The organism is Pseudomonas sp. QTF5 (assembly GCF_000512695.2).
Taxonomy (GTDB): Bacteria; Pseudomonadota; Gammaproteobacteria; order Pseudomonadales; family Pseudomonadaceae; genus Aquipseudomonas.
The window spans coordinates 1-114,319 of record NZ_AZRW02000006.1 but is presented as its reverse complement, the minus strand read 5'-3'; the positions used below and the strand labels follow the sequence as shown (position 1 = coordinate 114,319).

General features: G+C 59.6%; 106 protein-coding genes and 2 pseudogenes (1 of these 108 cut by a window edge). 54 read left to right on the top strand and 54 right to left on the bottom strand.

From position 1 onward, the window contains the following. Positions 1–458, top strand: partial view of a GreA/GreB family elongation factor gene (locus IC37_RS07045; protein ID WP_030129470.1) — the 3' portion only. The gene continues 37 nt to the left of window position 1, outside the view; 458 of the gene's 495 nt are visible here — the last part of the coding sequence; the start codon falls outside the window, past its left edge; its stop codon occupies positions 456–458. 88 nt (positions 459–546) lie between these two features. Here IC37_RS07045 and ettA read toward each other — a convergent pair whose 3' ends face one another. Beyond that, positions 547–2,211, bottom strand: a complete 1,665-nt coding sequence (gene ettA / locus IC37_RS07040; protein ID WP_030129471.1) for an energy-dependent translational throttle protein EttA — start codon at positions 2,209–2,211, stop codon at positions 547–549. Between the two features lie 286 nt (positions 2,212–2,497). On the opposite strand from ettA, the gene IC37_RS07035 reads away from it, so the two are divergent. From IC37_RS07035 to IC37_RS30380, 4 genes and pseudogenes are all read left to right on the top strand, one after another. Beyond that, entirely contained in the window at positions 2,498–6,346 is a 3,849-nt protein-coding gene (locus tag IC37_RS07035) for a bifunctional diguanylate cyclase/phosphodiesterase (protein ID WP_030129472.1), read from the top strand. Positions 6,347–6,570: 224 nt separating this feature from the next. Next, positions 6,571–7,824, top strand: a complete 1,254-nt coding sequence (glyA, locus tag IC37_RS07030; RefSeq protein ID WP_030129473.1) for a serine hydroxymethyltransferase — start codon at positions 6,571–6,573, stop codon at positions 7,822–7,824. A gap of 136 nt (positions 7,825–7,960) precedes the next feature. Beyond that, positions 7,961–8,098, top strand: a pseudogene (locus IC37_RS07025) (GntR family transcriptional regulator); the annotation flags it as partial. Positions 8,099–8,124: 26 nt separating this feature from the next. Then, positions 8,125–8,268: a hypothetical protein gene (locus tag IC37_RS30380; protein ID WP_256580683.1), complete on the top strand. Its 144-nt coding sequence runs from the start codon at positions 8,125–8,127 to the stop codon at positions 8,266–8,268. Positions 8,269–8,439: 171 nt separating this feature from the next. Here the strand turns inward: IC37_RS30380 and yjiA are convergent, their stop codons facing one another. The 3 genes from yjiA to IC37_RS07010 form a co-directional block, all read right to left on the bottom strand. Next, entirely contained in the window at positions 8,440–9,411 is a 972-nt protein-coding gene (gene yjiA / locus IC37_RS07020) for a GTPase (protein ID WP_030129474.1), read from the bottom strand. 164 nt (positions 9,412–9,575) lie between these two features. Next, a complete protein-coding gene (locus tag IC37_RS07015; protein WP_007895266.1) occupies positions 9,576–9,773 on the bottom strand; it encodes a YbdD/YjiX family protein in 198 nt (65 codons plus the stop codon). A 14-nt stretch (positions 9,774–9,787) separates the two neighbouring features. Further along, positions 9,788–11,857 carry a carbon starvation CstA family protein gene (locus IC37_RS07010; protein ID WP_030129475.1) on the bottom strand — a complete coding sequence of 690 codons (2,070 nt, stop codon included), beginning with the start codon at positions 11,855–11,857 and terminating at the stop codon, positions 9,788–9,790. Between the two features lie 158 nt (positions 11,858–12,015). Here IC37_RS07010 and IC37_RS07005 point away from each other — a divergent pair, with 158 nt between their 5' ends. After that, positions 12,016–12,384 (top strand): PilZ domain-containing protein, encoded by a 369-nt coding sequence (locus tag IC37_RS07005; protein WP_030129476.1) that lies wholly within the window; start codon positions 12,016–12,018, stop codon positions 12,382–12,384. Positions 12,385–12,515: 131 nt separating this feature from the next. Here the strand turns inward: IC37_RS07005 and radA are convergent, their stop codons facing one another. Both radA and IC37_RS30065 read right to left on the bottom strand, forming a co-directional pair. After that, entirely contained in the window at positions 12,516–13,883 is a 1,368-nt protein-coding gene (gene radA, locus IC37_RS07000; protein ID WP_030129477.1) for a DNA repair protein RadA, read from the bottom strand. A 181-nt stretch (positions 13,884–14,064) separates the two neighbouring features. Next, a pseudogene (locus IC37_RS30065) lies at positions 14,065–14,671 on the bottom strand (catalase); the annotation flags it as partial. Between the two features lie 86 nt (positions 14,672–14,757). Between IC37_RS30065 and mscL the strand changes: the two are divergent. After that, a complete protein-coding gene (gene mscL / locus IC37_RS06990; RefSeq protein WP_030129479.1) occupies positions 14,758–15,177 on the top strand; it encodes a large-conductance mechanosensitive channel protein MscL in 420 nt (139 codons plus the stop codon). Between the two features lie 37 nt (positions 15,178–15,214). On the opposite strand, the gene IC37_RS06985 is transcribed toward mscL, so the two are convergent. Continuing rightward, positions 15,215–15,991 (bottom strand): ferredoxin--NADP reductase, encoded by a 777-nt coding sequence (locus tag IC37_RS06985; RefSeq protein WP_030129480.1) that lies wholly within the window; start codon positions 15,989–15,991, stop codon positions 15,215–15,217. Between the two features lie 296 nt (positions 15,992–16,287). Here IC37_RS06985 and IC37_RS06980 point away from each other — a divergent pair, with 296 nt between their 5' ends. After that, entirely contained in the window at positions 16,288–16,998 is a 711-nt protein-coding gene (locus tag IC37_RS06980; protein WP_030129481.1) for an autoinducer binding domain-containing protein, read from the top strand. A 191-nt stretch (positions 16,999–17,189) separates the two neighbouring features. Then, positions 17,190–18,314: a methyltransferase gene (locus IC37_RS06975; protein ID WP_030129482.1), complete on the top strand. Its 1,125-nt coding sequence runs from the start codon at positions 17,190–17,192 to the stop codon at positions 18,312–18,314. A gap of 70 nt (positions 18,315–18,384) precedes the next feature. Here IC37_RS06975 and IC37_RS06970 read toward each other — a convergent pair whose 3' ends face one another. From IC37_RS06970 to IC37_RS06960, 3 genes are read right to left on the bottom strand one after another with little or no spacing between them, the layout of a single operon-like run. After that, positions 18,385–18,552 carry a DUF2474 domain-containing protein gene (locus IC37_RS06970; protein WP_177409384.1) on the bottom strand — a complete coding sequence of 56 codons (168 nt, stop codon included), beginning with the start codon at positions 18,550–18,552 and terminating at the stop codon, positions 18,385–18,387. Between the two features lie 54 nt (positions 18,553–18,606). Then, positions 18,607–19,614, bottom strand: a complete 1,008-nt coding sequence (gene cydB / locus IC37_RS06965; RefSeq protein WP_030129483.1) for a cytochrome d ubiquinol oxidase subunit II — start codon at positions 19,612–19,614, stop codon at positions 18,607–18,609. A 3-nt stretch (positions 19,615–19,617) separates the two neighbouring features. After that, entirely contained in the window at positions 19,618–21,060 is a 1,443-nt protein-coding gene (locus IC37_RS06960; protein ID WP_030129484.1) for a cytochrome ubiquinol oxidase subunit I, read from the bottom strand. Between the two features lie 521 nt (positions 21,061–21,581). Here IC37_RS06960 and IC37_RS06950 point away from each other — a divergent pair. Further along, the gene (locus IC37_RS06950) at positions 21,582–22,820 is read left to right on the top strand and encodes an MFS transporter (RefSeq protein WP_030129485.1); all 1,239 of its coding nucleotides are present in this window, start codon (positions 21,582–21,584) and stop codon (positions 22,818–22,820) included. Between the two features lie 21 nt (positions 22,821–22,841). Here the strand turns inward: IC37_RS06950 and IC37_RS06945 are convergent, their stop codons facing one another. Then, on the bottom strand, positions 22,842–23,393 hold the full coding sequence (locus IC37_RS06945) for a DJ-1 family glyoxalase III (RefSeq protein ID WP_030129486.1): 552 nt from the start codon (positions 23,391–23,393) through the stop codon (positions 22,842–22,844). 67 nt (positions 23,394–23,460) lie between these two features. Further along, positions 23,461–23,916 carry a DUF4879 domain-containing protein gene (locus tag IC37_RS06940; RefSeq protein WP_030129487.1) on the bottom strand — a complete coding sequence of 152 codons (456 nt, stop codon included), beginning with the start codon at positions 23,914–23,916 and terminating at the stop codon, positions 23,461–23,463. A 226-nt stretch (positions 23,917–24,142) separates the two neighbouring features. Between IC37_RS06940 and IC37_RS06935 the strand changes: the two genes are divergently transcribed. The 5 genes from IC37_RS06935 to IC37_RS06915 all read left to right on the top strand — a co-directional run bounded on the left by IC37_RS06935 (position 24,143) and on the right by IC37_RS06915 (position 29,038). Then, entirely contained in the window at positions 24,143–25,438 is a 1,296-nt protein-coding gene (locus IC37_RS06935) for an NCS2 family permease (RefSeq protein ID WP_030129488.1), read from the top strand. Continuing rightward, complete coding sequence (gene trmA / locus IC37_RS06930; RefSeq protein WP_030129489.1) at positions 25,435–26,514, top strand: tRNA (uridine(54)-C5)-methyltransferase TrmA; 1,080 nt, start codon at positions 25,435–25,437, stop codon at positions 26,512–26,514. The genes IC37_RS06935 and trmA overlap by 4 nt, the downstream gene beginning before the upstream one ends. A 134-nt stretch (positions 26,515–26,648) precedes the next feature. Next, complete coding sequence (locus tag IC37_RS06925; protein ID WP_030129490.1) at positions 26,649–27,560, top strand: LysR family transcriptional regulator; 912 nt, start codon at positions 26,649–26,651, stop codon at positions 27,558–27,560. Positions 27,561–27,737: 177 nt separating this feature from the next. Further along, entirely contained in the window at positions 27,738–28,178 is a 441-nt protein-coding gene (aroQ, locus tag IC37_RS06920; RefSeq protein WP_030129491.1) for a type II 3-dehydroquinate dehydratase, read from the top strand. Positions 28,179–28,183: 5 nt separating this feature from the next. Continuing rightward, positions 28,184–29,038, top strand: coding sequence for a shikimate dehydrogenase (locus IC37_RS06915; RefSeq protein WP_030129492.1), 855 nt, complete (start codon positions 28,184–28,186; stop codon positions 29,036–29,038). Positions 29,039–29,113: 75 nt separating this feature from the next. On the opposite strand, the gene IC37_RS06910 is transcribed toward IC37_RS06915, so the two are convergent. Together IC37_RS06910 and quiC are read right to left on the bottom strand one after the other, a co-directional pair. Next, positions 29,114–29,791, bottom strand: coding sequence for a TetR family transcriptional regulator (locus tag IC37_RS06910; RefSeq protein ID WP_030129493.1), 678 nt, complete (start codon positions 29,789–29,791; stop codon positions 29,114–29,116). 103 nt (positions 29,792–29,894) lie between these two features. After that, the gene (quiC, locus tag IC37_RS06905; RefSeq protein ID WP_030129494.1) at positions 29,895–31,796 is read right to left on the bottom strand and encodes a 3-dehydroshikimate dehydratase QuiC; all 1,902 of its coding nucleotides are present in this window, start codon (positions 31,794–31,796) and stop codon (positions 29,895–29,897) included. 493 nt (positions 31,797–32,289) lie between these two features. Between quiC and IC37_RS06900 the strand changes: the two genes are divergently transcribed. Then, positions 32,290–33,627, top strand: coding sequence for an MFS transporter (locus IC37_RS06900; RefSeq protein WP_030129495.1), 1,338 nt, complete (start codon positions 32,290–32,292; stop codon positions 33,625–33,627). Here the strand turns inward: IC37_RS06900 and IC37_RS06895 are convergent. Both IC37_RS06895 and IC37_RS06890 read right to left on the bottom strand, forming a co-directional pair. Continuing rightward, positions 33,617–34,546 (bottom strand): DMT family transporter, encoded by a 930-nt coding sequence (locus IC37_RS06895; RefSeq protein WP_051414815.1) that lies wholly within the window; start codon positions 34,544–34,546, stop codon positions 33,617–33,619. The genes IC37_RS06900 and IC37_RS06895 overlap by 11 nt on opposite strands. 231 nt (positions 34,547–34,777) lie before the next feature. Next, positions 34,778–35,554, bottom strand: a complete 777-nt coding sequence (locus IC37_RS06890; protein WP_030129497.1) for an IclR family transcriptional regulator — start codon at positions 35,552–35,554, stop codon at positions 34,778–34,780. Between the two features lie 287 nt (positions 35,555–35,841). Here IC37_RS06890 and IC37_RS06885 point away from each other — a divergent pair, with 287 nt between their 5' ends. Then, complete coding sequence (locus IC37_RS06885; protein WP_030129498.1) at positions 35,842–36,729, top strand: neutral zinc metallopeptidase; 888 nt, start codon at positions 35,842–35,844, stop codon at positions 36,727–36,729. After that, entirely contained in the window at positions 36,729–37,688 is a 960-nt protein-coding gene (locus IC37_RS06880) for an alpha/beta fold hydrolase (protein ID WP_030129499.1), read from the top strand. Before IC37_RS06885 ends, IC37_RS06880 begins: the two co-directional genes overlap by 1 nt. 142 nt (positions 37,689–37,830) lie before the next feature. Here IC37_RS06880 and IC37_RS06875 read toward each other — a convergent pair whose 3' ends face one another. From IC37_RS06875 to IC37_RS06865, 3 genes are all read right to left on the bottom strand, one after another. Beyond that, the gene (locus IC37_RS06875) at positions 37,831–38,424 is read right to left on the bottom strand and encodes an HAD family hydrolase (protein WP_030129500.1); all 594 of its coding nucleotides are present in this window, start codon (positions 38,422–38,424) and stop codon (positions 37,831–37,833) included. Then, the gene (gene tesB, locus IC37_RS06870; protein ID WP_030129501.1) at positions 38,421–39,290 is read right to left on the bottom strand and encodes an acyl-CoA thioesterase II; all 870 of its coding nucleotides are present in this window, start codon (positions 39,288–39,290) and stop codon (positions 38,421–38,423) included. The genes IC37_RS06875 and tesB overlap by 4 nt, the downstream gene beginning before the upstream one ends. Before the next feature lie 106 nt (positions 39,291–39,396). Beyond that, entirely contained in the window at positions 39,397–39,966 is a 570-nt protein-coding gene (locus IC37_RS06865) for a GNAT family N-acetyltransferase (protein WP_030129502.1), read from the bottom strand. Between the two features lie 85 nt (positions 39,967–40,051). Here IC37_RS06865 and IC37_RS06860 point away from each other — a divergent pair, with 85 nt between their 5' ends. After that, positions 40,052–40,972: a histone deacetylase gene (locus IC37_RS06860; protein ID WP_030129503.1), complete on the top strand. Its 921-nt coding sequence runs from the start codon at positions 40,052–40,054 to the stop codon at positions 40,970–40,972. Between the two features lie 298 nt (positions 40,973–41,270). Beyond that, positions 41,271–42,512 (top strand): TIGR03862 family flavoprotein, encoded by a 1,242-nt coding sequence (locus tag IC37_RS06855; RefSeq protein ID WP_030129504.1) that lies wholly within the window; start codon positions 41,271–41,273, stop codon positions 42,510–42,512. Between the two features lie 152 nt (positions 42,513–42,664). On the opposite strand, the gene IC37_RS06850 is transcribed toward IC37_RS06855, so the two are convergent. Next, positions 42,665–43,999, bottom strand: a complete 1,335-nt coding sequence (locus IC37_RS06850) for a DEAD/DEAH box helicase (protein WP_030129505.1) — start codon at positions 43,997–43,999, stop codon at positions 42,665–42,667. Between the two features lie 78 nt (positions 44,000–44,077). Next, entirely contained in the window at positions 44,078–45,004 is a 927-nt protein-coding gene (gene yedA / locus IC37_RS06845) for a drug/metabolite exporter YedA (protein ID WP_030129506.1), read from the bottom strand. Positions 45,005–45,166: 162 nt separating this feature from the next. Here yedA and IC37_RS06840 point away from each other — a divergent pair, with 162 nt between their 5' ends. Next, entirely contained in the window at positions 45,167–45,619 is a 453-nt protein-coding gene (locus tag IC37_RS06840; protein ID WP_030129507.1) for an Lrp/AsnC family transcriptional regulator, read from the top strand. A 36-nt stretch (positions 45,620–45,655) separates the two neighbouring features. Here the strand turns inward: IC37_RS06840 and IC37_RS06835 are convergent, their stop codons facing one another. The 3 genes from IC37_RS06835 to IC37_RS06825 all read right to left on the bottom strand — a co-directional run bounded on the left by IC37_RS06835 (position 45,656) and on the right by IC37_RS06825 (position 47,651). Beyond that, positions 45,656–46,267: a PolC-type DNA polymerase III gene (locus IC37_RS06835; RefSeq protein WP_030129508.1), complete on the bottom strand. Its 612-nt coding sequence runs from the start codon at positions 46,265–46,267 to the stop codon at positions 45,656–45,658. A gap of 22 nt (positions 46,268–46,289) precedes the next feature. Next, complete coding sequence (locus IC37_RS06830) at positions 46,290–46,769, bottom strand: NYN domain-containing protein (protein ID WP_030129509.1); 480 nt, start codon at positions 46,767–46,769, stop codon at positions 46,290–46,292. Positions 46,770–46,910: 141 nt separating this feature from the next. After that, positions 46,911–47,651: a DUF2076 domain-containing protein gene (locus IC37_RS06825; RefSeq protein ID WP_030129510.1), complete on the bottom strand. Its 741-nt coding sequence runs from the start codon at positions 47,649–47,651 to the stop codon at positions 46,911–46,913. 177 nt (positions 47,652–47,828) lie between these two features. Here IC37_RS06825 and IC37_RS06820 point away from each other — a divergent pair, with 177 nt between their 5' ends. Continuing rightward, positions 47,829–48,503 (top strand): YciC family protein, encoded by a 675-nt coding sequence (locus IC37_RS06820; protein WP_030129511.1) that lies wholly within the window; start codon positions 47,829–47,831, stop codon positions 48,501–48,503. Positions 48,504–48,577: 74 nt separating this feature from the next. After that, complete coding sequence (locus tag IC37_RS06815; protein WP_030129512.1) at positions 48,578–49,660, top strand: endonuclease/exonuclease/phosphatase family protein; 1,083 nt, start codon at positions 48,578–48,580, stop codon at positions 49,658–49,660. A 139-nt stretch (positions 49,661–49,799) separates the two neighbouring features. On the opposite strand, the gene hrpB is transcribed toward IC37_RS06815, so the two are convergent. After that, positions 49,800–52,316, bottom strand: coding sequence for an ATP-dependent helicase HrpB (gene hrpB, locus IC37_RS06810; RefSeq protein ID WP_030129513.1), 2,517 nt, complete (start codon positions 52,314–52,316; stop codon positions 49,800–49,802). A 109-nt stretch (positions 52,317–52,425) separates the two neighbouring features. On the opposite strand from hrpB, the gene IC37_RS06805 reads away from it, so the two are divergent. Continuing rightward, positions 52,426–52,845, top strand: coding sequence for a hypothetical protein (locus tag IC37_RS06805; protein WP_030129514.1), 420 nt, complete (start codon positions 52,426–52,428; stop codon positions 52,843–52,845). Between the two features lie 30 nt (positions 52,846–52,875). Further along, positions 52,876–53,772, top strand: coding sequence for a cation diffusion facilitator family transporter (locus IC37_RS06800; RefSeq protein ID WP_030129515.1), 897 nt, complete (start codon positions 52,876–52,878; stop codon positions 53,770–53,772). Here IC37_RS06800 and IC37_RS06795 read toward each other — a convergent pair. Then, positions 53,766–54,737 carry a DUF6515 family protein gene (locus tag IC37_RS06795; RefSeq protein ID WP_030129516.1) on the bottom strand — a complete coding sequence of 324 codons (972 nt, stop codon included), beginning with the start codon at positions 54,735–54,737 and terminating at the stop codon, positions 53,766–53,768. The genes IC37_RS06800 and IC37_RS06795 overlap by 7 nt on opposite strands. Before the next feature lie 436 nt (positions 54,738–55,173). Between IC37_RS06795 and IC37_RS06790 the strand changes: the two genes are divergently transcribed. Together IC37_RS06790 and IC37_RS06785 are read left to right on the top strand one after the other, a co-directional pair. Next, complete coding sequence (locus IC37_RS06790) at positions 55,174–55,653, top strand: Lrp/AsnC family transcriptional regulator (RefSeq protein WP_030129517.1); 480 nt, start codon at positions 55,174–55,176, stop codon at positions 55,651–55,653. A gap of 211 nt (positions 55,654–55,864) precedes the next feature. Further along, positions 55,865–56,074, top strand: a complete 210-nt coding sequence (locus IC37_RS06785) for a DUF2788 domain-containing protein (protein WP_030129518.1) — start codon at positions 55,865–55,867, stop codon at positions 56,072–56,074. On the opposite strand, the gene IC37_RS06780 is transcribed toward IC37_RS06785, so the two are convergent. From IC37_RS06780 to IC37_RS06765, 4 genes are all read right to left on the bottom strand, one after another. Continuing rightward, the gene (locus IC37_RS06780; protein WP_030129519.1) at positions 56,069–56,710 is read right to left on the bottom strand and encodes a pseudouridine synthase; all 642 of its coding nucleotides are present in this window, start codon (positions 56,708–56,710) and stop codon (positions 56,069–56,071) included. The two genes, IC37_RS06785 and IC37_RS06780, sit on opposite strands and share 6 nt — an antisense overlap. 75 nt (positions 56,711–56,785) lie before the next feature. Then, entirely contained in the window at positions 56,786–58,285 is a 1,500-nt protein-coding gene (amn, locus tag IC37_RS06775) for an AMP nucleosidase (RefSeq protein ID WP_177409382.1), read from the bottom strand. A 149-nt stretch (positions 58,286–58,434) separates the two neighbouring features. Next, complete coding sequence (locus IC37_RS06770) at positions 58,435–60,084, bottom strand: acyl-CoA dehydrogenase family protein (RefSeq protein WP_030129521.1); 1,650 nt, start codon at positions 60,082–60,084, stop codon at positions 58,435–58,437. A gap of 75 nt (positions 60,085–60,159) precedes the next feature. Continuing rightward, the gene (locus tag IC37_RS06765) at positions 60,160–62,538 is read right to left on the bottom strand and encodes a hybrid sensor histidine kinase/response regulator (RefSeq protein WP_030129522.1); all 2,379 of its coding nucleotides are present in this window, start codon (positions 62,536–62,538) and stop codon (positions 60,160–60,162) included. Between the two features lie 427 nt (positions 62,539–62,965). On the opposite strand from IC37_RS06765, the gene IC37_RS06760 reads away from it, so the two are divergent. The 4 genes from IC37_RS06760 to IC37_RS06745 all read left to right on the top strand — a co-directional run bounded on the left by IC37_RS06760 (position 62,966) and on the right by IC37_RS06745 (position 66,500). Then, positions 62,966–63,763, top strand: a complete 798-nt coding sequence (locus IC37_RS06760; RefSeq protein ID WP_030129523.1) for a hydroxymethylpyrimidine/phosphomethylpyrimidine kinase — start codon at positions 62,966–62,968, stop codon at positions 63,761–63,763. A 32-nt stretch (positions 63,764–63,795) separates the two neighbouring features. After that, positions 63,796–64,419, top strand: a complete 624-nt coding sequence (gene thiE / locus IC37_RS06755) for a thiamine phosphate synthase (protein WP_008012634.1) — start codon at positions 63,796–63,798, stop codon at positions 64,417–64,419. A gap of 18 nt (positions 64,420–64,437) precedes the next feature. Further along, positions 64,438–65,721 (top strand): glutamate-1-semialdehyde 2,1-aminomutase, encoded by a 1,284-nt coding sequence (hemL, locus tag IC37_RS06750; protein WP_030129524.1) that lies wholly within the window; start codon positions 64,438–64,440, stop codon positions 65,719–65,721. A 224-nt stretch (positions 65,722–65,945) separates the two neighbouring features. Next, a complete protein-coding gene (locus IC37_RS06745) occupies positions 65,946–66,500 on the top strand; it encodes a tetratricopeptide repeat protein (RefSeq protein ID WP_008070087.1) in 555 nt (184 codons plus the stop codon). A gap of 136 nt (positions 66,501–66,636) precedes the next feature. Here IC37_RS06745 and IC37_RS06740 read toward each other — a convergent pair whose 3' ends face one another. Next, on the bottom strand, positions 66,637–66,966 hold the full coding sequence (locus IC37_RS06740; RefSeq protein ID WP_007894425.1) for a DUF1820 family protein: 330 nt from the start codon (positions 66,964–66,966) through the stop codon (positions 66,637–66,639). Positions 66,967–67,100: 134 nt separating this feature from the next. Here IC37_RS06740 and miaB point away from each other — a divergent pair, with 134 nt between their 5' ends. From miaB to lnt, 5 genes are all read left to right on the top strand, one after another. Next, the gene (gene miaB / locus IC37_RS06735) at positions 67,101–68,429 is read left to right on the top strand and encodes a tRNA (N6-isopentenyl adenosine(37)-C2)-methylthiotransferase MiaB (protein WP_030129525.1); all 1,329 of its coding nucleotides are present in this window, start codon (positions 67,101–67,103) and stop codon (positions 68,427–68,429) included. Between the two features lie 214 nt (positions 68,430–68,643). Continuing rightward, entirely contained in the window at positions 68,644–69,660 is a 1,017-nt protein-coding gene (locus tag IC37_RS06730; protein ID WP_030129526.1) for a PhoH family protein, read from the top strand. Then, positions 69,653–70,147: an rRNA maturation RNase YbeY gene (gene ybeY, locus IC37_RS06725; RefSeq protein WP_030129527.1), complete on the top strand. Its 495-nt coding sequence runs from the start codon at positions 69,653–69,655 to the stop codon at positions 70,145–70,147. Before IC37_RS06730 ends, ybeY begins: the two co-directional genes overlap by 8 nt. Before the next feature lie 5 nt (positions 70,148–70,152). Next, positions 70,153–70,992, top strand: a complete 840-nt coding sequence (locus IC37_RS06720) for an HlyC/CorC family transporter (RefSeq protein ID WP_030129528.1) — start codon at positions 70,153–70,155, stop codon at positions 70,990–70,992. A gap of 8 nt (positions 70,993–71,000) precedes the next feature. Beyond that, positions 71,001–72,524 carry an apolipoprotein N-acyltransferase gene (gene lnt, locus IC37_RS06715; protein ID WP_030129529.1) on the top strand — a complete coding sequence of 508 codons (1,524 nt, stop codon included), beginning with the start codon at positions 71,001–71,003 and terminating at the stop codon, positions 72,522–72,524. Between the two features lie 118 nt (positions 72,525–72,642). Here lnt and IC37_RS06710 read toward each other — a convergent pair whose 3' ends face one another. Together IC37_RS06710 and IC37_RS06705 are read right to left on the bottom strand one after the other, a co-directional pair. Continuing rightward, positions 72,643–73,425 (bottom strand): YdcF family protein, encoded by a 783-nt coding sequence (locus tag IC37_RS06710; protein WP_030129530.1) that lies wholly within the window; start codon positions 73,423–73,425, stop codon positions 72,643–72,645. A 97-nt stretch (positions 73,426–73,522) separates the two neighbouring features. After that, the gene (locus IC37_RS06705; protein WP_030129531.1) at positions 73,523–73,852 is read right to left on the bottom strand and encodes a hypothetical protein; all 330 of its coding nucleotides are present in this window, start codon (positions 73,850–73,852) and stop codon (positions 73,523–73,525) included. 280 nt (positions 73,853–74,132) lie between these two features. Here IC37_RS06705 and leuS point away from each other — a divergent pair, with 280 nt between their 5' ends. The 5 genes from leuS to IC37_RS06680 all read left to right on the top strand — a co-directional run bounded on the left by leuS (position 74,133) and on the right by IC37_RS06680 (position 80,294). Further along, a complete protein-coding gene (gene leuS, locus IC37_RS06700; protein WP_030129532.1) occupies positions 74,133–76,739 on the top strand; it encodes a leucine--tRNA ligase in 2,607 nt (868 codons plus the stop codon). Between the two features lie 89 nt (positions 76,740–76,828). Then, on the top strand, positions 76,829–77,434 hold the full coding sequence (gene lptE / locus IC37_RS06695) for an LPS assembly lipoprotein LptE (RefSeq protein ID WP_030129533.1): 606 nt from the start codon (positions 76,829–76,831) through the stop codon (positions 77,432–77,434). A 39-nt stretch (positions 77,435–77,473) separates the two neighbouring features. Beyond that, positions 77,474–78,511 carry a DNA polymerase III subunit delta gene (gene holA, locus IC37_RS06690; RefSeq protein ID WP_030129534.1) on the top strand — a complete coding sequence of 346 codons (1,038 nt, stop codon included), beginning with the start codon at positions 77,474–77,476 and terminating at the stop codon, positions 78,509–78,511. 233 nt (positions 78,512–78,744) lie between these two features. Then, positions 78,745–78,909, top strand: a complete 165-nt coding sequence (gene arfA, locus IC37_RS06685; RefSeq protein ID WP_003176285.1) for an alternative ribosome rescue factor ArfA — start codon at positions 78,745–78,747, stop codon at positions 78,907–78,909. 62 nt (positions 78,910–78,971) lie between these two features. Further along, on the top strand, positions 78,972–80,294 hold the full coding sequence (locus IC37_RS06680; RefSeq protein WP_030129535.1) for a lytic murein transglycosylase: 1,323 nt from the start codon (positions 78,972–78,974) through the stop codon (positions 80,292–80,294). 129 nt (positions 80,295–80,423) lie between these two features. Here IC37_RS06680 and IC37_RS06675 read toward each other — a convergent pair whose 3' ends face one another. From IC37_RS06675 to IC37_RS06615, 13 genes are all read right to left on the bottom strand, one after another. Further along, on the bottom strand, positions 80,424–81,374 hold the full coding sequence (locus tag IC37_RS06675; RefSeq protein WP_030129536.1) for an LD-carboxypeptidase: 951 nt from the start codon (positions 81,372–81,374) through the stop codon (positions 80,424–80,426). A 177-nt stretch (positions 81,375–81,551) separates the two neighbouring features. Beyond that, positions 81,552–82,574 (bottom strand): lipoyl synthase, encoded by a 1,023-nt coding sequence (lipA, locus tag IC37_RS06670; RefSeq protein ID WP_007946663.1) that lies wholly within the window; start codon positions 82,572–82,574, stop codon positions 81,552–81,554. 1 nt (position 82,575) lies between these two features. Next, positions 82,576–83,223 carry a lipoyl(octanoyl) transferase LipB gene (gene lipB, locus IC37_RS06665; protein WP_030129537.1) on the bottom strand — a complete coding sequence of 216 codons (648 nt, stop codon included), beginning with the start codon at positions 83,221–83,223 and terminating at the stop codon, positions 82,576–82,578. Beyond that, positions 83,223–83,498: a DUF493 domain-containing protein gene (locus IC37_RS06660; RefSeq protein WP_003215438.1), complete on the bottom strand. Its 276-nt coding sequence runs from the start codon at positions 83,496–83,498 to the stop codon at positions 83,223–83,225. The genes lipB and IC37_RS06660 overlap by 1 nt, the downstream gene beginning before the upstream one ends. A gap of 80 nt (positions 83,499–83,578) precedes the next feature. Further along, the gene (locus IC37_RS06655) at positions 83,579–84,736 is read right to left on the bottom strand and encodes a D-alanyl-D-alanine carboxypeptidase family protein (protein ID WP_030129538.1); all 1,158 of its coding nucleotides are present in this window, start codon (positions 84,734–84,736) and stop codon (positions 83,579–83,581) included. 183 nt (positions 84,737–84,919) lie between these two features. Next, positions 84,920–85,930, bottom strand: coding sequence for a septal ring lytic transglycosylase RlpA family protein (locus IC37_RS06650; protein WP_030129539.1), 1,011 nt, complete (start codon positions 85,928–85,930; stop codon positions 84,920–84,922). Further along, entirely contained in the window at positions 85,930–86,940 is a 1,011-nt protein-coding gene (mltB, locus tag IC37_RS06645; RefSeq protein WP_030129540.1) for a lytic murein transglycosylase B, read from the bottom strand. Before mltB ends, IC37_RS06650 begins: the two co-directional genes overlap by 1 nt. Positions 86,941–86,957: 17 nt before the next feature. Beyond that, the gene (rodA, locus tag IC37_RS06640) at positions 86,958–88,061 is read right to left on the bottom strand and encodes a rod shape-determining protein RodA (protein WP_050548126.1); all 1,104 of its coding nucleotides are present in this window, start codon (positions 88,059–88,061) and stop codon (positions 86,958–86,960) included. A 31-nt stretch (positions 88,062–88,092) separates the two neighbouring features. Next, complete coding sequence (gene mrdA, locus IC37_RS06635; protein ID WP_030129541.1) at positions 88,093–89,988, bottom strand: penicillin-binding protein 2; 1,896 nt, start codon at positions 89,986–89,988, stop codon at positions 88,093–88,095. A 10-nt stretch (positions 89,989–89,998) separates the two neighbouring features. Further along, positions 89,999–90,466, bottom strand: coding sequence for a 23S rRNA (pseudouridine(1915)-N(3))-methyltransferase RlmH (gene rlmH / locus IC37_RS06630; protein WP_003185785.1), 468 nt, complete (start codon positions 90,464–90,466; stop codon positions 89,999–90,001). Between the two features lie 9 nt (positions 90,467–90,475). After that, on the bottom strand, positions 90,476–90,970 hold the full coding sequence (rsfS, locus tag IC37_RS06625) for a ribosome silencing factor (RefSeq protein ID WP_030129542.1): 495 nt from the start codon (positions 90,968–90,970) through the stop codon (positions 90,476–90,478). A gap of 72 nt (positions 90,971–91,042) precedes the next feature. Further along, positions 91,043–91,732 (bottom strand): nicotinate-nucleotide adenylyltransferase, encoded by a 690-nt coding sequence (gene nadD / locus IC37_RS06620; protein ID WP_030129543.1) that lies wholly within the window; start codon positions 91,730–91,732, stop codon positions 91,043–91,045. Between the two features lies 1 nt (position 91,733). Continuing rightward, complete coding sequence (locus IC37_RS06615; protein ID WP_030129544.1) at positions 91,734–93,005, bottom strand: glutamate-5-semialdehyde dehydrogenase; 1,272 nt, start codon at positions 93,003–93,005, stop codon at positions 91,734–91,736. A 189-nt stretch (positions 93,006–93,194) separates the two neighbouring features. Between IC37_RS06615 and IC37_RS06610 the strand changes: the two genes are divergently transcribed. Then, complete coding sequence (locus IC37_RS06610) at positions 93,195–93,893, top strand: DNA-3-methyladenine glycosylase (protein WP_030129545.1); 699 nt, start codon at positions 93,195–93,197, stop codon at positions 93,891–93,893. Between the two features lie 195 nt (positions 93,894–94,088). Continuing rightward, positions 94,089–95,405, top strand: coding sequence for a bifunctional DedA family/phosphatase PAP2 family protein (locus tag IC37_RS06605; RefSeq protein WP_030129546.1), 1,317 nt, complete (start codon positions 94,089–94,091; stop codon positions 95,403–95,405). Between the two features lie 112 nt (positions 95,406–95,517). On the opposite strand, the gene IC37_RS29945 is transcribed toward IC37_RS06605, so the two are convergent. The 4 genes from IC37_RS29945 to IC37_RS06590 all read right to left on the bottom strand — a co-directional run bounded on the left by IC37_RS29945 (position 95,518) and on the right by IC37_RS06590 (position 97,465). Next, complete coding sequence (locus tag IC37_RS29945; protein WP_158225653.1) at positions 95,518–95,676, bottom strand: hypothetical protein; 159 nt, start codon at positions 95,674–95,676, stop codon at positions 95,518–95,520. A 112-nt stretch (positions 95,677–95,788) separates the two neighbouring features. Continuing rightward, positions 95,789–96,379 (bottom strand): LON peptidase substrate-binding domain-containing protein, encoded by a 591-nt coding sequence (locus tag IC37_RS06600; RefSeq protein WP_030129547.1) that lies wholly within the window; start codon positions 96,377–96,379, stop codon positions 95,789–95,791. 10 nt (positions 96,380–96,389) lie between these two features. Beyond that, positions 96,390–97,106: an LrgB family protein gene (locus IC37_RS06595; RefSeq protein ID WP_030129548.1), complete on the bottom strand. Its 717-nt coding sequence runs from the start codon at positions 97,104–97,106 to the stop codon at positions 96,390–96,392. Continuing rightward, positions 97,103–97,465, bottom strand: coding sequence for a CidA/LrgA family protein (locus tag IC37_RS06590; RefSeq protein ID WP_030129549.1), 363 nt, complete (start codon positions 97,463–97,465; stop codon positions 97,103–97,105). The genes IC37_RS06595 and IC37_RS06590 overlap by 4 nt, the downstream gene beginning before the upstream one ends. Before the next feature lie 180 nt (positions 97,466–97,645). On the opposite strand from IC37_RS06590, the gene IC37_RS06585 reads away from it, so the two are divergent. The 3 genes from IC37_RS06585 to IC37_RS06575 all read left to right on the top strand — a co-directional run bounded on the left by IC37_RS06585 (position 97,646) and on the right by IC37_RS06575 (position 100,600). Beyond that, positions 97,646–98,101: a MaoC family dehydratase gene (locus tag IC37_RS06585; protein ID WP_030129550.1), complete on the top strand. Its 456-nt coding sequence runs from the start codon at positions 97,646–97,648 to the stop codon at positions 98,099–98,101. Positions 98,102–98,215: 114 nt separating this feature from the next. Beyond that, complete coding sequence (locus IC37_RS06580; RefSeq protein ID WP_030129551.1) at positions 98,216–99,931, top strand: C13 family peptidase; 1,716 nt, start codon at positions 98,216–98,218, stop codon at positions 99,929–99,931. A 27-nt stretch (positions 99,932–99,958) separates the two neighbouring features. Beyond that, a complete protein-coding gene (locus tag IC37_RS06575; protein WP_030129552.1) occupies positions 99,959–100,600 on the top strand; it encodes an oxidoreductase in 642 nt (213 codons plus the stop codon). A gap of 127 nt (positions 100,601–100,727) precedes the next feature. Here the strand turns inward: IC37_RS06575 and IC37_RS06570 are convergent, their stop codons facing one another. The 4 genes from IC37_RS06570 to IC37_RS06555 form a co-directional block, all read right to left on the bottom strand. Further along, positions 100,728–101,012 carry a YceK/YidQ family lipoprotein gene (locus IC37_RS06570; RefSeq protein ID WP_030129553.1) on the bottom strand — a complete coding sequence of 95 codons (285 nt, stop codon included), beginning with the start codon at positions 101,010–101,012 and terminating at the stop codon, positions 100,728–100,730. Further along, positions 101,005–101,637: a flavin prenyltransferase UbiX gene (gene ubiX, locus IC37_RS06565; RefSeq protein ID WP_030129554.1), complete on the bottom strand. Its 633-nt coding sequence runs from the start codon at positions 101,635–101,637 to the stop codon at positions 101,005–101,007. The genes IC37_RS06570 and ubiX overlap by 8 nt, the downstream gene beginning before the upstream one ends. Continuing rightward, complete coding sequence (gene mpl / locus IC37_RS06560; protein WP_030129555.1) at positions 101,634–102,983, bottom strand: UDP-N-acetylmuramate:L-alanyl-gamma-D-glutamyl-meso-diaminopimelate ligase; 1,350 nt, start codon at positions 102,981–102,983, stop codon at positions 101,634–101,636. Before mpl ends, ubiX begins: the two co-directional genes overlap by 4 nt. Positions 102,984–103,168: 185 nt before the next feature. Then, entirely contained in the window at positions 103,169–105,082 is a 1,914-nt protein-coding gene (locus IC37_RS06555) for a sigma-54-dependent Fis family transcriptional regulator (protein ID WP_030129556.1), read from the bottom strand. A 453-nt stretch (positions 105,083–105,535) separates the two neighbouring features. Here IC37_RS06555 and IC37_RS06550 point away from each other — a divergent pair, with 453 nt between their 5' ends. The 8 genes from IC37_RS06550 (at position 105,536) to ppa (ending at position 114,185) form a co-directional block, all read left to right on the top strand. Then, complete coding sequence (locus tag IC37_RS06550; protein WP_030129557.1) at positions 105,536–107,056, top strand: aldehyde dehydrogenase family protein; 1,521 nt, start codon at positions 105,536–105,538, stop codon at positions 107,054–107,056. Positions 107,057–107,340: 284 nt separating this feature from the next. Next, a complete protein-coding gene (gene eat / locus IC37_RS06545; RefSeq protein WP_030129558.1) occupies positions 107,341–108,711 on the top strand; it encodes an ethanolamine permease in 1,371 nt (456 codons plus the stop codon). A 202-nt stretch (positions 108,712–108,913) separates the two neighbouring features. Next, positions 108,914–110,308, top strand: a complete 1,395-nt coding sequence (locus IC37_RS06540; RefSeq protein WP_030129559.1) for an ethanolamine ammonia-lyase subunit EutB — start codon at positions 108,914–108,916, stop codon at positions 110,306–110,308. 8 nt (positions 110,309–110,316) lie between these two features. After that, on the top strand, positions 110,317–111,141 hold the full coding sequence (eutC, locus tag IC37_RS06535) for an ethanolamine ammonia-lyase subunit EutC (RefSeq protein ID WP_030129560.1): 825 nt from the start codon (positions 110,317–110,319) through the stop codon (positions 111,139–111,141). A gap of 112 nt (positions 111,142–111,253) precedes the next feature. Next, on the top strand, positions 111,254–111,715 hold the full coding sequence (locus tag IC37_RS06530) for an N-acetyltransferase (RefSeq protein ID WP_030129561.1): 462 nt from the start codon (positions 111,254–111,256) through the stop codon (positions 111,713–111,715). A 345-nt stretch (positions 111,716–112,060) separates the two neighbouring features. Then, complete coding sequence (locus tag IC37_RS06525) at positions 112,061–112,717, top strand: DedA family protein (RefSeq protein ID WP_030129562.1); 657 nt, start codon at positions 112,061–112,063, stop codon at positions 112,715–112,717. Positions 112,718–112,723: 6 nt separating this feature from the next. Continuing rightward, positions 112,724–113,536 carry a zinc-dependent peptidase gene (locus tag IC37_RS06520; protein ID WP_030129563.1) on the top strand — a complete coding sequence of 271 codons (813 nt, stop codon included), beginning with the start codon at positions 112,724–112,726 and terminating at the stop codon, positions 113,534–113,536. A 121-nt stretch (positions 113,537–113,657) separates the two neighbouring features. Continuing rightward, positions 113,658–114,185, top strand: coding sequence for an inorganic diphosphatase (ppa, locus tag IC37_RS06515; protein ID WP_007894323.1), 528 nt, complete (start codon positions 113,658–113,660; stop codon positions 114,183–114,185). Positions 114,186–114,319: the final 134 nt, after the last annotated feature.

Genomic DNA, 114,319 nt, shown 5'->3' with positions numbered 1-114,319 from the left:
AGCAAGCCGATCTGCCAGTCGAACGGCAGGTCAGCGCGCAGCCCAATTACGTCACGCCCGCCGGTCTGGCGCAGCTTCAGGCGAAAGTCGTCGAGCTGCAAAAACTGCTTGATCAGGAAAGCGCCAAAGGCGAACTGGCCGATAAGCAGCGCCAGGCCGACCTCGATCGCGACTGGCGCTACTTCAAACATCGCCTGCAAAGCGCCCAGGTGGTCGCGCGGGCCTCCTCGGCCGAGAAAGTGCAGATCGGCAACTGGGTGACTTTTGCCGACGAACACGGTCATGAGCAGCGCGTGCAATTGGTCGGAGAAGACCAGGCGGATGCCGCCCATGGCTTGATCAATTGGAGTTCGCCGCTGGGGCGGGCGTTACTCAGGGCGCAGGTGGGCGATGAAGTGTTGTGGAAGCGACCGGCGGGGGATTTGGTGATTGAGGTGTTGGCCATAGAGATCGGGTGAGTTCGATGACGCCTTCGCGATCTGACTGAACGCCCATAAAAAAGCGGAGCCCCGAAGGCTCCGCTTTTTATCCATCCGACACCTGAAATCAGGCCAGTTTCTTGTGCCGTACCCGGTGCGGCTGGGAAGCCGCTTCGCCGAGGCGTTTCTTGCGATCGGCTTCGTACTCGGTGTAGTTGCCTTCGAAGAACACGGCTTGCGAGTCGTCTTCATACGCCAGGATGTGAGTCGCGACGCGGTCAAGGAACCACCGATCGTGAGAGATCACAATGGCCGCGCCCGGGAAGTCCAGCAAGGCTTCTTCCAGGGAACGCAGGGTTTCAACGTCGAGGTCGTTGGACGGTTCGTCGAGCAGCAGCACGTTGCCGCCCTCTTTCAGCGTCAAGGCCAGATGCAAGCGACCACGCTCACCACCGGACAGGTCCTTGACGAACTTCTGCTGGTCGCCGCCCTTGAAGTTGAAGCGACCAACGTAAGTGCGCGACGGGATTTCGTAGTTGCCGATGCGAATCTGGTCGGAACCGTCGGAGATCTGCTGGAACACAGTCTTGCTGCCATCCAGGTCTTCACGGCTCTGATCGACGCACGCCAGTTGCACGGTTTCGCCGACTTCGATGGAGCCCGAATCCGGCGTTTCCTTGCCCATCAGCATACGGAACAGGGTCGATTTACCGGCACCGTTACCGCCGATCACACCAACGATGGCGCCTTTAGGCATAGAGAACGACAGGTTGTCGATCAGCACGCGATCGCCATAACCCTTGCTGACGTTCTTGAACTCGATGACCTTGTCGCCCAGGCGCGGACCGGCCGGGATGTAGATCTCGTTGGTTTCGCTGCGCTTCTGGAATTCCTGCGATTGCATTTCTTCGAAGCGTTGCAGACGAGCCTTGGATTTGGACTGGCGGGCCTTGGCGCCTTTGCGCACCCACTCCAGTTCTTCCTTCATGGCTTTTTCGTGAGCCGACTGCTGCTTGGATTCGGCCGCCAGACGGTCGGACTTGGCTTCGAGCCAACCCGAATAGTTGCCCTCGTACGGGATACCGGCGCCACGGTCGAGCTCGAGGATCCAGCCGGCAACGTTGTCCAGGAAGTAACGGTCGTGCGTGATCGCAACCACGGTGCCCGGGAAGTCGTGCAGGAAGTGCTCCAGCCAGGCGACGGAATCGGCGTCCAGGTGGTTGGTCGGTTCGTCGAGCAGCAGCATGTCTGGTGCGGACAGCAGCAGGCGGCACAGGGCCACACGACGCTTTTCACCACCGGACAGGAATTCGACCTTGGCATCCCACGCTGGCAGACGCAGCGCATCGGCGGCGACTTCCAGTTGGCGATCCAGGTTGTGACCGTCGCTGGCCTGCAGGATGGCTTCAAGCTTGGCCTGTTCGGCGGCCAGTTTGTCGAAGTCGGCGTCTTCGTCAGCGTAAGCCGCGTAGACCTCGTCCAGGCGCGCCTGGGCGTTCTTGATCACGCTGACCGCTTCCTCGACCACTTCACGCACGGTCTTGGTCGGGTCCAGGATCGGTTCCTGCGGCAGGTAGCCAATGTTCAGCTCCGGCATCGGACGGGCTTCACCGTCGAACTCGGTATCGACGCCAGCCATGATTTTCAGCAGCGTGGACTTACCCGAACCGTTGAGACCGAGTACGCCGATCTTGGCGCCAGGGAAGAACGACAGCGAAATGTTTTTCAGGATTTCCCGCTTCGGCGGAACAACTTTGCCCAGCCGATGCATGGTGAAGACGTATTGAGCCATGGAGAACCTTGGGTCAGTGACTGATGAATGATTGGAGCGCAGGCGATGCCCGGCCAGGCCATGCGCGTCGTTCGTTTGATGGGTATCAAGGCGTGCGCGCTGAAAAAAACCTGATTCTAGGAGCTGGAACGCTCCCGCGTAACCGGCAAAGCTACCTTATTGATAGGAGGCAGTCCAGCTGAGTGGGACTGGCACTTCGCCACAACTCAAGGCATGCTAGCCGCCCTTCGGGCGTCCGGCTTATAGTGCACGTCGCGCCAGTCCAGCCAAACCGCAGGATTACAGTTTGTCCAATGTCTCTCCGCCATCGTCCGTGAGCGCACTCAATCCTGCGACCGGCTCGCCCCTGCGCGGAACCTTGAAGGGCGCGCTGGCGACCCTCGTGCTGTTGCTGCTCGCACTGCTGTTCTGGCAGCTGCTGGATCAGCTTCGCGAAACCCAGAAAAACCAGCGCCAGTACACCATCGACTACTCCGCCGATATGGCTGCGCAAGTCAGCCTGAACATGGCGCTCAATGCCCAGATCGCCCTTAATCTACTACCGATCATCGAACAACCACAAAGTCCCGACGAACAGCAGGCGTTGCTGAGCAAACTGCAACAATCGCTGCCCGACCTGCGTAGCCTGGCGCTGCTCAGTCCCTCCGGAAAAATTCTCAGCGACAGCGCCGCCGACAGCCAGGACGCCAATTACCTGATCGAACTGGTCCAGCGCAGCCGCGCCCAGGCCCATTATTTCAGTAATGCTTATGACGGTTCGGTGGTGCACCTGCTCTTGCATCAAGCCAGTGGCAGTACCCGCGGCTATTGGGCCCTGCGCCTGACACCAAATTTTTTCTCCTCTCTGACCAAACAGGGCGACGTCGGCATCCGCCCCCAGTGGCTGGTGGAAAACCGCATCAATCATCAAATCATCAGCCGCGATGACGCCCAGCCCTCGGCCAAACCGGCCGTGCTGACAGCCGACGAACTGGCCAACAGTGTGCTGACAGTCCCCCTGAGCAGCAGCGATTGGCAACTGCGCGGGCTGTTCGACCGGCAACGGGTGATCGAACAACTGCTGCCGGCGTTCATCGGCAAATGCCTGCTGGGTCTGGCCCTCTCCTTGTTGCCATTCATCGTTCTACTGAACATTCGTCGCCGTCAACGCCAATTGCATGAGGGCCGCCGACGCTATCAGGACATTTTCGAAGGCACCGGCGTTGCGCTGTGCGTGCTGGACCTGTCCGGGCTCAAAAGCATCTTCGACAGGGCTCGGCTCAATAGCAGCGAGCAGCTGAAGGCCTGGCTCCAGACATCAGAGCAACGCCAGCAACTGCTGCAGGAACTGCGCATCACCGAGGTCAACCAGGTCGCCCTGCAACTGCTCAACGTCAATTCCTGCGATCAAGCCTGGAAATTGCTGATCGACGGCTATCCATCGGACTGCACGACCATTGGCAATCAAGTGCTCGAAGCGGTGCTGCACCAGCAGAAACAGCTTGAGCTGGAAATCAAACTCCAGGACGCCAATGGTCGCGACCAGCATCTGTGGCTGGTGCTGCGCCTGCCGGAAGATCAGGCCGACTACAAGGCGGTGATCCTGAGTATCAGCGACATCACCAGCCGCAAACTCATCGAATTGTCGTTGCTGGAGCGTGAAGGGTTCTGGTCCGACGTGGTACGCACCGTGCCGGATCACCTGTATGTGCAGGATGTGATCAGCCAGCGGATGATCTTCAGCAACCATCACCTGGGGCAAACACTGGGTTACAACCGCACTGAACTGCACCAGATGGGCGAGTATTTCTGGGAAATCCTGTTGCACCCCGAAGATGCCGACTACTACCACCGATCACGCCAGTCCCAACGTCACGCGGGTTACACCCAACTGATGCAATGCCAACTGCGTTTCCGCCATCGCGATGGCAAATGGCGGCGTTTCGATATTCGCGAACAGGCTCTGGCGCGGGACAAACACGATCAGGTCACGCGCATCATCGGCGTGGCCAAGGACATCACCGAGCAGATCGAAGCCAGCGAGTCCCTGCGCGACAGCGAGCAGCGTTACCGGATGCTCGCCGAAAGCATCAGCGACGTGATTTTCTCCACCGACAGCAAGATGTCGCTCAACTACGTCAGCCCCTCTGTGCAAGCCGTGCTGGGCATCGACGCCGACTGGATATTCCAGAACGGCTGGCAATCGACCATCGCCAACCCACAACAACTGACCGGCATCTACAGCCTGATGGACCGGGTCAGCAAAGCGCTGGATAAGCCCGAACAACTGGCGCTGCTGCGCAGTCAGGTGCAGACCCAGCTGTTTCTGTTCGACTGCCTGCGGGCCGACGGGCGCAAGATCCCCATCGAGTTGCGTCTGGTGCTGGTCTGGGACGAACACGGTGCCTTTGAAGGTGTGCTCGGGGTCGGCCGCGACATCAGCCAGCAACGCCGGGCCGAAAAAGACCTGCGCATGGCGGCCACGGTATTCGAGCACTCGACCTCGGCGATTCTGATCACTGACCCGGCCGGCTACATCGTCCAGGCCAACGAGGCTTTCAGTCGCGTCAGCGGCTATGCGGTGGCCCAGGTCCTCGACCAGTTGCCGAACATGCTCACTGTCGATGAGCAGCAGGAAGCCCATCTGCGCTATGTGCTCAAGCAATTGCATCAACACAGCACCTGGGAAGGTGAAGTCTGGCTCAAACGACGCAATGGCGAGCATTACCCAGCCTGGGTCGGGATTACCGCGGTGCTCGACGATGAAGGCGATCTGGCCAGCTACGTGTGTTTCTTCAGCGACATCAGCGAGCGCAAGGCCAGTGAGCAACGGATTCACCGCCTCGCCTATTACGACGCCCTGACCCACCTGCCCAACCGCACGCTGTTCCAGGATCGCCTGCACACCGCACTGCAATCGGCTGAACGGCAAAAGTCCTGGGTGGTGCTGATGTTCCTCGACCTGGACCGTTTCAAGCCGATCAACGACTCCCTGGGCCACGCCGCCGGCGATCGCATGCTCAAGGAAATGGCCACGCGCCTGCTGGGTTGCGTCGACGATGACGACACCGTGGCGCGCATGGGCGGCGATGAGTTCACTTTGCTGCTGCAACCGCGGGCCAACCGGCAGATCGCGTTGAACCGGGCGATTCATGTGGCCGAGCAGATCCTCGCCAGCCTGGTGAAACCGTTCGTGCTGGAAGGCCGCGAGTTTTTTGTCACCGCCAGTATCGGCATCGCCCTGAGCCCTCAGGACGGCAGCGAGCTCAGTCAGTTGATGAAGAACGCCGACACCGCGATGTACCACGCCAAGGAGCGCGGCAAGAACAACTTCCAGTTCTATCAGGCTGACATGAACGCCAGCGCCCTGGAACGTCTGGAGCTGGAAAGCGACTTGCGCCATGCCCTGGAGCAAAACGAATTCGTGTTGTACTACCAGCCGCAGTTCAGCGGCGACGGCAAACGCCTGACCGGTGCCGAAGCCCTGCTGCGCTGGCGCCACCCGCGACGCGGCCTGGTGCCCCCGGGGGATTTCATTCCGGTGCTCGAAGAGCTCGGGCTGGTGGTGGATGTCGGCGACTGGGTGATCGGCGAAGCCTGCCGTCAGCTCAAGACCTGGCATCAAACCAAGGTGCGGGTGCCGAAAGTTTCGGTGAACATTTCGGCCCGGCAGTTCTCGGACGGGCAGCTTGGCACACGGATCGCTACCATCCTCAAGGAAACCGGCCTGCCGCCGGCGTGCCTGGAGCTGGAGTTGACTGAAAGTATCCTGATGCGCGAAGTCAGCGAGGCGATGCAGATCCTCGCCGGATTGAAAAACCTCGGCCTGAGCATCGCGGTCGATGACTTCGGCACCGGTTATTCATCGCTCAACTATCTCAAGCAATTCCCGATCGACGTGCTGAAAATCGACCGCACCTTCGTCGATGGCCTGCCCTCAGGGGAACAGGATGCGCAAATTGCCCGGGCGATCATCGCCATGGCCCACAGCCTCAATCTGGCTGTGATTGCCGAAGGCGTGGAAACCCACGAGCAGCTCGACTTCCTGCGTGAGCATGGTTGCGATGAGGTTCAGGGGTATCTGTTCGGCCGACCGATGCCGGCGAGTCGGTTTGAGGCGCAGTTCAGCAATGATGCGTTGTTCATGCTCGACTGAAGTTTTTCGGGTGTTGCTGATGGCCTCTTCGCGAGCAAGCCCGCTCCCACTTTTGAAATGCGTTCCCCTGTGGGAGCGGGCTTGCTCGCGAAGAGGCCTGCACAAACACCGAAAATCCTGCGCATGAACACCACTTGTCTGCGACATGATGTCCTTTCATATGCCATCTAAAACCCATTGGGTTAGAATGCCTCCCTTTTCTGCCCCGATCCTTGAGGACCGCCATGTTCAGCCGTGATTTGACTATTGCCAAGTACGACGCCGACCTTTTTGCCGCCATGGAGCAAGAAGCTCAGCGCCAGGAAGAACACATCGAGCTGATCGCTTCGGAAAACTACACCAGCCCTGCGGTGATGGAAGCTCAAGGCTCGGTACTGACCAACAAGTACGCCGAAGGCTACCCGGGCAAGCGCTACTACGGTGGTTGCGAGTTCGTCGACGTGGTTGAGCAGCTGGCCATCGACCGTGCCAAAGAACTGTTCGGCGCCGATTACGCCAACGTTCAGCCACACGCCGGTTCGCAAGCCAACAGCGCCGTTTACCTGGCCCTGCTGCAAGCAGGCGACACCATCCTGGGCATGAGCCTGGCTCACGGCGGTCACCTGACCCACGGTGCCAGCGTTTCTTCCTCCGGCAAGCTGTACAACGCCGTTCAGTACGGCATCGATGCCAATGGCCTGATCGACTACGACGAAGTCGAGCGTCTGGCGGTCGAGCACAAACCAAAAATGATCGTGGCCGGTTTCTCTGCCTACTCGCAGATCCTCGACTTCCCGCGCTTTCGCGCTATCGCTGACAAAGTTGGCGCTTACCTGTTCGTCGACATGGCTCACGTGGCTGGTCTGGTCGCCGCTGGCGTCTACCCGAACCCGGTTCCCTTCGCTGACGTCGTGACCACCACCACCCACAAGACCCTGCGCGGTCCACGTGGCGGCCTGATTCTGGCTCGCGCCAACGCCGACATCGAGAAGAAGCTGAACTCCGCGGTATTCCCGGGCGCCCAGGGTGGCCCGCTGGAGCACGTGATCGCTGCCAAGGCGATCTGCTTCAAGGAAGCGCTGCAGCCTGAGTTCAAGGCCTACCAGCAACAAGTGGTGAAAAACGCCCAGGCCATGGCCGGCGTATTCATTGAGCGCGGTTTCGACGTGGTGTCGGGCGGTACTCAGAACCACCTGTTCCTGCTGTCGCTGATCAAGCAGGAAATCTCCGGTAAAGACGCCGACGCCGCACTGGGCAAAGCATTCATCACCGTGAACAAGAACTCGGTACCGAACGATCCACGCTCCCCGTTCGTCACCTCCGGTCTGCGCTTCGGTACGCCGGCAGTGACCACTCGCGGTTTCAAGGAAGCAGAGTGCAAAGAGCTGGCCGGCTGGATCTGCGACATCCTGGCTGACCTGAACAACGAAGCGGTGATTGACGCCGTTCGTGAGAAGGTCAAGGCTATCTGCAAAAAGCTGCCGGTGTACGGCGCTTAATTGCACCGCTAAACCGCAGCAATGAAAGAACCGGCCAGTGATGGCCGGTTTTTTTTCGTCCGCAAATTCCCCTTGTAGGAGCTGCCGAATTCACGACCGGCATCGGTAGCGGTGCGAACACTCACCTGGACCAGCTCAAAACGAAGCCGTCGTACGAGCTATCCGCAGCAAAAACAGCGCCCAGGCCAGCGCCGAGATGCGTCGGCACATCCTTCGCGAAGGCCAACGGATGGGCATCGAATTGAACATCCCGGACGACCACCTCGGCAGTTGAACCCCTCTTCGAACTGGAGACTGGCCATGAACAGCTTCGCCTCACCACAGATATTCACTGCCCTGCCCTTCTCCCGAACGGACACCGGAAAACCGCCAGCGGATGACGATGCTACGGTGGCCGAGAGGTTGATGACCCGACATCTGGATTATATTGAAGAAGATTGCTGAACTCTGGATCATCGACCATTCGAAACTGTGCTGCCGGGTAGATCGCCTTCGCGAGCAAGCCCGCTCCCACATTGACTTTGTGTCGTCCCGGATAGAGTGGGCAACACGGATCAAATGTGGGAGCGGGCTTGCTCGCGAAAGGGGCCTCAAACACGCTGAAGATATCCGATTTTAACCGGCTGCGACCCGCGCAAACCCCTCACGAATTTTCTCTTCCGGCAAATCATCGGCAATGAACACGATCACGCTTTCGCGTGTTTCATCATCGGCCCATTCCGTATCCCAGTCGAAACCATACAACTTCAGCACGCCTTGAAACACCATGCGCCGCGGTTCGCCAAGGATGTTCAAAACACCTTTGTATCGCAGCAGTTGCTTGCCATGGTCTTCCAGCAGTTCGTTCATGAACTCACTGAGCTTGTCGATATCCAGCGGCTTGTCGGTGCGCAACACCAGGCTGGAAATACGGTCGATGGACGGCGCCTTGCTCACTGGACGCAGACTCATTCCACCGCCGAGATCGGCATTGAGGTTGAAGCCACGCACGTCGAGCAGTTCTGCCAGATCAATCTTGCCGTGTTCGACCAGGCGTATCGGCGCGCGACGGTTGATGCGGGTCAGGCGCTCGCTGAGAGCGGTGAAGGTCGGCTCGTCCACCAGATCCCGTTTGCTTACCAGCAAGCGGTCGGCGAAACCGATTTGTGCCTGGGCGATCGTCTGGGTCAGGTGATGTTCGGCATGCTTGGCGTCGACCAGGGTGATGATGCCATCGAGGATGTAGCGCTCACGCAGTTCTTCGTCGATGAAAAAGGTCTGCGCCACCGGGGCCGGATCGGCCAGGCCGGTGCATTCGATGACCAGACGATCGAAGGCGATTTCGCCGCTGTCCAGGCGTTCGAGCAGCAGGTACAGCGCCTTGGTCAAATCAGTGTGGATGGTGCAACAGACGCAGCCGTTGGACAGTGTCATCACTTGCACCGGCTCGTCGCCCAACAGTTGGGTGTCGATACCGGCGTCACTGAATTCGTTTTCGATCACGGCGATTTTCAGGCCGTGCTCGGCTTTGAGCAGATGGCGCAGCAGCGTGGTTTTTCCCGCGCCGAGAAAGCCGCTGAGGATTGTTACTGGAATGGGAGAGGACAAACGCAAGTCTCCTGTTTTCACAAAATTAAAAAACAAACACAAAGCAAATGTGGGAGCGGGCTTGCTCGCGAAGAGGTCGTGTCAGTCGACATTAATGTTGAATGACATACCGTTTTCGCGAGCAAGCCCGCTCCCACAGGGTTTGCATCAACCTGGCTGTCGGGTCAACAGCACTTCGGTCCACCCTTGCCACCGTAACGGGCTTCCTGACGTTCGCGAAAGAACATCTCGTAGCTCATCACCGGTTTGTCCGGGTGTTTGGTTTGCATATGCTCGACGTAGTTGTCGTAGTCGGGCATGCCGACCATCAGGCGCGCGGCCTGACCGAGGTATTTACCGAGGCGACTCAGGTCATTGAACATGGTGCAATCCTCGATTACGCATCCGGCTGAGCCTGGAACGGCGATTCTTTATCCGTACGTTCTTTGGTACCCCAAGCGGCAATGCCAACCTTGAGCGCATAGAACAGGATGCTGAACACCACAAACAGGAACAGCGCGGTCAGCGTTGCGTTGGTGTAGGCGTTATAGATCACATGCTGCATCTGCTCGATGCTCTTGGCCGGGGCCAGAATCTGCCCGTTGGCCAACGCATCGCTGTATTTCTTCGCCAGCGCCAGGAAGCCGATGGCCGGGTTGGCGTCGAACAGTTTGATGAAGCCTGCGGTGGTGGTGCAGATCAGCAGCCACACCGCTGGCAGCATGGTCACCCAGACGTAGCGTTGGCGCTTCATTTTGATCAGCACGACGGTCGCCAGCATCAGCGCGATTCCGGCCAGCATCTGGTTGGAGATACCGAACAATGGCCACAAGGTGTTGATGCCACCCAGTGGGTCGATCACACCTTGGTACAGCAGGTAACCCCACATCGCCACGCAACCGGCCGTTGCGATCAGGTTGGCGGTCCAGGACTCGGTGCGCTTCAGCGCCGGCACGAAGGAGCCGAGCAAATCCTGCAACATGAAACGCCCCGCACGGGTGCCGGCGTCGACCGCGGTCAGGATGAACAGCGCTTCGAACAGGATCGCGAAGTGGTACCAGAACGCCATGGTGTTTTCACCCGGCAACACACTGTGCAGGATTTGCGCAATACCGACCGCCAGGGTCGGTGCACCGCCGGCGCGGGCCAGGATGGTGGTTTCTCCGATGTCCTTGGCCACCGCTTGCAGCGCTTCCGGGGTAATCGCGAAACCCCAGCCGCTGACAGCTTGTGCCACAGCCACCACGTCACCGCCGACGACCGCTGGCGGGCTGTTCATGGCGAAGTACACACCCGGCTCGATCACCGAAGCGGCAACCATGGCCATGATTGCCACGAAGGACTCCATCAGCATGCCGCCGTAACCGATGTAACGGGCGTTAACCTCGTTATCCAGCAACTTCGGTGTGGTGCCGGAGGAAATCAGCGCATGGAAACCCGACACCGCACCACAGGCGATGGTGATGAACAGGAACGGGAACAACCCACCTTTCCACACCGGCCCGGTGCCATCGATGAACTGGGTCAATGCCGGCATTTTCAGCTCGGGCATGGTGATCAGGATGCCGATCGCCAGCGCAACGATGGTGCCGATCTTCAGAAACGTTGACAGGTAATCGCGAGGGGCGAGGATCAGCCACACCGGCAGGACTGCGGCGACGAAACCGTAACCGATCAGCATCCAGGTGATCTGGATCCCGGTGAAGCTGAACGCCTTGGCCCACACCGGATCAGCGGCAATCTGCCCGCCCAGCCAGATCGAACCCAGCAGCAACGCCACGCCGATTACCGAGATTTCACCAATGCGACCCGGGCGGATGTAGCGCATGTAAATGCCCATGAACATCGCGATCGGGATGGTCGCCATCACCGTGAAAATCCCCCACGGGCTTTCGGCCAGGGCCTTGACCACGATCAGCGCCAGCACCGCGAGGATGATGATCATGATCAGGAAGCAGCCAAACAGCGCGATGGTCCCGGGGATGCGGCCCATTTCCTCACGGACCATGTCGCCCAGGGAACGACCGTTGCGGCGGGTGGACATGAACAGGACCATGAAGTCCTGAACCGCACCGGCCAGCACCACCCCGGCAATCAGCCACAGCGTACCGGGCAGGTAGCCCATCTGCGCCGCCAATACCGGGCCGACCAGCGGCCCTGCGCCAGCGATGGCTGCGAAGTGGTGACCGAAAAGGATGTGTTTGTTGGTCGGCACATAGTCCAGACCGTCATTGTTGAGCACGGCAGGTGTAGCCCGACGCGGATCGAGTTGCATCACGTTGTTAGCGATGAACAGGCTGTAGTAGCGGTACGCGACCAGATAAATGGCCACCGCGGCGACCACAATCCACAAGGCATTGATGGCCTCGCCTCGGCGCAATGCCACTACGCCCAGGGCGCACGCTCCCAGGATTGCCAGCAGCAGCCAGGGTAAGTGGCGTAGCAGGCCATTATTATTATTTTTCATTTTATGATTCCAGCCAGAGTGGACAAGAAAGAAAGCCATCCGGAGTTTAGCGCTACTGACGGCAAAGGCCATACCCCGACATTGATCCAGGACCCGTCTTGGCTGGCAGGCTTCAACAATGCGGGTCTATAGTCAGCGGACATTCAGAGGATCGCGCCATGAGTGACCAACCTGCTGATCGCCGCCGCTTCAAACGTATTGCGTTCGATGCCCGAACCGAGCTGAGCCAGGGGGAATTCATCTGGCCGGTAAAGTTGATCGACTTGTCACTCAAGGGGCTGCTTATCGAGAAGCCCGAGCCGTGGCTGGGTAATCCAGACTGGCATTTCCTGGTTGATATTCATCTTAACGAAGACGTCGAGATCAAGATGGATGTGATGTTGACCCACGACGACCATGGTCAACTCGGGTTTGTCTGCAAACACATCAGCCTGGAATCGATTGAGCGCCTGCGGCGATTGATCGAGTTCAATCTGGGAGATCCCGAGGAACTGGAGCGCGAATTGGGCGCACTGATCGAAATATGACGGCCCGACACTGATCCAATGTGGGAGCGGGCTTGCTCGCGAAGGCGGTGGAACAGCCAACATTGATGTTGGCTGTGATGGCCTCTTCGCGAGCAAGCCCGCTCCCACAGGGTTCGTGTCCGGTTTACCAGCTATTCAAACAATGCGTCGAGCGCCTGCTCCAGGCGCGTCACAGCAATAATCTGCAACCCCGGCGGCGCCTCTTTCGGCGCGTTGCCCTTGGGCACGATAGCGCGCTTGAAGCCGTGTTTGGCCGCCTCTTTCAAGCGTTCCTGGCCACTCGGCACCGGGCGCACTTCACCTGACAAGCCGACTTCGCCGAACACCAGCAGATCATGGGGCAGCGGCCGGTTGCGCAAACTGGACATGACCGCCGCCATCAGCGCCAGGTCAGATGCTGTTTCCAGTACCTTCACTCCGCCAACCACGTTGAGGAACACATCCTGGTCGTGGGTCGGAATGCCGCCGTGGCGATGCAAAACCGCCAACAACATGGCCAAGCGATTTTGATCCAGTCCGAGCGTTACCCGCCGCGGATTGGCCAGATGACTGTCATCCACCAACGCCTGGACTTCCACCAGCATCGGCCGGGTGCCTTCCCACGTGGCCATGACCACACTGCCCGGGACTTCTTCCTGGGCGCGGGTCAGAAAAATCGCCGAGGGGTTGGAGACTTCTTTCAGGCCCTTGTCGGTCATACCGAACACGCCCAATTCATTCACCGCGCCGAAACGGTTTTTCACCGCCCGCAGCAGACGCAGACGCCCATCGGATTCGCCTTCGAAATACAGAACAGTATCGACCATGTGCTCCAGCACTCGGGGACCGGCCAGCGCACCCTCTTTGGTGACATGGCCCACGAGGAAAATCGCCGTGCCGCTTTGTTTGGCGTAACGCACCAGCAACGCCGCACTTTCGCGCACCTGGGAAACGCCCCCCGGAGCCGATTGCAGTTGCTCGGTGAAAATCGTCTGGATCGAGTCGATCACCATCACCTTGGGCTTTTCCTGCCGGGCGGTGGCGATGATGGTTTCGATGCAGGTTTCGGTCATTACCCGCAATTGATCCTGAGGTAAACCCAGGCGCCGGGCACGCATGGCCACTTGTTGCTGAGACTCTTCGCCGGTGACGTACAGCGCCGACATGCTCTTGGCGAGGTTGCACAAGGTTTGCAACAAAATGGTCGACTTGCCGATGCCGGGATCACCACCGATCAACACCACCGAGCCATCCACCAGGCCGCCGCCCAGAACGCGATCCAGCTCGCTGGATGCCGTGGAGAAACGTGGAATCTCTTCAACGCTGACTTCGGCCAGGGTCTTGATCTGCGCCTGCTGGCCGGTCCAACCGGTGCGACCGCTGGGGGCTGCGGCGCCGCCACTCTCCACCATGGTTTCGGTCAGCGTGTTCCAGGCCCCGCATTCGCCGCACTGGCCGGCCCACTTGGGGAAGGTTGAGCCGCACTCCGTGCAGCCGTACATGCGCTTGGCCTTGGCCATCTGAACTCCCGGCAAAAACCGCGATGATAGCTCAGCTGACGCAGATCAGCGCGGCACTGTTGCCCCGGCGGATCTTCGGCGTCATGTCCAGACGGAACTTCGCATGAGGTCCCGTTTCAGGCAGATGGGTCAGTCGACCAGTTTGGCCGCCAGCGCCTTGACCCGAGCCAGATCACCTTTGATACGAGAACACTCGCCGTTGCAACAAGCGATCTTCCGAAGGTTCGATACCCGGAACTAAATTGGCCGGAGCATGGCCACTTGTTCGGTTTCCTGGAATACATTCGCCGGATTACGGTTCAACACCCTACGTCCAACTTTTCGTTCAACAATACCGGGCCAGATCTTGATGGCGCCCAATGGATCGAAATCAAACTTGTACAAGTCTTGCGAACTTAGAACCTGGACGTACAAGTCCCACTTCGCAAACGCCTCCTTATTATTCAGCCACCCAGTCGTTGGTCATATGACAGTAATCTTGACCTTGAACCTTGATAACTTCTTTAGGGTCGAGGTTTTTTATCCCCTGTAAACTTTTCCAGTAAAACTTCACATAGTGCACATCGCCTTTGGCGGTCAAAACGCTGCAGCTTCTGGATCAGTTGTACGTCTTGCAACAGCACCGGATCGGTCGCGCCAACGGTGTGCGAGTTCTGGTTGTCGCCGACGGCGGCACCATTGTCGCGGGTCAGCGTCGCCGCGTTGACGCAGAAGGACAGGAGGCTGGCGGTCAGAATGCCGAAGGTACGACGGAGGGGAAAAGCCCCAGGGCCTAGGGGATTTGTCATGGAAGTTTCCTCTGGTCTTCAAGCAGCAGCCCTTAAGCTGATTTACACTGCGCTCACCAACCTAATCTGTAACAAGGAAATAACCCATGGGCGTGATAAGTGAGTTCAAGGCCTTCGCGGTCAAAGGTAATGTGGTCGACATGGCCGTGGGTATCATCATCGGCGCTGCCTTCGGCAAAATCGTTTCGTCGTTTGTTGGCGATGTGGTGATGCCGCCGATTGGCCTGCTGATCGGTGGAGTGGACTTCAGTGACCTGGCCGTTACGCTCAAGGCTGGCAATGGGGAGGTCCCGGCGGTGATGCTGGCGTACGGCAAGTTCATCCAGAGCCTGATCGACTTCGTCATCATCGCTTTCGCGATCTTCATTGCCGTCAAGGCCATCAACCGCCTGAAACGCGAAGAGGCCGTTGCGCCAACCCTGCCGCCGGTTCCGACCAAGGAAGAAGAGCTGCTGAGCGAGATCCGCGATCTGCTCAAGGCCCAGAACAATCGCCCTGATGACTGATTGCCGCGCACAAACGGCGCCTTCGGGCGCCGTTTGTTTACCAGTAGTTTTCCACCGCCACTTGGCCGGGGCGTCGACTGAGGCTCAAGTGCATTTCCCGTTGTTTCAGTAACTTGCGCGTGTCTTCGATCATCTGTGGATTACCGCAGAGCATCACCCGCGAATGCTCGGCCGTCAGCGCTACACCGGCAGTCCGTTCCAGCTCGCCAGTTTCTATGAGCCTGGTGATCCGCCCATTCAAGACACCCGGATGCTGCTCGCGGGTGACGGTGGCGATGAACTGCAGCTTGTGCGCATATTCGGCCAGATAGTCGCGCTGGGCCAGCCCTGCAATCAGCTCCTGATACGCCAGCTCCCGCGCTTCACGCACGCTGTAGACCAGGATGATGCGCTCGAATTTTTCCCAAACCTCGAAATCCTGCAGGATCGACAGAAACGGTGCCAGGCCCGTGCCTGTGGATAACAACCAGAGATCGCGCCCATCGACGAAGCGATCCAGCGTCAGATAACCAAAGGCCTGCCGGTCGACCAGCAGCGTATCGCCGACTGCCAGCCGACTCAGTTCACTGGTGAACTCCCCTCCCGGTACGACAATGGAGAAGAATTCAAGGAACTCGTCATAGGGTGAAGAGACCATCGAATAAGCCCGCCAAACCGTGCTGCCGTCGGCCTTGGCCACGCCCAGTCGGGCGAATTGCCCCGCGCGAAAACGAAAACCCGGATCCCTGGTGGTTCGCAGAGTGAACAAGTTTGGAGTCAGCGGCTGGACGTCAAGCAGCGTCTGGCGAGTGAACTTTTCTGCACTGGCAGTCATGAGTCGCTCCCTTCAACAGATGACGCCAGTGTCCCGCAAAGCAAGGGGGATAAACACCGGTGATTTGTAATGTCTTTCAGGCGCGTAACTAAACAGTAAAAAAATACAAAAAAATTACAACACGCATTTAGTCTGACTTTAAGTAATAAAAGCACTAAGAACCATTTAGGCAGTTTCGATTTTTTTCAAGAACGAAAAAATCCAGCACCCACGTAAGAATTATCCTACACTCGGGGTCGTGCCGGACCCTGGATCCAAATAAGCACCCATCAAAAAAGTTCTCCTGGAGTTGTCCAATGAAAGTGTGGAAGGAGTCACAGTTAATGCAGCTTTCTTACACTCAGAAAATAGAGACCGCGTACGAAATGTCACTCAATTTCGTTAAAAACCTTGGCTTTAATTTCTGTGCATTTTCAATCACATCCCAAGCACGAGGAACATACCGCCAAAAGATTAATCTGAATAATTACCCTGCCGAATGGAACACGAAATATGAACAAGAGCAGTTCAGTGAAATCGACCCAATACTAGCCCACTGCAATCATTCCGAATGGCCGATTCTTTGGCAGGAAGAGGTTTTCTCAAAGACACCAACGCTGCGGCAAGCACAAAAAAGGCAGGGTTTGCACTATGGCTGGTCCCAATCCGTTCATGACCAGAACGGGCTTTGCAGCATGTTGAGCCTGGCCAGAAGTCACTGCCCGATTACTACGAATGATCTGTATAAAAATCTGGGCTACGCAATGTTCATTGGCCACCATCTGCACGGGCTTGTCGCGAAAGGCCTGCCGGAGGCTTCGCCCAAGCCGAACAGCGTGCATCTGTCATCCCGAGAAGTCGAGGTGCTGAAATATTCGGCCGATGGCAAGACGGCAGGCGAGATTGCGATCATCCTTAGCCTGAGTGAAAGCACGGTGCAGTTCCATATCCGGGGCGCCATTCGCAAGCTCGGCGTCAACAACAAGATTGCCGCGGTGATCAGAGCAGCGAGAATGAGCGTTATCTGAAACCGTTCGAATCAGGTAATCCCTGCAAGTAATCCAGGCCAAAAAAACGTACCATCTGCGATCCGTCCTGAGTGATGCCGTGTGAAATGCCACGACGCAGTTTGCTCGGATGGTTCCGCCCGCTACAACGCACCTGAGCGCCGGGCCACTCGTTGATTATCCTCCGTTGACTACCCAGAGCCTCCCGCCTCATGCCTCTGCTCGAAACCCCCTTCGCTCAACTCGATCTGATCCGCCAGCCAGAACAGCAGAATGAACCGTTGCAAGCATTTGATGCCGCCGACGAATACCTGCTCAATCATCTGGCCGAGCAACAACCGGCAGCCGATACCCGAGTGCTGGTGCTCAACGACAGCTTCGGTGCTTTGGCCGCCAGCCTTGTGACCAAGGTTCGGGTGACCAGCAGCGGCGATTCGTTTCTGGCTTTTCAGGGGCTGGAAAAAAACTTGATACGCAACGGCCAGGCGTTTGATGCAGTGCCGAAGGTGCCTGCCAGCGAAGCGTTCGTCGGGCCGTTTGACCGGGTATTGATCCGGGTACCGAAAACCCTGGCCTTGCTGGAAGAGCAACTGATCCGGCTACAAGGGCAACTGGCTCCTGGCGCTCAAGTGATTGCGGCAGCGATGGTGAAACATTTGCCACGCGCTGCGGGCGATCTGCTGGAGCGTTACATCGGCCCGGTGCAAGCCTCGCTTGCCGTGAAGAAGGCTCGGCTGCTGATCGCCACATCCGAAGACAAAACCCCCGCTGTTTCCCCTTACCCGACCCGCTATCGACTCGACGCCCCTGCGATCGAACTGCTCAATCACGCCAATGTGTTCTGCCGCGAAGGGCTGGACATCGGTACGCGGGCCTTTTTGCCGCACTTGCCGAAGAACCTCGGCGCAGCACGAGTCGCCGATCTGGGGTGTGGTAATGGCGTGCTGGCGATCGCCAGTGCCCTGCAAAACCCTGAGGCCCACTACACTTTGGTGGATGAGTCGTTCATGGCCGTGCAATCGGCCGCTGAAAACTGGCGCACTGCGCTGGGTGATCGTGACGTGAGCGTGCGGGCCGGCGATGGTTTGGCAGAGCAGGAACCTCAATCCCTGGACGTGGTGTTGTGCAATCCGCCGTTTCACCAACAGCAAGTGGTCGGCGATTTCCTGGCCTGGCGGATGTTCCAGCAAGCGCGTGAATCGTTGGTGGTGGGCGGCGCGCTGTACATCGTCGGCAACCGTCACCTGGGTTATCACAGCAAGCTGGCGCGGTTGTTCCGCGGTGTCGAGCAAGTAGCGGCCACCCCCAAGTTCGTCATTCTCAAAGCACGCAAATAACCCCCCCAAAAAAAACCCTCCATGAAAGGAGGGTTATAAATCCGTGCCGCAAGGCAACGGGATGGGAATTTCAGTGAGTGCTCAGACCTGCGGCATTCATGAACATGCGCATCACCGTAGCTACGATGAACAGGGCCACGACGCTGCCGGTCCAGATCATCGCCAGCCAGCCTAATCGCTGCCAGAGCGGCTTTTTCTCTGCGGCTTCGATTTCCTGCAAATCAGGTTTGCCCGCCATCATCGCTTTCTCCTCTGCAACGGCGCAGGTATCAATCCTGCGCCGTAATCGTAGCTAGTGGTAACCATCTTCGTGGGTGACCTTGCCGCGGAATACGTAGTAGCTCCAGAAGGTGTAACCCAGGATGAACGGGATGATGAACAGCGTACCCACCAGCATGAAGCCCTGGCTTTGCGGCGGCGCGGCGGCGTCCCAGATCGAGATCGACGGCGGCACAATGTTCGGCCACAGGCTGATACCCAGACCGCTGTAGCCGAGGAAGATCAGTACCAGGGTCAGCAGGAATGGCGTGTAATGCGCATTTCGGGCCACCGCGCGAATCAGACCGTACAGGGTCACCAGCACCAGAATCGGTACCGGCAAGAACCAGAACAGATTCGGCAGGGTGAACCAGCGTGCAGCGATCTCAGCGTGGGCCAACGGTGTCCAGATACTGACAACGCCAATCACCGCCAGTAACACGAAGGCCAATGGCCGCGCCAGGTCATGCATCTGCTCCTGCAGCTTGCCTTCGGTCTTCATGATCAGCCAGGTGCAACCGAGCAGCGCATAAGCCACCACCAGCGCCGCGCCACAGAACATCGTGAACGGTGTCAGCCAGTCGAGTGAACCGCCGGCAAACTGACGATTGACTACCGGTAGCCCATCGATGAACGCACCCAACGCCACGCCCTGGAAGAAGGTTGCGGCGATCGAGCCACCGATGAATGCCTTGTCCCAGAGATGACGCTTGTCGTCCTTGGCCTTGAAGCGAAACTCAAAGGCCACACCGCGAAAAATCAGCCCGATCAGCATAAAAATCAGCGGCAGGTACAGCGCCGAGAGCACCACCGAATAGGCCAGCGGGAAGGCGCCGAACAATGCCGCGCCGCCCAATACCAGCCAGGTTTCGTTGCCGTCCCAGACCGGGGCGACGGTGTTCATCATGACGTCACGATCGCTCTTGCCCTTGATGAACGGGAAGAGAATCCCGATTCCCAGGTCAAAGCCGTCCATGACCACGTACATCATGATGCCGAAGATGATGATCACGGCCCAGATCAGCGGAAGATCAATACCCATGATTCAAATCTCCTTGTTCAGGCTGTGGCTGTGTTCGCCTTCACCGTTGTCGTCGTCGGCTGCAGACAGTGGACGGGCCGGTGTGCGTTGCTGGCCAGGGCCGCCTTCGTTGGTTTCCTTGCCTTCGTCGATCTTCGGCCCTTTGCGCACCAGACGCATCATGTAACCAAGACCGGCACCGAACAGCGCGAAATAGACCACAACGAACATGATCAAGGTGATGCTCATCTGCACGAAGCTGTGCCCGGAGGACGCGTCTGCCGTGCGCATCAAGCCGTAGACCACCCACGGCTGACGGCCGATTTCAGTGGTGAACCAGCCGGCGAGAATCGCGACCAGGCCGGACGGGCCCATCCACAACGCCAGGTACAGGAATGGACGTGAGGTATACAGCCTGTCGCGTTTGCGCAGCCACAGGCTCCACAAACCAGTGAAGATCATCAGCACGCCCAGGCCGACCATGATCCGGAACGACCAGAAGACGATGGTCGAATTCGGCCGGTCTTCAGGCGCGAATTCCTTGAGTGCCGGTACTTGCTTGTCCAGGCTGTGGGTCAGGATCAGGCTGCCCAGGTACGGAATCTCGACGGCAAATCTGGTTTTCTCGGCTTTCATGTCCGGCCAGCCGAACAGGATCAGCGGGGTCGGTTCATTGCCGACGTTTTCCCAGTGACCTTCGATCGCAGCGATTTTCGCCGGTTGATGCTTGAGCGTGTTGACGCCGTGGAAGTCACCGATAACCGCCTGGATAGGGGCAACGATCAGCGCCATCCACATCGCCATCGAGAGCATGGTGCGAATCGCCGGGTTGTCCTTGCCGCGCAGCAAGTGCCAAGCCGCCGACGAACCGACGAAGAAGGCCGTCGCAACGAACGCCGCCGTGGACATGTGCAACAGCCGGTAGGGGAACGACGGATTGAAAATAATCGCCAGCCAGTCCACCGGAATGACTTGGCCGTTGACGATTTCGTAGCCTTGCGGGGTCTGCATCCAACTGTTGGAGGCCAGAATCCAGAAGGTCGAAATAAGGGTGCCGATGGCCACCATGACCGTCGAGAAAAAGTGCAGCTTGCGTCCGACCTTGTTCCAGCCGAACAGCATGACGCCGAGGAAACCGGCCTCGAGGAAGAAGGCAGTGAGCACTTCATAGGTCAACAACGGCCCGGTCACGGAACCTGCGAAGTCCGAGAAACGACTCCAGTTGGTGCCGAACTGATAGGCCATGACCAAGCCGGAAACCACGCCCATGCCGAAGTTGACGGCAAAAATCTTCGACCAGAAATGGTACAGATCGCGGTAAGTGTCGTTGTGCGTCTTCAGCCACAGGCCTTCGAGCACCGCCAGGTAACTCGCCAGGCCAATGGTGATGGCCGGAAACAGGATGTGAAACGAAATGGTGAATGCGAACTGAATCCGGGCGAGATCGAGTGCCTCCAAACCGAACATAAGTCTTCCTCTGTCAGGTAATACTGGCTGAAGGCTTGCGGCCTGCACCCACTGCCCCCACGGATATGGCGAATTCGGATTCGTTCTTTTTTTACCATCATCACAACGTAGGGAATCTGGCCATCTGGCCGCCGGATCATTTCCACGAAGGGTCTTGATCTGGATCAAGCAACGTTGAAAGAGTAGTCGCATTTTTACCGATGGACGGTGTGGTCTTTTGCCGCGTGACAGGTTGCCTCATGGGTTTTGTCTTGAGCTGCAATACATTCCCGTGGCGAGGGAGCTTGCTCCCGCTCGGCTGCGCAGCAGTCGTAAAACCGGGTGATGCGATATGCCTGTGGGGATGGGGTAGCAGGTTCGGGACTGCTTCGCAGCCCAGCGGGAGCAAGCTCCCTCGCCACAGGGGATATAAGGGGCTGCGCAGATCGGTGTCTAGCTAACTAAATTTCCTAGCCCTGCAACTTCTGGTTACAGGTTGGTGATAATCTCGACCCTTCCCCTCCACCCAGACCTGCCTTCAGATGCCCAGCCAAGCGCCCCTGCTGTTACGTCATCACCGCCCGTTTATCGCGTTCTGGCTGGCTCGGGTGTTTACCGCCAGCGGTTTTCAGATGCTCACGGTGGCTATCGGCTGGAATCTGTATCAACTGACCGGCAATGTGCTCGATCTGGGCCTGGTGGGGCTGGTGGAATTTGCCCCTCGAGTGTTGTTCATGCTGCACACCGGGCACGTCGCAGATCGCTATGACCGGCGCAAGGTCGCGGCGATTTGTCAGTTCCTGCAGGCGCTGATTGCCCTGTCGCTAGCCATCGGTAGCGCGACCGACCATGTCACCCGGGAGATGATCTTCATCCTCGCGTTCCTGCTCGGCGCCGCCCGCTCCTTCGAAATGCCGACGACTCAGGCATTGCTGCCGAGCATCGTGCCCAGCGCGTTATTTCCCCGCGCGGTTGCTGCGGCGCAATCTGCACAACAATCCGCGACCATCGTCGCCCCGGCACTGGGCGGTTTGCTCTACGCCTTCGGCAGCGTTTGGGTGTACGGCCCGACGGTGATCCTTTACCTCATCGCTTGTGCGCTGATGCTCAACCTGCCGGCCCGGCAGACACCGTTGAACAAGGGCAAGGCCACCCTGGATTCGCTGCTGGCGGGCATCCGCTTCATTCGCAGTCGCCCGGACATTCTCGGGGCGATTTCCCTGGATCTGTTTGCCGTCCTGCTGGGTGGCGCGACCGCACTGCTGCCGGTGTTCGCCAAAGATATTCTGCTGACCGGCCCGTGGGGTCTGGGCCTGCTGCGTTCGGCCCCTGCGGTCGGGGCGCTGCTGATGTCGCTGTTTCTGGCGCGATTTGCCGTGGAGCGCAACGTCGGGCGGGTCATGTTCACGGCCGTGGGTGTATTCGGCGTGGCGACCATCGCTTTCGGCCTGTCGACTTCGTTCTGGTTTTCCCTCGCAGTACTGGTGGTATTGGGCGCGGCAGACATGATCAGCATGGTGATCCGCGCCTCATTCGTACAATTGGAAACCCCCGACGAAATGCGCGGCCGGGTCAGCGCTGTGAATGGCTTGTTCATCGGCGCTTCGAATCAGCTCGGCGAGTTCGAGTCCGGCCTGACGGCCCACTGGTTCGGCACTGTGCCAGCAGTGGTCATGGGCGGCATCGGCACGCTGATGGTGACCGGGGCCTGGATCAAGCTGTTCCCGACCCTGGCCAACCGCGACCGCATGCATGTGCCGGTGGAAGAGGTCAGGGCTTGACTCAGTTGTTCAGGGCACTCTTTAAACTACCAACTCCCTCGCCACCGTCGACCGCATGGCTTTGCCGCAGAGTTGCTCCACCAGCGTCAGCGCAAACTCCAACGCGGCGCCTGAACCCTGAGCAGTGATGCAGTTGCCATCGACCACCACCGGTTGATCGATGAAGTTACAACCTGACAGTTGATTGCTGACCGTAGGCAAGCAAGTCATGCGCCGCTGACGCAAAACGCCAAAGGTTTGCAGCGAGAGTGCCGGAGATTCGGCAATACCGGCGAACAGGCGCCCGGCTGCGGACTGGTCCTTGATCAATTGTTGCAGGGGTTGGTGAGCCGCCAAATGTTGCGCCCCCACGGCACCGCCGGGCAGCACGATCAGGTCGAACGGCTGGGCCAGCAAATCCACCAACATCGCATCGGCAGTCAAGCGGGTGCCGCGAGCGCAAGTGAGCATGCGCCGTGCCTCGATGCTGGCCACCACCACTTCAACCTTGGCGCGGCGCAGCACATCGATCAGGGTCACGGTTTGCAGATCGTCGATGCCCTCGGCGAGGGTAATCAGGGCTCTAAAGGTCATGGGCGCGGTCCACAGAATAATCTTTAAAGCGTAGTCAGCTTTCCTGACCCTTGTTCGAGGCCAGCCGTTACTTGATGTAAAGCTGCGTCGACATCGTGTTCCCGGGCGCGTTGATCGAGGTATTGCGGAAGGTGAAGCTGCCGCCCTGCTTGCCCGCCAGGCTGAAGATGTACAGATAGCCGACGGTTTTTTTCCCGGCGGAACACTCAGTCAAGTTGCCGGTATCAAAAGCACAGACAGGGGTTCGGGTGCCGTCCACTTTGAATCCGTCCAGCGCAACATGAGGCTCGCGACCGTAGCCGACCTCCAGCACGTAAACCTTGATGTTCGGGCCACTGTGGTTGCAGCGCGTCCAGTCCTGAGCGGCTGCAATATCTTCAAATCCACAGGATGGCGATTCGACCTTGAGCACCTTCACCTGGCTCAACGGTGGCGCCGTGGCCGCAATGGCTGTTTGCGCTCCGATGAAACAGGTGAGCAGCAACCCAAATGCCGCTATCACACGCTTATTAATGCAATACATATCTACCCCCTCCCTCCCCCAAAAAAACAGCGCGCAGTATGGCGCAGTTCCCTTTTGTGCAAAACATCGACGACGATCGCAGCCATAAGCAGCCATAGCCCCACGCTGCTGGTATGATGCGCGGCTTTTTCCGACCCATAGAAAATCCCCAGGCGCCTGCAGCGGTCTGTGCTTTGCTGTTGAGGTCGATACATTCACGGCGCCGGGCGCGCCACGGGGAGCAGACATGCTGGAAAGGCTGTTTCAACTCAAGGCACACAATACCAACGTGCGGACCGAGATTCTGGCGGGCGTCACGACCTTTTTGGCCATGGCCTACATTCTGTTCGTCAACCCGAGCATTCTCGGCGAGACCGGCATGGACAAGGGTGCGGTGTTTGTCGCCACCTGTCTGGCAGCCGCCATCGGCTCGGCGACCATGGGCCTGATCGCCAACTACCCGATTGCCCTCGCGCCGGGCATGGGCCTGAACGCCTTCTTCACCTACACCGTGGTCCTGCACATGGGCCACACCTGGCAAGTGGCGCTGGGTGCGGTGTTCATCTCGGCGGTGATGTTTTTCCTGCTGTCGATCTTCCGCATCCGCGAATGGATCATCAACAGCATCCCGCTGGCGCTACGTTCGGCGATTGCCGCCGGTATCGGCCTGTTCCTGGCGCTGATCGCCCTGCACAACGCCGGCATCGTCGTCAGCAACCCGGCGACCATGGTCGGCCTTGGCGATCTGAAGCAACCGGCGCCGATTCTCGCGACCCTCGGTTTCGCCCTTATCGTTGCTCTCGAAGCCCTGAAAGTACGCGGTGCAGTCCTGATCGGTATTCTGGCGGTGACCATCGTTTCGATCGTGATGGGCTTCACCCCGTTCGGTGGCGTGATGTCGATGCCGCCATCCCTGGCCCCGACCTTCCTGCAACTCGACATCAAAGGCGCACTGGACATCGGTTTGGTCAGCGTGATCTTTGCCTTCCTGTTCGTCGACCTGTTCGACAACTCTGGCACCCTGATCGGCGTCGCCAAGCGAGCTGGCCTGATGGGCAAGGACGGCCACATGCCGAAAATGGGCCGCGCCCTGATCGCCGACAGCACCGCGGCCATGGCCGGCTCCTTGCTGGGCACTTCGACCACCACCAGCTACATCGAATCCGCAGCCGGCGTGAGTGCCGGTGGCCGCACTGGCCTGACCGCCATCGTGGTCGCGATTCTGTTCCTGCTGGCGCTGTTCTTCTCGCCATTGGCGGCCAGTGTTCCAGCCTTTGCCACCGCGCCTGCTTTGCTGTTCGTCGCCGTACTGATGACATCCGGCCTGGCCGAAATAGACTGGGACGACATCACCGTCGCCGCACCGGTCGTGGTCACCGCCCTGGCCATGCCATTCACTTATTCCATCGCCAACGGCATCGCCTTCGGTTTCATCTCCTGGACTGCCATCAAGTTGTTGTCCGGTCGCGGCCGTGAGTTGAATTCGGCGCTGGTGATTCTGTCGATTCTGTTCGTGATCAAGTTGGGTTGGTTCAACGCATGACTTTTGATTCCCAGGCTTACACCGTTCAGCTCGAAGAAAAGGTCACGCGCCTGCGCGACCTGCTGGCCCCGTTCGGTGCTCCCGAACCCGCAGTGTTCGATTCACCGCTGAAAAACTTCCGCCTGCGTGCCGAATTCCGCCTGTGGCGTGAAGCCGGCGAGCGCCATTACGCGATGTTTTCCCAGGAAGACAAACGCACGCCAATTCTGATCGAAGAGTTCCCGATCGCCAGCCTGCGCATCAACCAGTTGATGCCGCAGCTGAAGGCAGCGTGGCAAGCGAGTTCGGCCCTGAGCCACAAGCTGTTTCAGGTGGAGTTCCTCACCACCCTGGCCGGCGATGCGATGATCACCCTGTGCTATCACCGCCCGCTGGACGAGCACTGGCACGCAGCGGCGTCGAAACTGGCAGCCGACCTGAACGTCAGCATCATCGGTCGCTCGAAGGGCAAACGCGAAGTGATCGGTCACGATTACGTGGTCGAGAAACTCGAAGTTGGCGGCCGCACTTTCAGCTATCGCCAGCCGGAAGGCGCGTTCACCCAACCCAACGGCACGGTGAATCAGAAGATGCTTAACTGGGCGTATGACGCCCTCGGCGATCGTTCCGACGATTTGCTGGAGCTGTATTGCGGCAACGGCAACTTCACCCTGCCACTCGCGACCCGCGTGCGCAAAGTGCTGGCCACCGAAATCAGCAAGACCTCGGTCAATGCAGCGCTCAGCAACCTGAGCGAAAACGCGGTGGATAACGTCACGCTGGTGCGTTTGTCTGCCGAAGAGCTGACCGAAGCCCTGAACGAAGTTCGCCCGTTCCGCCGCCTGCACGGTATCGACCTCAAGAGCTACGAATTCGGTAGCGTGTTCGTCGACCCGCCGCGCGCCGGCATGGACCCGGACACTTGCGAACTGACCCGACGCTTCGACAACATCCTCTACATTTCCTGCAACCCGGAAACCCTCGCGGCCAACATCGCCCAACTGCACGACACCCACCGCATTACCCAATGCGCGATGTTCGACCAGTTTCCGTGGACCCATCACATGGAATCCGGGGTGTTGTTGACCCGTCGTTGATCGCAGCCTCCATATACAAATCAGCCGTCCACAGGACGGCTTTTTTGTGGGCGATTGAAACGCCCTGTATTTGTGCGCCCTGATTTGATAAATACAGCCACTGGCATTTCATTTGATTCCCGGTGTAATCAATCATGCAACGACATTTCGACGATCTTCAATTAGGCAGCATCGAACTGTTTTGCCTGGCCGCCGAAGCCAGCAGCTTTACCGCCGCGGCTCAGGTGGCGGGGGTGACCCCGGCCGCTGTCAGCCGCTCGGTGTCGCGCATGGAAGAACGTTTGGGTGTGCGGCTGTTTGCGCGTACCACCCGTAGCGTCAAGCTGACTGACAGTGGCCGGCGTTATTTCGAGGAGTGTCGCGAGGCTCTCGCACAACTGGTCGAGGCCCAGCGCGAGGTGATGGGGCAGCAGCAAGAACCTTCCGGCACCTTGCGCATCAGTATTCCCACGACCTATGCCCACCATCGCATCCTGCCCTTGTTGCCTGCGTTTCGGGCGCGCTTTCCCGCCGTGAAAGTCGAGGTGCACATCAGCAATCGCAACATCGATTTCGTCGGTGAAGGCTATGACATGGCAATCCGTGTGCGGGCCATTCCCGACTCCGGGCTGATTGCCCGGCCGTTGGAGGATGCCGCGCTGGTGATGATTGCCAGCCCTGATTACCTGAAGCGCGCCGGCACTCCGCAGACCCTGGATGACTTGGCTCAGCACGAATGCATTCAGTACGAACTGCCCAGCAGCGGCCGGCGGATTGCCTGGTTGTTCAACGACAACGGCGTGCCGCTGGAGATTTTGGCCGAGGGTAATTACTGCTGTTCCGATGATGTATTGGGCGGCGTGACGCTGGCAAAAAGCGGCGCAGGAATCTTTCAAACCTATCGCTTCATCGTCGAAAAGGAACTGTCGGACGGTTCGCTGGTGGAAGTGCTCAAGCCCTATGGCGGACGCTCCCGCCCCTTCACTCTGCTGTACCCGCAAAGCCGCCATGTGCCGTTGCGGCTAAGAGCGTTTATCGATTTTCTGGTTGAGCATCTGCCGCGCTGAAAAGATCGCCCCTGTTGGAGCTGCCGAAGGCTGCGATCCTTTGTATCTGTCCGATCACCGCACAAATAATCCAGGCCTGACGTCCTCTTCAATTGACCTTATTAACCAGTTAGTACAATTTCTCCCCACAGGCTGAAAACCTCGGCCAATGCCAAAAATAATATGTGGAGAGACCCGATGTCCCCTATCGTTCTGGTGCTCAACGGCCCGAACCTGAACCTGCTGGGCACCCGTGAACCGGCGACTTATGGTCACGAAACCCTGGCGGACATTTCAGCGTTGTGCGGTCGTGCTGCCGAAGAATTCGGCCTGACAGTGGAATTTCGTCAGACCAACCATGAAGGCGAACTGCTCGACTGGATTCACGCCGCCCGTGGCCGCTGCGCCGGGATCGTCATCAACCCGGCCGCGTGGACTCACACCTCGGTCGCCATTCGCGATGCCTTGGTCGCCAGCGAACTGCCGGTGATCGAAGTACACCTGTCCAACGTCCATGCCCGCGAACCCTTCCGGCATCACTCCTTTGTTTCGTCCATCGCCACCGCGGTCATGTGCGGTTTCGGCAGCCACGGCTATCGTTTGGCGCTGGAGCATTTCAGCCAACGTTTGGAAGGTTAAGCGTCATGACACAGAACACCGTGGTATTGGCCGGGCTGATCGGTGCCGGCATTCAGGCTTCCCGCACCCCCGCGCTGCACGAGCATGAAGGCGATGCGCAGGGTTTGCGTTACCTGTATCGGTTGATCGATCTGGATCAATTGAAACTCGACAGCGGCGCCCTGCCCGACCTGCTGATGGCCGCCGAACGGATGAATTTCACCGGGCTGAATATCACCTTCCCGTGCAAGCAGACGATCATCCCGTTACTTGACGAATTGTCGCCGGAAGCCCGCGGTATTGGCGCGGTGAATACGGTGGTGCTGAAGGACGGTAAGCGCATCGGCCACAACACCGATTGCCTGGGTTTTGCCGAAGGCTTTCGCCGTGGCCTGAAGGACGTTGCCCGTGATCGTGTGGTGCAAATGGGCGCCGGTGGCGCAGGCGCGGCAGTGGCCCACGCGCTATTGAGCGAAGGCGTACAGCTGCTGAGCATTTTCGATGTGGACCAAAGTCGCGCTCAGTCGTTGGCGAATAATCTCAATCAGCATTTTGGTTTCGGTCGAGCCGTGGCCGGGCATGATTTGCCAGGCACGTTGGGCCAGGCAGACGGGCTGGTGAATACCACGCCGATGGGCATGAAAAAGCTGCCGGGCATGCCAGTACCGGTAGAGCTGCTTCGGGCGCAGTTGTGGGTCGCGGAGATTGTTTACTTCCCGCTGGAAACCGAACTGCTGCGCAACGCTCGCGCGTTGGGTTGCCGGACTCTGGATGGCGGCAACATGGCGGTGTTTCAGGCGGTGAAGGCGTTTGAACTGTTCAGCGGCGTGGTGCCGGATGCTCAGCGGATGCTGGCGCATTTTCAGAGCATGAATGGTTGAGGTTTAAAAGATCTGAGGGCTGCTTCGCAGCCCAACGGGGCGGTGCGGCGTTCCGACAAGCCCCCTCGCCACGGGTCAGGCCTGCAAATACCGCAAAACCGACTCGCAAATCATCTCCCTATGACGCTGCTTGATGCTTTCGTCCGGCAAGTCGATCTGAAAGATCTCACTGAAGGTATGACGGTTCGACACGCGATAGAAGCAAAACGAGCTGATCAGCAGATGCACATCCAGCGGATCGAGACCGCTGCGGAATACACCCTCTGCGCCCCCGCGACGCAAGATCTCGCCCAGTGAATCGAGGATGGTGTTGTTCATCGCCTTGATCGCATCGGAACGCTTCACATACTCGGCGTTGTGAATGTTCTCGATGCTGACGATACGCACAAAATCGACGTTGCGATCATGGTGATCGAAAGTGAACTCCACCAAGCGCCGAATCGCTTCCACCGGCGCCAGTTCTGCCAGGTGCAAACGGTTTTCGGTGCTGCGGATATCTCCGTAGAGTTTCTCCAGCACCTCGACGTAGAGCTGTTCCTTACTGCCGAAGTAGTAATAGATCATGCGTTTTGAGGTGTGAATGCGCTCGGCGATTGCATCGACGCGCGCACCGGAAAGCCCCTGCTGAACGAACTCGACAATGGCCTCTTGAAGGATGTTCTCGCGGGTCTTTTCCGGGTTGTTCTTACGACTCTTGCGAGGCTCGGCAATTGGCTTTTCGGGCACTACGGAGAGTTCTGAAATTATTGTCATTGCGGGCTCACGGCCATCACTGCACAAGCTGGCGATTATGGGCTGCCGCGCACAGTGAAGGAAGTCGCGAGGCAGCAGTTTTGTACCCGTGTTTACGATTTTCCTACAACTTTGCCTGACGTACGCCACCACTTCGCGATTTAGCCATGGCCGCCAGTCGCACTGCCACGTTGGCTGCGCCGTAACCCGCATAGCCATTTTTGCGCTGGATGATTTCAAAGAAGAACCGTCCTTCGAACGGCTCGGTGTACACATGAAACAGCTCGCCGCCCTGAGCATCGCGGTCGTAGAGCACGTTGAAATAGGCCAGCTCACTGAGGAACTCATCGTCGAAATCGAACCGCGCGGCGAGGTCATCGTAGTAGTTGAGCGGGATATCCAGCAGCGGCACGCCCGCCTCCTTCGCGCGGCTGACTTCGGCAAAGATGTCGTCGCAATCGAAAGCGATGTGATGCACGCCGGAACCGCGATAACTCGACAGTGCGTGTGAGATGGCGGTATTGCGGTTCTCGGAAATGTTCAGCGGCAGGCGGATCGAACTGCAACGGCTGCGCAATGCACGGCTCTTCACCAAGCCATACGGGTCGGGTAGAACCACTTCATCGTCGGCTTCGAAATCCAGCAGGCTTTTATAGAACAGCACCCAACTGTCGAGGCTGTCGGCCGGCAGCGCCATCGCCATGTGGTCGATGCGCTTGAGGCCACCGCTGACAACGGCCGTCGGTTGCAGATTGAAGTCGGTGCCGTAGACGTCGGCGTCCTTGTCCACCAGGTAAATCAGGCTGCCGTCCGGCGCACGCACCGCTGCCAGTTCAAGCTCGTTGGGGCCTACGAGCCCTCGATACGGCTGGCCTTTGTAAGCCACGGCACGCGCCAGCGCACTGGCGCTGTCCTTGACTCGCACGGCGGTGGCGCACAGCGACGGACCGTGGGCTTCGAAAAAACTGTGAGCGAACGAATAAGGCTCGGAGTTGAGGATCAGGTTGATATCGCCCTGACGCAACAGGCTGACACTCTTGGAACGGTGCTGCCCGGCCTTGACGAAACCCAGCCGCTCAAGCCAATGGGCCAGCTTGGCGCCAAGGCTTTCATCCACCGCGAATTCAAGAAACTCGATGCCGTTGTATTCGCTGGCGCTGGGGGTGTCGAACAGAATGTCGCGATTGGTTGCGGGCGTGGCTTCCTGTTCCAGACGCTCGCGGGTTTTCTCTTCCAGATACAGCAACGAACGTAAACCGTCGGCGGCGTTGGCCCTTGGCGGTGCGGCGCGGAAGCCGTCGTTGAAGATCTCCAGCGACAGCGGCCCGGTGTAGCCACTCTTGATGATTGGCGCGAGAAAACCCGGCAGATCGAATTCGCCCTGGCCCGGGAAACAGCGAAAGTGTCGGCTCCACTCCAGCACATCCATGGCCAGGATCGGCGCGTCGGCCATTTGCACGAAGAAGATCTTGTCGCCGGGAATCTCGGCGATGGCGCTCGGGTCGCCCTTGAGCGACAGCGTATGAAAACTGTCCAGCAACACGCCGAGGCTCGGATGATCAGCCTGGCGAACGATGTTCCATACCTGTTGCCAGGTGTTCACATGCCGGCCCCAGGCCAGCGCTTCATAGCCGATCCGCAGGCCACGACTACCGGCCCGTTCGGCCAGCAGACGCAAGTCGTCGACCAGAATCTGCTCATCACTGATGGAATCGGCCGAGGCGTTGCTGCACACCAGCACCAGGTCGGTGCCCAGCTCCTGCATCAAATCGAACTTGCGCTCGGCCCGCTCCAGATTGCGTGGCAGACGATCGCGGCGGCAACCTTCGAAATCCCGAAAGGGTTGAAACAGCGTGATGGCGATCCCGAGATCGGCGCACATCTGTTTGATTTCCCGCGGGCTGCCGTCGTAGTAGAGAAGGTCATTCTCGAAAATCTCCACCCCGTCAAAACCGGCGGCGGCGATGGCTTCGAGTTTTTCCGGCAGGGTGCCGCTCAAGGAAACGGTGGCAATGGAACGCTGCATGTGTCGACTCCCGGTGGTGGGGACATTCTTGTTGGGCAAATTATTGGCTTGACGAATCCACACAGCAATTCAAAGTGTACTACCCGGTTAGTTTTGCGGGCGATTATCGAACACAATGGCAGTTGGCGAATTGACGATTTTTCGTCCACTGCGCAACATCGACACCACATTGAGTCCGGTCACAACCCCATGGACTCGGTTACCAAAGACCCTGAACACCACATAAAAATTTCAAAAAACGGGTACACGCTCATGCGCTCATTCAACGCCTTGTTTGCTTGCTCCACCGCCCTCACGCCGTACCTGGCATCCATCCGAACCTTGCGCCCTCTCGCCCGAACCGTGCCGCTCGCTGAATAACGCGTTGTCGTCAGCCCGACGAAAACACCTCAGCCGATCAATCACACCCGCGCCTGGCGCCGTGGATTGATCACGCGCCCTTGAAGTCCCGACAAGCCTCGCTTGTCAGTCATTGAACGGATGGCACATACACATGATTCCTTCTCAAAGCTCTCGCGTAGCTCCCGCCATGGGCGTCGCCACTGGCGGTATCGGCGACAAAATCCGCGGCGCCATGGCCGTCGGAAAAACCCGTTGGGGGATGCTGGCGCTGGTGTTTTTCGCCACCACCCTGAACTACATCGACCGCGCCGCCCTGGGCGTCATGCAGCCGATCCTGGCCAAGGAAATGAGCTGGACGGCGATGGACTACGCCAACATCAACTTCTGGTTTCAGGTCGGCTACGCCATCGGCTTCGTGCTGCAGGGCCGGTTGATCGACCGGGTCGGCGTCAAACGCGTGTTCTTCTGCGCGGTGCTGCTCTGGAGCCTGGCCACCGGCGCTCACGGCCTGGCCACTTCGGCGGTGGGCTTCATGGTCTGCCGGTTCATTCTCGGTTTGACTGAAGCGGCGAATTATCCGGCCTGCGTGAAAACCACCCGCTTGTGGTTCCCTGCCGGCGAGCGCGCCGTAGCCACCGGCATCTTCAACGCCGGGACCAACGTCGGCGCGATGTTCACGCCTATGTTGCTGCCGCTGATTCTTCACGCCTGGGGCTGGCAAGCCGCGTTCCTGTGCATGGCGGCACTGGGCGGCATCTGGTTGCTGTTCTGGGGTCTGAAGTACTTCAACCCGGAAGATCACCCAAGCGTCAAACAATCGGAACTGGACTACATCCAGAAGGAAGTCGAGCCGGAACAATCCCGCGTGCCGTTTTCGCGAATCCTGCGCATGCGTGGCACCTGGGCCTTCGCCCTGGCCTACTCGATCACCGCGCCGGTGTTCTGGTTCTACCTGTACTGGCTGCCGCCGTTCCTCAATCAGCAATACAACCTGGGGATCAACGTGACCCAGATGGGTATCCCGCTGATCATCATCTACCTGACGGCCGACTTCGGCAGTGTCGGCGGCGGGATCCTGTCTTCGTTCCTGATCGGTCGCGGAGTCAACCCGATCAGGGCGCGACTGATGTCCATGTTCCTGTTCGCCTGCTGCATCATCGGCGTGGTCATGGCCGCTGGTTCGAGCAGCCTGTGGCTCGCGGTGTTTGCCATCTCCCTGGCCATCGGTGCTCACCAGGCCTGGACCGCGAACATCTGGAGCCTGGTGATGGACTACACGCCCAAGCACATGATGAGTACGGTGTTCGGCTTCGGCGGAATGTGCGCGGCGATCGGCGGGATGTTCATGACCCAGTTGGTCGGCCACATTCTGACGGTCACCAACAACAACTACACCGTGCTGTTCACCATGATTCCGGCGATGTACTTCATCGCGCTGACCTGGATGTACTTCATGGCACCGCGCAAGATTCCTACCGTCACCGACTGAAATCCCTTCCTTCGGCAGGCCTGATTCCAGGCCTGCCCTCTCCTACCCTTCGTTGTTGCCACGCTGCCGCCAACCCGCTGCAACAAATCACCGCGATCCCGACCACTGTGGTCAGGGTCGGCGTGTGAGAAAACAGTAACCAACCCAGCAAACCTGCAAAGACGATCTGGCAATAGCCGAACGGCGCCAACAACGCGGGCGCGGCGTGACGGAAGGCCTGAGTCAGAAACAGATGCGCCGTCATCCCGCACGCCCCCAGCGCCACCATCAAAAAACCATGACCAAGGCTTGGGACTTGCCAGAAGAATGGCACCAGCGCGCTCATCACCAACGTGTTGCATAGCCCGGCGAAAAAATTGCTGGTGGTCGGGCTGTCGATTTCGCTGAGCTTACGGGTGAGCAACTGATAGAAGCAGAAAAACAGCGCCGAGCAGAACGGCAGCAACACCGCTGGCGTGAACAACTCGCCGCCAGGATGGACGATGATCAACACCCCGATAAATCCGCAAATCACCGCCAGCCATTGCCCACGCGTCACTTGTTCACCGAGCAGTGGTACCGACAGCGCCGTCACCAATACCGGTGCGAGAAAATTCACCGCCGTGGCTTCGGCCAACGGGATGAACAGCAAACCAGTCGTGAACAGCAAACTGGTCCCCAGCAGGCACAACGCCCGCAGCAGTTGCAGCAATGGCCGTTTGGTCCGTAGGACACGCAGCCCGGACTGCGGCAGAAAAATCCCCGCCATCAGTAACGTGTGAACCACATAGCGGGCCCAGACCACCATGATCACCGGATAGAACCCCGAGAGGTATTTCGACAAAGCGTCGTGGCTGGAAAACAGGAAGGTGGCGACGACGATCAGCAGAATCCCTTTGAAGGGCTGATTGACACCGGAAAGCGGAGTGCTGAGGGTCATGGGGTATTCCCTTGGGAACTTGTGATCAAAAGCTTCGCGGGCCAGTCGGATCGCCGCACCGCTCGCCCATACAGGATTATTGCTGGGGCTGAACCCAAACAATTTAGAACCTGGTTCCAGATTCTCACAGGAGCTACGGCAAATAGTGTTCGATCAGCGCACAGATTCGAATAGTTCACACCTATAAAATGTGGGAGCGAGCTCCCACACTATCTTTCTATGGCGGTTGAATTAAACGAACAACTCTGACGCCAGACTCGCCGCCGACAACTCCTCGGTAAATTTCAACAACAGCGGCGCCAATTCATGCAAACGCGCCCCCGGCATCCGCGCACTCGGTCCGGCGATGCTGAGTACGCCGATCACCCGGCCATCACCCGGATGCCGCACCACTGCGGCAATCGCCGACGTGCCTACCGCCGAACTTTCCTCGACCCAGGCATAGCCCTGTTCCCTGGCCAGACGCAGGCGTTCGAGCAATTCGATGTTGGAGCGCGGAGCATTCGGTCCGAGGTCCTTGGGCCGGTCAATACCCTGGCGTTCCACCAGCGACAAGGCCTCGGCATCGCTCATGCATGCCAGCCACGCATGCCCCGATGCGGTGTAAAACAACGGCGCATCGCGGCCCATGTCTGGGTCATAACGCAAGCCGGAACGGGCGCCCTGGGACTTGGCGATCCAGATTTGCCGCTCCCCTTCGATCACCCCAAGGCGCACCAGCTCACCGGTTTCCTCGGCCAGGCGATCAAGCACCGGTTGAACGATATCCGCGCCGCTACTCGACAGGTAGCGGAAACCCATGGCCACCAGTTTGGTCGACAGGTGATAACGCAGGTTCTCCGGATTCTGCCGCACGTAGCCCAGCCGGATCAGCTCGGCGAGCAAGCGATGGGTCGCGCTTTTGGGGATATCCAGTTGCTCTGCCAGCGTTTGCATCGGCAAACCACGAGGGTCAGTGGTGAGACTTTCCAGCACGCTGAAAACACGTTCGATCTGACTGCCGGCCATGGGAGGTTCCATACGAAATTTGCCCGATTCTAGAAGACAACAGGCCGGATGCAAAATCTGGAACCCGGTGTGCGATCAGCAACCGGCAACAAAAGTACTCGCCCACTCGAGAAAAACCGATCACCTGACGGAATTCGATGGGCTATCGATGTTCAATACAAGTCTGAAATGTTTCGTGCGGGCTAAAAGATGGACGACCGGACTGGCGCCACGCCTACTCACCGGCAACACTCATCACCAAGCTTGTTCATCATGCTTCTTCACCAGCAAGAAAAGAGGATCCCCCCATGCTTTGGAAAAAAGGCCGACGCAGCGACAACGTGGTCGATGCCCGTGGCGAGGGTGGTGGGGGCGGTGGGATGCGCTTCGGTGGAGGCAAGGGCCTGAGCCTGACGGCGATTCTGTTGATCGTCGGGATCGGCTGGATCACCGGCCAGGACCCGATGCAGATCCTCGGACAACTGACCGGGCAAATGAGCGAACAGTCAGCCCCGGCCCCCACCCAAACTCGCAAGGCGCCACCGGCCAATGATGAAGGGGCCGAATTCGTGCGTTCGATCCTTGGCGATACCGAAGACACCTGGCGCCAGATTTTCCAGCAGGCCGATCAGCAGTATAAAGACCCGACCTTGATACTGTTCAGCAACCGCGTCAACTCGGCCTGCGGCCTGGCGACTTCAGCAACCGGGCCCTTCTATTGTCCGGCTGACCAGAAGGTCTATCTCGATACGAGTTTCTTTCAGGAGATGTCCCAACGCTTTTCCGCCGCGGGCGACTTCGCCCAGGCCTACGTGATCGCTCACGAAATCGGACACCACGTGCAGACCCTGCTCGGCGTTTCAGCGAAAATTCAGACCGCGCGCCAACAGGGCCGGCAGATGGAAGGCGACAATGGTTTGCTGGTACGTCAGGAACTGCAAGCCGATTGCCTGGCCGGCGTCTGGGCCAACCATGCGCAAAAACGTCTGAACTGGCTGGAACCCGGTGACATCGAAGAAGCCTTGAACGCCGCCAACGCCATCGGCGACGACCGCTTGCAACAGCAAGGTCAGGGCCGCGTGGTGCCGGATTCCTTCACCCATGGCACTTCGGCCCAGCGAGTGCGCTGGTTCAAGGCCGGATTCGCACAAGGCCAGGTCGGCCAGTGCGATACCTTTTCCGCGAAGAATCTGTGATGCGTAAGTGGCTGCTGGCTCTGTTAATCACCTGCGCAAGCACCCAGGCTGCCGAGCAAGGGGTCAAGGCGATCAGTTCCGGGCGCTTGCTGTTGAGCGCCGGGGAAATTGCGGTGAGCATTGGCCCGACACCGGCGAAAATCGAACGCGTGCTGATCATCGTCCATGGTCGATTGCGCAACGCAGAAACCTACCGCCAGAGCGCCGAACACGCAGCCGAACAGGCAGGGCAAAGCGCGACTACATTGGTGCTCGCCCCGCAGTTTCTCAATGAAACCGACATCGCGAGCCACGCGGTGCCTGACAGCGTTTTACGCTGGCAAGGCAATGACTGGATGGCCGGCGGCTTGTCCACTGCGCCATTTACGCTGAGCTCCTATGCGGCGCTCGACGAAATCATCGCGCGACTGGGTGATCGGCGACAGTTTCCCGACGTGAAGCAAATCATCATCGCCGGTCACTCCGGCGGGGCTCAAGTGGTTCAGCGTTATGCCTTGCTGAGTCACCCACAGCCGGCCCTCGACGCGGAGGGCGTGAAAGTGCGCTATGTGATCGCCAATCCTTCGTCGTATGCCTACTTCAATGAGCAACGGCCAGTGGCGTTCAGTCACGCGAGGTGTCCGAAATTCAATCGCTGGAAGTATGGACTGGCGAATCTGCCCGCCTATGCCGATGGGCAAACACCTGCACAACTTGAAGAAAACTACGTCAAACGCGACATCGTTTATTTACTCGGCCAGCACGACATCGACCCGAACCATCCGGCGCTGGATAAAAATTGCGAGGCCAAAGCCCAGGGTGCTTCTCGATTGATTCGCGGGCGCCACTATTTCAATTATCTGAAGCGACGCCATTCTCAAGGGTTGAGTCAGCAGCTGATCGAAGTGCCTGGGGTCGGGCACGATGGGGATGGGATGTTTATGTCGCCTGAGGGGCAGAAGGTGTTGTTCGGTCAGTGAGTTTTTGTGGTGTCTGATCTGACGCCTTCGCGAGCAAGCCCGCTCCCACAGTAGATTTGGGTGTACACAAAATCTGTGTTCACACCGATCGAATGTGGGAGCGGGCTTGCTCGCGAAAGCGGTTAACCCGACAACACATCCCTCAAGCCAACAGCAGTTGCCGCAACTCGACGCAATCGCGCGCATGCCAATCGGCCAATTCCGGCCACGGATTATCCGGCAGATTTACCAGCACCGTCCGCGTCCCCGCCGCCCGACCGCAATCCAGATCGAAGCGGTAATCACCGACCATCACCATTTCGCTCGCCTGAACCTTCCAGGCTTCGGCCAGTTTCAGCAGCCCACCAGGATGCGGCTTGGGCGGAGCTTCATCGCGGCCCAGTACATCCTCTACCGCAAAGCAGTCAGCCAGGCCGATGGCCTCCAGCGTGACATGCGCCAGCTCGCGAGCATTGCGCGTGAGAATGCCCAGACGATAACCGCGTCCGGCCAACTCACGCACCAGTTCCACTGCACCCGGCGCCGGTTTCGAACCCAACGCCAGATCCCGCTCGTGCTCCAGCAGCCACGCATGTTTGGCCGCGGCTTCATCGACCGGCAGTGCCGCGAGGTGGGTGAGGATGTCGTCTTCGGCGGGAATCGCCAACGCCACGCGGATCGCCGCAAAGTCATGCACGGCCACGGTCAGGGTGCCGTCCATGTCGAACACCCAGTACCTCACCTCGGCCAGACTCATATCCAATCCTTGCGATGACGAATCAGGCCTTCCTGAGTGACCGAGGCCACCAGTTGCCCGGCACGGTTGAACACGCTGCCCCGGGAGAATCCGCGCGAATTACCGGCCCATGGGCTGTCCATCGCATACAGCAACCAGTCATCGGCGCGCAGGTCGGCGTGGAACCACAAGGCGTGGTCGAGGCTGGCGACCTGCATGTCTTTCTGCCAGACCGATTTGCCGTGGGGTAGCATCGAGGTGGTCAGCAGACCGAAGTCCGACGCATAGGCCAGCAGGTATTTGTGCAGCGCCGGAGTGTCAGCCAAGGCACCGTCGGCACGGAACCAGACGTATTTGACCGGATCGGCAGGCTGCGGGTTGTAGGGATCTTTCTCGGTCACCGGCCGGACTTCGATGGGTTTCGGGCACAGCAGTTTTTCGCGCATGTGCTCAGGGATCAGGTGCGCTTGCAGCTGGGTGAGTTCCAGCTCCGACGGTAGGTTTTCCGGGCCGACCACTTGCGGCATTTCAGTCTGGTGCTGAAAGCCTTCTTCGTCGTACTGGAACGAGGCGCTGCAGGTGAAAATCGGATTGCCCTTCTGGATCGCCGTCACCCGGCGCGTGCTGAAACTGCCGCCATCGCGCACCCGATCGACCTGATACACCACCGGCAATTTGGCATCGCCCGGGCGCAGGAAATAACCGTGCATCGAATGCACATGGCGCGCCGGCTCAACTGTCTGACTGGCCGCCGACAGGGACTGGCCGAGTACCTGGCCGCCGAACAATTGACGAAACCCCAGGTCCTGGCTGCGGCCACGGAACAGGTTTTCTTCAATCGGTTCCAGGGTCAGCAGGTCTACCAGATCTTCCAACACTTGGCTCATTCAGACTCTCCTCACACAACGCAATGCCGCGCAGTCTTGGCTGCGGCGGTCGATTCAGTTTATGGCCCGGTTCAACATGAGGGCCATTGTAAACGTCCGCGCCTGCTTATCCATGCAAGGTTTGCAGCCATTGCTCACGGGTGATGCGGTACAACACATGCGGGCGCAGCGGATGATCGACTGCAAGCCGCGGGTGCTCGAAGTCATCAAAGGGGGCATGGTGCATGCCGATCGCTTGCATGACTTTCTCGGATGGCAAATTGGTCTTGGTGGTGAAGGCAACGACCTCTTGCAGCGCCAACCGATCAAACCCGCAGCGCAGAGCGGTCCACGCCGCTTCACTGGCATAACCCAGCCCCCAGTGCTCGCGCGCCAGGCGCCAGCCGATTTCGATGGCCGGCGTGAATGGCCCATCGAAGCCGACCACACCCAATCCGGTAAACCCGATGAATTCCGCGGTGTCTTTGCGCTCCAGTGCCCAGAGGCCGAAACCATGCTCGGCAAAATGCCCGCGAATCCGCCCGATCAACGAGGCACTTTCCAGTCGACTCAAGGGTGACGGAAAATAACGCATCACTTGTGGATCGGCGCACATCGCCGCAAACGCCGGTAAATCCTCATCACGCCACTGCCGTAACAACAGTCGTGCGCTTTCGAGTTCCAGTATCGGCTCCATCTCGTCCCCCTTTCCCATCCCGCAAGTCTACATCGCTGGTAGGATCCTTCACTCATTCCTACATGCCTTCCTGTATAAATCAGCCATGCCCCTGCCATTGATCTACCACGAAGACTACAGTCCCGAGTTCCCGGCGGATCACCGCTTCCCCATGGACAAGTTTCGCCTGCTGCGCGATCACTTGGTGGACAGTGGCCTGACCCGCGACACCGATTTGCTGCGCCCGGACCTATGCCCGCCAGAGATTCTCGCCCTCGCCCATGACCCTGCGTATATCGAACGCTACATGGGCGGCGAATTGTCCCGCGAAGACCAGCGACGCCTCGGCCTGCCCTGGAGCGAAGCGCTGGCCCGGCGCACGGTGCGGGCGGTCGGTGGCTCGCTGCTGGCGGCCGAACAGGCACTGAAGCATGGTTTGGCCTGTCACTTGGCTGGCGGCACTCATCATGCGCATTACGATCATCCCGCCGGGTTCTGCATCTTCAATGACCTGGCGGTGATCAGCCATTACCTGCTGGAAAGTGGCCGGGTGAATCGCGTGCTGATCTTCGACTGCGATGTGCATCAGGGCGATGGGACTGCACGAATCCTGCACAACACCCCAGAGGCAGTGACCGTTTCCCTGCACTGCGAAAAGAATTTTCCCGCACGCAAAGCCGAAAGTGATTGGGATATTCCGTTGCCGATGGGCATGGGCGATGCCGATTACCTGAAGGTGGTGGACGACGCACTCAACTATTTGCTGCCGCTCTACCAACCGGATCTGGTGCTGTACGACGCTGGCGTCGATGTGCATAAGGACGACGCCCTGGGTTATCTGAAGCTGACAGACGAAGGCGTCGCCGCTCGCGATGAAAGCGTGATGCGTCATTGCCTGGGCCGGGATATTCCGGTGGTCGGCGTGATCGGCGGTGGCTACAGCAAGGACCGCAAAGCCTTGGCGCGCCGTCACGGAATCCTCCATCACAGCGCCCAACGGGTGTGGCAGTCATCAGGTTGTCATTGATGTGTGGGTCTTTACCCACAATGCCTGTGGAACCGCCTGTGGATAACCTGAGTGAAAGGGTCTGCAGACCATGCGGGGTGCAGGCTTCAGAACGGTGGTTGTTTTTTAACCACCCTTTTGAAAACACCGAAGATCAAATGTGGGAGCGGGCTTGCTCGCGAAGGCGATTTAACAATCAACATTGATATCGACTGACCCACCGCTTTCGCGAGCAAGTCGGATCGCCGCACCGCCGCTCCCACATTGATCGGGGCTGATAGAATGCCCGGCTTCATTCCGCCAAACCGCAGTGCATTCCATGACCCAGCCCTCCACTTCCCTCCCCCCTCGCGTCGCCATCATCGGCGGTGGCCCTGCCGGTTTGATGGCGGCTGAAGTGCTGAGCCAGGCTGGAATCAAAGTCGACCTGTACGACGGCATGCCTTCAGTGGGGCGAAAATTCCTCCTCGCCGGGGTCGGCGGCATGAACATCACCCACTCCGAGGCCTACCCGGCGTTTCTCTCACGCTATGCCGAACGGGCACCGCAGATTGCGCCGCTGTTACGGTCCTTCGGTGCCGACGCCTTATGCCAATGGATTCATGACCTGGGCATCGAAACCTTTGTCGGCAGCTCCGGCCGGGTGTTTCCTACGGATATGAAAGCCGCGCCCCTGTTGCGGGCCTGGCTCAAACGCCTGCGCGATGCCAACGTAGTTATCCACACCCGCCATCGCTGGCTCGGTTGGGATGACAACGGTGACTTGCGCATCGACAGCCCCGAAGGCGAAAAAACCGTTCAACCCGACGCGACCCTGTTGGCCCTCGGCGGCGGCAGCTGGTCGCGCCTCGGTTCGGACGGTGCCTGGATGCTGCCGCTGGAACAACGTGGTGTAGGACTGGCGCCGCTGCAACCGAGCAATTGTGGCTTCGAGGTGCAGGCCTGGAGCGAATTGATGGTCAGCAAATTCGCAGGCAGCCCGCTGAAAAACATCGCCATCGGCCTCAATGACGACGTGCCGCGACTCGGAGAATGTGTGATCACTGCCACCGGGATTGAAGGCAGTTTGATCTACGCCCTGTCGGCACCGATCCGCGAAGCGATCAATCAACACGGCTCGGCAACCGTTCACCTCGACCTGGTGCCGGGCAAGCCTGTGGATAAAATTCAAACTGCGCTGAGTAAACCTCGCGGCTCCCGTTCCATGTCCAAACACCTGCACAGTCAGCTTGGGCTTGATGGCGTGAAAGCGGCGTTGCTGCGGGAACTGACACCGGCCGACTGTTTTACCGATCAGGCATTGCTGGCCAAAGCGATCAAGGCATTGCCGCTGACGCTGGTGAAAACCCGGCCATTGGACGAAGCCATCAGCAGCGCGGGCGGCGTGATGTTCGAGTCGATGGATGAACGTTTGATGCTCAAGCAACTGCCTGGCGTGTTCTGCGCGGGGGAAATGCTCGATTGGGAAGCGCCGACCGGCGGCTATCTGCTGACCGCGTGTTTCGCCAGTGGGCGAACGGCGGGATTGGGGATGGTGGAGTGGTTGAAGCACAAAGATTGAGACCGAGGCGCGCCCTTCGCGAGCAAGTCGAATCGTCGCACCGCCGCTCCCACATTCGACCGAGTTCCTTCAGGAAGAATGCGATCAATGTGGGAGCGGCGGTGCGACGATTCGACTTGCTCGCGAAGGCGGCTTAACCGACGCAGCGCCTGTTAAGGCTTACGCTTACGCGGCCCGGTATTAAACACCGGCACTTTACGCACAGGCTTGATCGAAGGCTCCGGCGCCGAAGCATCCCCGCTCTCGACCCATTTACCCAGGTTGCGCTTACCGCCACTGGAGGTTTTGGGTTTCTTCGGTTTTTTCGGCTTCTTGACCACCTGACCGCTGGCATCGGTATCCGGCACGCGGTGCTCAGGCTCGAAATCCTGTTCCATCTGACGAGTCAATGTCTGACGGGTCAACATCTCGATGGCTGACAGCTGATTCACCTCATCGGCACACACCAGCGAAATAGCCTGCCCGGTTGCGCCCGCACGGCCGGTACGACCGATACGGTGGATGTAGTCCTCCGCCACGATCGGCAGGTCGAAATTGACCACCAATGGCAAATCTTCGATATCCAGACCACGCGCTGCCACGTCGGTGGCTACAAGGATTTGCACTTCACTGGCCTTGAAACGATCCAGCGCCCGCTGACGGGTCGCCTGAGGTTTGTCGCCGTGGATGCCGTCGGCATTGATGCCCAGGCCCTGGAGTTTTTCCACCAACGCGTCTACACCGTTGCGGGTCTTGGCGAACACCAGCACCTGCGTCCACTTACCCTTGCGCATCAAGTGAACGAACAGCTCCGGCTTGCGCTTCTTGTCCACCGTCACCACCCATTGCTTGACGGTGTTGGCGGCCACGTTGCGCGGGCTGACTTCGATGCTCAGCGGGTCGTTGAGCATTTGCCCGGCCAAGGTGCGGATGGCGTCGGAGAAAGTCGCGGAGAACAACAGCGTCTGACGTTTTTTCGGCAGCGCTTTGTAGATATTCCCCAGCTCTTCGGAAAAGCCCAGATCGAGCATGCGATCGGCTTCGTCCAGCACCAGGGTTTGCAACTGATTGAACTTGAGCGCGTTCTGACGGAACAGGTCGAGCAAACGGCCCGGAGTCGCCACCAACAGGTCGACGCCTTTGCGCAGCTTCATCATTTGCGGGTTGATGCTGACACCGCCGTACACCGCGTACGTACTCAACGGCAGGTTCTCGGCGTACTGACGCACGCTTTCGTGAACCTGCTCGGCCAGTTCGCGGGTCGGCACCAGGATCAGTGCGCGCACGGAGTTGGCACTGACTTTCGGCCCTTCCATGGCCAGCAATTGCAGCAGCGGCAAGGCGAAACCGGCGGTTTTGCCGGTGCCGGTCTGGGCTGCAGCCATCAGGTCACGACCGGCCAGCACCGCCGGAATCGCTTGTGTCTGCACCGGCGTAGGGGTCTGGTAGCCGAGCGTCTCGAGAGCGCGCAGCAAGGGTTCGATCAGGCCAAGGGTGGCGAAAGTCATGGGAGTACCGTAGGAAAATTCAGCGCGGGTTGTTCAATACAAGTGTGCAAAACAAGATGCAATGGCGCGCAGTTTACCCTAATTCGCGCGGGATTCTGTCGGCACCACTACGGCAGGCCGATCTGCACCACGGCGCCACTGCGGCAACCCGATCAACACCACGGCACTGATGATCACTGTCATGGCCAGCGCTTCTTCAATACCAATGGTCTCGCCAACAAATACGATACCCAGCAACACCGCCACCGCCGGGTTGACGTAGGCATAACTGGTGGCCGCCGCCGGGCGCACGTGTTTCAACAGATACATGTAAGCGTTGAAGGCAATGATTGAACCGAAGAACGTCAGATAGGCCAATGCTGCCCAACCTTCGATCGGCGGCATGGCCTCCAAATGCTCACCGCTCAACGCACTGCCGATCAGCAACGCCACGCCACCCACCAACATTTCCACGGCACTGGCCATCGCGCCCTGCGGTAACGGCAAGTGTTTGCTCCATACCGAACCGAAAGCCCAGGACGCTGCCGCGAATACCAGCAACGCCGCACCCAACGGGCTCGATTGCAGATTGGAACCGAGGTTGAGCATGGCGATACCGATCAGCCCGAGCCCAATCCCGGCCCATTCGAGACGGGTATTACGCGCGCCCCAGAAATATCCACAGAGCAAAGTGAACAGCGGCACCGTCGCCACCGCCAACGCCGCAACGCCGGAGGCCACGCCCGTATGCTCGGCGACGCTCACCGCACCGTTACCGAACGTCAGCAGCAAAATCCCGATGATCCCCGCCGCTTTCCATTGAGCCCACGTCGGTGCCGGTGCCCCACGCCAGCGCAGGAACGCGTACATCAACGTCCCGGCGATCACGAAGCGGATACCGGCGAGCAACAATGGCGGCCAGTACTGCACGCCGATGCGAATCACCAGGTAGGTCGACCCCCAAATCACGTACAGCGCGAAAAAAGCAGCGATCAGCGGTAAGGAAAAACGGCGTATGCCAGGCATGGGCAGCTCGAGAACAAGACAAAGAGAGCAGCTATTCTAGAAAGGCCAACGGTGGAAATTAAGTTACAAAACCTGTTTATAGCGCCGGTACACTTTTCAAAACACGGAGTTCAGCGCTATAAACCGTGCTTTCGAAAGTCAGTCTTTTTCAGGAATACCATGATGGACAAATACGACCGCATGCTCCTCAGCGCCCTGTTGGAAAACGGTCGTGCGTCCTACGCCGAACTGGCGCGCAAGGTGAACCTGTCCGCTCCAGCGGTGGCCGAGCGCGTGGCCAAACTTGAAGCCTGCGGAGTGATCACCGGCTACCAGGCGAAAGTCGACATGGCCAAGCTCGGCCTGCCAATCCAGTGCGTCATCGAACTGCGCTTGAACCAGCACGGCAACCAGAAAGCCTACGACGAACTGATCAAAATCCCACAGCTCACCGAATGCCATCGCGTCACCGGCGACCCGTGCGTGATCATGCAAGCGGCGGTGGGGTCGATGCCGGAGCTGGAAGAGCTGATCAACCGGATCGCCACGTTCGGGTTCAGCAAGACCTCGATCGTACTGTCCAGCGCCATCGAGAAGCGGGTGCCGTTGGGGCAGTTGGAAGGAAAGCCGATCTAATGTTGCAGAAGATCTAATGTGGGAGCGGCGGTGTTTTCAGAACCCACGATACCGCTTCAAATGCTCATTGATCTTCGCCGCCGGCACTTTCTGCAAACTGACGAGCAGATCATGGGACAACTCCCGCAACCCATGCTTGCATCGCAACTCTTCAGCCAAGTGCGCCGTCAGGTTGGCCGCCATCTCGGCATCTGCCATGGCCCGGTGAGCCTTACCGGTATTGGGCAGGCTGGCGAAAGTGGTGAGGGTGCCGAGTTTGTGGTTCGGCGCGGCGGGCATCAGGCGGCGGGCGAGTAACAGCGAGCAGGCAAAGTTCTGCAAGCGTGTGCGTTTGATTCGCGCGAGCTCGTAGTCCCAGAACTTCTGGTCGAACGCAGCGTTGTGCGCCAGCAGTGGTGTGATGCCGACGAATTCATTGACCTCGTTCATCACCTGCTCGGCCGAGGGCGCGGTGCGCAGCATGGCGTTGCTGATGCCGGTGAGTTGCTCAATAAAAGCCGGCACCCGCACTCCAGCGTTCATCAGGCTTTGATAACGCTCGACGATGCGCCCCTGTTCAAGAATCACCACGGCGATTTCCGTGGCTCGGCAGCTGCTGCTCGGAGAGATCCCGGTGGTTTCAAAGTCGATGACTGCTATGCGTTCCAAACCTGTTTCAACTCCGTAAAAATCAATTCTTGAGCAGCAACGCGCCTTCGATCGGCACGTAACGGCTGGCGGCGCGGATCAGCGAGTTGGCGGTGAGACCGGGCACGCCATAGGCCACCGCTTGCACCCCGTGCTTGCTGATGATGCGCTCCAGCAGCATGTCGAAATCACCGTCACCGGAGGCCAGCACCACTTCGTCGACATGGTCGGCGGCGTCCATGATGTCGAGGGTGATGCCCACGTCCCAGTCGCCTTTGGCCGAACCGTCGCTGCGCTGGATGTAGGGCTTGAGCTTCACGATGAAGCCGAGATTGCGCAGGATCTGCTGAAACTGCTGCTGCTTGCTGTCGCCACGATCGATCGCATAGGCATAGGCCTCGACGATCTGCCCTTCTTTACTGACGTCAGCCCACAGCGCGGCGTAGTTGAAGTGGCAACCATAAGCCTGACGCACGGTGTAATAGAGGTTCTGGACATCGGCGAACACTGCGATTTTTTTCACCGTACATCCTCTTTGGCGTGCCGAAGCGCGGACAGGATCAGGCACCAGGCCCGAAAAGTTGCCCAGTATGCCAGCCCAAAGGATTGTTCCGCGAATAATCGGCCATGTGGCGAGGGAGCAAGCTCCCTCGCCACAGATGTATCAGACGAAGGAATCGTCGTCGCCACCGAAGAACGATGAGCTGTCATCGCTATAGTCGGCGTCGGCGAATCCGCCTTGATCGCTGGAGTTGTCAGCCACGTGCTGATCATTGCCGCTGTCGCTCTGATCGTTGACCTGAGCCGGTTCTTCCTTGATGACTTCAACCACTTCCGGCTGCTGATTGTGCTGGAACAGGCTGCTGATGCCCTGCGCCAGCATCACGCCACCGGCCACACCCGCTGCGGTTTTCAACGCCCCGCCGAGGAAACTGCCGCCGGCCGCCTGTTGTGGTGCGTAATTTTGCTGCGGTGCGGCACCGAAATTTTGCTGTGGCGGCTGCGCGTTGAACGACGGCCTCCCCGGTTCACGCCAGCCGCCATTCGACGGGGCTGCGCTTTGAGTCGGCGCAGGCTGTGGATCACGAGAGCCACCACCGAAGATGCTCGCCAAAAAGCCACCGCTGCTCGGCGCCGGAGCCGCCGTCTGAGACTTGGCCGACTGCAGTTCAGCCTGCAATTGCTGAACTTGTTGGGTGAGTTGCTTGTTCTGTTCGTCGAGGCTCTTGATGGCTGCCTCTTGCACCAGAATCGCCTGGGTCATGAAATAGCCCGCCGCTGGCTGGCGAGTCAGGTGTTCCTTGATCCGCGCTTCGGCCTGGGCGTCGCGCGGGGCTGAATCCGTTTCGGCCTGTTGCAGCCGGGAAAACAGTCCATCGATCAGGGTTTGTTCTTCGCTGTTCATGGCGACCTCATAGATTGCCGGGAAAATCGTCGCCCTCATCCACGGTGGATAAGGTGCTCACCAGTAATGGGGCTGATACAGGATGTTTCAATGACCTTTACCGAACGTTTACGTTTGCGCCCCAAAGGGGTTCATCGGTTAAAGTGAGGCACTGCTTTCAACCTGCGATACCGACTGATGAATCCGTTCGATGTACTGCGTGACTCGCTGTATTTCTTCAAGCGCAATCTGCGCCAGATCGTGCAGCTGTGCCTGCCGCTGGTGATTTTCGAGGCGCTGCTGCAACAAGTGGTCGACCACTCCACCGAGCCGGACGGCTTCCCCGGCATCAGTGTATTGGTCGGCCTGCTGGTGTATCCGCTGTACACCGCCGCACTGATCCTGTTTCTCGATGCCCGCAGCCGTGGCGAATCGCCGCGCACCCGCGACTTGCTGACGACCTCCGCGACCCTGTGGCCGCGTTTCGCCCTGTTGACGGCCCTCAATACGCTGCTGATCCTGATCGGCCTGTCGCTGTATTTCCTGCCGGGCATCTGGTTGATGGTGACGCTGGCGTTCGGCGAGTACTTGCTGGTGCTGCGTGGCTTGGCACCGCTGGCGGCGATGAAGGAAAGCCTGCGCCTGACCCGCGGGAATTTCCTGCGCATTCTGGTGTGCATTCTGTGCGTGATGGCCCCGCTGTGGGTGCTCAAGGGTGCGACGCTGGCGGTTTACCCTGATCCGCAGAACCCGGTGATCTCGCTGCTGATCGACAGCGCCCACAGCTTTCTGCAGCTGTTCACCAGCGTGGTGGTGTTCCGTTTGTTCATGCTGATCGCCGATGCGCCCGAGAAAGCTGACGGAGCGCTCTGAGCGCTCTACCCTTGGGCTCGGGCGCTGCTCTCGGTTATGCTCGGGGTCAATTTTGTAACGCGATAAGCCGAGCCATGACCCGTCTACTGCGCTACACCCTGCTGGGCCTGCTGATTGCCATCGGCCTGATTGCATTACTGATCTACAGCCTGACCTGGCGCCCCGAAACCAAGGAAGCGCTGCCGGTCAGTTGCAACGCCCAGGCGCCGACGCTGGTGCCCGGCCAGGCACTGAAGGTGATGACCTGGAACGTCCAATATCTGGCAGGCAAGCGCTACGTGTTCTGGAACGACCTGGCCGCAGGGAACGACGAGAGCCCTACACCTGAAGACATGGCCTTCAGCCTCGATGAAGTGGCGCGGGTGATTCGCGACGAGCAACCGGACATCGTGCTGTTGCAGGAACTCGATGACGGCGCCAAGGCCAGCGACTACCAGAACCAGCTCAAGCTGCTTCAGGATCGAGTCACCGACCTGTATCCGTGCAGCGCTCAGGCCTTCGACTGGAAAGGCGACTTCGTACCTGAACCGCATATCTACGGCAGCGTTGGCCGGCAATTGGCAACCCTGAGCCGCTACCAGATCGAACACGCCGAACGCCTGCAATTACCGGTCGCACCGACCAATTTCATCAGCCGTCAGTTCAAGCCGAAAAACGCCTTGCTGGTCACTCACCTGCCATTGAGCAACGGCGGCCAAATGGCCGTGGTCAACACCCACCTGGACCGTGCCACCACCCCGCTCGACGAAACCTTGCAAAGCCAGATGACAGCCGTGGCCAAGGTCCTCGACAAATATGAAAGCCGCGGCACACCGTGGTTGATCGGTGGTGACTTCAACCTGTTGCCGTTGGGCCAGTATCGACGCCTGCCCGCTGAACAACGCACGCCCTACTCCGCCGACAGCGCGCTGCATGTGCTGTGGGACAAATACCCGATGATCCCCACCAACAACGAAGCCAGCGGTATCGACCGGGCGCAATGGCTGACGCATTACCCGAATGACCCAGGCTTGAACGGCCCGGACCGGACCGTCGATTACCTGTTCTACAGCCCACACCTCAAACGGGTCGAGGCGCGAGTGAGGCAGGACGATACGTTGCGCATTTCCGATCACTTGCCGGTGATTGCACGGTTCCTGTTGCCGGCTGCGCCTTAGGTCAAAGCTTCGCGAGCAAGCCCGCTCCCACACTGGATCGCGGTGGTACACAAGTGCTGTGCTCACTGAAGATCTAATGTGGGAGCGGCGGTGCGGCGATCCGACTTGCTCGCGAATGCCGCACTACCGATGCAACTGACTATTTACGAGGCTTGATCCGCGCCGTCGCCTCGGCCACCAGCGGATCATCCGGCCAGTAATGTTTCGGATAACGCCCCTTCAAATCCTTCTTCACCTCGGCATACGTACTGCGCCAGAAGTTCGCCAAGTCCTGCGTCACCTGCACCGGCCGGCGTGCCGGCGACAGCAGATGCAGTTTCACCACTTGCCGGCCACCGGCAATGCGCGGCGTTTCGGCCAGACCAAACAGCTCCTGCAAACGCACCGCCAGAATCGGCGGTTGTTCACTGTAATCCAGACGAATCGATGAGCCCGACGGCACGCTCAAATGATGCGGTGCCAGCTCTTCGAGCCGTTGCGGCAGCGGCCACGGCAACAAGTTGTGAACGATGCTCGACAGGTCCAGATTGGCGAAGTGACTGAGCCGCGAGACTTTGCCCAAGTACGGCATCAACCAGTGTTCGAGACTTTTGAGCAGTGCAGCGTCGCTGACATCCGGCCACTCGCTCTGGCCCTGACTACTCAAGTCTAACTGACGCAACAACGCCACCCGCGCCTGCCACTGACGCAACTCCGGGGTCCACGGCAACAACTCCAGACCTTTGCGCCGCACCAGATTCACCAGCGCCTGACTGCGAGCGTTTTCATCGAGCCCGGTCAGCGGTTCGCGGCTGAGGATCAACTCGCCGACCTTGCGCTGACGCTCGGCCCGCAGCACGCCTTCGCGCTCATCCCAATCCAGTTGATCGACGCAACGCACCTGCTCGGCCAACACCGAATCGAACAACGCCGGATCGAAATCCGTCGCCAGATAAATCCGTTCTTCACGCTGGCCCTGGCGACTGCCCAGATCGGCGATCACCAGCCACGGTTGCTTCATCAGACTGTCCGCTTCGGCAAACAGCGCCGCACGACCGTTGGCCAATCGATATTCAGCGCCACCGGCCCGCCGCTGTTGGGCGACTCGGTCGGGATAAGCCAACGCCAGCAACGCACCAAGCCAGCGCGGATGCTCGGGATCGCTGACCGGCTCCGACGCTTTGCCACGCAAGTAACCACGATATTGCCGCGCCAGTTGCCGGGCCCGTTGAACGCCGCCCTGAGCACCACGAGCGGCTCGCTCTTCACCGGACAGCAGCACCAGCCGACTGTGCAGATCCGCGCCAGCACCACGCAAAATATCCCGCTCACCGAGCAATGCCGCGACATCGCAGGCCATTTCGGCGAGACCGAGCGCTTGGCCTCGCAACAGCAAATGGGCGATCCGTGGATGGGCCGGCAGTTCGGCCATCGCCTGACCATGACGGGTCAGCGCTTCGCCCTCCAGTGCGCCTAAACGCTCAAGCAAATCCTGAGCCTGTGCATAAGCCGCTGCCGGAGGAACATCCAGCCAAACCAACTGACCCGGTGTCACGCCCCAACGCCCCAGTTGCAAGGCCAGCCCGGCAAGGTCCGCCGAGAGAATTTCCGCACTGGCGTAAGCCGCCAATTGTTCGTGCTGATCCTGCGACCACAACCGATAACACACGCCCGGTTCCAACCGCCCGGCCCGGCCCGCGCGCTGCGTGGCACTCGCTTTGGAAATGCGTTGGGTGTCGAGGCGGGTCATGCCGCTGCCGGGGTCGAAACGCGGTACTCGCGCCAGCCCGGCATCGATCACCACGCGCACACCGTTGATGGTCAGGCTGGTCTCGGCGATGTTGGTCGCCAGCACCACTTTGCGTTTGCTGGCGGGCGCCGGATCGATCGCGGCGCGTTGGGCGGCGAGGTCCAATTCACCGTGCAACGGGCAGAGCAAAACCTGTGTGCTATCGCCCAGTGCATCGGCGAGTTGCTGATGCACCCGACGGATTTCCGCCTGCCCCGGCAGGAACACCAGCAGGCTGCCGGTCTCATCGTTCAGCGCGTCGAGGATGGTCTGCACCACCTTGGGCTCGATAAATTCACCGGGCTGAAACGGCCGGCCCCAACGCATCGCCACCGGATACATGCGACCTTCGCTGCGCAGGATTGGCGCATCATCCAGCAACCCGGCCAGGCGTTCGCCTTCCAGCGTCGCGGACATCAACAGAATTTTCAGCGGTTGGTCGTCGCGAAACAGCTCGCGGCCATTGAGGCTCAGGGCCAACGCCAGATCGGCGTCGAGACTGCGCTCGTGGAATTCGTCAAAGATCAGCAAACCCACGCCTTCCAGCGCCGGATCATCCTGCAAGCGCCGGGTGAGGATACCTTCGGTGACCACTTCGATGCGGGTGTGGGGGCCGACTTTACTGTCGAGACGAATGCGATAGCCAACGGTTTCGCCGACCTTCTCACCCAGCTCACTGGCCAACCGCTCCGCCGCCGCCCGCGCGGCTAATCGGCGCGGTTCGAGCATCAGAATGGTCTGCCCGGCCAGCCACGGCTCATCGAGCAAGGCCAAGGGCACGCGGGTGGTTTTACCGGCGCCGGGCGGTGCTTCGAGCACGGCTTCGTGGCGTGTAGCGAGGGCTTCACGCAGGGCGGGTAAAACTTCATCAATCGGCAAAGAAATCATGCTGGCTCCCAAACAGAGCGGCGAGTATAACGGCGAACTGCTCGGCGTTTGTCGCGGTCCTAATTCATACAGACGCCCCTTCGTTTCCAGATGACTCAGGAGATTTCAAATGCGTGCTCCCTTTCGCTTGATCGGCGGTGTACTGGTCGCGGCCTTGCTGACCCAGGTGACCGCCTGCGGCTCGATTTTCTACCCGGATCGTCGCGGTCAGATCGACGGCAAAATCGACCCGGCCATCGCCGCGCTGGATGCTGTGGGTCTGCTGTTCTACATCATCCCTGGCCTGATTGCCTTTGCGGTGGACTTCGCCACGGGCGCCATTTACTTCGAACCCGGCCGGACCGCTCAGGTGGCTCCGGAAAAACTCAAGGACGCCATCGGCGCCGATGGCAAGGTCGATAACCACAAGTTGCAGACTATTCTGGAAAGTGAACTGGGCCGCAGCTTCCCGCTGGACGATCCACGCCTGATCCAGCACAAGGGCAGCGCCCAGCAACTGGCCATGTTCGGCCTGCAACCCGCCGCGTAATCGGTGCACTAAAAAGGAAAAGCCGCACCTATGACCACCAGTACCGAACACGCCCGCCTGCTGCGGCTGGCGACGCGCGCCTCGGTGGCGGTCGCGTGCATATTGATCATCGCCAAAGCCATCGCCTGGTGGCTGAGCGGTTCGGTGAGCATGCTCGCCGGGCTGACCGACTCGGCACTCGATGGCGTCAGCTCGCTGCTCAATCTGCTGGCCGTGCATTACGCCTTGCGCCCCGCCGACGACGATCATCGTTACGGGCATGGCAAGGCCGAATCATTGGCGGGCATGGCTCAGGCGCTGTTCATTGGCGGCAGTGCCGTGCTGATTGCCTTGCAGGCGATCGAACGGTTGAAACATCCGGAGCCGGTAGGCGCCGCGTGGCTCAGCATCGGGGTGATTGTGTTTTCCCTCGCCCTGACCGTGGCCCTGCTGATGTTGCAGCATCGGGTAATCAAGGCAACCGGTTCCAATGCCGTGAGTGCCGACTCCTTGCATTACCGCTCGGACCTGCTGCTCAACGGCAGCATTCTGATGGCGCTGGTGCTGGCCGGGTTTGGCTGGCATCAAGTCGACCCTTGGTTCGGATTGGGGATCGCCGCCTACATTCTCTGGAGCGCCATTCATATCGCCCGGGAAAGTTTTGCGGTGCTGATGGATGAAGAGCTGCCGCCGGATGTCAGCCAGCACATGCTGGAACTGGCCTGCAGCGTACCGGGCGTTTTGGGCGCCCACGACTTGCGCACACGGATTTCCGGCAACCAGTGGTTCGTGCAATTGCATCTGGAATTGCCGGGGGAGCTGACCCTGTCAGTCGCCCACGGCATCAGCGATCAAGCCGCCGATGCGATTCACGCCGCCTACCCGCGAGCCGAAGTGCTGGTGCACGCCGACCCGCAGGAAGTGGTGAAAGCCGCCAGGGCTCAGTAACTCACCTGATAACCGCGACTGCTCAGGCAGTTGCCTTGGGCCTGTCGGTACACTTGCACCACCGACGGGGCCGGTTGATAGGTGATAGCGCGCGGATCGAAACCGCTCTGTTCCACCGCCCAGCGATAGCACTCGTAACCGTCCCGACTGACCTCTTCTGGCGACTGGCCGTTGGCCGGATATGCCACCACGTCATAACCACTGCTCACCGGTTGCGGCTGCACGGGGGGTTCGACCACGACGTAATCCCGAGAGCTCTCCTGATAGGCGTAATACGAGCCCGCCGCCAGGAACAACAGCGCGCCGCCAATCCACACTTCACGCGCGTAATCGGGCAAGTAGCGGACCCGAATCCCGCGAGGCGGCTGAACCACCACGTAACGCGGGCCTTGCGGGCGATACCAGTAACCACCGGAATAGAAATAATCCTGGCCGCGATACGGCACGCGGTAGTTGCGGTTCGGGAAGCGGTCGATCACGTGCCCTGGACGATACTGCGGGCCGGGCCCCCAGCCATTGCCGTGCCCATCCGGGCGACCGGGCCAGCGACGGTCATCGGACCGCTGGTTGTATTGGTTGCGCCGCGGCTCGTCCTGATAATAGCCACGCCGGGGTTCCTGGGTCTGGCGCACGGTGTCGGGCCGACCCTGGATCGGCAAATTGTTACTCGGTTGTTGCGGCGGCCGGCCCTGAGTATTGGGATCATGCGACGAGCGGTTTTGCCGCTGGCCGCCCTGATTCTGATCGTGAAGCTCGAACTGGCGGCTGTTGTCGCCACGAATGATTTCGTTGTTCTGCCGGCGTGGCTGATTGTTACCGTCATGACCCTGACCTTTGCCCTGATGATCCGCCCCACGCTCCCCACTATCGGGACCGCGATATTGCGGCTCATCGGCAAGCGATTGCGCAGTGACACTCACACACAGCAAACCAACACCGGCCAAACGCCAGATGCTCGACTTCATGCTTTTCCTCACTGCGGGTTAGGGTCTGTACGTAAGACTGGGAAAGCACAGGCCGGTTCTGCAACAGGTTATCAGTCACGCAACTTATTTATTGAGGGGGCGCCGATAAATTCCGGGCAATAAAAAAGGGAGACCCGTCGGCCTCCCCTTGAGAACTTCGTCCGTGCTCGACGCTTATGACGTCGGCTCACCTCACGCCGTCTTCTGGACAGTGTGTAGCTCGGGGGCCGACACATCCCCGGTGGGGGTGGCGACCGCAGCTGGCCTGATTGGGCGAGCCGCACTGGACTGTTTGTCCGAGCAGTGATTCTGGTGATAAGAATAGGCCCGGCGCGGCGACAGAGGATTGCGAAGATTGCTCAAATAAACATCACTTGCGCAATTTTTAACTCAGGATAGATAATCCGCCGCAATAGTTATGACAAAGGCCTGATTGATGAGCAAACTCGACCGATACGACCTGAGCATTTTGGCTGAACTGCAGCGCGACGCGCGCATCTCCAATCAGGAGTTGGCCGAACGCATCGGCCTGTCGCCTTCGCCTTGCTCGCGGCGGGTCAAGCAGCTGGAAGACGACGGTTACATCACCCGCCAGGTCGCCCTGCTGGACCGCAAAATGCTCGGCCTGAGCCTGACCGCTTACGTGCTGATAGGTATGGATCGCCATACACCCGAGCGTTTCGAGAACTTCGAAGCCGCCATTCGCACCTTGCCGCAAGTGCTGGAATGCAGCCTGGTGACGGGGATGGATGCGGATTATCAGCTCAAAGTGGTAGTGCCGGACATGGATCACTATCAGAAACTGCTGCTGGGGCATCTGACCCGGATTGAAGGGGTGACCAGTGTGCGCTCGAGTTTTGTGTTGAATCAGGTGCTCAACAGCACTGAACTGCCGCTTACTCATCTGCGTAACTGAGGACGCCATCGCGGGCAAGCCCGCTCCCACAGGTTTTGCGTCAGTCACAGTATTGCGCTCGACACAAAACCTTGTGGGAGCGGGCTTGCCCGCGATGGCGTCGGCACAGGCGACGAATAGCTGCGACACACTGCCGCAGGTCAATACTTCACCAATCCCCCTTGGCATATACTCCCCCGCGTTTTAGCCCCGCCCGCGCTGGAGATGTTCGATGGATCCTGCAGTATTCGAAGAGTGGATGATGACTGGCCTGGTCAGCATTCTGATCATTTTCATGGGTTTCATCGTCTGGGATCTGGCGAAAAAATCCAAGGCCGGGCGCTTCGGCTCGTTCATTCTGTTCTTCGTACTGGGGCTGGGTGTGGCCGCATTCGTGGTCAAAAGCGTGGTCATCGGCATGATCGAATCCGGCACTCTATAAGCGCGCCGGCACTTCCTTCCACTGGCCCTGATCGAGCCCCTCGATCGACCAGTCGCCGATTCTGACCCGCACCAGCCGCAACGTCGGCAAGCCGACCGCCGCGGTCATGCGCCGTACCTGACGGTTGCGGCCTTCACGAATGACCAATTCCAGCCAACTGGTCGGCACGCTTTTACGAAAGCGCACCGGCGGGTTGCGCGGCCACAGTTGCGGCTCATCCAGTTGTCGCGCTTGGGCCGGCAATGTCATGCCATCGTTCAGTTCGACGCCATCGCGTAAACGCTGCAACTGCTCGGCGCTTGGTTCGCCTTCCACTTGCACCCAATAGGTCTTGGCCAGTTTGTGTTTCGGGTCGGCAATTCGCGCCTGAAGCTGGCCGTCGTTGGTCAGCAACAGCAAGCCCTCGCTGTCGCGGTCCAGCCGTCCTGCCGGGTAAATCCCCGGAATCTCGATGAAGTCCTTGAGCGTCGCCCGCCCTTCGCCGTCGCTGAATTGCGTCAGCACATCGAAAGGTTTGTTGAACAGAATCAGCTTCGGCTCGGCCGGTGGCGCTTTGGCGACACGGCGCGGGGCTGAAGAGGATGGCGCAGGCTTCACGCCGGGGCGGCGGGAAACGGGACGTGGAGGACGAGACATGGCGAGAAGAACATCTAACGGTCAGGGCTGCTAATGCTAGTGCCCCAACCGCCAAATGACCATGACAACTCTCTATTAGCGGAACGGCGGCTCGTCGAAGCTGCGCAGTTTGCGCGAGTGCAGTGAGTTGAGCTCGGTGCGCAACAGATCCACCGCCTCGATGCCGATTTTCAAGTGCTGGCTGACCGCGCGCTCATAGAAGGCGTTGGCCGAACCCGGCAGTTTGATTTCGCTGTGCAACGGTTTATCCGATACGCAGAGCAATGTGCCGTACGGCACCCGCAAGCGATAACCCTGCGCGGCGATGGTGCCGCTTTCCATGTCCACCGCCACGGCGCGGGACAGGTTGATCAGCGGACGCTCCTGCGCCCAGCGCAGTTCCCAGTTACGGTCGTCGTAGGTCAACACGGTGCCGGTGCGCAGGCGCTTCTTCAGCTCATCGCCCTTTTCACCGGTGATGTTGGCCGCCGCTTGTTGCAACGCCATCTGCACTTCAGCCAGGGCCGGAATCGGAATGTTCGGCGGCACTACGCGGTCGAGAATCCCGTCGCGGCGCATGTAAGCGTGGGCCAGTACGTAGTCGCCAATGGTCTGCGACTGACGCAAGCCGCCGCAGTGGCCGATCATCAGCCAGCAATGCGGACGCAGCACCGCCAGGTGGTCGGTGATGTTCTTGGCATTGGACGGGCCGACGCCGATGTTCACCAGGGTCACGCCATGGCCGTCGCTGGCGATCAGGTGATAGGCCGGCATCTGATAACGATGCCAGACCACACCCGCGGCAATTGCCGAGGCTTCGCCGTGGTCCATGCTCTTTTCGATGATCACGTTGCCCGGCAACACCATGCGCACAAAACGCGGATCGTTGCGCAGTTGTTCCAGGCCATGAACGATGAACTGGTCGACGTAGCGGTGGTAGTTCGTCAGCAGAATCCACGGCTGCACATGGCGCCAGTCGCTGCCGGTGTAATGCACCAGTCGGCGCAGGGAGAAGTCCACCCGCGCGGCGTCGAACAGGGCCAGTGGCAGCGGGTCGGTGTTTTCCCAATCATACAAACCATCGGCAATGCCATCGGTCGCGGCCGACAAATCCGTACTCGGGAACACTCGCGCCAGCACCGCCGCCGTGACGCCGGAGCCGGCCAGTTCATCGCCCTGCTCGACCACGTACGGATAAGGAATGTTCTGCTGACTGACGCCGACTTCCACGGTCACGGTGAAGTCGTGCATCAACGGGACGAGTTGTTCCAGCAGGTATTTGCGGAAGGCTGCCGGATGAGTGACGGTGACGCTGTAGGTCCCCGGCAGTTGAACCTTGGCATAGGCGCGAGTGGTCTGTGGGACTTCGCCCTGGCAAAGGTAGGTCAGACGCAACTCGGGATAACGAAACAGAGCACGCTGCTCAGCGTCCGGCTCGATGCGATCCTTGAGATAACGCTTGAGCGCCTGATTCAGCGCGGTGGTTGCACGTTCGTGCAAGGCAGCAAGCCGATCCACGGCTTGCTCGGCGGTTTGAACGACAATAAACGCTTCGGTCACGATCAGCTTCCTGTGTTCTGACTTGCAGACCTTCATCTTGCCTGCATCGTCGCTTCACGGGAACCCTGTGGGAGCGGGCTTGCTCGCGAATGCGGTTTACCATTCAACAATGATGTTGACTGACAGGCCGCATTCGCGAGCAAGCCCGCTCCCACATTTTATTTGTGTCGATCACAAAGGGGTCGTCAAAACCCTTGCGGGGTCGACCGAGCCACAATCGCTTCCACATCCAGCCCGCGCGGCAACGTTCCATACACCCGACCGGCCGAACCGAGGCGGCTGGCGATGAAAGCATCACTGACCGCCGCATTCCCCGCCTCCAGCAACAGCTTGGCCTGAAGCCCCAAGGCGATGTCCTCGGTGAGCTGGCGGGCGCGGTATTGAATATCGCCGGTGTCCTTGAACGCCGCCTGCAATTGGCTGATATGCGCGGCCAGGCGTTTATCGCCATGACCGTCGCCCAACTCACTGAACAACACATCGAGCACACCCGGCTCTTTCGACAACGCGCGCAATACGTCGAGGCACTGCACGTTGCCGGAACCTTCCCACGTCGAATTGACCGGTGCCTCACGATACAAACGCGGCAGGATGCTTTCCTCGACATAACCGGCGCCGCCCATGCATTCGGCAGCCTCATTGATCATCGCGGGCGCGCGTTTGCAGATCCAGTACTTGCCCACCGCCGTCACCAGTCGGGCGAATTTCGCTTCGTGCTCGTCATCCAGATGATCCAGCGCCCGGCCCATGCGCAAACTCAAGGCCAGCGCCGCTTCGCTTTCCAGGGCCAGGTCGGCCAGTACGTTTTGCATCAAGGGTTGCTCGCTGAGCAATTTGCCACCGACCTTGCGATGGGCGCAGTGGTGGCTGGCCTGGGTCAGCGCCTGGCGCATCAGCGCGCTGGAGCCGACCATGCAATCGAAGCGGGTCATGGCGACCATTTCGATGATGGTCGGAACGCCCCGCCCCTCTTCGCCGACCATCCAGGCCAGGGCGCCACGGAATTCCACTTCGCTTGAGGCATTGGACCAGTTGCCGAGTTTGTTCTTCAGCCGCTGTATGTAGAACTGATTGCGCGTGTCGTCCGGGCGATGACGCGGCAGCAGGAAACAGGTCAAGCCTTTGTCGGTCTGGGCCAGGGTCAGGAAGGCATCGCACATCGGTGCCGAGCAGAACCACTTGTGGCCCACCAGTTCATACGCCTGACCGGGACCACTGGCGCCGACCGGATACGCCTTGGTTGTGTTGGCCCGCACATCGGTGCCGCCCTGTTTCTCGGTCATGGCCATGCCGATGGTGACCCCGGCCTTGCGGGCCATGCCGACGTTGCGCGAGTCGTATTCGGTGGCGAGGATTTTCGGCAACCATTGTTCGGCCAGATTCGGCTGCAGGCGCATCGCCGGGACGCTGGCGAAGGTCATGGTCAGCGGGCAACCACTGCCGGCTTCAGCCTGACTGTGCAAATAGGTCATGGATGCACGCGCAACGTGGGCCCCCGGTTGCGGGTCGGTCCAGGGCAAGCCTGTCAGGCCATGCTCCACCGCCGTGCGCATCAACTCGTGGTAAGCCGGGTGAAACTCCACCAGATCGATGCGATGGCCATAACGGTCATGGCTGACGAACACCGGTTTGTTCTGATTGGCCGCAAACCCCGCCTCCATCAGCGGCCCGCCGGCCAGTGCGCCGTAAGCGTCGATCCGCGACTCGGCCCAACCGGCATCGAAACGCCGCGACCACTCCTGCAAAGGCAGGTCGATGCGATAAAGGTTGGTACCGTCCAGCGACGGTGGCTGGTTGGTGACTTCGTGGGTTTCGGCGAACTGATGCAGGTTCATGACAAGGCTCCTTTGGTCAGCCAAGGGACTTTCAGTTAAGCACCGCCCCGAGGATGAACAAAGTGGCATATATGCCTAACTGTCGGCGCTTTCGCCTTGCCCTGGACAGAGCACCCGCCGATAGAGCGCCGCCTGCAAATCTTCGAATTTCACCGGTTTGCTCAAATAGTCGACCAAGGTGTCGCTCGGGCAATAGGCCCGGTCCGCGCTCAGGGCAATCATGAACACGGGTAATTCGGCGCAACCCGGCAAGGCGCGGATCCGGCAGCAGATCGAGGCGCCATCCAGTGGCGGCAGCTGACCATCGAGCAGCACCGCGTCAACGGCTTTACGCTGCAAGTGATCGAGCGCAGCGACGCCACTGTCAGCGGCGCAAACGCGGAACCCAAGCTTGAGTAACATGCCACGCATCACCAATTGATTGATGCTGTTGTCATCGACCAGCAACACCGTGCAGTCCTGAGGCAAACGCAGGTGGGAGGTTTGCCGGATAATCGAGGGCGCAGATACCACCACCGGCAGCTCGAATTCGACGTCCAGCTGGAAGCGACTGCCACGACCCGGTTCCGAGCGATGGCTCAGGCGCCCGCCGAGCAACTCAACCAGTTGCCGACAAATGGCCAGGCCAACGCCCAAACCACCGTATTCACGGGTCATCGAGCCGTCGAGCTGGAAGAAGCGTTGATACAGCGTTGCCTCGTCCAAATCGGTAAAGCCAATGCCGGTGTCGATCACCGCAAAGGACAGCGCCAGCCGATCGGGCTCCACCGGTTTGCCCGTCACCCGCAGCGCCAACCCACCGACCCGAGTGAATTTGATCGCGTTATCCAGCAGGCACTCCAGGCATTGCGTCAGCTTGTCGCTGTCGCCGTGCAAACGATCCGGCAGCCCGGGCGTAACCTCGACTTTGAAGTCCAGCGACTTGCTCGACGCATTGCCATCGAACTGCAGGCGCAAGGCCTCGACCACACCGCGCAAACTGAACGTGTCCGGATAGACCTTGAGCTTGCCGGCCTGCAATTCGGTCAGCGTGAGGATACCGTTGACCATGCGCATCATGTCCCGCGCCGAACCTGCAGCCGTTTGCTGATACTGCTCCAGCTCAGGGTTCATCTCGACGGTCTGCATCAACTCCAGCGAACCGATCACACCATTCATGGGCGTACGCAGTTCGTGGGTCAGGGTGGCGAGGAATTCGTCCTTGAGCTTGTTACTGTGAGCCAGTTGCTGGTTCAGCACTTCGAGCTTCTGGCCGGCATCGAACAACGTCTGTGCCTGTTGCTCGCGCATGGCGTTGATGCGATCGGCCAGAGCCAGGGACAGCAGCGCCACTTCGATCGCCGAGCCAATCTGGCTGGCGTACATGGTCAGGAATACGTTGGGCAAATAACCCAGCACCATCAGGGTATTGACGACGCCACCGAGCAGGAACGCCGACCAGGCAATGATGAAATACCGCGCGACCCGCAAGCCACGCCACCAGGCGAAAATCCCGGCGGCGAAAATCACCACGGTGAAGACCAACGCCAACAGCGTCGCCAGACGCAGGGCCAGGGCGTAACTGGTCATCAACGACAACCCGACCACCAGCGCACTGAACGCAATCAACGCCAGCAGCAAACGGTCGAGCCAGCGACTGTGGGTGGCCGTCTGCAAAAAGCTGCGGGCGAACTGGCTGCCGAACAATCCTGAACAGCCGATGAAGAACGGCGTCGCAGCGTTTGCCCACCACGGATTGTTCGGCCAGAAATACTCCACGGCCGCGCCATTCACCGACAGCTGATACAAGCCGAACGAGGCGATATAGACGATGTAATAGAGGTAGCTGGTGTCGCGCACGCTGAGAAAGATGAACAGGTTGTAGACCAGCATCCCCAGCAACGCACCGTAAATCAGCCCCAGCACATAGAGCCGGACCGGCTGCTCTTGGAGGTAAGCGGTGCTTGACCACAAGGTGACGGGCGCCTGGATCGACCCTTGGCTTTGCAGACGCAGGTACACGGTTTGCGCCTGTTCAGGCGCAAAGTTCAGATCGAACAGATAGTTGTTCTGGCGGATCTCGCGAGTGGCGAACGGCAATGCATCGCCAGTCTGTCGGACCAATTGATAGTCACCGCCAGCATCGGCCAAGTAGAGATCAAGGTGATCGAGGGGCGGATAGGCCAACTCCAGCAACCAGGTCCGTTGTGCCGACGGATTGGTCGGGCGGTACTGCAGGTCGATTTTCAACCAGAACGCCGAACGTGAATAACCGGCATTGAGGGTGGCTTTATCATGGGGTTTGAACTGCCCAGCCGCCGCTTGCGCACGGACATCGGCGATGGTCGCCTGACCGCCCGCGTCTTCATAAACCTGCATCGTCCGGCCCAGGGGAAGGCTCTGGGTGAACTCGTCGAATTCGACGGCGCTCGCCAGGAGGGGCAAGCACAACAGCAACATCAGCAAATAGCGCATTTAAGCCCCAGCGTGGCCTGTCCGGTTCTGTCAGGAAGCCCCCCATTCCTTTTGAGTAGACGTAAAACCGGTATTACCTGTTATTGGTTTGGATCCACTCTAGCATAGCTGTTGATGGCTATTGAACACCATTGAAATTTTCCCTACAAAGGCTCTAGAACAAGCGTTCCAGCTCTATACATTGAGTTAGAGCTGTTGGTTGGTCAGGTTGTGACAATGCCTCAGTGCGTAGCGATTCCTGTGGCGAGGGAGCTTGCTCCCGCTGGGGTGCGAATCGCCCCCCTTTGCCTTCTGCCTGGAACACCGCATCGGCAGGTTTACGACTGCTTCGCAGCCGAACGGGAGCAAGCTCCCTCACCACAATGTATCAGCCGGACAGGATGTCGCAGCACCCGAAAAAATAAGTTTGGTGGTAAGCTCGCGCACCATGAATATCTACAGCTCTCGCCCCGTTGTCCTCTGTCTCTCCGGCCACGACCCAAGTGGTGGCGCCGGCTTGCAGGCAGATATCGAAGCCCTGCTCGCCCAGGGTTGTCATGCGGCGCCAGCCGTCACCGCCCTGACGGTGCAAGATACCGTCAACGTCACTGACTTCCGCGTTCTCGATCGCGAGTGGGTGTTGGCCCAGGCCAACGCGGTGCTCAACGACTCCGAAGTCGCCGCCGTCAAACTGGGCATGCTCGGCTCCCTGGAAATGGTCGACACCGTAGTCGAACTGCTTTCAGCGCACCCGCATTTGCCGGTGGTCTGCGACCCGGTGCTGCGCGCTGGCGGCGGCGGACGACTGGGCAAAGACGAAGTCGGCTACGCGATGCGCGAACGCCTGCTGCCACTGTCGATCATTGCTACCCCCAACCTTCCCGAAGCCCGCATCCTCGCCGAACTGCCCGAAGGCACCGCGGACGAGTGCGCTGAAAAACTCCTGCCGTTCGTCAAACACCTGCTGATCACCGGCGGCCATGGCGACGAACACGAAATACACAATCGTCTGTACAGCCGCGACGGTCGCCGCGAAACCTTTACCTGCCAGCGCCTGCCCGGCAGCTATCACGGTTCCGGTTGCACACTGGCCAGCGCCCTCGCCGGTCGCCTGGCCCAGGGGGAACACCTCGTCAGTGCCGTACAGAGCGCGCTTGACTACACTTGGCGCACCCTGCGTGATGCGGAGCAGTTGGGCAAGGGCCAGTTCGTGCCGCGCCGCCTGCCGCTGGATTTCTGTTCGTAACTTTCTATTAGTGATGCGGTGAGGCTTGTCCGATGAAACTACGTGGCCTGTACGCCATTACCGACAGCCAGTTACTGGCCGGTAAATTTCTTTCGTACGTGGAGGCGGCGCTCGAAGGCGGCGTCACTCTGCTGCAATACCGCGACAAGAGCAGCGACGAAGCCCGCCGCCTGCGCGAGGCCGAAGCCCTGCGCGATCTGTGCGAACGCTACAAGACCCAACTGATCATCAACGATGACGCCGAACTGGCCGCGCGCCTGAACGTCGGCGTGCACCTGGGCCAGACCGATGGCCCGCTGATGCCGGTTCGGGCACTGCTCGGTCGTCAGGCCATCATTGGCTCGACCTGCCACGCGCAACTCGAACTTGCCGAACAAGCCGCCAAAGAAGGCGCCAGTTACGTCGCCTTCGGCCGCTTCTTCAACTCCAATACCAAACCCGGCGCACCGGCCTGCAGTCTCGAACTGCTCGATCAGGCCCGCAGCAAACTGCACCTGCCGATCTGCGCGATCGGCGGCATCACTCTGGACAACGCTGCGCCGCTGGTGGCCCACGGGGTCGATCTGCTGGCGGTGGTGCATGGTCTGTTTGGTGCCGAGAGCACGGCTGAAGTAACGCGCCGCGCCCGCGCCTTTAACGAATTATTCAAATCCTGATTTTTTGAGAGCCCGATCATGTCTCGTTCCGAAACCCTGTTTGCCAATGCCCAGAAACACATTCCCGGAGGCGTGAACTCGCCTGTTCGTGCGTTCAAGAGTGTTGGCGGCACGCCGCTGTTCTTCAAACACGCCGAAGGCGCCTACGTCACCGACGAAGACGACAAGCGTTATGTGGATTACGTCGGCTCCTGGGGGCCGATGATTCTCGGCCACAGCCATCCGGACGTGCTGGACGCGGTGCGCAAACAGCTGGAACACGGCCTGTCCTACGGCGCCCCGACCGCGATGGAAACCGAGATGGCCGATCTGGTCTGCTCGATCGTGCCGTCGATGGAAATGGTGCGCATGGTCAGCTCCGGCACCGAAGCGACCATGAGCGCCATCCGACTGGCTCGTGGCTTCACTGGCCGTGACAGCATCATCAAATTCGAAGGCTGCTACCACGGCCATTCCGACAGCCTGCTGGTCAAGGCCGGTTCCGGCGCCCTGACCCAAGGCGTGCCAAGCTCGGCCGGTGTGCCGGCGGCCTTTGCCAAACACACTCTGACCTTGCCGTTCAACGACATCGACGCGGTAGAAACCCTGCTCGCCGATGTTGGCCAGGACGTGGCCTGCATCATCGTCGAGCCAGTGGCCGGCAATATGAACTGCGTACCGCCGGCACCGGGTTTCCTCGAAGGCCTGCGCACCCTGTGCGACAAGCATGGCGTGGTGCTGATTTTCGACGAAGTGATGACCGGTTTCCGTGTCGCCCTCGGCGGTGCCCAAGCCCATTACGGCGTCACGCCGGACCTGAGCACCTTCGGCAAGATCATCGGTGGCGGCATGCCGGTTGGCTGCTTCGGCGGCAAACGCAAGATCATGGAGCAGATCGCGCCACTGGGGCCGGTTTACCAGGCTGGCACGTTGTCGGGTAACCCGCTGGCGATGGCGGCTGGCCTGACCACGCTGCGCCTGATCAGTCGCCCTGGTTTTCACGCCGAGCTGAGCGACTACACCAGCCGTCTGCTCGATGGCCTGCAACAGCGCGCAGACGCCGCCGGCATTCCGTTCGTGACCACTCAGGCCGGCGGCATGTTTGGCCTGTATTTCAGCGGTGCCGACGACGTCGTGACCTTCGATGACGTGATGGCCAGTGATGCCGGCCTGTTCGGGCGTTTCTTCCACCTGATGCTGGAAGGCGGTGTGTACCTGGCGCCTAGCGCCTTCGAAGCCGGTTTCACCTCGATTGCCCACGGCGAGCCCGAGTTGAAACTGACGCTGGACGCCGCCGAGCGTGCATTCGCCGCACTGAAATAAAGCGGCGACGCTGACGTTGGCGATTGCCAGCGTCAGCTTTCACCTACATTCGCGCCCTTTTTCCTACTCATCTGCTAATAATCTGCGCCAAGTGGGCGATATATTCCCCGCGCAGCAGAAAAACGAGTAAAGACTTTGTAAGGTTGGTCCCGCTTATTTCATAATGCGCGCTTATTGGATCCCCTCGATGGGTCCACGCGCCCCTCAGAGGTAAGTCGATTCCCATGAACCGCACCGGCCGCACCCTTGCACTGGGCTGCCTGTTGCTCCTTCAGCCCCTGCTCGCGCTCGCACAAGCAGGCGGCAACTCGTTGTTGATCCCGGCGATGGGTCGCTGCACCCTCAATACTCAGCCGCAAGACCTGACGCAAGCGCTCGCCGCCTGTCAGAAAGCGTCGGATGAAGGGGATGCGCAAGCGCAATACGAGTTGGGTGAGTTCTACTACGACGGCAAAAACGCGCCGCGCGACCTCAATCAAGCCCTGAGCTACTTCGAAAAGGCCTCGCTGCAAGGCCACGCCCAGGCGCAATTCAAACTCGGCACCATGTTCTTCCATGGTGAAGGCGTACCGGCCAATAATGTTCAGGCGTATATCGTGCTGAAAATGGCCGCAGTCAACGGTGCCGAAGAGGCGCTGGACACCGCCGACGAAGTCGCCGAGAAAATGCCCCGCGAAGATCTGGAAGTCGCGACCCAGGTGCTGGGGCAAATCTTCCGTAAATACCTGATGGAATTGCAGAGCGCCGACGGGCGTACGCCGTTTTCGCCACTGCCCTGATTTCTACACCGATCTTTCTGGCCCCTTCGCGAGCAAGCCCGCTCCCACATTTAACCGCGTTCGCGTTCCAACTTAAGGACACGGTCTAATGTGGGAGCGGGCTTGCTCGCGAATGGGGGCGACTCGGTCTTGAGGCTTACTTCTCAGGCATCGGCATCGGAAACGGCATGACATTGCCGACCGCACCGCGGGCTTCGCTGATTTTCGGCGTGCCGAGGCGCTCGACCTCGTCGATGCGCACGATCGAATGCATCGGCACAAAGCTGCGCACAACGCCTTCGAACTGAGCCTTGAGCTTCTCTTCGCTCGGATCGACGACCACTTGCGTGCGCTCGCCAAAGACGAACTCTTCCACTTCCAGGAAGCCCCACAGATCACTTTGATAGATCTGCTTGGCATACATTTCGTACACCTGGCCCTGATTGAGGAAAATCACCTTATAGATTGGAGCTTCACGTTTGGTCATGGTGGGCGAGTAACACATCGGGGATAAAAATGAGGGCGCGAACTATAGCATAGCCGCCGGACGCGCAACGGTAGGAACCTTGATGCATGTTCCCTATAATGCGCGGTTCTTTGAATCACGTGAGACTGGGGTCCATGGCCAAGAAGCTTTACATCGAAACCCACGGTTGCCAGATGAACGAGTACGACAGCTCGCGCATGGTCGATCTGCTGGGTGAACATCAGGCCCTGGAAGTCACCGCTCGCGCTGAAGATGCCGACGTGATCCTGCTCAATACCTGCTCGATCCGCGAACGCGCCCAGGACCGGGTGTATTCCCAGCTGGGCCGCTGGCGCGAACTGAAACTGGCTAACCCGGACATGGTCATCGCCGTCGGCGGTTGCGTGGCCAGCCAGGAAGGCGCGGCCATCCGTGATCGCGCTCCGTACGTGGACGTGGTATTCGGCCCGCAGACCCTGCACCGCCTGCCGGAAATGATCGACGCCGCGCGCCTGACCAAACTGCCGCAAGTCGATGTCTCGTTCCCGGAAATCGAAAAATTCGACCACTTGCCCGAGCCACGCATCGACGGGCCGAGCGCTTACGTGTCGGTCATGGAAGGCTGCAGCAAGTACTGCACCTTCTGCGTAGTGCCTTATACGCGCGGTGAAGAAGTCAGCCGACCGTTCGACGACGTGATTGCCGAGATCATTCACCTGGCCGAAAACGGCGTGCGTGAAGTGACCTTGCTGGGACAGAACGTCAACGGTTACCGAGGCACCACTCACGATGGTCGCCTGGCCGATCTGGCGGAACTGATCCGGGTGGTGGCGGCTGTCGATGGCATCGACCGGATTCGCTACACCACCTCGCACCCGCTGGAGTTCTCCGACAGCCTGATCCAGGCCCACGCCGATGTGCCGGAGCTGGTGAAACACCTGCATTTGCCGGTGCAATCGGGTTCCGACCGGATCCTTGCGGCGATGAAGCGCAACCACACCGCGCTGGAGTACAAATCCAAACTGCGCAAGTTGCGAGCCGCCGTGCCGGGAATCTGCATCAGTTCAGACTTTATCGTCGGTTTCCCGGGCGAGACCGAGAAAGACTTCGAACAGACGATGAAGCTGATCGAAGACGTCGGTTTCGACTTTTCCTACTCGTTCGTTTATAGCCAGCGCCCGGGCACGCCGGCTGCCGATCTGGCCGACGAAACGCCGGAAGCACTGAAAAAAGAACGCCTGAACGCCCTGCAACATCGCCTCAACCAGCAAGGTTTCGAGATCAGCCGACAAATGGTGGGCTCCATTCAGCGGATTCTGGTAACCGATTATTCGAAAAAAGACCCCGGCGAACTGCAAGGCCGGACCGAGAATAACCGTATCGTCAACTTCCGCTGCGACAATCCGACCCTGATCGGCCAGTTCGCCGACGTGCACATCGACGCCGCGCAACCGCACTCGCTGCGGGGCTCGCTGATCCAATAACAGCGCATTCCCCCTGTGGGAGCGGGCTTGCTCGCGAAAGCAATGTGTCAGCCACATCAATGTCGACTGACACTCCCTCTTCGCGAGCAAGCCCGCTCCCACAGAGACCGCGCCAGACCATGAATCCGATTGGTCTGTTTAAGAGCTTTCGCACCCAGGCGACTGGCGCTATCCTTGATTCATCATAATTGCCCCAGGGCGGCTAAATACGACCTTGAACGCACCCATAGAACCACATCGTTTCATCCTCGAGCCTTTTGAAGCTCGCCGCTTCGCCAATCTGCGCGGGCAATTCGACGAGCATCTGCGCTTGATCGAACAGCGCCTCGCGATCGAGATCCGCAACCGCGGAAACCAGTTCGAACTGATCGGCGAGCCCAAGCACACCACCTCCGCGGAAAACCTGCTGCGCCGCCTGTACCGGGAAACCAAAGGTACCGAGCTGTCGCCGGACATGGTTCACCTGTTCCTGCAGGAATCGGCCGTCGAGGAGTTGGACAACCACTCCCCCGCCGAACCGTCCGTCGCCTTGCGCACCAAGAAAGGCATGATTCGCCCTCGCGGCTTGAATCAGCTGCGCTATGTGAAGGAAATCCTCGGTAACGATATCAACTTCGGCATCGGCCCGGCCGGTACCGGCAAGACCTATCTGGCTGTTGCCTGCGCGGTAGATGCGCTGGAGCGCGAGCAGATTCGCCGCATTCTGCTGGTCCGTCCGGCGGTTGAAGCGGGCGAAAAGCTCGGCTTCCTGCCCGGCGACCTGTCCCAGAAAATCGACCCGTACCTGCGCCCGCTCTATGACGCGCTCTACGAAATGCTCGGCTTCGAATACGTCGCCAAGCTGATCGAGCGTCAAGTGATCGAAGTCGCGCCGCTGGCCTACATGCGCGGTCGTACGCTGAACAACAGCTTCATCATCCTCGACGAAAGCCAGAACACCACCGTCGAGCAGATGAAGATGTTCCTGACCCGGATAGGCTTCGGCTCCACCGCCGTCATCACTGGTGATATCACCCAGGTCGACCTGCCGAAAGGCACCAAGTCCGGGCTGCATCACGTGATCGAGGTGCTGAAAGACGTACCGGGTATCAGCTTCACCCACTTCATGCCCAAGGACGTGGTGCGCCATCCGCTGGTGCAGCGCATTGTCGAAGCCTATGAACGCTTCGAAAATCGCACAGCCGACGAACCGGCGAAGTTCTCTTCCAAGGACACTCGCCCCGATGCTTGAGCTTGATCTGCAACTGGCTACCGAAGCGCCTGTCCCAAGCGAAGCCGAATTCCGTCAATGGTGCGAACTGGCCCTGCGCCAGCGTACTGCCGACTCCGAAATGACCATCCGTCTGGTCGACGAAGAGGAAGCCCGCGAACTGAACTTCACCTGGCGGCAGAAAGACTACGCCACCAACGTTTTGTCGTTCCCGGCCGATGTCCCCGATGAATTTCTCGATATTCCCCTGCTCGGCGATCTGGTGATCTGCGTAGCAGTGGTCGAGCGCGAAGCGGCGGAACAAGGCAAGGAATTAAAGGCCCACTGGGCGCATCTGGTCATTCACGGCTGCTTGCATCTGCTTGGTTACGACCATATAGATGACGATGAAGCCGAAGAAATGGAAGCACTGGAACGAACGTTGCTTGCAGAGTTGGGTCATCCGGACCCTTATGCGGACGACGAAACAGATACATCCCCTACCGTAACAACAAAGGATTCAGAGTAATCGCTATGAGCGAAGATCGATCGAGCAACGGGCAGAAGTCTTGGCTGGGTAAGCTCACCCAGGCTTTTGCCCACGAGCCGAAGAACCGCCAGGAGCTGCTGGAGCTGCTGCGCGATGCACATCAAAACAAGTTGCTGGACAGCGAAGCGCTGGCCATCGTCGAAGGCGCCATCCAGGTTGCAGACCTGCAAGTACGGGACATCATGGTCCCGCGCTCGCAGATGATCAGCATCAAGGCGACCCAGACACCTCGTGAGTTCCTGCCAGCCGTGGTCGACTCGGCCCACTCCCGCTACCCGGTGATCGGCGAAAGCCACGATGACGTGATGGGCGTGTTGCTGGCCAAGGACTTGCTGCCATTGATCCTCAAGGAGAACGGCGACAGCTTCAACATCAAGGACCTGCTGCGTCCGGCCACGTTCGTGCCCGAGTCCAAGCGCCTGAATGTGCTGCTGCGCGAGTTTCGCGCCAACCATAACCACATGGCCATCGTCATTGACGAATACGGCGGCGTGGCAGGTCTGGTGACCATCGAGGATGTGCTCGAACAGATCGTCGGCGACATCGAAGACGAGCACGACGTCGAAGAAGACAGCTACATCAAGCCGCTGCCCAGCGGTGACTTTCTGATCAAGGCCCTGACGCCGATCGACAACTTCAACGAGTTCTTCGACAGCGAATTCTCCGACGACGAATTCGATACCGTCGGCGGTCTGGTGATGAGCGCGTTCGGGCACTTGCCAAAACGCAACGAAATCACTGAAATCGGCGCCTATCGCTTCCGCATCCTCAATGCCGATAGCCGTCGTATTCACTTGTTGCGTCTATCGCCCATTGCCCGTTAAGGATTGACATGCTTCGCGTAACCCGCCCCGGCTGGCCCGGTAACCTGCTGGCCGTGGCGGCCGGTGCACTCACCACCCTGGCCCTGGCGCCGTTCGATATCTGGCCGCTGGCATTGCTGGCGGTCGGTTTCTTTTATGCCGGTTTGCGTGAACTGAGCCCCCGTCAAGCCCTGGGCCGTGGCTGGTGTTTCGGTTTCGGCCTGTTTGCCGCAGGCACCAGCTGGATCTACTACAGCATTCACCACTTCGGTGGCGCTTCAGTGTTGCTGGCCGGCTTCCTGATGCTGATCTTTACGGCGGCGATTGCCTGGTTCTTCGCCCTGCCCGCCTGGCTTTGGGCGCGCTGGCTGCGCCGTAACGAAGCGCCGCTGGCCGATGCCTTGGCATTTGCGGCCTTGTGGGTGGGGCAGGAAGCCTTTCGCGGCTGGTTCCTTACCGGTTTCCCATGGCTCTATTCCGGTTATAGCCAGCTCGATGGCCCACTGGCCGGGCTCGCGCCGGTCGGCGGAATGTGGCTGATTTCCTTCACCCTGGCCCTGACGGCTGCCCTGATTTACAACGCTATGCGGCTGGTGCGCACTGGCCGTAAAGGCTTCATCGCCGCGGGCGTGTTACTGCTGGCCGGTCCTTGGGTGGCTGGCATGGTGCTCAAGGAGCATGCCTGGACCAGTCCTTCGGGCGCGCCGCTGAGCGTTGCGGCGCTTCAAGGCAACATTGAACAAAGCATGAAGTGGGACCCGTCGCAGCTCAACGCGCAATTGGCGCTGTATCGCGACATGAGTTTCAGCTCCAAACGCGTCGACCTGCTGATCTGGCCGGAAACGGCGGTCCCGGTGCTCAAGGAGTCCGCCGAAGGCTACCTGAACATGATGGGCAGCTTCGCCGCAGAGCGTAAATCGGCGCTGATCACCGGTGTGCCGATTCGCCAGGAAGTCCATCACGAGAAGCGCTTTTTCAACGGTATTACTGTTGTCGGTGAAGGCGATGGCACTTACCTGAAGCAGAAACTGGTGCCGTTCGGCGAATACGTTCCATTGCAGGAAGTCTTGCGCGGCCTGATCGCTTTCTTCGACCTGCCGATGTCCGATTTTGCCCGTGGTCCGGCCGATCAAGCGTTACTGCAAGCCAAGGGTTATCAGATTGCACCGTTCATCTGCTACGAAGTGGTCTATCCGGAATTCGCCGCCGGCCTCGCCGCCCGCAGCGATTTGCTGCTGACCATCAGCAACGACACCTGGTTCGGCACCTCGATCGGCCCGCTGCAACATTTGCAGATGGCACAGATGCGCGCACTTGAAGCCGGCCGCTGGATGATCCGCGCCACCAACAACGGCGTGACCGGCCTGATCAACCCGTTTGGCCAGATCACTGCGCAGATCCCGCAGTTCGAACAAGGCATTCTGTATGGCGAAGTGGTGCCGATGCATAACCTGACGCCGTACCTGGAATGGCGTTCGTGGCCGTTGATTATCTTTTGCGTGTTGTTGTTTGGCTGGGCGTTGGTTGCGAACAGAATGGCGAAGACCGTTTAAAAGCTTCGCGAGCAAGCCCGCTCCCACATTTGATCGGCAGTGAACACAGATTTTGTGAACACCAGAGATCAAATGTGGGAGCGGGCTTGCTCGCGAAGACGGCATCACAAGCACAACATCAATCAGCAGCGTCGACATCACCTCGATAGAACATCCAATACCCGACCTGCCCCACCGCCTCATTCATCAACTGCCCGCTCTGCCAGATCGATTTGAATTCCGGCATCCAGCCGCCCAGCGGCCGGGCATTGTCCACGCCTAAAAATCCCACTGGCGCGGGCACCACCTCAAACCCGGCCTGCTGGAAACTCCAGACCGCCCGCGGCATATGCCAGGCCTGAGTCACGACCACCACCCTTTTGATCCCCTCTGGCAACAACACTTGGGCGCTGAGTTGCGCGTTTTCCCAGGTCGTGCGGCTGCGCCCTTCTTGCCAGCGCACCGTCACGCCAAAATCATCGAGCAGTGAGTCCGCCATCAGCTTCGCTTCCGTCGGCGGTGTGCCGTAATGCAGACCACCGCTGGTCAGAATCGGCAAGCCGGACGCCTTGGCCAGGCGCGCGGCATAACGCTCGCGCCCCAGGCCTACACCCGTCGGTTGGTCAACGCCCCAGGCCGGGTCGCCACGCTCACGCCCTGAACCCAGCACCACGATCGCATCAGCGCGCTGGCCCAGAGTTGCCCACTCCTCGCGCGCCAGCGGCGGCTCTCGCTCCAAGGCCTTGGCACTCCACTCCACCATCACTGGCAAGCTCATTAACCAGAAGCCGCCCACGCCCACGAGAAAACACAACCCCGCCAGCCTCGGCCTTGAGCGGCGCCACCACCAGGCAAGCACCAGCAACAGCAATAAAATGCCGGGCGGCAGTAGAAGTTGTTTAATGAAATAACGAAAAGGCATCGGGCATCTCCATAGATGCCCGAAGCCTAAGTGGATTGACGCAATGCGACAACAAATGTGGAAGAACCTTGCTTCAAAAAAAGCATATCCAGCAGCTTCAGGTGCCCTTATTGAATTGCAAAGACCGGACCTTTACCGCGCCTTTGCCGGGTGCCTTATCCTTGAGCCAGATGATATTGGCCGAACGTGGTGCCTCGAGTTGCTTCATTGCTGCTGACAAGCATCCATGCGTCTCACGCTCACTACGGTCGAGATACGCCTTGACCAGTTCAAACTCTGCGGGGCTCAAACCACGCAGCTCCAGCTCCAGGGGACGCTCATCGCGAAGCCGACCGGCGGTTTTGGCCACATCCAGGGCCATTGCGAGACGGTCTATCAGTCTTTCATACAGCTCCGGTTTTGTAGCTTTTCGCTGTGACTCAACCATCCATCACCTCATTGAAGATAAGACTCACTCCCCTTTTAGAGCTTAGCTTCGCTGAAAAAACCGGCTGAGCGCCGCGACCAACGGCCCTCGGGGCGGGCATTGGCCGTGTCCTCACGTGTAATCAGGGTTTCCCTCGGTAGAGTGCGGTCATGTATGCTACGGCGCTTCCTGTAACTCCACTTCCAGCTCGCCTGGGCACCGAAACGCCGATTTGGCGTTATCACCGTCCAGCGTTGCATTGAAGAGGATTAGGCCACCCCTATTCAGTTCAAAAGTAGCCATGCACGAACAATATCAGCCCCGTGAAATCGAAGCCGCCGCCCAGTCGTTCTGGGACGAGCAAAAGTCCTTTGAAGTCAGTGAACAGCCAGGCAAGGAGACATTCTACTGCCTGTCGATGTTCCCTTACCCCAGCGGCAAGCTACACATGGGGCACGTGCGCAACTACACCATCGGCGACGTGATCTCCCGCTACCAGCGCATGCAAGGCAAGAACGTCCTGCAACCCATGGGTTGGGACGCCTTCGGCATGCCGGCGGAAAACGCCGCGATGAAGAACAACGTAGCGCCCGCCAAGTGGACCTACGAAAACATCGCCTACATGAAAACCCAGCTGCGCAGCCTGGGCCTGGCGGTGGACTGGTCGCGCGAAGTGACCACTTGCAAGCCGGATTACTACCGCTGGGAACAATGGCTGTTCACTCGCCTGTTCGAAAAAGGCGTGATCTATCGCAAAAACGGCACTGTGAACTGGGACCCGGTCGACCAGACCGTTCTGGCCAACGAGCAAGTGATCGACGGTCGCGGCTGGCGTTCCGGCGCGCTGATCGAAAAGCGCGAAATCCCGATGTACTACTTCAAGATCACCGCCTACGCGGATGAGCTGCTGGAAAGCCTCGACGAACTGACGGGCTGGCCTGAGCAGGTCAAAACCATGCAGCGCAACTGGATCGGTAAGTCCCGCGGCATGGAAGTGCAGTTCCCGTACAACGTCGATTCCATCGGCGAAACCGGCGCGCTGAAAGTTTTCACCACCCGTCCAGACACCCTGATGGGCGCGACCTACGTTGCCGTGGCCGCCGAACACCATTTGGCTACCCTGGCCGCGCAGAACAGCCCTGAGCTGCAAGCGTTCATCGCTGAATGCAAGGGCGGCAGCGTCGCCGAAGCCGACGTCGCCACTCAAGAGAAAAAAGGTCTGCCGACCTCGCTGTTCGTCGAACACCCGCTGACCGGTGAGAAACTCCCGGTGTGGGTCGCCAACTACGTGTTGATGCACTACGGCGATGGCGCGGTGATGGCCGTTCCGGCTCACGATGAACGTGATTTCGAGTTCGCCACCAAGTACAACTTGCCGATCAAATCCGTGGTGCGCACAAGTTCCGGTGACACCAACCCGGCCCCTTGGCAGGATGCGTACGGCGAGCACGGCTCACTGATCAACTCCGGCGAATTCGACGGTCTCGACTTCGCCGGCGCCTTCGACGCCATTGAAGTGGCGCTGATCAAGAAAAACCTCGGCACCTCCCGCACCCAGTTCCGCCTGCGCGACTGGGGCATCAGCCGTCAGCGCTACTGGGGCTGCCCGATCCCGATCATCCACTGCGACACCTGCGGTGATGTGCCGGTCCCGGAAGATCAACTGCCCGTGGTGCTGCCGGAAGACGTCGTACCCGACGGCGCCGGTTCGCCGCTGGCGCGCATGCCCGAGTTCTACGAGTGCACCTGCCCGAAATGCGGCGCTGCGGCCAAGCGTGAAACCGACACCATGGACACCTTTGTCGAGTCCTCGTGGTACTACGCCCGTTACGCCTCGCCGCACTATGAAGGTGGCCTGGTAGAAAAAGCGGCGGCCGACCATTGGTTGCCAGTGGATCAGTACATCGGCGGTATCGAACACGCCATTCTTCACCTGCTCTACGCGCGCTTCTTCCACAAGCTGATGCGCGACGAAGGCCTGGTGAGTTCCAATGAGCCGTTCAAGAACCTGCTGACCCAGGGCATGGTGATCGCCGAGACTTACTATCGTCGCGAAGCCAATGGTGCCTACACGTGGTTCAACCCGGCGGACGTAGAACTCGAACGCGACAGCAAGGCCAAGGTCATTAGCGCCAAGCTGATCGCAGACGGCCTGCCGGTGGAAATCGGTGGCACCGAGAAGATGGCCAAGTCAAAGAACAACGGCGTTGACCCACAGTCGATGATTGACCAGTTCGGCGCAGACACCTGCCGACTGTTCATGATGTTTGCCTCCCCACCCGACATGAGCGCGGAATGGTCCGACTCCGGCGTAGAGGGTTCGCACCGCTTCCTCAAACGCGTCTGGCGTCTGGCTCAAGCGCACGTCACTCAGGGCCTTCCGGGCAAACTGGACGTCGCCAGCCTGAACGACGAGCAGAAAGCCATTCGCCGTTCGATCCACCAGGCCATCAAGCAGGCCAGCCACGACGTCGGCCAGAACCACAAATTCAACACCGCCATCGCCCAAGTGATGACGCTGATGAACGTGCTGGAAAAAGCCGCGCAAGGCACCGAACAGGATCGCGCACTGATTCACGAAGGTCTGGAAACCGTAGTCCTGCTGCTGGCACCGATCACCCCGCACATCAGCCACGAACTGTGGCATCGACTGGGCCATGCTGACCCGGTAATCGATGCCGGTTGGCCGGTACTGGACGAAAACGCCCTGGTGCAAGACAGCCTGCAACTGGTCATCCAGGTGAACGGCAAACTGCGCGGACACATCGAAATGCCGGCCAGCGCCAGCCGCGAAGAAGTCGAAGCTGCCGCACGGGCCAACGAAAACGTCCTGCGCTTCGTCGATGGCCTGACTATTCGCAAAGTGATCGTAGTGCCCGGGAAACTGGTCAATATCGTCGCCAGCTAAATTGGATCGGGCGCCAGGTCATGCCTGGCGCCGAGTAAAACCTTTCGGGCCGCTTGACCGGCCCACATGGTTTCAAGGGGAGCAACAAGATGATCAAACGCAATTTGCTGGTGATGGGGCTTGCAGTCCTGCTGAGCGCCTGCGGTTTCCAGCTGCGCGGCACCGGCACCACCGAACTGGCGATCAAGGAACTCGACCTGAGCGCCCGCAATGCCTACGGCGAAACTGTAACGCAAATGCGTCAGGTACTGGAAAGCAGCGGCGTCAAGGTCTACAGCGGCGCGCCTTACAAGCTGGTGCTGACCGATGAGCAGGAAAGCCAGCGCATCCTCAGTTACGCAGGCGCCGGTCGTACTGGCGAGTACCAGATGACCATGGTGCTGAACTACGACATCCGGGGTCAGGGCAACCTGCCACTGCTGAGCGACAAGCTCGAAGTGCAGAAAGTCTTCATCCATGACGGCAACAACCTGGTGGGTTCTGACCAGGAAGCCAACGATGCCCGCAAGGAAATGCGTCGTGAACTGGTTCAACGCATGATGCTGCGCCTGCAACAGCTGACCCCAACTCGGTTGGAACAACTGCAACAGACCGCTGAAGCCAGGGCCAAGGCTGAAGCCGACGCGCTGGAAGCGGCGCAGAAGGCTGAAGCGGAGACTCCGCGTCAGTCGCCTATCGAACTGCCGCAGCAATAAGCCTTACGGGGCGCTCAGGCGCCCCGTTCGCCTCTTCTTATGAAACTCGCCCCCGCCCAACTCGGTAAACACCTGCAAGGCGTCCTCGCGCCGGTCTACGTCATCAGTGGCGATGACCCACTGCTGTGTCAGGAAGCCGCCGATGCCATTCGCGCAGCCGCCCGCCAGCAAGGTTTCGATGAACGCCAGGTCTTTGCCGCCGACGCCAGTTTCGACTGGGGTACGCTGCTGCAGGCCGGCGCCAGCATGTCGCTGTTCGCCGAAAAGCGTCTTCTGGAACTGCGTCTGCCCTCCGGCAAACCCGGAGACAAAGGCGCTGCGGCATTCATTGAGTACTGCTCGCGCCCGGCCGAAGACACGGTGCTGTTAATCAGCCTGCCCAAGCTTGATGGCAGTGCGCAGAAAACCAAGTGGGGCAAGGCGCTGATCGAAGGTCCGCAGACCCAGTTCATTCAGATCTGGCCAGTGGATACCAGCCAGTTGCCGGGCTGGATTCGCCAACGCCTGTCCCAGGCTGGGCTTTCAGCCAGTCAGGACGCTGTCGAACTGATCGCCGCTCGAGTCGAAGGTAATCTGCTGGCTGCCGCCCAGGAAATCGAAAAACTCAAGCTGATGGCCGAGAGTGGCCAGATCACGGTCGAAACCGTGCAAGCGGCGGTGGCCGACAGCGCGCGTTTCGATGTCTTCGGCCTGACCGATGCGATCCTTAATGGCGAGGCTGCTCACGCCCTGCGCATGCTCGAAGGGTTGCGCGGCGAAGGCGTCGAACCGCCGGTGATTCTCTGGGCGCTGGCCCGGGAGCTGCGTCTGCTGGCCAACCTGTCACTGCAATACAGCCAGGGTGTGCCACTGGACAAAGCCTTCAGCCAGGCCCGACCACCGATCTGGGACAAGCGCAAACCGCTGATGAGCAAGGCGCTGCAACGCTACTCGGCGCAACGCTGGGCACAGTTGTTGCTCGAAGCGCAGCGTATCGACGCACAGATCAAAGGCCAGGCGGCAGGCTCGCCGTGGATGAGCCTGAGCCGGTTGACGCTGTTGATGGCCGGGCAAAGATTGTCGTTGCCTGCCGAGTAAGGCTTTTGTGGCGAGGGAGCTTGCTCCCGCTGAGTTGCGAAGCGACCCTAAAACCAGTCACCGCGCGTCTTCAGATGTTCCTCGGTTACCCGTTTCACGACTGCTACGCAGCCGAGCGGGAGCAAGCTCCCTCGCCACAGGTATCATTTCCTACACAATGTAGGGACTAGACAGAACCCCTACTTCGGCAGATTATTCCCCCCGCAAAATCCACTCACTTGCGAGAAATCATCATGAGCAAAAAGCCATCCAAACATGGCCCCAACAAGGCCAAATCCATCATCGCCCAGCCACTGTTCCGCAGCCGTCAGGAACGAGCCGGCAAGGGCAAAGGCAGCTACCGCCGCGAAGCCTTCCAGTCTAATAGCTGGGAGGCTTCTTACTTTCTGGCGGCCTGAAAGGCAAGCCATCGCTCAACATGTTAAGGTCTGCACCTGATTCGTATCCTCTGGACCTGTGCATGCCCCTTTGTATTTCCCGTCGTTGGCCTCTTCGCCAACTGATAGCTGCCTCCAGCCTCGTTCTGCTTGTCGCCTGCGCGGAAAAACCCACCGCCGCCGACGCCCAACCGCTTCAGACCCGCACCGTTGCGACGGCCCCTGCGATCATTCCGCCGGTGGTGCCGACCGGTGAGAATCTCGACATCCAGCCTACCCAGACCTTTGCCGAATGGCAGGCGGGTTTCCGTAAAGACGCCCTCGCCGCCGGCATTCGCGCCGACCTGTTCGACCGTGCGTTCGCCAATGTCAGCGTGGACGACAGCGTGATCCGTGCCGACCGCAGCCAACCGGAGTTTACTCGCCCGGTGTGGGAATACCTCGATGGTGCGCTGTCACCTCTGCGGGTGCGCAAAGGTCAGGCGCTGGTCAGCCAGTACGCCGACATCCTGCAAAGCATCGAACAGCGCTACGGCGTCGACCGTCAGGCACTGGTCGCTGTGTGGGGCATGGAAAGTAATTTCGGTCAGTTCCAGGGCAACAAGTCGGTGATCAATTCCCTGGCGACCCTGGCCTATGAAGGTCGACGTCCGGGCTTTGCTCACGCGCAGCTGATCGCAGCCCTGCAAATCCTGCAACAGGGCGATATCGAACCTGAAAACATGCTCGGTTCCTGGGCCGGAGCCATGGGCCAGACCCAGTTCATCCCGACCACCTACAACACCCATGCCGTGGATTTCGACGGCGATGGCCGCCGCGACATCTGGAACAGCCCCGCCGATGCACTGGCCTCGACCGCGCACTATCTGCAGAGCTCCGGCTGGCAGAAAGGCCAGCCTTGGGGCTTCGAAGCACAACTGCCGAGCGGTTTCAATTACGCCCTGGCCGATGGCACGATTCGCAAGAGCGTTGCCGAGTGGCGGCAACTGGGGGTGACCCTGCCCAATGGCGCCCAGGTTCCGGCAGGCTCCGAACACCTGTCGGCCGCCCTGCTGCTGCCGGCCGGCTATCGCGGCCCGGCGTTCCTGGTCCTTGATAACTTCCGCGCGATTCTCAAGTACAACAACTCTTCGTCCTACGCCTTGGCCGTGAGCCTGCTGTCCGAGCGTTTCAATGGTGGCGGTTTGATCAGCGGTCTATGGCCAAAAGATGACTTGCCGCTGAGCCGTAGCGAGCGAATCGAGCTGCAAAACCTGTTGAGCGCCCAGAACTACGACGCAGGGACCGCCGACGGGATTATCGGCGCCAATACCCGCAAAGCGATCCGCAACGCCCAGCAGTCATTTGGCTGGCCGGCGGATGGTTATCCGACGCACAAGTTGCTGGAAGGGTTGCGTAGCCGATAGTAAGACGAATGGCTGATACCGCTTTCGCGAGCAAGCCCGCCCCCACAGTTGACCGAGTTCTTTCATGAACATGCGGTCGAATGTGGGAGCGGGCTTGCTCGCGAAGACTGTCTGTCAGGCGATGAATTCCTAAGCCTTGATCACCACATCCTGCTCCAACACCAACGTCTTGTCCCCCGCATCCAGCCTGACCAGCGCGCCCATCGGCAGCGTCAAATTCGGATCACAATGCCCGCTACGCCATCCGGCCAGCACGGGTATGCGCAACGGTGCGAAGACTTGTTTGAGCAAGCGCTCCAGCGCAGCAACATCAACCCCCGCCACATCCCCCACCAGAACCCCGCCCAGCTTGTGCAGCGTACCGGCCAAGCGCAAATGAGTCAGCAGCCGGTCTATGCGATACAGCGGCTCGTTAATGTCCTCGATGAACAGGATGACGCCCTCGGCATCGATCTCGTAAGGCGTGCCCATGGTCGCGGCGATCATCGACAGATTGCCCCCCAGCAAACGTCCGTGAGCGATGCCGGGCTCGATTGTGGTCAACGGCCAGGCCACCGGGTGAGAAAGCACACTGCCCGCCTTTACCTGCCCGCGCAGCATGTTGAAAAACGAGAACTCAGTGGGTTGCTGCTTGTCACCTAGCAGGTCAGCGTTGAGCATCGGGCCATGGAAGGTCACGAACCCGGCATAACGACTGATGGCCGAGTGCAGCGCAGTGACGTCGCTGTAGCCGATAAACGGCTTGGCGTTGTTATGCAGTAATTCGAAATCGATGCGATCGAGCAAACGCGGCGTACCGTAACCGCCACGCAGACAGATGATGGCGTCGATCTCGCTGTCGGCGAATGCGCCGTGCAAGTCATTGAGCCGTACATCATCACTGCCAGCCAGGTAGCCGTCTTTCTCGTAAACGCCAGGAAACACTCGCAGCGAATAGCCGCGAGCGCGCATCCAGGCAATGGCTTTATCGGTGTCCAGTGCAGCGGGGCCGGCGGGCGCGATCACGCCGATCATCCCTGCAGACGGCAAGGCCGGAACGGCGGCGTGAGGACAAAGAGTGTGGGTCGGTCGAGCGGTCATCCATGATTCTCCCTGTGTGAACGTTTCAGCACACAGTAGTCAGGAACGGGGATAAACAGAAGAGGGTCAGTCACCCCACGGCTTGCAGGAAAAGTCTGCAATGGACGTGGGCGCAGCCAAAAAAAGGCCCGCAAGGCCGGAGAAGCCTTGCGGGCCTTTTTTGCTCTCACAACAGGATCAGGACGACATCAGCTCGGCCTTGACCAGTTTCGCCTGCTCGTCGGCATGGTACGAGGAACGTACCAACGGGCCGGAAGCGACGTTCTTGAAGCCCATCTTGTAACCTTCCTCGGCAAACCAGGCGAAGGTGTCCGGGTGCACGAAGCGCTGGACCGGCAAGTGGCTGCGGGACGGTTGCAGGTACTGGCCAAGGGTCAGCATGTCGATGTCGTGTTCGCGCATGCGCTTCATGACTTCGATGACTTCTTCGTCGGTTTCGCCCAGGCCCAGCATCAAACCGGACTTGGTCGGAATGTGCGGCATCATCTGCTTGAAGCGTTGCAGCAGGGTCAGCGACCACTGGTAATCCGAACCCGGACGCGCAGCCTTGTACAAGCGTGGCACGGTTTCCAGGTTGTGGTTGAACACATCCGGCGGCTCGGCGGCGGTGATTTCCAGCGCGACGTCCATGCGGCCACGGTAGTCCGGGACCAAGGTCTCGAGCTGCACGTTTGGCGACAGTTTGCGGATTTCGCGGATGCAGTCGGCAAAGTGCTGAGCACCGCCGTCACGCAGGTCGTCGCGGTCTACCGAGGTGATCACCACGTACTTGAGTTTCAGGTCGGCGATCGCAATGGCCAGGCTTTCCGGCTCATTGACGTCCAGTGGTTTCGGACGACCGTGGCCGACGTCGCAGAACGGGCAGCGACGGGTGCAGATGTCACCCATGATCATGAAAGTCGCGGTGCCACCGGAAAAGCACTCGCCCAGGTTTGGGCAGGACGCTTCTTCGCACACGCTATGCAGCTTGTGTTTACGCAGCAGGGCCTTGATGCGGTCGACCTCCGGGGAAACCGGGATGCGCACGCGAATCCAGTCGGGTTTCTTCGGCAGTTCAGTGGTCGGGATGATCTTCACCGGGATGCGTGCAACCTTCTCGGCGCCGCGCAGCTTGACGCCGGCTTCAACCTTGGCACGCGGGGCCGGACGCTCGGTGACATCGAGCGTCGGGATCATGGTTTGCACTGCATCAGTAGTCATATCAGTCGATTCCGCCCGTTAGGGTCGTCTGCTCAGCATAGTCGAGGTGTTTGACGAGCTGCGCGCGCAGCCGGGCACTTACCTCGGCAAATTCAATCGATCCTGCGTGATCGCTCAGCTGGGTCATCGCCAGCCCGGCGTAGCCGCAGGGATTAATCCGTCGAAACGGCTCCAGGTTCATGTCCACGTTCAGGGCCAGGCCATGAAAGGAACAACCGTGGCGGATCCGCAGACCCAGAGAAGCGATTTTCGCGCCATCGACATAGACACCCGGCGCATCCGGCTTGGTCACCGCGGTCACGCCGTAGCTGGCCAGCAGCTCGATCAGGCATTGCTCCATGCGGCTGACCAGGTCACGTACACCGAAACCCAGCTTGCGCACATCCAGCAGCAGATAGGCCACCAGTTGTCCGGGACCGTGGTACGTCACCTGACCACCACGATCGACCTGAACCACCGGAATATCACCCGGCAGCAGCAAATGCTCGGCCTTGCCGGCCTGGCCCTGGGTGAACACCGGCGGATGTTCCACCAGCCAGATTTCGTCGGCGGCATCGCTGCCGCGTTCGTTGGTGAAGCGTTGCATGGCATGCCAGACCGGCTCGTAAGCCATCTGGCCGAGCTCGCGAAAGCCCAGCGTGCCGGACATCACAGCACCATGTGCACGAAACCGGTGGCCCGCAGTTCGCTGTTGATGTTGTACAGCTGGTCCTGGTCGGTCGCGACGATGTGCAGTTGAATGGTGGTGTATTTGCCATTGGTGCTTTGGCGTTCATCCACACGGTCATGGTTGATCGTTGCGTGCTTCTTGACGATCTCGATGATCTTGTCTTTGTTGCCCACTCCGGTGTCGCTGATCACCTTAACCGGGTAATCAACGTTGGGGAATTCGATCTTTGGCGCCTTTACTTCAGTGTCTGTCATGGCGTAACGGCCTCGTAAGCCGTGGTAACGGACATGGCCCCGCTCCGGATTGGAACGGGGCCATGCAGGTCCACACTAATTCAATTGAACAAGCCGTAGAAGAATAGACGGATGCTATCCCACATGCGGCGGAAGATACCACCCTCGTCGACCGCGTCCAGAGCGATCAGGTCGGCGCTGTGTACCACCTTGTCGTCCAGTTTCACTTCGACTTTACCGATCACATCGCCCTTGGCGATTGGCGCGACCAGTTGCGGGGTCATGGTCATGCTGGCGGCGAGCTTTTTCAGCTGGCCTTTTGGCAAAGTCATGGTCAGGTCTTGAGCCAGGCCGGCCTTGACTTGATTGGTCGTGCCTTTCCAGACAGGTGCCTGAGCCAGCTCGGCGCCTTTCTGATAGAAGGTCTGGGTTTCGAAGAAGCGGAAACCGTAAGTCAGCAGCTTCTGCGTTTCAGCAGCACGGGCCACTTCGCTGTTGGTGCCGAACACCACTGCGATCAGGCGCATGCCATCACGTACAGCCGAAGACACCATGCAGTAGCCAGCTTCGTCGGTGTGACCGGTTTTCAGACCATCGACAGTCTTGTCACGCCACAGCAGCAGGTTGCGGTTAGGCTGCTTGATGCCGTTCCAGAAGAACTCTTTCTGCGAGTAGATCGCGTAGTGAGCCGGGTCTTCGTGGATGATTGAGCGAGCCAGCACGGCCATGTCGTGAGCCGACGAGTAGTGCTCCGGGTTCGGCAGACCGGTCGGGTTCATGAAGTGACTGTTGGTCATGCCCAGGTCGGCCACGGTTTTGTTCATCATGTCGGCGAACGCGTCTTCGCTGCCGGCGATGTGCTCGGCGAGCGCAACACTGGCGTCGTTGCCCGACTGAATGATGATGCCATGCAGCAGGTCGCTGACAGTCACTTGCGTGCCGACCTTGATGAACATCCGCGAACCGCCGGTACGCCAGGCATTCTCGCTGACGGTCACTGGATCGTTTTCGCCGATCTGGCCACGACGGATTTCCAGGGTCGCGATGTAGGCGGTCATCAGCTTGGTCAGGCTGGCCGGAGGCAGACGCTGGTCACCGTTGTTCTCTACCAGCACGTTGCCACTGCTGGCATCCATGAGTACGTAGGCTTTGGCGGCCAGTTGCGGTGGCGACGGCATCATCTCGACCGCGAAAGCGGCAGGCGAGAGGAGCAGCGGGACTAGCAGGCACAGGCGTTTGGCAAAGGTGGTGATGTTCATCCGTCTCTCGAAATCGCTAATGGAAACTGCCCAAGGGCAAAACTAATCAGACAACTCTCTAAAAAGCTGTCACGTGTTCAGTTGCTCACTCTGTAACCCTTGCCGGGCTTTTGTTCTTCAACGAGCCAACAACCCGGTTCGCCCCCCAAAACCGCAAGCGAACCGTCAATCAAGTACTACGTATCACTCGGCGCTGACCAGGCTCGGCGAACCGAGGTTGGCCAGCCGCACACTGTTCTGCACCTGCTGGATTTCACCTGGCGAGCCAATCGGCCCCAGGCGCACCCGATGCAGTGTCTGTTGGTTACGCACGATCGAGCTGATGAACACCGGAGCGCTCACCATCCCGCTGAGCTTCGATCTCAGGAGTTCTGCAGCGTCCGGGTTGGCGAACGCGCCCACCTGCAGATACTGGCCAGAGGCTGGTACAGAAGCGTTTTTTTTTGCATCGATCTGCACCGGCACAATGGCCGCGGCGTGTTGCTGCGGCGGTGGCGTCCATTGCTCGACGGTACCGGCCGAAGCCGTTATGACCGGGGCACTATTCTGCGCAACTTGCGACTCGTTGAGCATCAAAGGTGCCGGGCGGCCTTTGGCGGCCCACCATTGCTGCGGGTCGATGCCTTCGACCTTGACCCGTGCCGTGCCGGTTTCAGCGTAGCCGAGCTTCTTGGCGGCCGCGTAGGACAAGTCGATGATCCGGTCCGAGTAGAACGGCCCGCGGTCGTTGACCCGCAGGATGACCGTCTTGTTATTGTCCAGGTTAGTCACCCGAACGTAACTTGGCAGTGGCAAGGTCTTGTGAGCGGCGCTCATGCCATACAGGTCATACACCTCGCCGTTGGCAGTGTTCTGACCATGGAACTTGGTGCCGTACCAGGACGCAGTGCCCGAGGCCACGTAGGTGCTGGACTCTTGCTGCGGGAAATAAGTCTTGCCCAGTACCGTGTAAGGATTGGCTTTATAAGGACCGCTGTGCAGGGTCGGCGTGGCATCCGGGATACGCGACACGTCGACATCCCACCAGGGTGCGCCATCCTTGTGAGCCCGGTTGATATCCAGGCCAGGTGCCGAACGAACGGCGGTCGGGGATTTCTGAGCCGGCGCGCGGCTGGTCGAACAACTGGCGACCAGTACCGCCAACGCGGCGAATGCCATGAGCTTCAGGGGTTTATCCATAGGCAATGCCCGCATTACTTGACGCCCCGTGCTTGGACCAGCTGTTCAGACAGTTGATGTACCGCCATGGCGTACATCACGCTGCGGTTATAACGCGTGATTGCGTAAAAATTCGTCAGGCCCATCCAGTATTCGGGGCCATTGTCACCTTCCAGGCGGAAAGCCGTGACCGGCATATCATCGCGCAGCGCATCATGACTCGACCAGCCCAGCGCCCGCAACTCCCCGACGGTTTTCGTCGGCTCGATGCCGGCGGTCAAACCCTCGTCCACCTGATCGCCACGCACATCGGCGCGGTTGACCACAGGTTCGCCGGCGACCCAGCCGTGACGTTTGAAATAGCTGGCGACACTGCCGATGGCATCGTCCGGGTTGTTCCAGATATTAATGTGGCCGTCACCGTCGAAATCCACCGCATAGGCGCGAAAACTGCTCGGCATGAACTGCGGCAAGCCCATGGCCCCGGCGTAGGAGCCTTTGAGGGTCAACGGGTCGACCTGCTCTTCACGGGCCAGCAGCAGGAATTCACGCAATTCCTTGCGGAAGAATTCGGCACGGGGAGGATAGTCGAAACCCAGGGTCGACAAGGCATCGATCACCCGGAAATTACCGGTATTGCGACCGAAAAAGGTCTCGACACCGATGATCGAAACAATAACCTGCGCCGGCACACCGTATTCCTGCTCGGCACGAGCCAGGACCGCTTCATGCTGACGCCAGAAGTCCACACCGCGGGCGATACGCGCATCGGTGATGAACATCGGGCGATATTCTTTCCACTGTTTAACCCGTTCGGCGGGTTTGGAGATGGCGTCCAGAATTGACTGCTTGCGTTCGGCTTCGCGGAACACGCCCATCAGTTGTTCACCGGCAAAGCCATAGTCGCGGGTCATTTCACCGACGAACTCGGCCACTTGGGGCGAGCCTTCGTAATCGCCGGCCAACGCTTGCTGCGCAGTCCCAAGGATGCTTACCAGGCCGACCCACGGTGCGTATCGAGTCGCCCAGCCACGCATTGCTTGCATTGAAATCTTCACCTTATTCAAACCTGTGCGATCCACTTGCGATGGGTATGGATCGACATCAAAACCCCAAACGCTGACAGTAGCGTCACCAGCGAAGTTCCTCCGTAGCTAATGAACGGCAACGGCACCCCCACAACCGGCAACAGGCCACTGACCATACCGATGTTGACGAAAACGTAAACAAAAAACGTCATGGTGAGACTGCCCGCGAGCAATTTGCCGAACAATGTCTGAGCCTGGGCAGTAATCACCAGCCCGCGACCGATCAACAGCAGGTAGATCAGCAACAATGCGCAGATGCCCACCAGGCCGAACTCTTCGCCCATCACCGCAATAATGAAGTCGGTGTGGCTTTCCGGCAGAAAGTCCAGGTGCGACTGAGTGCCGAGCAACCAGCCTTTGCCGAACACGCCGCCGGAACCGATGGCGGCTTTCGACTGAATGATGTTCCAGCCCGTGCCCAGCGGATCGCTCTCTGGGTCGAGGAAGGTCAGGATTCGCTGCTTCTGGTAGTCGTGCATGATGAAGTACCACATGCCGACCGCCACCGGCACAGCCGCGGCAATCACACTGAGAATCCAGCGCCAGCGCAGGCCACCCATGAACAGAACGAACGCGCCACCGGCGAGGATCAGCAGCGAAGTGCCGAGGTCGGGCTGGCGCACGATCAGGATGAACGGCAACCCGATCAGAAACAGACTGACGCCCACATGCTTGAGTTGGGGCGGCAAGGAGCGCTTGGCCAGGTACCAGGCGATGGTTGCCGGCATCAGGATCTTCATGAATTCCGAGGGCTGGAAGCGGATCACCCCGGGAATGTTGATCCAGCGCGTGGCCCCCATGGCGTTGTGCCCCATGACATCCACCACCACCAGCAACAGCACGCCGATCACATAACCGACCGGCACCCAGCGGGCCATGAAGCGCGGCTCGAACTGGGCGATGACGATCATCGATACCAGGCCGATGCCGAAGGAAGTCGCTTGCTTGGCCAGCAGATCCCAGCTTTTGCCACTGGCCGAATACAGCACGAACAGGCTGCCGGCCGCGAGGGTCAACAGCAGGATCAGCAACGGGCCGTCGATGTGCATGCGTTGCAACAGCGTCGCACGGCGACGCATCACATCCTCGCTGGAGAGGATGCGATCGAAATTACTCTTCACGGGCCGTAGCCTCCGCACTGATAGGGCTGGCGTATTCGGCTTTCAGTCGGCCATCCTGGTCCAGGAGCCAGGCATCCATGACTTGACGCACCACAGGTGCAGCGACGCCGGAACCGGACTCGCCGTTCTCGACCATCACCGACACCACGATTTGCGGGTTGTCGGCCGGCGCGAAGCCGACGAACAAGGCGTGGTCGCGGTGACGCTCCTGAACCTTGGAGCGGTCGTACTTCTCGCCCTGCTTGATCGCGACCACCTGAGCCGTACCGCTCTTGCCGGCAATCCGGTATTGAGCACCAATGGATGCCTTGCGCGCCGTACCGCGGGCACCGTGCATCACCTGCTGCATGCCGTGGTTGACCTTGGTCCAGTCCGACGGGTCGCGCAGGATGATGTCCGGCATCGGATTTTCGTCCACCGGCTTCGCACCTTCGAGGGTCTTGGCCAAATGCGGACGATTCCAGACACCCTTGTTGGCCACCAGCGCCGTGGCCTGCGCCAACTGCAACGGAGTGGACTGCATGTAGCCCTGACCGATCCCGAGAATCAGCGTTTCGCCCGGGTACCAGGCCTGACGACGGGTCGCGCGCTTCCATTCCCGGGTCGGCATCAACCCCGGCGACTCTTCGAACATGTCCAGGGAGACCTTCTGACCAATGCCGAATTTGCTCATATAGGCCGACAACCGATCAATCCCCAGCTTGTGGGCCAGGTCATAGAAGTAGGTGTCGTTGGACCGCATGATTGCCGTATCCAGATCCACGTAACCGTCGCCGGTACGGTTCCAGTTACGGTATTTGTGATCGTAGTTGGGCAGTTGGTAGTAACCGGGGTCGTAGACCCGGGTCGACGCCGTAACCACGCCCGCATCCAGACCGGCAATCGCCACCGCCGGTTTAATCGTCGAGCCCGGCGGGTACAGACCGCGCAATACGCGGTTGAACAGTGGCCGGTCGATGGAATCGCGCAACTCGGAATAGGCTTTGAAGCTGATGCCGGTGACGAACAGGTTCGGGTCGAAACTCGGCTGGCTGACCATCGCCAGCACTTCGCCGGTTTTCGGGTCCAGCGCCACGACCGCGCCACGGCGACCGCCAAGCGCAGCTTCGGCGGCTTCCTGCAATTTGATGTCCAGGCTCAGGACAATGTCCTTGCCGGGAATCGGATCGGTACGCTTGAGTACGCGCAATACGCGGCCTCGTGCGTTGGTTTCGACTTCCTCGTACCCCACCTGGCCGTGCAACTCGGCCTCATAGAAGCGCTCGATACCGGTTTTGCCAATTTGATGGGTACCGCTGTAACCCACCGGATCCAGAGTTTTGAGTTCTTTCTCGTTGATCCGCCCCATGTACCCCACCGAGTGCGCAAAGTGCGCGCCCTGCGGGTAATGACGCACCAGCTGCGCGACCACTTCCACACCGGGCAGGCGGAATTGGTTCACCGCGATGCGGGCGATTTGCTCTTCGGTCAGCTCGAACAGGATGGGCACCGGCTCAAACGGTCGGCGCCCCTGACGCATGCGTTTCTCGAAGATCACCCGGTCTTCGGGCGTCAGCCCCAGCACTTCGACAATCACATCGAGCACTTGCTGCCAGTCGCCGGAGCGTTCGCGGGTCATGCTCAGGCTGAAGCTTGGCCGATTGTCGGCCACCACCACGCCATTGCGGTCGAAGATCAACCCGCGAGTCGGCGGAATCGGCTGCACATGGACGCGGTTGTTTTCCGACAGGGTCGAGTGGTACTCGTACTGGATCACCTGAAGGAAATACAGCCGCGCGATCAGCACCCCAATCAGTGCTACAACTGCAATGGCCCCGAACACGACGCGGCCACGCACCAGACGGGCGTCTTTTTCGTGGTCCTTGATGCGGATCGGCTGGGGCATGAGGGCAGAACTACTTGTGGTAAGGGTGGCCGGACAGCACTGTCCAGGCACGATACAGCTGTTCGCCGATCAGAATCCGCACCAATGGGTGCGGCAATGTCAACGGCGACAACGACCAGCGTTGATCCGCCCGCGCACAGACTTCCGGCGCCAGCCCCTCGGGGCCGCCGACCATGAAATTCACCGTGCGCGAGTCCAGCCGCCAGCGATCGAGTTCAACCGCCAGTTGCTCGGTGCTCCAGGGCTTGCCGTGGACTTCGAGGGTGACAATGCGCTCATTCGGCCCGACCTTGGCCAGCATGGCTTCGCCTTCCTGACGGATAAAGCGCGCCACGTCGGCGTTCTTGCCGCGGGTGTTGAGCGGAATTTCCACCAGTTCCAGCGCCAGCTCGGACGGAAGACGCTTGGCATATTCATGCCAGCCTTCTTCCACCCATTTGGGCATGCGTGAACCGACGGCGATCAGTCGCAGTCGCACAGCGTTCCCTTATTGCTGGTCTTTGTTGAGCTTGGTGAAATGCTCATGGGTGTTTTCCGGGCTGTGATGCGCAGCGCTGGCCGAACGGCTCTGCTCGGCACCGGCCCACAGGCGTTCCAGGTCATAGAACTGGCGCGCCGAGGCAGTCATCATGTGTACGATGACATCGTCCATGTCCAGCAACACCCAGTCGCTGTCGCCCTTGCCTTCTTCACCCAACGGCTTGACGCCCTTGGCCTTGACCGCCTCGCGGACCTTGTCCAGCATCGCGCCGATCTGGCGGTTGGAAGTACCGGTAGCGATGATCATGAAGTCAGTGATGCTCTGCTTTTCACGAACGTCGATCACCTGAATGTCCTGGGCCTTGACGTCTTCCAGGGCAGCTACGGCAACCTTGACCAGCTCTTCGCCGGCAAGTACCACGCCGGTGTGAGCCTCTACTGGCAGCGGAGCGCTCTTGAATGTGCCCTTGCGCTTTACTTTGCTTACGTCTTTGTCAGTCATATAAAACTCGTTTTGCTCGTATGTTCGGGCGCTTCGATACACGCGTTCACGTGCCTTGAAGCGCGCCCTTTTTCAGTTCGACGCACGGTAGAGTCCGTGCGCATCGATGTAGGCCAGGACCGCGTCGGGCACCAGGAAACGTACCGACTTACCGCTGGCCAGCAGTTGACGGATCTGGGTGGCGGATACCGCGAGCGGCGTCTGCCAGACGAATGCAATCTGTCCGCTCGGCCCTTTGAGGGCCAGCGGGTCGCTCACCGAGCGCGCTGCCAGCAGGTTGCGCAAGGCATCCGGCGGTTCGCTGTCGGCATCCGGGCGTTGCAGCACCAGGATGTGGCAATGCTGGAGCAACTCTTCCCAGCGGTGCCAAGTGGGCAGGCCGCAAAATGCGTCCCAGCCCAAAAGTAGAAAAACCTGGTCTGGGGCGGCCAGTTCGGCGCGCATCAGTTCCAGGGTGTCGATGGTGTAGGACGGTTTGTCCCGCTGCAATTCGCGGGCGTCCACCACCAACGGCGGCACATCGGCCACCGCGCACTTGACCATCGCCAGACGGTCCTTCGCTGACACCTGCGGCGTGCCCCGATGAGGCGGCCTGGCACTGGGTGTCAGACGCAACTCATCGAGCGCCAGCGATTCGGCGACTTCCAGCGCACCGCGCAAATGGCCGATGTGCACCGGGTCGAAGGTCCCGCCCAGTACGCCAATGCGTCGAGGCTGGGGCTCGCTGGCGGTCACTTGGGTTGACGGGTCGAGGTCGCCCAAGTCAGACCGACTCCTGGCCGCGCAACTGACCGTCACCGACCACGATGTACTTCTCGCAGGTCAGACCTTCGAGGCCCACCGGACCGCGGGCGTGCAGCTTATCAGTAGAAATGCCAATCTCGGCACCCAATCCGTATTCGAAGCCATCGGCGAAGCACGTCGGGGTGTTGATCATGACCGAAGACGAATCGACTTCAGCCACGAAACGCCGGGTGTCGGCCAGGTTTTCGCTGACGATCGAATCGGTGTGATGGGAGCCGTACTTGTTAATATGCTCGATGGCCTGATCCAGCCCATCGACCACGCGAATCGAGAGGATCGGCGCCAGGTATTCGGTGTGCCAGTCTTCTTCAGTGGCCGCAACGGCCTCGACGATCGCCCGGGCACGCTCGCAACCGCGCAGTTCGACGCCTTTCTCGCGGAACTGGGCAGCCATCGACGGCAGGAACTCCTTGGCGACAGCCTGATCGACCAGCAAGGTTTCCATGGCGCCACAGATACCGTAACGGTAGGTCTTGGCGTTGAACGCGATGCGCTGGGCTTTCGGCAGATCGGCGTGGGCACTGACGTAGACGTGACAGATGCCGTCCAGATGCTTGATGACGGGCACGCGGGCATCGCGACTGACCCGTTCGATCAGCCCACGGCCGCCACGGGGCACGATGACGTCGACGTATTCGGGCATGGTGATCAGTGCGCCGACGGCGGCCCGATCGGTGGTTTCGACCACTTGCACCACAGCGGCCGGAAGATCGGCCTCGGCCAGGCCGCGCTGGATGCAGGCGGCGATGGCACGGTTGGAATGAATCGCCTCGGAGCCGCCCCGCAGGATGGTCGCGTTGCCGGACTTCAGGCACAGGCTGGCGGCATCGATGGTCACGTTCGGCCGTGATTCGTAGATGATCCCGATCACGCCCAATGGCACGCGCATCTTGCCAACCTGAATGCCAGACGGGCGATAACTCATGTCGCGAATCGCGCCGACCGGGTCCGGCAATGCCGCGACCTGGCGTAAACCGACGATCATGCCATCGATGCGCGCCGGGGTCAGCGCCAGACGTTCCAGCAGAGCAGGTTCGAGACCGTTGGCGCGGCCGGCGGCCAAATCCAGTTCATTGGCTGCGGTCAGCTCGGTGCGTGCAGCATCCAGCGCATTGGCAGCCGCCTGCAAGGCGCGGTTTTTCTGCCCGGTGCTGGCACGGCCGATCACGCGGGAAGCTTCGCGGGCGGCGCGCCCCAAACGGGTCATGTAGTCAAGAACGGACTCAGTCATGGTCTGCAATGGTCTTTGCTAAGGTCTTGGTAAAGAGTAAAGCGGCAGATTATAGCTGTCGCGTCCCGGGACTAACAGCGGTGACAGGCGGATGGTCGAAATGGAGCGCAATTTGCCGACGTTCAGCCGGGATTAAGCTGCATATTGTTATCATCACGACTCAATCAGCCCTGATAAACGCTGTCCATCATGACCAACCTGCCTGTTTCTGCATCCACTACGCGCCAGCCCAAGGGGCTGCCGGATGCATTTTTCGACCGCGATGCCCAAACGCTGGCCCGGGATTTACTGGGCAAAATCATCCGTCATCGGATCGGCGACCTGTGGCTCAGTGCCCGAATCATCGAGACCGAAGCCTATTACTGTGAAGAAAAAGGCAGCCACGCCTCCTTGGGCTACACAGAAAAGCGTAAGGCTTTGTTTCTGGATGGCGGCCACATCTATATGTATTACGCCCGGGGCGGCGATTCCCTGAACTTCAGCGCTCAGGGCCCAGGCAATGCAGTGTTGATCAAATCCGCCTATCCATGGGTCGACGAACTGAGCGGGCCGGCGAGCCTGGCGCAGATGCTATTGAACAATCCCGATGCTCAGGGTCGCCCTCGCCCCTCACAAAAGCTGTGCGCCGGGCAGACGCTGCTTTGCAAGGCGCTGGGGCTGAAGGTGCCGATCTGGGATGCCAAACGCTTCGACCATGAAGTGCTGCTGGTGGAAGATGTCGGGCCGGCGCCCGGCCACATCATCCAGACTACACGCCTGGGCATTCCCCACGGGCGCGACGAACATTTGATGTACCGTTTTGTTGATGCGGCTTACGCACTTTACTGCACGCGTAACCCGCTGCGCCGGGGGCAAGTCGAAGGTCGCGATTATTTTTTGCTGTCCTGAAATTTGCCTGGACTTGATACAAACGGGAATCTCCTGTGGGAGCGGGCTTGCTCGCGAAGAGGCCATCACCTCCAGCATAAATGCTGAATGACGGATCGCTTTCGCGAGCAAGCCCGCTCCCACAGGGAAATCTGTGTGTAGTGAAGATTGTGTTCGTCCCTAGGGACCGATTGATTATTCGATGGAGTTGTTTTTATGGGCCCATGGCTCGATAGCGTGACCGGTTGGCTGACGGTCAATCCGCAGTGGCTGGCCGCGGCAGTGTTCATAGTGGCTTGCGTGGAATGCCTGGCGATTGTCGGACTGATCGTGCCCGGCACGGTGTTGTTGTTTGCCGTGACGGTGCTGGCCGGCAGTGGCGCGCTGTCGTTGGGTGAAACGTTGCTGTTGGGCTTTCTCGGCGGTGTGCTGGGCGACATCGTTTCGTACTTTTTAGGGCGACATTTCCACCAGAACATCCGTCGCCTGCCGGGGTTGCGCCATCATCCGGAATGGATCGCCGGGGCCGAGGCTTATTTCCAGCGTTATGGCATCGCCAGCCTGTTGGTCGGACGCTTTATCGGCCCGCTGCGGCCAATGCTACCGATGGTTGCCGGGATGTGCGACATGCCCTTCCCGCGCTTCGCCGTCGTCAGCCTGTTGGCTGCCGCGGGCTGGAGCGTTGCGTATCTGCTGCCCGGTTGGGCCACGGGTGCGGCCATTCGCTTGCCGTTGCCGGAAGGCTTCTGGCCACAGGCCGGGATCGTCGCGGGCAGCATTGCGCTGATGGTGGGGCTGAGTGCAACCAGCAGTCTGCGCCGACATCGCAAGGCCACGATGTTCATCGCCGGGATGAGCTTTCTGATTCTGGCGGGACTGTTCATCGGCTATCCGCACCTGACCGCACTCGACCAAGGGTTGATGGCCCTGGTGCAGGAACACCGCAGCCCGATGCTCGATGAAGCGGCCGTGGTGTTCACGTTGATCGGCGAATTCCACAACATGTTTATGTTCAGCGCCCTGCTGACAGCCTTGCTGTTGCTCACCCGCCAGTGGCGGCATGCAATCTTCGCTGGCGGCACTTTGCTTTTCACCGCTTTGGGCAACACCGCAACCAAGCATTTTTTCGCCCGCGTTCGCCCGGAAGTACTGAGCGATCCACTGACCAGCTACAGCATGCCCAGCGGCCATGCCTCGGGCTCTTTCGCACTGTTCCTGACGCTCGCGGTTCTGGCGGGTCGTGGACAACCGCCGCGAATGCGCCTGACCTGGTTATTGTTGGGCTGCTTGCCGGCACTGACAATTGCCCTGTCGCGGGTATACCTGGGCGCGCACTGGCCGACCGATGTGCTGGCCGGCGCGATGTTGGCATCGTGCGTGTGTGCGGCGAGCCTTTGGCTGTCTCAACGCCAGACTTCGCTCAATGCCATGCCGCCGAAAATCTGGTGGCTGGTGTTGCCGTCGTTGGTGGCGTTATTCGGGTTCTTTGCGCTGCGGCATTTGCCGCATACGATGTTGCGGTATGCGTACTAACACCGAATTTTTCGGTGCTGGAACACCAACGCCCTGGCTTCCTGCTCATAAACAAAAGCCCCCGACTCTAAGAGTCGAGGGCTTTTGCTATTTCATTATCAGCAAGTCGTATTCAAGAACGCTCACGCTTACGCATTTCCAGCACTAGAGCATCGGCCAGCTTGCCTGCGTACTCCGCTGTTTCCTCGCGGGTACCACTCGAATAGTTTTTGAGCATATACCCAACCGCAACCGCTTCCCAAAGTTCTTTTTCGTTCGTATAAATAGTCATATAAAGATCCCTTTTATTAGTAAATACCTACCTCATGTGGGCAGGGCTCAATCTAATTAAGATGGGACTTCAGCACAACACTATTGGCTGATTAAGTTACGACAAGATGCAACTAAGAAAACAACTCACCCTGCAACTCATCCAGCAACGCCTGAATCGCATCCAGCCGTTGTTGCGGATCATCGAGTTGCAGCAGATTGATCTTGTCCATCTCGGCAAACGGCAGCAGATACGCCAACTGATTGGCCAGCGACTGTTGCCCCGTCGCTTCGGTGCCCATGCTCAGCGCTTCGACCATCGGGTGCTCCGCCAAAGCCTTGAGCAGCGCGACCAGGTCGGCGTCGTCATCCTGTAGCGGTTGCTCGGGCTCATCTTTGAGCCACTCGACTTCGGCGACGATCAACTGGTTGCGCTGCACCTCGGTGCGTACAACGTGGAAACGCCGCCCGCCCTTCACCCGAATACCCAGCAGGCCGTTGTCCTGCTGATGAAAATCGGTGATCAGCGCCTCGCACCCCACCCGTGAGTAGCCTTCGGGGGCGACGCCGACTTCTTCGCCGTCGAGGATGCACACCACGCCGAAGCCGCCGCCCTGTTTCATGCAGCGACCGATCATGTCCAGGTAGCGCGCCTCGAAGATCTGCAAGTCGAGGATGCAGTCCGGAAACAGCACCGTGTTCAGCGGAAAAAGCGGCAAACTCATAGACATTTCCTTACACCACCATCGACACCGCCAACGGCAGGAACACCGCCGTGGCCACGCCCATCAGACTCATCGCCAGCGCCGCGAAGGCGCCGCACTCTTCATTTTCCTGCAAGGCCACCGAGGTACCGACCGCATGGGCGGTCATGCCCAGGGCCATACCACGGGCCTCTGGGCTGTGGACACCGAGGCGAGTCAAAAGACTCGGCCCGAAGATCGCCCCGATCACCCCGGTAATCAACACGAACACCGCCGCCAACGCCGCGACGCCACCAATCTGCTCCGCCACCAGCATGGCAATCGGCGAGGTCACCGATTTGGGGGCCAGGGTCATCAGGATCATGTGGTCGGCACCGAACCACCAGCCCAGCAACACAACCATGCCCGTGGCGACCACGCCACCTATCACCAGCGTAGTAAATATCGGCCAGAACAACTGACGGATCCGCCGCAGGTTGAGGTACAGCGGCACCGCCAGCGCAACGGTAGCCGGCCCGAGCAAGATACTGAGGATCTCAGTGCTCTTGCGGTATTCGGCGTAGCTCAGGCCGCAACTGACCAGTACACCGATGACCAGTAACATGGAGACCAGCACCGGTTGCAGAAAAATCCAGCGGGTTTTCTCGAACGCCGCCAGCACCAACTGATACGCCCCCAGGGTAATGCCAATACCGAACAGCGGATGATGAATCACCGACACCCAGGCGCCGTGCCAATCGAACATCATTGGTCGTCCTCGGGATGGGCATGACGCTTGACCAAGCGCTCCATCAGCACCCCCGCGAAGGTCATCGACAGCAGCAACGACAACACCAGCGCACCGGTGATCGCCCAGAAATCCGCGGCAATGTCGGCGGCGTAAACCATCACCCCCACCGCCGGCGGCACCAGCAGCAACGGCAGGTAACGCAGCAGGCTACTGGCCGCGAGGTTCAGCGGCTCGCCGACTTGACCGCGAATAATCAGATACCCCAGCAACAGCAGCAGGCCAACGATCGGCCCCGGCAGCACCGGCAAAAACAAATGGTTGAGGGCGGTGCCGAGCAATTGAAAAAGCACCAGCCAGGTCAGGCCACGTAACAACATCCATCATCTCCCGCAAAAGGCGCGAGGCATTATAAGCACGCCAACGCTATGAATCGGCATTCGCCAAAAGCATGAATAGTTGACCGGAGCAATTTGCCATGTTGATCTAAAGTGGTTCGCAGGGAGGTCAAATCCCCCACTCGAAAAACTATAAAACCGATGAACCCAAGGAGAGTCTCAATGCCCTATGTTCCAGTTGCAGAGCTCAAAGATTATGTCGGCAAGGAACTCGGACGTTCCCAATGGCTCACCATCGATCAGGAACGTATCAACCTGTTCGCAGAAGCCACAGGCGATTATCAGTTCATCCATGTCGACCCGATCAAAGCCGCGCAAACACCTTTTGGCAGCACCATCGCCCATGGTTTCCTGTCGTTGTCGCTGATCCCCAAACTGATGGAAGACATCCTCATCCTGCCCGAAGGCGCGAAGATGGTGGTCAACTATGGCCTGGACAGCGTGCGTTTCATCCAGCCCGTAAAGGTCAATTCCAGGGTTCGACTCAAGGTCGACATGAACGACGTCACCGAGAAGAAACCCGGCCAATGGCTGCTCAAGGCCACCGCCACGCTTGAAATCGAAGGGTCGGACAAACCGGCGTATATCGCCGAGCCGCTGTCCCTCTGCTTCGTGTAAAGCATCCCGGATGCGAAGCAGCTCACGCTGTTTCGCGCCGTGTCTCTGCCGTGTCTCTATAAATGCGACACATAGCTGCGGCATACTCGGTCGCCTAATTGCCCGGATCCCGCTATGCGCTCACTTGCACTCCTTGCTTTGACCCTGTTGCTCACCGCTTGCGGCGATGGCGAATCGCTGTTGCCTCCCGACGCCCGCCTGCCGGACGGCGGACGCTATCGCGGTGATCTGGTCAACGGCTTGCTGCAAGGCGAGGGCCGCATCGATTACCCGAACGGCAGCTGGTACGCCGGCCAGTTCGACAAAGGCCAATGGCATGGCCAGGGCGAATGGCACGGCAGCAACGGCGAGGTCTATCGCGGGCAATTCCAGCAAGGGCTATTCGACGGCCAAGGCACGCTGACCACCACTGGCAGCAGCTATACCGGCGGTTTCAAGGCGGGTCGACGGGACGGTGAAGGCACCCTCAAAGAAAACGCCATGACCTACCGCGGCGAATTCAAGGCCGATCAATATTCAGGGCTCGGTCGTCTGGAACTCGAAGACGGCAGCCAGTACCAGGGGCAATTCGCCCACGGCAAACCCAACGGCGAAGGCCAGCGCAGCGATGCCAGCGGCAATCAGTTCACCGGGCATTTCGCCGACGGCCAGCTGGAAGGCAATGGCACCTTCAACAGCGCCGATGGCGATATCTATGTCGGCGGTTTCAAGAACAATCAACTGCATGGCAAGGGCCGCTACGAAAACGCTGACGGCGATGTCTGGCTCGGTCAGTTCAAGGAAGGCGTGCTCAGCGGCAAAGGCGAGTTGATCGGTGCCGACGGCAGTCACTATATCGGTCAGTTCAGCGACTGGCGTTTCACCGGCCAGGGGCGCTTGAACCTGGCCGATGGCAGCTTCTATATCGGCCAGTTCGACGGCGACAACTATCAGGGCAAAGGTACTCTGGTGCTGACCGATGGCACGGTCCAGAGCGGCACCTGGGTCAACAGTCAGCGCGTGCGCGACGCCGACGGCAAGCTGCTGCCCGACCCCCTCGAACTCGGCTTGTTGGCCCAAGGTCGCTTGCTCGACGATGCGCTGGCTAACGTCCCGGCCTCGACCCCGGCGGTCGAACTGTACACCTTGACCCTCGGCGGCGACGGCAAGCAGAGCGTGTTCCTGCGCGAGTCCGATTACGTCGCCAACATGCTCGCCAGCCGTTTCGGCGCCTTCGGCCAGATCCGCTTGGTCAACCATCGCGACCACCTCGGTGACCGGCCGATGGCCACACGGGAAAACCTGCGCCGCGCCGCCCAGACCCTGGCTGAGCGCAGTGGCCCGGAAGACTTGCTGTTCATTTACCTGACCAGCCATGGCTCCAGTGAACACGAACTGGTGCTCGACCAGCCACGCATGGAACTGGCCGACTTGCCCGCCGACGAACTCGCCGCTGTCCTCGCGCCCCTGAAAAAGCGCGACAAAATCATCGTGATTTCGTCCTGTTATTCCGGCGGTTTCATCCCCGCCCTCAAGGACGAACGCACCCTGATCATGACCGCCTCGCGCGCCGACCGAGTGTCCTTTGGGTGTTCGGAAGAAGCCAACTTCACTTATTTCGGCGATGCGCTGTTCGCCCAGGCGCTGAACCAGACCGATGATCTGGAGCAAGCCTTCAAACTGGCCAGGGCCACCGTGGCCGAACGTGAACTGGCCGATAACTTCGAAGCCTCCGAGCCGCAAATCTGGGCCCCGAAAACCGTTCTCGCCCACTGGCAATCGTTACGCAAACAGCAGGCACGAAAGGCACTGCAAAGTGTCTCTATCAGCAAGGATGAAAAGAGCAACTAAGCTGAATAGTATCAAGGGGGAATGACTATGTACTTGACGCCTCAGCATGTATTGCTTGCCGGAGCCACCGGGTTAACCGGTGAACATTTGCTTGACCGTCTACTCAACGAGCCAACGATTACACGGGTATTAGCCCCCTCACGCCGGCCGCTGGCCGAGCATCCCCACCTGGAAAACCCGGTCGGCGACCCGGCGGTGTTTTTGCCGCAATTGAACGGTCGCGTCGACATTGCCTACTGCTGCCTCGGCACCACAATCAAACAAGCCGGCTCCGAGCAAGCGTTTCGCGCGGTGGACCTGGACATGGTCGTGGCCTTCGCCAAGCGTGCGCGTGAAATGGGCGCACGGCACTTGATCGTGATCAGCGCCCTGGGCGCCGATCGCAGATCCTCGATTTTCTACAATCGGGTCAAAGGCGAGATGGAACACGCATTGCGCGCGCAGAATTGGCCGCAGCTGACCATTTGCCGGCCTTCGTTGTTATTGGGCGATCGCGTCGAGCCACGACTGGGCGAGAAAGTCGCCGGTCCGTTGTCGCGATTGATTCCGGGCAAGTACCACGGCATCGAAGCCTGCCAACTGGCCCGCGCCATGTGGCGCCTGGCGCTGGAAGAGCAGGATGGCGTGCGGATTGTCGAGTCGGATGAGTTGCGCAAGTTAGGCAAGTAATTCAGCGGAGCCCAAACGGACGCCTTCGCGAGCAAGCCCGCTCCCACATTGGATTTGTGAACGACACAGATCAAATGTGGGAGCGGGCTTGCTCGCGAAGGGCGCAACATCGATTCAAAGCCGAGCGCTACAAACCACCCGTCGCTTGAAAACTTACGCCAATCACCGTCAACAACGACAGCGGCAACAGCAACGTGTCGAGCAACACACTGGCCGGCAGGTCAACACCCGGATAACTCGGCGCTTCGGCACCGAATCTGTCCATGGCGCAGCACCCGCCATTCATCGCATACAAATCCAGACGCGTCCCCGAATACACCACCGGCGCTCCAGGCTTGGCAGCATCGAGGGTGCGCGCCGTGGCGCAACCCGCCAGTTGCACAGCCAACAGGATGATCAGCAGTTTATTCATCGCTGCTCAAATGGTGTTCGCCCCAGCGCGGCAGCATATCTTGCGGAATGTTCAGCAGATTGAGAATTCGCGCCACGACGAAGTCGATCAAGTCATCGATGGTCTGCGGCTGGTGATAGAAGCCCGGCGACGCGGGCAGAATGGTCACGCCCATGTTCGACAGCTTGAGCATGTTCTCCAGATGAATGCTCGAATACGGCGCCTCGCGCGGCACCAGAATCAGCTGGCGGCGCTCCTTCAAGGTCACGTCGGCAGCCCGTTCGATCAAGTTATTGCAGGCGCCGGTCGCGATAGCCGACAAGGTCCCGGTGGAACATGGCACCACAACCATTGCCGCTGGCGAGCCAGACCCCGAAGCCACCGGCGACATCCAGTCTTCTTTGCCGTACACCCGAATCTGCCCGGCGGCGGCGCCGGTGTATTCAGTGAGGAAGGCTTGCATCATTTGCGGTTTGGACGGCAGCGAAACATCGGTCTCGGTGGCCATCACCAGTTGCGCGGCCTTGGAGATCAGGAAGTGCACCTCGCGGTCTTCACGCACCAGGCAGTCGAGCAGGCGCAAGCCGTACTGAGCACCCGAAGCGCCGGTCATCGCCAGCGTGATGCGTTCCGGACCGTTGTTCATTGCAGCGCCTCGGCCAGTTTGCCGTGCAGCCCGCCGAAGCCGCCGTTGCTCATGATCACCACGTGCGTGCCGGGCTGAGCCTGGCTCTTCACGCGCTCGATGATGCCTTCCAGCGAATCGCTGACGATCGACGGCACCGTGCACAACGCGGCAGTGGCGCCCAGATCCCAACCGAGGTTGGCCGGCGAATACCAGATCACCTGATCGGCATCGACCACACTTTCCGGCAAGCCATCGCGGTGAGCGCCAAGTTTCATGGAGTTGGAGCGTGGCTCGATGATCGCGATCAGTGGCGCGTCGCCAATGCGTTTGCGCAGACCGTCGAGGGTGGTGGCGATAGCGGTCGGGTGGTGAGCGAAATCGTCGTAGATGGTGATACCACGGACTTCCGCGACTTTTTCCATCCGCCGCTTCACGCTTTTGAACGCGCTCAGTGCAGCGATGCCCATCGACGGCACTACGCCGACGTGACGCGCAGCGGCCAAGGTGGCCAAGGCGTTGGCGACGTTGTGTTGACCGGTCATGTCCCACTCGACCACGCCTTGAGCGACGCCTTCAAACATCACTTCGAACTTCGAGCCGTCTTCGCTGAGCAGTTTGACCTGCCACTGACCGCCGGCACCGGTGGTTTGCACCGGGGTCCAGCAGCCCATGTCGATAACACGCTGCAATGCCGGTTCAGTGGTTGGATGGATCACCAGGCCTTCGCTCGGAATGGTCCGTACCAAATGGTGAAACTGCCGCTCGATGGCTGGCAGATCGGGGAAGATGTCGGCGTGATCGAACTCAAGATTGTTCAGGATCGCCGTACGCGGACGGTAGTGAACGAATTTGGAGCGTTTGTCGAAGAACGCACTGTCGTATTCGTCGGCTTCGATCACGAAGAACGGCGTGCCGCCCAGACGCGCCGACACCGAGAAATTCTGCGGCACGCCGCCGATCAGGAAACCCGGGCTCATGCCCGCGTGCTCCAGGACCCAGGCGAGCATGCTGCTGGTGGTGGTTTTGCCGTGTGTGCCGGCAACCGCCAGCACCCAGCGGCCTTGCAATACGTGATCCGCCAGCCATTGCGGGCCGGAGACGTACGGCAGGCCTTTGTTCAGCACGTATTCGACGGCCGGGTTGCCGCGAGACATGGCATTGCCGATCACCACAAGGTCCGGGGCCGGATCGAGCTGCGCCGGGTCGTAACCTTGGGTCAACTCAATGCCCTGGGCTTGCAGCTGAGTGCTCATCGGCGGATAGACGTTGGCATCGGAGCCCGTCACGTGATGGCCCAGCTCTTTGGCCAGAACCGCCATCGAACCCATGAAAGTGCCGCAAATACCAAGAATATGAATGTGCATAGTCGACCTCGTAAAACATGGCCGCAGGTTAGCGTAGGAAGGGGAAAATCGCACCTTTGTTTCTGACTTGAGGACGCCTTCGCGAGCAAGCCCGCTCCCACACTGGTTCTGCAGCGAACACAACATAGGCAACGCCACCGATCAAATGTGGGAGCGGGCTTGCTCGCGAATGGCCGCGACGCTGTTTAACGGGCGATACCGTGTTTACGCAGCTTTCTGTAAAGAGTATTGCGGCTGACACCCAGCTGTTCAGCCGTGTGCGTCATGTGCCAGCGCTGCTGCTCCAGCACAGTCAGCAACGCCAGCCGCTCGGCATCGTCCAGCGGATACTCGGACGGGGCTTCAACCGCCGGTACTGTCACCGTTCGGGCTTGGCGAATCATCGCCGGCAAATCCCCCAGGCCGATCCGACCGCCATCACACAATGCCGCCAGGGTCCGCAGCACATTGCGCAACTGCCGCACATTCCCCGGCCAGGCAAAATCCAGCAAGGCCTGCCGCGCCGGCCCGTCGATCAATACCGTCTCCCCGCCCGCCTCTTCGGCCAGCAAAAAGTCGAGCAACTGTGATTTGTCAGCGCGCTCACGCAGCGCCGGCAATGCGACTTCCAGCCCATTGAGCCGGTAATACAAATCCTCGCGAAAACTGCCGTCCTGCACCCGTTCAAGCAGATTGCGGTGAGTGGCGCTGATGATCCGCACATTGACCGATTCCGGCTCACCGCCAATCGGCACCACCTGACGGTCTTCCAGAACCCTTAATAGACGGGTCTGCATGCTCAGCGGCATGTCACCGATTTCATCGAGGAACAAAGTCCCGCCATCGGCCTGCTGCAACTTGCCACGCATGCCTTCCTTGCGGGCACCGGTGAAGCTGCCGCCGCGATAACCGAACAGTTCGCTCTCGATCAGGCTTTCGGGAATCGCCGCGCAATTGAGGGCGACGAACGATTTTTCTGCCCGTTGACTGGCCTGATGCACGGCTTTGGCGAAGGCCTCCTTGCCTGAACCGGTTTCGCCGTTGATCAGCAATGGCACGTCCCGTTCAAACACGCGCAAGGCCTTGCGGAAATCCTCCTGCAACGCGGCATCCCCCAGGCAAATGCCTGACAAGCGCGGACGCTCTGCAAGCATCGGGCTTTGCACCACTGGCACCGGAATACTGCGCGGCTGCCCGCGCAACACGGCAAACAGCCGCCGCCCGTCGCGGGTGCGCAACGGCCAACTGGCGCTGGCATTGGCGCTCGCCCGGCCGAGCAATTCATCCAGAGAGCAGTCGAAAAACGCCTCCACCGGTTTGCCCAACAACCCACCACGAATATGCCCCAGCAAATTCAGCGCACTCTGATTGACCGCACTGATCCGCCCTTCCCCGTCGAACGCCAGCAACCCTTCGCTGAACAGCCCGACGGATTCGGCCTGTAGGTGAAAGCGCAGCAACCATTGATTGTCGAAGTAACGCAGGAAATAGCAGCTCTCGATCATCTTCGCCGAGAGATTGACCAGAGCCATGGTGTGGAACTGGCTCTGCCGCGAAACCTCGTGACGCGCCGAAGACACGTCGAGCACCGCCAGCAGCTCTCCATGAGGATCGAACACCGGGCTCGCCGAGCAGGTCAGGCCGGTGTGACGCCCCCGAAAATGTTCGTCTTGATGGATGGTCAGGGACTGGCGCTCCACCAGGCAGGTGCCGATGCCATTGGTGCCTTCGCAGGCTTCGCTCCAGTCGGCGCCCAGCCAAAGGCCGGCGCGCTCGAAAATCTTCCGTTCGGTAGGCGCGGTGACGCAGTTGAGGATCACCCCGCGAGCATCGGTCAGCAGCACCGCGTGGCCGGCGCCGGAAAGTTGCTGGTGAAGGCTGGTCATTTCGTTGCCGGCAATCTGCAGCACTTGCTGCAAGCGTTCGCGACTTTCCAGCACGCGGCCATGCTCCAGCACCGTCGGCGCCATGGTCAGGGCCGGGTCGAGGTGATAGTCCTCAAGACAACGCAGCCAGGAACGGGCAATGGACGGATCGCTGCCGGGACCGTGCAGGTGGGATTTACCCTGGGTCACGGTCAGCACTTGCTGGGCATGGCGACTCAAATGGTTGTCGTGCATTTCTTATTATTCTCCCCGAGAGGTGAGTACTTACCTGGCCACTCCTGTGGCGAGGGGGCTTGCCCCCGTTCGGCTGCGCAGCAGTCGTAAATCCTGTGTACGCGGTGTATCCGGGAAATCGAGTTTGGGGGCTGCTTCGCAGCCCAACGGGGGCAAGCCCTCTCACTACAGAAGGATTACCTGTGTGGCAATTTGAGGCCCAGCATCCTCCAGCCATCGACGCATTGCAATGCTGGCAAGACCCACCAGTCACAGCCTGCGCCACAAACGGTACAAAGTGTCACAGGGGCTGTACCGCAAGCGTCACAAACACCACCCATCCGTCCGACAAAAAACACGCAAGGCCTTGATTTACCTGACCTGCAAGGCGCTGGCCCGAGCTTTGCTCTACGCTTAATGCAGCGCTTTAGCGCGTCCTCCCTTATAAGCACAAAAGCCAAGGAGAAACCCATCATGCGTTACGCTCACCCCGGTACTGAAGGCGCTATCGTTTCGTTCAAGAGCAAATACGGTAACTACATCGGCGGCGAGTTCGTCGCGCCTGTCAAAGGTCAGTACTTCACCAATACCTCGCCGGTCAACGGCCAACCTATTGCCGAATTCCCGCGTTCCACCGCCGAAGACATCGAAAAGGCCCTGGACGCTGCCCATGCCGCCGCCGATGCCTGGGGCGCCACGTCCGCCCAGGCACGCTCGCTGGTCCTGCTGAAAATCGCCGATCGCATCGAACAGAACCTGGAAGTGCTGGCGATCACCGAATCCTGGGACAACGGCAAGGCCGTTCGCGAAACCCTCAACGCCGACATCCCGCTGGCCGCCGACCATTTCCGCTACTTCGCCGGTTGCATCCGCGCCCAGGAAGGCAGCGCCGCCGAGATCGACGGCAACACCGTGGCCTATCACATCCATGAACCGCTGGGCGTGGTCGGGCAGATCATCCCGTGGAACTTCCCGATTCTGATGGCCGCCTGGAAACTCGCCCCGGCCCTGGCCGCTGGCAACTGCGTGGTCCTTAAACCTGCCGAGCAAACGCCACTGGGCATCACCGTGCTGATGGAACTGATCGGCGACCTGCTGCCACCCGGTGTACTCAATGTGGTGCAAGGCTTTGGCAAAGAAGCCGGTGAAGCCCTGGCCACCAGCAAGCGCATCGCCAAGATCGCCTTCACAGGCTCTACCCCCGTCGGCTCGCACATCATGAAATGCGCCGCCGAAAACATCATTCCGTCCACCGTGGAGCTGGGTGGCAAGTCGCCAAACATCTTCTTCGCCGACATCATGCAAGCCGAACCGACTTTCATCGAGAAAGCCGCCGAAGGCCTGGTGCTGGCGTTCTTCAACCAGGGCGAAGTCTGCACCTGCCCGTCCCGCGCCCTGGTGCAGGAATCGATCTACGACGAGTTCATGAAAGTGGTCATGAACAAAGTCCTGCAAATCAAACGTGGCGACCCACTGGACACCGACACCATGGTCGGCGCCCAGGCATCCGAGCAGCAGTTCGACAAAATCCTTTCGTACCTGGAAATCGCCAAAGGCGAAGGCGCCGAGCTGTTGACCGGCGGCAAGGTAGAAAAACTCGAGGGTAGCCTGGCGACCGGGTATTACATCCAGCCGACCCTGCTCAAGGGCACCAACAAAATGCGCGTGTTCCAGGAAGAAATCTTTGGCCCGGTGGTGAGCATCACCACCTTCAAGGACGAAGCCGAAGCCCTGGCCATCGCCAACGATACCGAGTTCGGCCTGGGTGCCGGCCTCTGGACCCGCGACATCAACCGCGCCTACCGCATGGGCCGTGCCATCAAGGCCGGTCGTGTGTGGACCAACTGCTACCACCTGTACCCGGCGCATGCCGCGTTCGGTGGTTACAAAAAGTCCGGCGTCGGTCGTGAAACCCACAAAATGATGCTCGATCACTATCAGCAGACCAAAAACCTGCTGGTGAGCTACGACATCAATCCGTTGGGCTTCTTCTAAAAACCGGGGGCGATGCAGGGTAGTTCTGTATCGCCCTTCGAACCGATTTCGCGAGCAAGTCGGATCGCCGCACCGCCGCTCCCACACTAGATTTCCGACGTGCCCAGACTTGCAGGCACACCGCAGGCCCAATGTGGGAGCGGGCTTGCTCGCGAAGGCGCCCTAAATGACACACCAATCATCGCCCTGCTGGTCTGGCATGGGCTTTGCGTGCCCGCTCTACACCTAAAACGCCATACCCGAAAGTCCAACAGATCAAACAATAAAAAAGACAGAGAGGACTTATGACTTCTACTACACAGCTCAAACCCACACTCGGCACCCTGCATTTATGGGGCATTGCCGTCGGCCTGGTGATTTCCGGCGAGTATTTCGGCTGGAGTTACGGCTGGGGCACCGCAGGCACCTTGGGTTTTCTCGTCACCGCCCTGATGGTGGCGACGATGTACACCTGCTTCATCTTCAGTTTCACCGAATTGACCACCGCCATTCCCCACGCTGGCGGGCCGTTTGCCTACAGTCGTCGGGCGTTTGGTGAAAGAGGCGGACTGATCGCCGGGATTGCCACCCTGATCGAATTCGTCTTTGCGCCACCGGCAATTGCCATGGCCATCGGCGCATACCTCAACGTGCAATACCCGGAACTGGACCCGAAGATCGCCGCTGTTGGCGCCTATTTCGTGTTCATGGGTTTGAATATCCTCGGCGTGAGCATCGCAGCCACTTTCGAATTGGTGGTCACCGTGCTGGCGGTCGCCGAGTTGCTGGTGTTCATGGGCGTGGTCGCACCGGGCTTCAGCTTCAGCAATTTCGTGCTCAATGGTTGGTCAGGTTCCAACGAATTCACCATGGCCTCGATTCCCGGCATCTTTGCGGCGATACCTTTCGCGATCTGGTTCTTCCTCGCCATTGAAGGCGCAGCCATGGCCGCCGAGGAAGCCAAAGACCCGAAACGCACGATTCCCAGGGCTTACGTCAGTGGCATTCTGACCTTGGTGTTCCTGGCCATCGGCGTCATGGTGATGGCTGGCGGTGTCGGCGACTGGCGCCAACTGTCGAACATCAACGATCCGCTGCCTCAGGCGATGAAAGCCGTGGTTGGCAATAATTCGACCTGGATGCACATGCTGGTATGGATCGGCCTGTTTGGCCTGGTGGCGAGTTTCCACGGGATCATTCTTGGCTACTCGCGACAGTTCTTCGCCTTGGCTCGCGCCGGTTACCTGCCCAGAGGGCTGGCCAAACTGTCGCGCTTCCAGACGCCGCACCGGGCGATTCTGGCCGGCGGCGTGATCGGCATCGCGGCGATCTACAGCGACGGCCTGGTCAACCTGCAGGGCATGACGCTGACGGCTGCGATGATCACCATGTCGGTATTCGGCGCCATCGTGATGTACATCATCAGTATGCTGAGTCTGTTCAAGTTGCGTAAAACCGAGCCGAACCTGGAACGCACCTTCCGTGCGCCGGGTTACCCGATCGTACCGGGGATCGCGCTGTTTCTGGCGGTGGTATGCCTGGTGGCGATGGCGTGGTTCAACACCTTGATCGGGTGTGTGTTCCTCGGGTTCATGGCGGCCGGTTACCTGTATTTCCAACTGACTGCCAAGCAGCGTTCCGACGCGCCGGCGGATGCGATGCTCGAAGGCGTCTGAGTTGCACCGGCGCCGGGCTGATTCCCGGCGCCTGCCATATTGAAGTGCACGCAGTTCTCATGTGGGAGCGGGCTTGCTCGCGAAGGCGGAGTGTCATTCACAACACATGTTGGATGTCAGAACGCCTTCGCGAGCAAGCCCGCTCCCACAGGGGGTCGGCGGTGCATTTGAGTTATTTATTGAATCAGGAGGACACCGCCCCATGGCCGTATTTGCCCATACCGTCGGCGCCCAGACCTACCGCTTCGACAGTCTCAAAGACGTCATGGCCAAAGCCAGCCCGGCGCGCTCCGGGGACTTTCTGGCCGGCGTTGCCGCCCTCAATGATGGCGAGCGGGTGGCCGCGCAGATGGCCCTGGCTGACATCCCGCTGACTCACTTCCTACAAGAAGTACTGATTCCTTACGAGACCGATGAAGTCACCCGGCTGATCATCGACACTCACGATAAACAGGCTTTTAAAGCGGTCAGCCACCTCACTGTTGGCGGCTTTCGTGACTGGCTGCTCAGCGACGCCGCCGACGAACAGAGCCTGCGCGCCCTCGCTTCGGGCCTGACCCCGGAAATGGCCGCCGCCGTGTCAAAGATCATGCGTGTGCAGGACCTGGTGCTGGTGGCGCAGAAAATCCGCGTGGTCACGAAATTCCGCGGCACTCTGGGTCTGCGCGGCCGGCTCTCGACACGCCTGCAACCCAATCACCCCACCGACGAACCGGCCGGCATCGCCGCGAGCATTCTCGACGGCCTCCTGTACGGCAACGGTGACGCGATGATCGGCATCAACCCGGCCACCGACAGCATCGCTTCGATCTGCGCCATGCTGGAAATGCTCGATGCGATCATCCAGCGCTACGAAATTCCGACACAGGCCTGCGTGCTGACCCACGTCACCACGTCCATCGAGGCGGTGAATCGCGGCGTTCCGCTGGACCTGGTGTTCCAGTCGATCGCCGGCACTGAAGCGGCCAACGCCAGTTTCGGCATCAACCTGAACGTCTTGCAGGAAGGCTATGACGCGGGTTTAAGCCTGAATCGCGGCACGTTGGGCCAAAATCTGATGTATTTCGAGACCGGTCAGGGCAGCGCCTTGTCTGCCAACGCCCACCACGGCATCGATCAACAGACCTGCGAAACCCGCGCCTACGCCGTGGCGCGCCATTTCAAACCGTTTCTGGTAAACACCGTTGTAGGCTTCATCGGCCCGGAATACCTCTACAACGGCAAACAAATCATCCGCGCCGGCCTCGAAGACCACTTCTGCGGCAAGCTGCTGGGCGTGCCCATGGGTTGCGACATCTGTTACACCAACCATGCCGAAGCCGACCAGGATGACATGGACACCCTGCTGACCCTGCTGGGCGTGGCCGGGATCAACTTCATCATGGGCATTCCCGGTTCCGACGACATCATGCTCAATTACCAGACCACGTCGTTCCACGACGCCCTTTACGCCCGAAAAACCTTGGGCCTTAAACCGGCGCCGGAATTTGAACAGTGGCTGGCGAACATGGGCATATTCACCCAGGCAGACGGCAAAATTCACTTCGGCGACAACCTGCCGCCGGCCTTTCGTCAGGCCATGGCGCAACTGGGATGAGTATTGAGATGGATAAACTACCTGTCGATCCGCAAAACCCGTTGCTGGAACTGCGTCGCCTGACCCCGGCACGTATTGCCCTCGGTCGTACAGGCACCAGTATGCCGACCAGCGCGCAGCTGGATTTTCAGTACGCCCATGCACAAGCCCGGGATGCGGTGCACCTGCCGTTCGATCACAGGGGGCTCAGTTCGCAACTGGTCGAGCGCGGACGTGAGAGTTTGCTGCTGCACAGCGCCGCCACGGACCGGAACAGCTATCTGCAGCGCCCCGATTTGGGGCGCAAGTTGAGTGACCAATCGGCGCAGACCCTGCGCGATTACGCACGGAGCCATCCTGGCGGGGTGGATTTGGCCGTCGTGGTGGCCGATGGCCTCTCGGCATTGGCCGTTCATCGCCACACCTTACCGTTTCTGGCGCGCATGGAAGAACAGACAGCCGCTGAAGGCTGGTCCCTGTCGCCGGTGATTCTGGTGGAACAGGGCCGAGTCGCGGTGGCCGACGAGATTGGCGAGCTGCTGGGCGCCAAAATGGTGGTCATTTTGATCGGCGAACGCCCCGGCTTGAGCTCGCCAGACAGCCTGGGGTTGTATTTCACCTATAATCCCAAAGTCGGACTGACAGATGCCTATCGCAACTGCATCTCGAATGTTCGGCTCGAAGGCTTGAGTTACGGCATGGCGGCACACCGCTTGCTGTATTTGATGCGCGAAGCCTGTCGGCGGCAGTTATCAGGGGTCAGTCTGAAGGACGAAGCCCAGGTTCAGACGCTGGAGTCGGACATTGGTGCAGATATGAAAGGTAATTTCCTACTGAGCCCGTCGGATACCTGAACCGTTTCCGCATTGCGTTTCTATTCAGGTTTCAGGCAGGATCGATGCACGGCCGCCAGGGTTTCCCGTCGCCGTCACCACGTAAGACAGCCACTTGAAGACGAGACCTACCATGCGGATTATTCAAGCGACCCTCGAACACCTCGACCTGCTGACCCCGTTGTTCGTCAAATATCGTGAGTTTTACGGTTCCCTGCCGTATCCGGACTCGTCCCGGGCGTTCCTCGAGAAACGCCTGCGGCGCAAGGAATCGGTGATCTACCTGGCCTTGGCCGATGACGACAACAACAAACTGATGGGTTTTTGTCAGTTGTACCCGAGCTTTTCGTCTCTTTCGCTTAAACGCGTGTGGATCCTCAACGACATCTACGTCGCCGAAGACGCCCGCCGCCAGTTGGTGGCCGACAACCTGATCCGCACCGCGAAAAAAATGGCCAAGGAGACCAATGCCGTGCGCATGCGCGTTTCCACCAGCAGCAATAACGAAGTCGCGCAGAAAACCTACGAATCCATCGGGTTCAAGGAAGATACAGAGTTCAAGAACTATGTGTTGCCGATCAGTGACGGGCTGTAACGCACAGCGTGATGCGGGGGGCTTTTGTGGCGAGGGAGCTTGCTCCCGTTCGGCTGCGCAGCAGTCGTAAAACCAACAGGTTAATTTTCTTGATACACCGCAGGACAAGGAGCGCTTCGCACTCCAGCGGGAGCAAGCTCCCTCGCCACCAGGATTGTGCAAAGCCAATAGGACCTGTGATCGACCCATCGACATCCCCCGCTACAAACTCGACGCGTTTTTCACCTCTTCCCCCGTATAATGCCCATTCTTCCGGCTCGTAAGAAAAATCACACTTAGCTGTAGTCTTACGCGAAGCCATCCGCACAGGCCTGCAGAGTCGGGCCATCACCACAGGTGCTTTCCATGGATTTCAACCCGATCGACCTTATCCTGCATCTCGATGTTTATCTCGACCTGCTGGTGACTAACTACGGGGCATGGATTTACGCCATTCTGTTTCTGGTGATCTTCTGCGAAACCGGTCTGGTGGTAATGCCGTTCCTACCGGGTGATTCCCTGCTGTTCATCGCGGGCGCCGTGGCGGCCGGTGGCGGCATGGATCCGGTGCTGCTGGGCGGCCTGCTGATGCTGGCGGCGATTCTCGGTGACAGCACCAACTACGTGATCGGCCGCACCGTTGGCGAACGGTTGTTCCGCAACCCGAACTCGAAAATTTTCCGCCGCGACTACCTGCAACAAACCCATGACTTCTACGACAAGCACGGCGGCAAAACCGTGACCCTGGCGCGCTTCATGCCAATCATCCGCACCTTTGCCCCCTTCGTCGCTGGCATTGGCAAAATGCCTTACCCACGGTTCTTTGCCTTCAGCGTCCTCGGCACCATCCTCTGGGTGGGTGGCTTGGTCACCCTCGGTTACTTCTTCGGCAACGTACCGTTCATCAAGAAAAACCTGTCGCTGCTGGTGGTGGGCATCATCCTGCTGTCGCTGCTGCCGATGATCATCAGCGTGATCCGCAGCCGCCTCGGTCATGCTGCGTCCAAAGCCGAACCCCGCTGACTCACGATGTGGTCCCTTAGCGCCTGGCGACGCCAGCGCACCCTGGCCAGGCATCCGATTGCCGACGACATGTGGCAACGGGTGCGCCATCACTTGAGTTTTCTCGATGGCCTCAGCGCAGCCGAAGACCAGTGGCTGCGCGAAGCCTGCGTGCTGTTCCTGCAAGACAAACACCTGACCGCCCTGCCCGGCGTCGAACTCCACCTGGAGCAACGCCTGCTGCTTGCCGCCCAGGCCCAATTGCCGCTGCTGCATCTGGGCGATCTGAACTGGTATCAGGGCTTTCATGAAATCATCCTCTACCCCGACGATTTCCTCAGTCCCCAGCGCCATCGCGATGCCAGCGGCGTCGAACACGAATGGGACGGCGAACATAGCGGCGAAGCCTGGCAGCAAGGCCCGATCATCCTCGCCTGGCCCGGCGTGATGGCCAGCGGTGGTTGGGAAGGCTACAACCTGGTCATCCACGAACTCGCGCACAAACTCGACATGCTCAACGGCGACGCCAATGGCCTGCCACCGCTGCATGCCGACATGCGCGTCAGCGACTGGGCCAAGGTCATGCAAGAGGCCTACAGTGACCTCGACCGGCAACTGGACCGCAACCCTGATGCTGAAACCGCCATCGACCCATACGCAGCGGAGAACCCCGCCGAGTTCTTCGCGGTCACCAGCGAATACTTCTTCAGCGCCCCGGATTTGTTGCACGAGGCTTATCCACAGGTTTATGAGCAGTTGAAGCTGTTTTACCGGCAGGATCCACTGGCGAGGCTGAAGCAACTTCTGGCCGAGAACCCGGTCTATCAGGCACACGACTAGCGGGCACCTGGGTCTCTACGACCTCTGGCGCATGGCAACGACGGCAGAATATGCCTATAATCGCCGCCACTTTTGGTCAATCCGGCCAAGTGTTTTTGGTCAACTACGGGGGCACCGCCCAATGAGCTACAGCAAGATTCCGGCTGGCAAAGACCTGCCGAACGACATCTACGTCGCGATCGAGATCCCGGCCAACCACGCGCCGATCAAATACGAAATCGACAAAGACAGCGACTGCCTGTTCGTTGACCGTTTCATGGCCACCCCGATGTTCTACCCGGCCAACTACGGTTACATCCCGAACACCCTGGCTGACGACGGTGATCCCCTCGACGTGCTGGTCGTGACGCCTTACCCGGTTGCTCCAGGTTCGGTAATCCGCGCGCGTCCGGTAGGCATCCTGAACATGACCGACGACGGCGGCGGCGATGCCAAAGTGATCGCGGTTCCACACGACAAGCTGTCCCAGCTGTACGTCGATGTGAAGGAATACACCGATCTGCCTGCGCTGTTGATTCAGCAGATCGAGCACTTCTTCGCGAACTACAAAGATCTCGAAAAAGGCAAATGGGTGAAGATCGAAGGCTGGGCCGGCGCAGATGCCGCCCGCGACGCGATCACCAAGTCGGTTGCTGCCTATAAAGGCTGAGCTGCGACGTTGAAGAAGAACCCCGGTTGATCCGGGGTTTTTTGTGGGTGCATGGAAATACGCCTTTAACAAGGGACTGTCATAAATTTTGTGTTCGGGCATAACATGTTGAAGAGGTGCATGTATGCCAACCA

Excerpts from the sequence above, each read along its gene's own strand:
- ettA (WP_030129471.1), bottom strand. The coding sequence starts at position 2,211 with ATGGCTCAATACGTCTTCACCATGCATCGGCTGGGCAAAGTTGTTCCG.
- glyA (WP_030129473.1), top strand. The coding sequence starts at position 6,571 with ATGTTCAGCCGTGATTTGACTATTGCCAAGTACGACGCCGACCTTTTT.
- IC37_RS30380 (WP_256580683.1), top strand. The coding sequence starts at position 8,125 with ATGAACAGCTTCGCCTCACCACAGATATTCACTGCCCTGCCCTTCTCC.
- IC37_RS07015 (WP_007895266.1), bottom strand. The coding sequence starts at position 9,773 with ATGTTCAATGACCTGAGTCGCCTCGGTAAATACCTCGGTCAGGCCGCG.
- IC37_RS07010 (WP_030129475.1), bottom strand. The coding sequence starts at position 11,857 with ATGAAAAATAATAATAATGGCCTGCTACGCCACTTACCCTGGCTGCTG.
- IC37_RS07005 (WP_030129476.1), top strand. The coding sequence starts at position 12,016 with ATGAGTGACCAACCTGCTGATCGCCGCCGCTTCAAACGTATTGCGTTC.
- radA (WP_030129477.1), bottom strand. The coding sequence starts at position 13,883 with ATGGCCAAGGCCAAGCGCATGTACGGCTGCACGGAGTGCGGCTCAACC.
- mscL (WP_030129479.1), top strand. The coding sequence starts at position 14,758 with ATGGGCGTGATAAGTGAGTTCAAGGCCTTCGCGGTCAAAGGTAATGTG.
- IC37_RS06985 (WP_030129480.1), bottom strand. The coding sequence starts at position 15,991 with ATGACTGCCAGTGCAGAAAAGTTCACTCGCCAGACGCTGCTTGACGTC.
- IC37_RS06980 (WP_030129481.1), top strand. The coding sequence starts at position 16,288 with ATGAAAGTGTGGAAGGAGTCACAGTTAATGCAGCTTTCTTACACTCAG.
- IC37_RS06975 (WP_030129482.1), top strand. The coding sequence starts at position 17,190 with ATGCCTCTGCTCGAAACCCCCTTCGCTCAACTCGATCTGATCCGCCAG.
- IC37_RS06970 (WP_177409384.1), bottom strand. The coding sequence starts at position 18,552 with ATGGCGGGCAAACCTGATTTGCAGGAAATCGAAGCCGCAGAGAAAAAG.
- cydB (WP_030129483.1), bottom strand. The coding sequence starts at position 19,614 with ATGGGTATTGATCTTCCGCTGATCTGGGCCGTGATCATCATCTTCGGC.
- IC37_RS06960 (WP_030129484.1), bottom strand. The coding sequence starts at position 21,060 with ATGTTCGGTTTGGAGGCACTCGATCTCGCCCGGATTCAGTTCGCATTC.
- IC37_RS06950 (WP_030129485.1), top strand. The coding sequence starts at position 21,582 with ATGCCCAGCCAAGCGCCCCTGCTGTTACGTCATCACCGCCCGTTTATC.
- IC37_RS06945 (WP_030129486.1), bottom strand. The coding sequence starts at position 23,393 with ATGACCTTTAGAGCCCTGATTACCCTCGCCGAGGGCATCGACGATCTG.
- IC37_RS06940 (WP_030129487.1), bottom strand. The coding sequence starts at position 23,916 with ATGTATTGCATTAATAAGCGTGTGATAGCGGCATTTGGGTTGCTGCTC.
- IC37_RS06935 (WP_030129488.1), top strand. The coding sequence starts at position 24,143 with ATGCTGGAAAGGCTGTTTCAACTCAAGGCACACAATACCAACGTGCGG.
- trmA (WP_030129489.1), top strand. The coding sequence starts at position 25,435 with ATGACTTTTGATTCCCAGGCTTACACCGTTCAGCTCGAAGAAAAGGTC.
- IC37_RS06925 (WP_030129490.1), top strand. The coding sequence starts at position 26,649 with ATGCAACGACATTTCGACGATCTTCAATTAGGCAGCATCGAACTGTTT.
- aroQ (WP_030129491.1), top strand. The coding sequence starts at position 27,738 with ATGTCCCCTATCGTTCTGGTGCTCAACGGCCCGAACCTGAACCTGCTG.
- IC37_RS06915 (WP_030129492.1), top strand. The coding sequence starts at position 28,184 with ATGACACAGAACACCGTGGTATTGGCCGGGCTGATCGGTGCCGGCATT.
- IC37_RS06910 (WP_030129493.1), bottom strand. The coding sequence starts at position 29,791 with ATGACAATAATTTCAGAACTCTCCGTAGTGCCCGAAAAGCCAATTGCC.
- quiC (WP_030129494.1), bottom strand. The coding sequence starts at position 31,796 with ATGCAGCGTTCCATTGCCACCGTTTCCTTGAGCGGCACCCTGCCGGAA.
- IC37_RS06900 (WP_030129495.1), top strand. The coding sequence starts at position 32,290 with ATGATTCCTTCTCAAAGCTCTCGCGTAGCTCCCGCCATGGGCGTCGCC.
- IC37_RS06895 (WP_051414815.1), bottom strand. The coding sequence starts at position 34,546 with ATGACCCTCAGCACTCCGCTTTCCGGTGTCAATCAGCCCTTCAAAGGG.
- IC37_RS06890 (WP_030129497.1), bottom strand. The coding sequence starts at position 35,554 with ATGGCCGGCAGTCAGATCGAACGTGTTTTCAGCGTGCTGGAAAGTCTC.
- IC37_RS06885 (WP_030129498.1), top strand. The coding sequence starts at position 35,842 with ATGCTTTGGAAAAAAGGCCGACGCAGCGACAACGTGGTCGATGCCCGT.
- IC37_RS06880 (WP_030129499.1), top strand. The coding sequence starts at position 36,729 with ATGCGTAAGTGGCTGCTGGCTCTGTTAATCACCTGCGCAAGCACCCAG.
- IC37_RS06875 (WP_030129500.1), bottom strand. The coding sequence starts at position 38,424 with ATGAGTCTGGCCGAGGTGAGGTACTGGGTGTTCGACATGGACGGCACC.
- tesB (WP_030129501.1), bottom strand. The coding sequence starts at position 39,290 with ATGAGCCAAGTGTTGGAAGATCTGGTAGACCTGCTGACCCTGGAACCG.
- IC37_RS06865 (WP_030129502.1), bottom strand. The coding sequence starts at position 39,966 with ATGGAGCCGATACTGGAACTCGAAAGCGCACGACTGTTGTTACGGCAG.
- IC37_RS06860 (WP_030129503.1), top strand. The coding sequence starts at position 40,052 with ATGCCCCTGCCATTGATCTACCACGAAGACTACAGTCCCGAGTTCCCG.
- IC37_RS06855 (WP_030129504.1), top strand. The coding sequence starts at position 41,271 with ATGACCCAGCCCTCCACTTCCCTCCCCCCTCGCGTCGCCATCATCGGC.
- IC37_RS06850 (WP_030129505.1), bottom strand. The coding sequence starts at position 43,999 with ATGACTTTCGCCACCCTTGGCCTGATCGAACCCTTGCTGCGCGCTCTC.
- yedA (WP_030129506.1), bottom strand. The coding sequence starts at position 45,004 with ATGCCTGGCATACGCCGTTTTTCCTTACCGCTGATCGCTGCTTTTTTC.
- IC37_RS06840 (WP_030129507.1), top strand. The coding sequence starts at position 45,167 with ATGGACAAATACGACCGCATGCTCCTCAGCGCCCTGTTGGAAAACGGT.
- IC37_RS06825 (WP_030129510.1), bottom strand. The coding sequence starts at position 47,651 with ATGAACAGCGAAGAACAAACCCTGATCGATGGACTGTTTTCCCGGCTG.
- IC37_RS06820 (WP_030129511.1), top strand. The coding sequence starts at position 47,829 with ATGAATCCGTTCGATGTACTGCGTGACTCGCTGTATTTCTTCAAGCGC.
- IC37_RS06815 (WP_030129512.1), top strand. The coding sequence starts at position 48,578 with ATGACCCGTCTACTGCGCTACACCCTGCTGGGCCTGCTGATTGCCATC.
- hrpB (WP_030129513.1), bottom strand. The coding sequence starts at position 52,316 with ATGATTTCTTTGCCGATTGATGAAGTTTTACCCGCCCTGCGTGAAGCC.
- IC37_RS06805 (WP_030129514.1), top strand. The coding sequence starts at position 52,426 with ATGCGTGCTCCCTTTCGCTTGATCGGCGGTGTACTGGTCGCGGCCTTG.
- IC37_RS06800 (WP_030129515.1), top strand. The coding sequence starts at position 52,876 with ATGACCACCAGTACCGAACACGCCCGCCTGCTGCGGCTGGCGACGCGC.
- IC37_RS06795 (WP_030129516.1), bottom strand. The coding sequence starts at position 54,737 with ATGAAGTCGAGCATCTGGCGTTTGGCCGGTGTTGGTTTGCTGTGTGTG.
- IC37_RS06790 (WP_030129517.1), top strand. The coding sequence starts at position 55,174 with ATGAGCAAACTCGACCGATACGACCTGAGCATTTTGGCTGAACTGCAG.
- IC37_RS06785 (WP_030129518.1), top strand. The coding sequence starts at position 55,865 with ATGGATCCTGCAGTATTCGAAGAGTGGATGATGACTGGCCTGGTCAGC.
- IC37_RS06780 (WP_030129519.1), bottom strand. The coding sequence starts at position 56,710 with ATGTCTCGTCCTCCACGTCCCGTTTCCCGCCGCCCCGGCGTGAAGCCT.
- amn (WP_177409382.1), bottom strand. The coding sequence starts at position 58,285 with ATGAAGGTCTGCAAGTCAGAACACAGGAAGCTGATCGTGACCGAAGCG.
- IC37_RS06770 (WP_030129521.1), bottom strand. The coding sequence starts at position 60,084 with ATGAACCTGCATCAGTTCGCCGAAACCCACGAAGTCACCAACCAGCCA.
- IC37_RS06765 (WP_030129522.1), bottom strand. The coding sequence starts at position 62,538 with ATGCGCTATTTGCTGATGTTGCTGTTGTGCTTGCCCCTCCTGGCGAGC.
- IC37_RS06760 (WP_030129523.1), top strand. The coding sequence starts at position 62,966 with ATGAATATCTACAGCTCTCGCCCCGTTGTCCTCTGTCTCTCCGGCCAC.
- thiE (WP_008012634.1), top strand. The coding sequence starts at position 63,796 with ATGAAACTACGTGGCCTGTACGCCATTACCGACAGCCAGTTACTGGCC.
- hemL (WP_030129524.1), top strand. The coding sequence starts at position 64,438 with ATGTCTCGTTCCGAAACCCTGTTTGCCAATGCCCAGAAACACATTCCC.
- IC37_RS06745 (WP_008070087.1), top strand. The coding sequence starts at position 65,946 with ATGAACCGCACCGGCCGCACCCTTGCACTGGGCTGCCTGTTGCTCCTT.
- IC37_RS06740 (WP_007894425.1), bottom strand. The coding sequence starts at position 66,966 with ATGACCAAACGTGAAGCTCCAATCTATAAGGTGATTTTCCTCAATCAG.
- miaB (WP_030129525.1), top strand. The coding sequence starts at position 67,101 with ATGGCCAAGAAGCTTTACATCGAAACCCACGGTTGCCAGATGAACGAG.
- ybeY (WP_030129527.1), top strand. The coding sequence starts at position 69,653 with ATGCTTGAGCTTGATCTGCAACTGGCTACCGAAGCGCCTGTCCCAAGC.
- IC37_RS06720 (WP_030129528.1), top strand. The coding sequence starts at position 70,153 with ATGAGCGAAGATCGATCGAGCAACGGGCAGAAGTCTTGGCTGGGTAAG.
- lnt (WP_030129529.1), top strand. The coding sequence starts at position 71,001 with ATGCTTCGCGTAACCCGCCCCGGCTGGCCCGGTAACCTGCTGGCCGTG.
- IC37_RS06710 (WP_030129530.1), bottom strand. The coding sequence starts at position 73,425 with ATGCCTTTTCGTTATTTCATTAAACAACTTCTACTGCCGCCCGGCATT.
- IC37_RS06705 (WP_030129531.1), bottom strand. The coding sequence starts at position 73,852 with ATGGTTGAGTCACAGCGAAAAGCTACAAAACCGGAGCTGTATGAAAGA.
- leuS (WP_030129532.1), top strand. The coding sequence starts at position 74,133 with ATGCACGAACAATATCAGCCCCGTGAAATCGAAGCCGCCGCCCAGTCG.
- lptE (WP_030129533.1), top strand. The coding sequence starts at position 76,829 with ATGATCAAACGCAATTTGCTGGTGATGGGGCTTGCAGTCCTGCTGAGC.
- holA (WP_030129534.1), top strand. The coding sequence starts at position 77,474 with ATGAAACTCGCCCCCGCCCAACTCGGTAAACACCTGCAAGGCGTCCTC.
- arfA (WP_003176285.1), top strand. The coding sequence starts at position 78,745 with ATGAGCAAAAAGCCATCCAAACATGGCCCCAACAAGGCCAAATCCATC.
- IC37_RS06680 (WP_030129535.1), top strand. The coding sequence starts at position 78,972 with ATGCCCCTTTGTATTTCCCGTCGTTGGCCTCTTCGCCAACTGATAGCT.
- IC37_RS06675 (WP_030129536.1), bottom strand. The coding sequence starts at position 81,374 with ATGACCGCTCGACCGACCCACACTCTTTGTCCTCACGCCGCCGTTCCG.
- lipA (WP_007946663.1), bottom strand. The coding sequence starts at position 82,574 with ATGACTACTGATGCAGTGCAAACCATGATCCCGACGCTCGATGTCACC.
- lipB (WP_030129537.1), bottom strand. The coding sequence starts at position 83,223 with ATGTCCGGCACGCTGGGCTTTCGCGAGCTCGGCCAGATGGCTTACGAG.
- IC37_RS06660 (WP_003215438.1), bottom strand. The coding sequence starts at position 83,498 with ATGACAGACACTGAAGTAAAGGCGCCAAAGATCGAATTCCCCAACGTT.
- IC37_RS06655 (WP_030129538.1), bottom strand. The coding sequence starts at position 84,736 with ATGAACATCACCACCTTTGCCAAACGCCTGTGCCTGCTAGTCCCGCTG.
- IC37_RS06650 (WP_030129539.1), bottom strand. The coding sequence starts at position 85,930 with ATGCGGGCATTGCCTATGGATAAACCCCTGAAGCTCATGGCATTCGCC.
- mltB (WP_030129540.1), bottom strand. The coding sequence starts at position 86,940 with ATGCAAGCAATGCGTGGCTGGGCGACTCGATACGCACCGTGGGTCGGC.
- rodA (WP_050548126.1), bottom strand. The coding sequence starts at position 88,061 with ATGCGTCGCCGTGCGACGCTGTTGCAACGCATGCACATCGACGGCCCG.
- mrdA (WP_030129541.1), bottom strand. The coding sequence starts at position 89,988 with ATGCCCCAGCCGATCCGCATCAAGGACCACGAAAAAGACGCCCGTCTG.
- rsfS (WP_030129542.1), bottom strand. The coding sequence starts at position 90,970 with ATGACTGACAAAGACGTAAGCAAAGTAAAGCGCAAGGGCACATTCAAG.
- IC37_RS06615 (WP_030129544.1), bottom strand. The coding sequence starts at position 93,005 with ATGACTGAGTCCGTTCTTGACTACATGACCCGTTTGGGGCGCGCCGCC.
- IC37_RS06610 (WP_030129545.1), top strand. The coding sequence starts at position 93,195 with ATGACCAACCTGCCTGTTTCTGCATCCACTACGCGCCAGCCCAAGGGG.
- IC37_RS06605 (WP_030129546.1), top strand. The coding sequence starts at position 94,089 with ATGGGCCCATGGCTCGATAGCGTGACCGGTTGGCTGACGGTCAATCCG.
- IC37_RS29945 (WP_158225653.1), bottom strand. The coding sequence starts at position 95,676 with ATGACTATTTATACGAACGAAAAAGAACTTTGGGAAGCGGTTGCGGTT.
- IC37_RS06600 (WP_030129547.1), bottom strand. The coding sequence starts at position 96,379 with ATGAGTTTGCCGCTTTTTCCGCTGAACACGGTGCTGTTTCCGGACTGC.
- IC37_RS06595 (WP_030129548.1), bottom strand. The coding sequence starts at position 97,106 with ATGATGTTCGATTGGCACGGCGCCTGGGTGTCGGTGATTCATCATCCG.
- IC37_RS06590 (WP_030129549.1), bottom strand. The coding sequence starts at position 97,465 with ATGTTGTTACGTGGCCTGACCTGGCTGGTGCTTTTTCAATTGCTCGGC.
- IC37_RS06585 (WP_030129550.1), top strand. The coding sequence starts at position 97,646 with ATGCCCTATGTTCCAGTTGCAGAGCTCAAAGATTATGTCGGCAAGGAA.
- IC37_RS06580 (WP_030129551.1), top strand. The coding sequence starts at position 98,216 with ATGCGCTCACTTGCACTCCTTGCTTTGACCCTGTTGCTCACCGCTTGC.
- IC37_RS06575 (WP_030129552.1), top strand. The coding sequence starts at position 99,959 with ATGTACTTGACGCCTCAGCATGTATTGCTTGCCGGAGCCACCGGGTTA.
- IC37_RS06570 (WP_030129553.1), bottom strand. The coding sequence starts at position 101,012 with ATGAATAAACTGCTGATCATCCTGTTGGCTGTGCAACTGGCGGGTTGC.
- ubiX (WP_030129554.1), bottom strand. The coding sequence starts at position 101,637 with ATGAACAACGGTCCGGAACGCATCACGCTGGCGATGACCGGCGCTTCG.
- mpl (WP_030129555.1), bottom strand. The coding sequence starts at position 102,983 with ATGCACATTCATATTCTTGGTATTTGCGGCACTTTCATGGGTTCGATG.
- IC37_RS06555 (WP_030129556.1), bottom strand. The coding sequence starts at position 105,082 with ATGCACGACAACCATTTGAGTCGCCATGCCCAGCAAGTGCTGACCGTG.
- IC37_RS06550 (WP_030129557.1), top strand. The coding sequence starts at position 105,536 with ATGCGTTACGCTCACCCCGGTACTGAAGGCGCTATCGTTTCGTTCAAG.
- eat (WP_030129558.1), top strand. The coding sequence starts at position 107,341 with ATGACTTCTACTACACAGCTCAAACCCACACTCGGCACCCTGCATTTA.
- IC37_RS06540 (WP_030129559.1), top strand. The coding sequence starts at position 108,914 with ATGGCCGTATTTGCCCATACCGTCGGCGCCCAGACCTACCGCTTCGAC.
- eutC (WP_030129560.1), top strand. The coding sequence starts at position 110,317 with ATGGATAAACTACCTGTCGATCCGCAAAACCCGTTGCTGGAACTGCGT.
- IC37_RS06530 (WP_030129561.1), top strand. The coding sequence starts at position 111,254 with ATGCGGATTATTCAAGCGACCCTCGAACACCTCGACCTGCTGACCCCG.
- IC37_RS06525 (WP_030129562.1), top strand. The coding sequence starts at position 112,061 with ATGGATTTCAACCCGATCGACCTTATCCTGCATCTCGATGTTTATCTC.
- IC37_RS06520 (WP_030129563.1), top strand. The coding sequence starts at position 112,724 with ATGTGGTCCCTTAGCGCCTGGCGACGCCAGCGCACCCTGGCCAGGCAT.
- ppa (WP_007894323.1), top strand. The coding sequence starts at position 113,658 with ATGAGCTACAGCAAGATTCCGGCTGGCAAAGACCTGCCGAACGACATC.